The sequence below is a fragment of the Pseudomonas sp. FW305-7 genome, assembly GCF_058786735.1.
In genome coordinates this window covers 1-101,599 of the sequence record NZ_JBYSZA010000022.1, presented here as the reverse complement: position 1 = coordinate 101,599, position 101,599 = coordinate 1, and the positions used below count along the sequence as shown (strand labels likewise).

Below are 101,599 nucleotides of genomic sequence, written 5' to 3'. Positions count from 1 at the left end.
CGGGGATGTCGAGTTCATTGAAAATCAGGGTGCTGTTTTCGGGCAGATCGTTGGCGGACATGGGCGCGAACTCCGGTTGGGAAGGTGACGGAGTGATTGAACGCGGGATTGGCGGATTGCGCACCTGTCAGATCTGACAGGTGAGGAGGGGTTTTCGACGAACGGTCAGGCTAGCGAGACATGATCAGCTCAATCTTTTTCCAGGGTCTTCTGCCGCAAGATATAAACCGTCACCAACACCGCACTGGTCAACATGAACCCCCCCGCCCACGGCAGCGGCACCAGGTAGCAGGAAAACAGAATGCTCGCCCACATCAGCCCGATCGCGTAGACCTTGCCCTTGAGCGGAATGCCGTTGCCATTAAGGTAGTCGCGAATCCACGGCCCGAGTTTCGGATGCTCGACCAGCCAATGATAGAAACGCGGAGAGCTGCGGGCGAAACACGCGGCGGCGAGTAACAGGAAGGGAGTGGTGGGGAGGACGGGCAGGAAAATCCCGATCACCCCCAATGCCACGCTGAGCCAGCCGATGGCCAGCAGGCAGTAGCGCAACATCAGGGGGCGGTTGCCTATGGGATTGTCCATAGGCTGGATCTTAGTGGTGACGTGGCTTGAGGATCGCCGGTTTTTCGTCGGGCGCCTGGCACAGCAGGTACAGCGCCGTCAGGGCTTCCGGGATCTGCACGATCATGTCGTCCATCAGGTTCGCATCCTTGGCGATGTCTTCGAACTCTGGCTGTTCGTCGAACAGGCCCGAACCGACCATGATCGGCAGGAGCATTTCGCTGACCTCTTCTTCGGCGGTTTCGAACCAGGCCGCTTCACGCAGGAACACGCCTTCCATGAAGCCGATGCACCAGCCGCGCAGTTCGGAATCGTCCGGCTCTTCGCCCAGATCCAGTTCGCAGGGCAGCTCGAATTCTTCGTCGGAAGCGAGTTGACGGGCGATGTGCGCCTTGAGGCCGATCAGGGTGGCTTCGATCTCTTCGCGCTGGGCGTCGCTGCTGTAATGCGGCTCTTCAGCGAACAGGGCGTCGATCCATTCACGCTCCGGTACGTCTTCGGCGCAGATCGACAGCGCGGTCAGGTAGCCGTGAGCGGCCACGTAATCCAGTGCCTCGTCGTGCAGCTCGTCGGCATCGAGGAAGACTTGCAGGCGGGTCAGTTGCTCAGCGAAGGACATTACGGGGCTACCTTGGGGGAATAAACAATGCGGGAATTCTAGGCCTTCTTGAGCGCTCAAGCCAGCCGCATGGCAGATTTGCCGCAATTGCCGGCCGGCCTACAAACTGAAGGTGGGCAACGACTCCTGTGGGAGCGGGCTTGCCCGCGATAGCGGTGTATTTGTCGATGAAGAAGTTTGCCGTGCCGGCGATCGCGGGCAAGCCCGCTTCCACGGGGTTTCGTATTGTTGACTAGCGGAGTCTTATCAGCGGCACCCTGTGCCGGGGAACGCTCGGGTATACTGCCGCGTTTTGCGATCCCTGCCCGTAAGGCGGCCGCCATGCAACGCGTCCTTACGTTTTGTTTAAGCAGCCCTGGCTGTCTTGAACCAGCCTGAGCAGGGATGTATCAGTAGATTTTTGGAGTTTTTATGCTCGAACAGGCTCAACGCGTCCTCAAGGACATCTTCGGCTACGACAGTTTCCGTGGCCGTCAGGGTGCAATCATTGAGCGCGTGGCCAGCGGCGGTGATGCGCTGGTGCTGATGCCTACCGGTGGCGGCAAATCCCTGTGCTTCCAGGTGCCGGCGTTGCTGCGCGATGGCTTGGCGGTAGTGGTGTCGCCGCTGATCGCCTTGATGGACGACCAAGTTGCCACCCTCGAAGAGCTAGGCGTGGCCGCCGCCGCGCTGAACTCCACGTTGAGCGCCGAGCAGCAGCGTGATCTGGCCGCGCGGATCAAGCGCGGCGAAGTGAAAATGCTCTATCTGGCGCCGGAACGTCTGGTGCAGCCGCGCATGTTGTCTTTCCTGCAAGGGCTGAACATCGCCCTGTTCGCCATCGACGAGGCACACTGTGTTTCGCAGTGGGGTCACGACTTCCGTCCGGAATACCTGCAACTGGGTCAGTTGGCGGAGATGTTCCCCGATGTGCCGCGCATCGCCCTGACCGCCACCGCCGACAAGCGTACCCGCGAAGAAATCGTCACCCGCCTGCATTTGCAGAATGCCGAGCGCTTTCTGTCGAGTTTCGACCGGCCCAACATCTTCTATCGCATCGTGCCGAAGGAGCAGCCGCGCAAGCAGTTGCTGGCGTTCCTCGCCGAGCGCCGCAGCGATGCCGGCATCGTTTATTGCCTGTCGCGCAAGAAAGTCGAGGAAGTGGCGGCGTTCCTCAGCGAGCAAGGCTTCCCGGCGCTGCCGTATCACGCCGGCCTGCCCAACGATCTGCGCGCCTATCACCAGAAACGCTTCCTCAACGAGGAAGGCCTGATCATGGTCGCCACCGTGGCGTTCGGCATGGGTATCGACAAACCCAACGTGCGTTTCGTCGCCCACCTCGACCTGCCGAAATCCCTTGAGGCGTATTACCAGGAAACCGGGCGCGGCGGCCGTGACGGTCTGCCGGCGGACGCGTGGATGGCGTACGGTCTGCAAGACGTGGTGATGCTCAAGCAGATGCTGCAAAACTCCGAAGGCGACGAGCGCCACAAGCGCCTGGAGCAGCACAAGCTCGATGCCATGCTCTCGCTGTGCGAAGAGACCCGTTGCCGCCGACAGACGCTGCTGGCGTATTTCGATGAAGAGATGGCGGAGCCTTGCGGCCATTGCGACAACTGCGTTGATGGCGTGCAGACCTGGGACGCCACCGAGCCTGCTCGTCAGGCGTTGTCGGCGATCTATCGCACCGGTCAGCGTTACGGCGTCGGCCATCTGGTCGATGTGCTGCTGGGCAAGGACAACGAAAAAGTTCGCAGCTTTGGCCATCAGCATCTGTCGGTGTATGGCGTAGGCAAGGCGCTGAGTGAAAGCGAATGGCGCTCGTTGTTCCGCCAGTTGGTGGCGCGTGGCCTGGCCGATGTCGATCATGAAGGCTATGGCGGCTTGCGCCTGAGCGACACCTGCCGGCCATTGCTCAAGGGCGAAGTGACCCTGGAATTGCGCCGTGACCTGAAACCGCAAGTCACCGCCAAAACCGCCAGCAAGAGCCCGGCCAGCCAACTGGTGCGCGGCGAGGAACGCGAACAGTGGGAAGCCTTGCGCGCCCTGCGGCGCAAACTCGCCGAAGAGCATGGCGTGCCGCCGTACGTCATCTTCCCCGATTCGACCCTGCTGGAAATGCTCCGCAGCCAGCCAACCTCGCTGGCGGACATGGCCCGGGTCAGCGGCGTCGGTGCGCGCAAGCTGGAGCGTTACGGCGATGCTTTCCTCGAAGTGCTTGGTGGCGAGGCCGAGGCGCCGAAAGTGGTGGCCGACGTGCGTCACGAGTTGATCACCCTGGCTCGCGCCGGCATGACGCCGATGCAGATCGCCGGGCAATTGCAGTGCTCGGAAAAGAACGTTTACACCATGCTCGCCGAAGCGATTGGCAAGCAGCAGTTGTCGCTGGAGCAGGCCCTGGATTTGCCTGAGGAACTGATGGGCGAAGTGCAGGACGCGTTCCTCGATGGCGAGGGCGAGTTGCCGTCGGTCGCCGAGATCGCCGAGTTGTTTGCCGGCCGCGTGCCGGAGGGCGTGCTGTACTGCGTGCGGGCTGCGCTGCAATCTGAATTTGAGATGTGAGATGTGAGATGGCGTTTGCGCCAAGCGCTATACAGTTGTAACGATTCAGTACAGACCGCCACTTGCCTATAGCTGCAGCTCATGCTTAGCTGACTAATAATTAGTTTTTCTCTATTACTTCAGTCTAATCATGAGTGTTTTATGCCGTTAACCGATCAACACCGCTTTGGCATGCAACTGGCCCAGATGTCCCGCGGCTGGCGTGCCGAGCTGGACCGGCGCCTGGCCGGCCTCGGCCTGTCTCAGGCGCGCTGGCTGGTGCTGCTGCATCTGGCGCGTTTCGAAGAAGCACCCACCCAACGCGAGCTGGCGCAAAGCGTCGGCGTCGAAGGTCCGACGCTCGCCCGCTTGCTCGATAGTCTGGAAAGCCAGGGGCTGGTGCAACGCCAGTCCGTGATGGAAGACCGCCGGGCGAAAAAAATCGTCCTGTGCGCACCCGCCCTGCCGCTCATCGAACAGATCGAAACCATTGCCACGCAACTGCGCCATGAATTGTTTGAAGGCGTGGATGAGGCGGATTTAAAGGTGTGCATGCGTGTTCACGGGCACATTCTGGCCAATCTGGAAAAATCTTGAGGCATAACCGCGTGCCGGTTTTTTGAGAGATCGGGCTGGGCAGACTATAAGAACTACTGGGCAATATCGTGTTCGTACCGGATGTGCGAATGCATAGAAGTCGGTTTTGCTTATTTAAGGGATGCTCATGCTCGCAAGTTGGCACGTGGTACTGCGCGTTAGCGCCAAAGCGCTGTTGATCGCTGGCGCCGTCGGCTATTCAACCTTGTCGCTGGCCCTGGGGCTGGGTGACATCACGGTTCATTCCGCGCTCAATCAGCCGCTAAAGGCCGATATCGCGCTGCTTGATGTCGGTGGTCTGACGCAGAACGATCTGTCGGTGAGCCTGGCCACGGCAGACGAGTTCGGCCGTGCCGGGGTCGAGCGGGTGTTCTTTCTCAGCGACCTGAAATTCACGCCAATCCTGCATGGCAATCGCCAGATGATCCGGGTGACCTCCAGCAAACCGGTCAACGAACCCTTTCTGAATTTCCTTGTGCAACTCAATCAGCCCAACGGCCGTCTGCTGCGCGAGTACACGGTGCTGATCGATCCACCGGGCTCGCCTGGTATCGTGCCGGCCACCGATGAGCCGGATCCCCGCGCACAGTCCTCGGCGTTTCCCACGGTCGAACCCGTCACTGCGCCGCCACAGGGGACGCAGGGCAAACGCGACACACCGGCTGCGCCATCGCCCGTAACGACGCCGGCCACCGATGCGCTGGCCGAACAATTGGCCGCCAGCGTGCTGCTGAACCAGCAGTTGCAAAAGTCTCTCGACGAACTGAATGCGAAACTACAAGCGCAGGATGTGCAGATTGCCGACGGCAAGAAGCAGGTCAGTGATTTGCAAACGCGCCTGGCCGAACAGCAAAAGCCCCCGCCAGCGACCGTTGTCACGCCGACACCTGTCCCCGTTGCCGCGCCAGTAGACGCCACGGATGAAGGTTTGAGCTGGCCGTTGCTGGGTGGTCTGCTGCTTTTGCTGGGCGTGTTGGCCGCTTTGTTTGTTCACGGCCGACGCCAGCAACAGCTGCAAGGCGTTGCACCGCTGCCGCTGTTGCCACTGCGCAATGAGCCGGATGTTGATGAAACCGAAGATAGCCGTCCCGTCACGGCTCACGCTGTAGCTGAACAGCGAGAAGAGCCGGCGGCAGGTGATGTGCTGGAAGCAGTGGGGATCTACCTGGCCTATGGGCGACTTGGCGAGGCGGCCGGGTTGTTGCGCGATGCCCTGCATAAGGAACCCGAGCGTGTCGATCTGGGTCTGCAATTGCTGGAAGTGCTGGGACGTCAGGGTGATAGCGCGGCGTTCGAGCAACAGGAAAGTCATTTGCGAGCGCTTGGCGTGGACGCGCAGTCCTTACAGGAAATCCGCGTCCGGTATCCGAAACTGGCGAACAGCGCGCCGTTGGCGGCAGTTGCCCCCGTGGTCGCCAGCGTAGTTCCCGCCGTCGTCGCTGTTCCTGAGCCCGCACCACCCGAGGATGATTTCGAGTTGAATCTCGACGAGTTGTCGATGGATGCCAGTTGGGATCTGGAGGACAGTCGTTCGGCGCCGGTTCAGCCATCCGCTGCAGAGTCCGCTTTCAGTTCCAGCCTGCAAGTGTTGCCGCAGGGCTTTGAACTGCCGGAGACCTCGGTCAGCGAGGACGCCGAACTTGAGTGGATTCCCGAGCCGGATGCGCAAGCGCTGGACGATGATTTTCTCGATGAGTTTGCTGATCCAGCACCCTCGCTCGCGCTGGAGCCGTTGGCGTTGCAAATGTCGGAGGCGGAGGAGGCAGCGAGTGCCGGGAAGCTCGAACAGGCACAGACCTGCATTGATGATGGAGACATCGACAGCGCGATTGAGTTGCTCAATGAATTGCTCAAGGAAGGCGATGAGCCATTGAAGCAAACCGCCCGAACCCTTCTGGCGGGCATTCGCTGATCCAGACGTTCATTGACTGATGTGGTGTTCTTGACGACGCCATCGCGGGCAAGCCCGCTCCCACAGGTTGTTTGCTGTGTCCCATTTCTCGACAACACAACAAATCCTTGTGGGAGCGGCAATAGAACAGGCACCGCCCATTCTGAATCCTGATCAGAACGTCTGCCCCAGATTCAGATAAACCGCCTGCTCATTTGCATCATTCAATCCATAACTGAAATTCAACGGCCCCAGCGGCGTATCGAAACCGATAAACACACTCGCTGCATTGATGTAGCCACTGTCGAACTCATTGTCGTTGTTCCACGCCCGTCCACGTTCCAGCGAAGCTCCGGCATACAGCGGGAAGTCCAGCGGCAGGTACGAGCGCGGTGTCAGTCGACGGTAATAAACGGCGCGCATCAAACTGACGTTCTGCCCGGAAATCGCATCCTCGCGGAACCCCGACAATTGCCGTGCGCCGCCGAGCAGGAAACTCGACGTCACCACGTTGGTGTCGTCGAGGGTACGGCCATAACGCCCACCGAGAATCAGTGTGTCTGGCCCGCGGCTCATCGCCTTGTCGAGTTTGAACTCCCACTGTCGATAGCGCGTATCCGAACCCAGGCTTGGCTCGAATTGCAGGAACGTCAGGCTGATGTCCTTGCCTTCATGGGGGTAGTAAACGTTGTCCAGCGAATCGTAGGAGTACTTCAGCGAGTAGAAACCTTCGTTGAAGTTTTCGCTGGGCAGATCCTGATCGCCGATCCGCACGTCAGCCTTGCCCCAGGCCTCGCCGACACCGAAACGCACTTCACCGTTGTTGCCGATTTGCCGGCCGACATTCAGCGCTATGCCGTAGCGCTCGACGCGGTACTGGGCGATCGGATCATTGTCGAGCACGGCGTCGACGTTCTGTGCTTCGAACACCACCGAGGGCGCAATGAAGTAGCGCGAACCGACGTCCAGTGGCTGATAGAACTCGCTGTACAGTTCCTGTTTGTCGCCAAGCTGCGCCCGGGTCAGCCATTCCGCACCGAGGCGATTGATACCGTTGATGCGGTAACTGGCGCCGAGGTTGAAGGCGCTGTCGCCGCGCATGTCGTCCGACAGGTTCAAGCCGACGCGCAGATAATCGGTACCGCTGCGCTTGCCCCGGGCGCTGATCACCAAGGTGTGATCCTGGCCCTTGTGCACCACGCGATACTGCACCTGCTCGAAGTAGTCGAGGCCGTACAAGGTGCCCATGTCTGAATGCAATCGGCCCAGATCCAGCGGCTCTCCGATGTGTTGACGGATGTAGTAGCGGATCACATCGTCGTCGACCTTCGAGTCGTTCTCGACCTTGATCGCGGTGATGATGGGCGTGCGTTGACCGGGTGCGCGGGCGGCGTTGAGTTCGGCGTCCTGAGACTCGCTCGGCTTGAGTCGGGCGAGGCGGGCGTCGAGGATTCGGGTGGCACGATAACCGGCATCAATCATCTCCTGGGCGCGGCCGAAATCGGTGACACCGAAGCTGGCCAATGCCGGTTGGATTAATACGTCAGTCGATTTGAGGGCGGCCAGTTGTTCTTCGGAGTTGCGCCGGGTCATCAGGGTGATCGACTGGTTAAGCACATCGACCACGGTGGTCAGTTGCTTGCGATTGCGCAGCGGTGTGCCGATGTCGACCACGATGGCGATATCGACGCCCATTTCCCTCGCCACATCCAGCGGGATGTTGTCGGTCATGCCGCCGTCCACCAACAGCCGACCATCGAGTTCGACCGGGGCGAAAACCGCCGGGATCGACATGCTGGCGCGGATCACCTGAGGCAGGTGGCCTTTGCGGAACACCACTTTCTCACCGTTGGCGATGTCGGTGGCCACGGCGCGGAACGGAATCGGCAGTTTGTCGAAATCCCGGGTGTCACTGGTGTGGGCCAGCAGGCTTTCCAGCAGCAGCGCGAGGTTCTGGCCCTGAATCACCCCCAGTGGCAGGCCGAGGCTGCCGTCGTCGCGAAAACTGAGTTTCTGTTTCACCAGAAAGTCGCGGTCATCCTGCTTGCGCCGGAATGGCACGTCCTCGCGGGGCGGCGCATCGGACAGCGCCTGTTGCCAGTCGATACCCAGGGCGAGTTTTTCCAGTTCATCGATCTTGTAGCCCGAGGCATACAGACCGCCGACCACTGCGCCCATGCTGGTGCCGGCGATCGCATCGATCTTGATGCCTTGTTCTTCCAGTGCCTTGAGCACGCCGATGTGCGCGAGCCCGCGAGCGGCACCGCCGGACAGCACCAGGCCGACTTTCGGTCGCGGCGCTTCAGCGGCGCAAAGCAACATTGGAAGGAAACCAAGCAGCAGGCAGAACAGCAGACGGCGCATTGTGAGTCTCGGGGCAAGCGATAAAGCCGGCTATTATAGCGGCGCCCTCTGTCTCAGGAGTTTCAATGAACATGTCTGCCGCAAAAGCCGAAGTCGTCATTACCTATTGCACCCAATGCCAGTGGCTGTTGCGCGCCGCGTGGCTGGCGCAGGAACTGCTCAGCACCTTCGGCGATGACCTCGGCAAAGTGTCGCTGGTGCCGGGCACTGGCGGCGTATTCCACATTACCTGCGCGGGCGTGCAGATCTGGGAACGCAAGGCTGACGGCGGTTTCCCCGAGGCGAAAGTGCTGAAGCAGCGGGTGCGCGATCAGATCGATCCTGACCGCGACCTCGGCCACAACGACCGCACTCAGTGAGACGCGGCCTCGGCGGCAACGGTGTTCTTGTTGGTGCTGCCGGACATCCGCGCGGACACGACGATGGCGACGATGATCAGCGCGCCGCCCATCAACATCCGTAGCGTCGGATTTTCGTTGAACAACAGCCAGGCGACCGTAATGCCGTAGACCGGCTCCATGGCGAACACCACTGCGGCGGTGCGCGCCTTGATCACCGCCAGGCTGGCAACGAACAGGCTATGGGCGACGCCGGTGCAAAACACGCCGAGCAGGGCGATCCACAACCAGTCCAGCGCGCGCACCTCACTGAGTTGCGGTGCCGCAACCGGCAGCAGACACAGCGCCACCACCACGTTCTGACACAGCGCCGCCTGCACCGCCGGAATGCGCCCGGAGCTGGCGCGGTTGGTCAGCGACAGCAGCGCGAACAACAGGCCCGACAACACCGCCCAGAGCAAACCCGTGGTCGCGCCGCTGGCCAGATCGAACGCCGGGGTCACGAGGATCAGGCCGACGCTGACCAGTACCACCAGCACGATTTCATTGGCGCGGATGCGCTCGCGGAAAATCAGCCCTTCCAGAATCACCGTGAATGCCGGAAAACTGGCAAAACCCAGAGTGGCGATAGCCACGCCGGCCACCTTCACCGCGATGAAAAAGCTCACCCAGTGCCCGGCCAGCAAAACGCCGCTGAGGGCGAGACGGCGCCAGTCCACGGCTTGCAGTTTTTGCCAGCCGTGCTGACTGGCGAAACGGGCGAAAAATCCCAAGGCAAGCACAGCGAAAGCGGCTCGTCCGAACACGATAACAGCGGGCGAGGCGGCGGCGAGTTTGCCGAACACACCGGTCAGGCCGAACATCAGGGCACCGATATGCAGGGCGCCAAGGGCGGTACGCGGAGTCATTGCAATCCTTCTACTAACGCAAATTCAACCTACATTGAACCGTTGATCGTTCCCACGCTCTGCGTGGGTATGCCTCTAGGGACGCTCTGTGTCCAGTAACGCGGAGCGTCACGGGCTGCATTCCCACGCAGAGCATGGGAGCGATCAACCCGTAGGCTCATTGAAGCGCGTTCAGGCCAATAAGTCTGTCGGCAGACTATCGTCTTTTGTCGTAGGAATCGCGCCGAAGCTGGCCGGGTGATGAGCCGAACTCACGTAGGACAGCGGCTGAAAAGGCACTCTGCGAGCTGTAACCGACGCGACTGGCGATTTCACCTATCGGCAATGCGGTGTCGCGCAGCAGTTGCACCGCCAGATGCAGCCGTCGACTGCGAATGTAATCCATCGGCGTCTGCCCGCATTCGGCCATGAAACGGGCATGCAGACGCGCGCTGGACAACCCGGCAACCCGCGCCAGATCGGCGACCTGCAAGGGGTAAGCGGCGTTCTGTTCGATGTGCGCATCCAGTGCCGCATAGGGCAGGCGCCGGGCGGCGAGTTCGACCGGTTGCGCATGATTGAGGCTGGCCAGCAGCAACACCGCACCTTGCTGAGCAATCAGCGGGTCGCTGACCGGACTGTGCGCCAGCCAACTGACCAATTGGCTTTGCCCGCCATCCAGCGACAGACGAGCAGGAGTGTCGAGCAAGCGGCGGCTGGCCTCGGCATGATCACCGAGTGAATCGGCAAGCCATTGCCCGTCAGGAATATCCAGCACCAGACAGCGACTGCCCTGCGGACTGCCGCAGGCGTGATGGGCGCCGGAAGGGATGACCACGAAACTCTGCTGCCGCACCTGGCTGCCGCAGCCCTCGACCTCGAAATCCAGCGCACCGGACAGGCCGAACACCAATTGGGCATGCTCGTGGCTGTGAACGATCAAGTCGTGGGTGTACTGACGCAGGGTGAGAATCGGTCGCATGGCAAGTCTCCGGGCAGGCAGCCAGTCTACACCGACGCAACCGGGATGCGCTGTCACAGGACTGACTCGCGCCTGTCATGGTCGATTAACCGGACAAGCGCACTCTGGCGAAAACATCGCAGAGGGTTGCCCATGACCAGCGCCGAGCTCGCCAGACCCAGTCGTAAACAACGGGTGCGCACCTTGTGGATTTCCGACGTGCACCTGGGCACGCGGGATTGCCAGGCCGAGCACTTGTCGCAATTTCTCAAGGGCTACCATGCCGACAAGATCTACCTGGTCGGCGACATCATCGACGGCTGGAAACTGCGCGGTGGCATGTATTGGCCGCAGGCGCACACCAACGTGATTCGCCGCTTGCTGACCATGAGCAAGCGCGGCACCGAGGTGATCTATGTCACCGGCAACCACGATGAATTCCTGCGCCGTTATTCGAAACTGATTCTGGGCAACATTCAGTTGGTCGACGAGGCGGTGCACGTCACGGCGGACGGTCGGCACCTGCTAGTGATTCACGGCGACCAGTTTGATGTGATCACCCGTTATCACCGCTGGCTGGCCTTTCTCGGCGACTCCGCCTACGAGTTCACCCTGACGCTCAATCGCTGGCTCAACCACTGGCGCGCCCGTTATGGCTACGGCTACTGGTCGCTGTCGGCGTATCTGAAGCACAAGGTGAAGACCGCTGTAAGTTTTATCAGCGATTTTGAAGAAGCCATCGCCCATGAATGTGTGAAACGTGAGTTACACGGTGTGGTGTGCGGGCACATTCACCATGCCGAGATTCGCAAGGTCGGTGAGGTGGATTACCTCAATTGCGGCGATTGGGTGGAGTCGTGCACCGCGCTGATCGAGCATTGGGATGGCACGATCGAGCTGTATCGGCTGGCGGATGCGCAGGCGCGTGAGGCGGAACTCAAGGCTGCCAAAGTCGTTGAGGTTGCCTGAATTCTCGAGTGTTTGAGAGGGCCCCATCGCTGGCAAGCCAGCTCCCACAGGTTTTATGAACGCCACAAACCCATGTGGGAGCTGGCTTGCCAGCGATGAGGCCGGTACAGGCAACATCAAGCTGGGCTGTGTTCTTCCATGGCAGCCTTGTAGATCGAGTTTTTCGGCTGCGCAAACAGCCTTTCCAGCATCGGTTCAAAGAAGCTCAACGGCAGCGTGTCATACGCCGGGTCAAACGCCGCCGCGTCGTATTTGGCGCAAAACTCGGCGGTCGCCTGAAACTGCGGGTGCTCTTTGAACTGCTCGCGCAAGTGCCGATCCATGCCCAGATGATGAAAGAAGTAATAGCCCTGAAACACCCCGTGCTTCTCGACCATCCACAGATTCTCGGCACTGACGAACGGCTTGAGGATCGCCGCCGCAATGTCCGGATGGTTATACGAGCCCAAAGTGTCGCCAATGTCGTGGAGCAATGCGCAGACCACGTATTCCTCGTCACGCCCGTCGCGAAAGGCGCGGGTGGCGGTTTGCAGCGAATGGGTCAGGCGGTCCACCGGGAAACCGCCGAAATCGCCTTCGAGCAATTTCAGGTGGGTCATGATCCGTGACGGCAATTGCTTGGCATAGGCACTGAAATCCGCAGCGATGATCGCCCAGTCTTCCTGGGTGCCATCTTGCATATGGGTGAAACGGGCGCTGGCGTTCATCGGCCATCCTCAGTGTTGTTTTTTCAGAAGGCCACGCGACCGAGGATCATGTCGCGATACATGACGAAGTCGCCGAGCAGGCTGTACAGCGGATGCTGAAACGTCGCCGGACGGTTCTTTTCAAAGAAGAAATGCCCGACCCAGGCGAAGCTGTAACCGGCCAGCGGCAGGGCCAGCAACAGCAGCCAAGCGCCCTTGGCGATGGTCATGGCGAGAATGAAAATTACCAGTGTCGTGCCGATGAAATGCAATCGACGACAGGTACTGTTGCTGTGTTCGCTGAGGTAATACGGATAGAACTCGGCGAAGCTGTTGAAATGCTTGATGTTTTCCACGACCGCGATCTCTGTGGTTATTGTTCTGGCGACGAGTTGTTCTGCGGGTAGCTTATTTGAGTCTAGAGTGATCATTGGCGTGGGCCAGTGACAATCGGCGCCACTTTAGTATCCTTCGCAAATCAGGCCGTAGCATGCGGCCCCTCATGTAAAAGAATAACGCCATGAGCGAACGAACAACTTCTGCAAGCTGGGCGATGGGGATTGTCAAAGCACTGGAGATGGACGGCCTGGATTGCCGGGTACTGTTCAAGCAACTGGGGCTCGATTATTCGGCCCTGGATGATCCGGATGCGCGTTTTCCGCAGGATTCCATGACCCGACTCTGGCAACGGGCGGTCGAGTTGTCCGGCAACCCGGCGATCGGCCTGAACATGGGCAAAGTGGTGCGCCCGGCGTCGTTCCATGTCGCCGGTTATGCGCTGATGTCCAGCAACACCCTCGCCGAAGGTTTCCAGCGACTGGTGCGTTATCAGCGCATTATTGCCGAAAGCGCCGACCTGAGTTTTCGTCTGATCGAGGACGGTTACGCGCTGATCCTGACGGTGCACGGCGACCATCTGCCGCCGACCCGGCAAAGTGCCGAGGCTTCGCTGGCCTGCGCTTTGGGCCTGTGTGGCTGGTTGACCGGGCGCACGCTGCATCCGGTCAAAGTGCTGGTGCAAGGCGATGAGCCGGAAGATCTGCAACCTTACAAACAGGCTTTCCATGCACCGCTGATGTTCAATGCGCCGTACGACGCGTTGATCTTCGAGCGCGCCGACATGGAAGCGCCGCTGCCCACGGCCAATGAGGCGATGGCGTTGCTGCATGACCGGTTTGCCGGGGAGTACCTGGCGCGGTTTTCCGAAAGTCGCGTGACCCACAAGGCGCGGCAGGTGCTGTGCCGTTTACTGCCCCAGGGCGAACCCAAGCGCGACACCGTTGCGCAGACTTTGCACCTGTCGCAGCGCACCTTGCAGCGCCGGTTGCAGGAGGAGGGCACAAGCTTTCAGCAACTGCTCGATGACACCCGCCGCGAACTGGCCGAGCAGTATCTGGCGCAACCGAGCATGACGTTGCTGGAAATCGCCTATCTGTTGGGTTTTGCCGATCCGAGCAACTTCTTCCGCGCCTTCCGTCGCTGGTTTGACACCACGCCCGGTGATTACCGGGCGCGGCTGTTGCAGGCGCCGAATGTGATCAGTGACGCCAAAAGGCCGGAATACACAGCACAAACACCGTAATGATCTCCAGTCGGCCAAGCAGCATGCCGAACGACAGGATCCACTTGGCCGCGTCCGGCAGGGTGGCAAAGTTGCCCGCCGGACCGATGGTTTCGCCCAGACCCGGGCCGACGCCGGACACGGTACTGGCAGCGCCGGTCAGCGCGGTCATCCAGTCGACGCCGAGCAGCGACAGCAGCAGGGCGATCACGCAGATGGTGATCGCAAAGAAAAACGAAAAGGTCAGAATCGAACGCACGATCTCTTCATCGAGGCGGTGACCGTTGTACTTCTGCTTGATCACCGCGCGCGGGTGAATCAGTTGGTTAAGGTTGGCCTTGAGCAGGATGTACGCGACCTGGAAGCGGAAGATCTTGATCCCGCCCGCCGTCGAACCGGAGCAGCCGCCGACGAAGCCCAGATAGAAAAACAGCATCAGCGAGAAGTTGCCCCACAGGCTGTAGTCGCCGAGGGCGAAACCGGTGGTGGTGACGACTGACGTCACGTTCAGCGCCACATGCCGCAACGCATCCAGCCAATGCAGATTGGTCGTCCACCAATACCAGGTGCCGAGCACCAGCCAGGTCACCAGCAACATGCCGAGCAAGCCCTGCACTTGTTGATCCTTGATCAACGCCTTGCGGTTGCCGCGCAACGTCGCCACGTAAAGGGTGAACGGCAGGCTGCCGAGAATCATCACCACCACCGCGACCCAGTGCACTGCCGGTTGTGTCCACTTGGCCAACGACTGGTCGGACGTCGAGAAACCACCGGTGGAAATCGCCGACATCGCGTGGTTGATCGCATCGAACGGGCTCATCCCGGCCCACCAGAACGCCAGGCTGCCGAGGATGGTGATGCCGACATACGCCGCCACGATCAGCCGCGCCACCATGTGCGAGCGGGGCATGACCTTTTCCGAACGGTCCGAGGATTCGGTCTGGAACAGGCGCATGCCACCGATGCGCAGCAGCGGCAGAATCGCCACCGCCATACCGATAAAGCCGATGCCACCGATCCAGTGCAGCAGCGAGCGCCACATCAGGATGCCGGGGGACATGGTGTCGAGGCCGTTGAGCACGGTCGAGCCGGTGGCGGTGATGCCGGACATGCTTTCGAAGAACGAATCGGTGTAGCTGATGTGCTGGGTCAGCAGAAACGGCAGCGCGGCGAAAATACACACCACCAGCCAACTGCTGACAGTCAGCAAATACATGTCACGCGGGCGCAGGTGAATGTGTTCGGGCCTGCCGGGAATCACCAGCGCAAGACCGGCGACGAAGGTAATCATGCTCGCCCAGAGGAACGATGGCAGGTCGCTGGTGCGCTCGAAAATCACCAGGGTGGCCATGGGCACAACCATGGCGACGGCCAGGGTGATCAGGAAGATGCCGATGATGAAACCAATGATCCGTAAGGTCGGCAACGCCATGAAGTCCGCTCGGGCTGATGTAAGAAGGGCGCCATTCTACCCGTGGGACAGGGCATGTAAACCGGCATCCCGTTGGCAGATGCAGCTAGAATAGCCGCACATTTTTCTCAGGAGGTGGCCGATGCAGGCTCTCGACGCTTTGCTCAACCGTGTTTCCGTTCCCCGCCTGGTCGAACCGGCCCCCACTGCCGAGCAGCGCGAAGCTCTGTTTGGCGCAGCGTTGCGCGCGCCGGATCACGGGCATTTGCAGCCGTATCGCTTCCTGACGGTCGAAGGCGCGGCGCGTGAGCAGATGGGCGAGTTGCTGGCTGAAGCTGCGCAAATGCAGGAAGGCGAAGTCACCGAAGCAATGATCGACAAGGCCCGCAACGGCCCGCTGCGTGCGCCGCTGGTGGTTGTGGTGATCGCCAGATTGCAGGAACACGTCAAATATCCGAAGGCCGAGCAATTGCTCGCGGCCGGGTGTGCGGCGCACGGGATTTTGCTGGCGGCGTATGCGCAGGGGATTGGTGCGGTGTGGCGTACGGGTGATTTGGCTTATTCCAGGCATGTGGCGCAGGGTTTGGGCTTGACCGAGGGTGAAGAGGTGATTGCTTTCCTTTACCTCGGCACTCCGCAGAAAGAACCGCGTGTGGCGGAGAAAGTTGATCTGGCCGAGTTTGTCAGCGCCTGGCCTGGTAAAGCCTGAAGATCAAAAGCCCCTCATCGGAACGCCGCCCGCCTAATCCTCTCCCGGAGGTAGAGGGGGTTGATTGGGGGGGGCTCAAGAGTTACGCCGACGTGGGCGATCTTCGTGGAATCCAGAATCGACTTCGGTTTAAGTCGAATTCAAAGTTGATTAGGCCTCCGAATCCATAATCAACTCGGTTTTTCAGGTCGATGTATGACGCAAGACACTGCGGTCGGCTCCCTCTCCCTCCGGGAGAGGGTTGGGGTGAGGGCGGCTCTTAGGGTTGCACCACCGCGCCTGGCACCAGCGGCAATTCCAGGCTGGCAATAAACCCGCCCTGCGGATGATTGGCCAGCGTCAGACTGCCGCCATGCCGCTCCGCCGCCCTTCGCGCAATCGCCAATCCCAAACCATGCCCGGCGGCAGTCTGCCCCGGCGCCCGATAAAACGGTTCGCCCAACTGCTTCAGATGCTCTTCCTGCACCCCGGGCCCATGATCGCGCACGCTCACGATAATTTTTTCGCCTTGACGCGATGCCTGCATTTCAATGGCCTGGTCCTCAGGGTTGAAACGCTGAGCATTGCGCAGCAGGTTGTCGATGGCCCGCTCAATCATCGTCGGCCAGCCTTTGAGGTTCAGTTGCGGCTCGGCTTCCAGGCGTACTGTCTGCTCCGGCGAGCCAAGCTGCGCGTCTTTTTGCAGGGTACCCAGCAGCGCATTCAGATCCACTTCTTCAGCACTGGCATTGTCGGCATCGACCCGCGCCAGCACCAGAATTTCACTGATCAACGCTTCCAGCCGATCACACTCGCGGGTCAGGCGTGGCCAGAGTTTTTCCCGTTCTTCAGGGTTGGCGCGTTCGGCCAGCGCCAAGGCGATACGCAGCCGCGCCAGCGGCGAACGCAGTTCGTGTGAGACATCGCGCAATAGTTGGCGCTGACTGCCGATCAGGCTTTGCAGGCGCGCGCCCATACGGTTGAAATCGGTGGCCAGTACGCCAAACTCATCGCGACGGTTGGCCAGTTTCGCCAGGCTGTTTTGCTGATAAGTCGTCTGCCCCAGATCATGCACCGCGCCGCGCAAACGGCTGAGTGGGCGGGTGATGGAAAAGGTCACGAGCAGACTGAACAGGGTCAGTACCACCAGCGCGATCCCCAACGCGCTCAACGGCCAAAGCAGGCTTTCGCGATGCCAGGCGTCGAGTTCCGGGTGCGGGATGCGGTAAATGAACAGGTAAGTGTCGCCGGTTTTGTCACTGGTGAACTCGTCTGTGAGGCGGCGCCATGGCAGGCGGCGGTCATCGTTGTTCTGGCGTGCTTCGAAGGCGGCGGCGCGGCGGGGGAAGGTGCCGCGTACCACCGGGTCGCCGCTTTCGTTGAGCACCTGAACGTCGATGTGATACTGGCGTTTGCGTTGTTCGAGGATGTCCTGGGCGGCTTCTTCGCCTTGCGCTTCGTAGGTCTGCGTCCACTCGGCGGCCAACGTGTTGAGGCCCGGATGGCGACTGAGGATCCACGCGTCCTGATTGAGCATGTGCCCGAGCAGAATCGAAAGCCCTGCCACCAGAGCAATGGCCAGCCAGAAGCTTGCGAGAATACGCCAGAACAATGAACGCACAGAAAATCCTCAATCAAACACAGTCCATGTTGGAAGCCCTGTGGTGAGGGGATAAATCCCCTCGCCACCAGGCCTCAACATTAGATCGAAAACAAAAGACCCGACGGATTTAACCGTCGGGCCTGGGTTAGAACATTATTGCGCCTTTTGCGGCTGCTGCGCTTTCCACGCCTTGAACTCGGCCCATTCGGCGCGGCGCTCGGCTTGTTTCTTCTGGATCTCGTCGAATTTCTTCTGTTGATCCGGTTTCAATACCGCACGCACATCGGCTTCGGCTTTCTTATGGTTAGCGGCCATTTCGTCTTTCAGGGCTTTCTGGTCAGCTGGCGAAAGTTTTTCCAGGTACTTGTCGACCACTTGCTTACGCTCGTGCATCTGCTCGCCCATGATCTTGCGGATCTGCTCGCGCTGTTCGCGGGACAGGTCGAGTTGGCTGTACGGACCTTTGCCGTGCATGCCGTGCATCTGACCGCCGTGGCGTGGGCCGTCGAGCGGACCACCCATCGGGCCACCGTCTTGCGGCATGGCCATGGCGACGGTTGGCAGAGCGGCAGCGAACATCAAAGCGATAAGAGTCTTGCGCATGGTGTATCTCCTTGTCTCGTTCCCGGTACGTTCCGGATGAGTGCAGATTACGGAGATCAAGGTCAGCGGCGGTCAGCGCTGCGTAAAGCTTGGGTAAAGACGCTTTGCCATCAGCCTGACAAAACACTGTGGTGAGGGAGCAAGCTCCCTCGCCACAGATGGGTATTTACAGGCTGTAGTAATAGCCGCGGCTGCGCAGGGCGACGATGCGCGGGCGACCATCCGGGTGGGGGCCGATCTTTTTACGCAGGTTGCTGACGTGCATGTCGAGGCTGCGGTCGTACAGGGTCAGTTTGCGGCCGAGGGCGAGTTGCGCCAGTTCCTGTTTGTCCAGCGGCTCGCCGGGTTGCTTGAGCAAGGCTTCGAGCAGACGGCTTTCGGAAACGGTCAGCGTCAGTTCTTTCTCATCGATGCTGACCACACCGCGCACCGGGCTGAAACTCAGGTCGCCCAACTCGAGTTGCGTCGACACCGCGGCCGGATGACTGCGGCGCAACACGGCGCGCAAGCGAGCGGTCAGTTCACGGGGATCGCAGGGTTTGGCCAGGTAATCGTCGGCGCCCAGTTCCAGGCCGAGGATACGATCCAGCGGTTCGCCGCGTGCCGATAGCATCAGCACCGGCAGATCGGCGTGATCGTTGCGCAGTTGCTTGAGCAGTTCCAGACCGCTGCCGTCAGGCAGCATCACGTCCAGCACCACCGCCGCCGGGGCGGTTTCCGCCAGTGCCTTGCGGGCGCTCTGACCATCGTGGCAAGCACGCACCTGAAAGCCTTCCTGGCTCAGCCAACTGCTCAGGAGTTCACACAACTCCTGGTCATCATCAATCAGTAACAGCTCGCTCATGACTCACTCAATTTAACCATTGCCGACGTTTTCGGCTTGCACCACTGGCAAAGATACCGCAGAGCAGCGCCAATAGCGCTACCCCGGCCCCGGTAACGAACCACTGCTGCTGATCGGTCAACAGGCGCGGCAGCGGGCTGGCCTGGGCTTCCTTGAGTTGCAGCTTGAGGCGCTGGTTCTCTTGGCGTAGCCGGGCGAGCTGAGCGCTTTCGCGTGTGTTGTCGGCATTTTGCAGTTGTTTGTTCAATTCTTCTCGCTGCTGCTCGCTGGCCTTGAGGCGCTGCTGCAACTCGGTGATCTGACTGCCGGCACTCAATGACAGCGGCGTGGAGTTACCGCCTTCGGTAGTTTCCTCACCATGGGCGGGCGCCATGATCGACAACGTGACCAACATCAGACACAACGGACCCTTGCGCATCGCGACACCTGCTTCCAAATGGATATTGGGCAGGTTGTCGGCAGGCAAACGAGAATAATGAGCGATTGAGAGCGGCAAGAACCGAGAAGGTTCAGTGCCAGAGGTAATGTCGCGGGTGGTGAGAGCACAGGTTGTAACTGTGGCGAGGGAGCTTGCTCCCGCTGGACTGCGCAGCAGTCCCCCGCTTTATGAGGTAAAAAGCGGGGCCGGTTCGCGCCCCAGCTGGAGCAAGCTCCCTCGCCACAAGTTTTCTGCTCAGCCAGTTTTTAACTAAGCAGCAATTGCCTCAGTGGAGGGTTTTTACGGCAGAACTTGCTTGAACGGCTTCACAACCACATTGGCATATACGCCAGCAGCAACGTACGGGTCAGCATCAGCCCACGCCTGCGCGGCGCTCAGGGAATCGAATTCGGCGACGATCAGGCTGCCGGTGAAGCCCGCTGCGCCCGGATCATTGCTGTCGACGGCCGGATGCGGGCCGGCCAGGACGATGCGGCCTTCGCCCTTGAGCACTTGCAGACGTTCCAGATGCGCAGGGCGCGCAGCCAGGCGCGCTTCCAGCGAGTTGGCGACGTCGGTGGCAATGATTGCGTAGAGCATGTCAGTCCTCGGTTTTTGGTGTTGTGGTATCGGTGTCGTGCAGGTGACGGGACAGGTAAATGCCCTGTGCGACCAGGAACAGCACGGTCATGCCCAGGCTGCCGAACACCTTGAAATCGACCCAGTAACTCTGGAAGGTGAAGGCGACGAACAGGTTGGCGGCCCCGCAGAACAGGAAAAAGACGATCCAGGCGATGTTCAGGCGTGTCCAGACCGGATCCGGCAGGGTCAGCGCGTGGCCCATGATTCGTTTGATCAGCAGGCGGTCACCGATGAAGTGACTGCCGATGAAGGCAAGAGCGAACAGCCAGTTGACCACCGGGGCTTTCCATTTCAGGAAGGTCTCGCTGTGGAAGGCCAGGGTCAGGCTGCCGAACACGAGGCAGGCGATCAGGGTCAGCCATTGGCTCTTTTCCAGCTTGCGCTGTTTGATGAAAAGCGCGCCATACACCACCAGGGAGCTGATGATCAGCATTGCGGTGGCGCTGTAAATACCGCCTACAGTCAACTCATGGCCGGCGACGTCGACGGTGCGGGGATCGAGTTTGTAGACGATGAAGAACAGCAGAAGCGGGATGAAATCGATGAATTGTTTCACAGTGAGAGCCAGATGCCGGATGTGGCGGCATAATAACAAACATATGGGCGCGCGATAGCGCCAGCTGATTTGAGGTTACAACTCCCCGTGAATGTTGATTTGCACTGCCATAGCACGGCCTCCGATGGCGCCCTGGCGCCTGCGGTTCTGGTTGCGCGAGCGTTCGAGAACGGCGTGCGAGTCCTGGCGTTGACCGACCACGACACCCTTGAAGGCCTCGCCGAAGCGCGCACGGCCGCCAACGAATTGGGCATGCAACTGGTCAATGGCGTGGAATTGTCCTGCACTTGGGGCGGCGCAACCATTCATGTGTTGGGCTACGGTTTCGACGTGAACGCCGCGCCGTTGGTCGAAGCGATTGCCAAATTGCACGATGGCCGCTGGCTGCGGTCGGAAGAGATAAGCCGCAAACTCGCCCTCAAGGGCATGCCCGGCGCCCTTGACGGCGCCCGGAAGATCCAGCAGGAGCTGGGCGATAGCGGCAACGCCCCGGCCAGGCCGCATTTCGCCGACTGGATGGTGCGTGAAGGTTTTGTAAAGGATCGCGCCGAGGCGTTCCGCAAGTGGCTCGGCGCCGGCAAGCTGGGCGACGTCAAATTGCACTGGCCGACCCTGGAAGACACCGTCGGCACACTGCGAGCTGCTGGTGCCTGGGTCAGTCTGGCGCATCCGTGGCACTACGATTTCACCCGCAGCAAGCGCCGAAAGCTGATTGCCGACTATATTCAAGCAGGCGGGCATGCGATCGAGGTGGTCAATGGCCATCAGCCTGCGGAACAGGTCGGCAGCCTGGCAATCCTTGCCCGTGAGTTCGGTCTGCTGGTCAGCGCCGGCAGTGATTTCCATGGCCCTGGCGGCTGGTCCGAGATCGGCCAGTACCGGCCGGTTCCCGAGGACCTTCCACCCCTGTGGGGTCGGTTCAAACATGACACAGTTATTGCCGCCGTCTGAACAGGTAGAGAATGTGAGTCAATTTTTCCAGATTCATCCGGAAAACCCGCAAGCGCGCCTGATCAAACAGGCGGTCGAGATCATCCGCAGGGGCGGGGTGGTGATTTATCCCACAGACTCTTCCTACGCCATCGGTTGCCAAATCGGCGACAAAACCGCGATCGAGCGCGTGCGACGCCTGCGTCAGCTCGATGAGAAGCACAACTTCGCCTTGATCTGCAGTGACCTTTCGCAACTGGGCAACTACGCCAAGATCGACACCGGCACCTTCCGCATTCTCAAAGCGCATTTGCCGGGGCCGTACACCTTTATTCTCAACGCCACCCGCGAAGTGCCTCGGCTGCTCCTGCATCCGAAGAAGCGCACCATCGGGCTACGCGTACCCAGCCAGCCGATCGCCCTGGCGCTGCTGGCCGAGTTGGGTGAGCCGCTGATGAGCGTAACGCTGATCATGCCCGGTGACGAAGATCCCTTGAGTGATCCGTACGAAATGCGCCAGTTGCTCGAACATCAGGTGGACCTGATCATCGACGGCGGCTTTGGCGGCATCAAGGCCTCCACCGTGATCGACCTGACCGGCGATGACCCGGAAGTGGTCCGTGTCGGTTGTGGCGATCCGACGCCGTTCATGGTCGAGGCCTGAATGTCCGCAGTGGAAACCGTTGTCGATCCCCAGGCCGGCGCTCAGCAGGAGCTGCCGTTTGCCATGGTCTATGGCCAGGCGGTCATGGAAATGCCGCTCGACCTGTACATCCCGCCGGATGCACTGGAAGTCTTCCTTGAAGCCTTCGAAGGCCCGCTCGACCTGCTGCTGTACCTGATCCGCAAACAGAACATCAACATCCTCGACATCCCGGTGGCGGAAATCACCCGTCAGTACATGGGGTATGTCGAGTTGATGCAGTCGGTGCGTCTGGAGCTGGCGGCCGAGTATCTGGTGATGGCCGCGATGCTCGCCGAGATCAAGTCGCGCATGCTCCTGCCACGGGCCGAAACCGTCGAAGACGAAGAAGACGACCCGCGCGCCGAACTGATCCGCCGCTTGCAGGAATACGAACGCTTCAAGGCTGCCGCCGAAGGCATCGATGGCCTGAGCCGGGTCGGCCGCGACGTCGTGGTGCCCAAGCTTGACGCCCCGGAAGCCCGCGCACGCAAGCTGTTGCCCGATGTCGCGCTGGAAGAGATTCTGATGTGCATGGCCGAAGTGCTGCGCCGTGGCGACATGTTCGAAAGCCACCAGGTCAGCCGCGAGGCGCTGTCCACCCGCGAGCGCATGAGCGATGTGCTGGAACGGCTCAAGGGCGGCGGTTTCGTGCCGTTCGTCGAGCTGTTCACCGCTGAAGAAGGCCGCCTCGGTGTGGTGGTGACCTTTATGGCAATCCTTGAACTGGTCAAGGAATCCTTGGTCGAGCTGGTGCAGAATGAGCCGTTCGCCGCGATCCACGTGCGAGCCCGAGCCGAATAACGAGTCGAAACATGAACCTGACTGAACCCCGCGAGCTGGCGCCCCTGCTTGAAGCCTTTCTGTTGGCCTCGGGAAAGCCGCAATCCCTTGAGCGCCTCTACGAACTGTTCGAAGAGGGCGAGCGGCCCGAACCGCCAGTCTTCAAGAAAGCCCTGGCGTTACTGGCCAAGTCCTGCGACGGCCGTGCGTTCGAGCTCAAAGAGGTGTCGTCCGGCTATCGCTTGCAGATCCGCGAGAAGTTTTCGCCGTGGGTTGGCCGACTCTGGGAAGAGCGCCCGCAGCGCTATTCTCGTGCCTTGCTGGAAACCATCGCGCTGATCGCCTATCGCCAGCCGATCACCCGTGGCGAGATCGAAGACGTGCGCGGTGTCGCGGTCAACAGCAACATCGTCAAAACCCTCATTGAACGCGAGTGGATCCGCATCGTCGGTTACCGCGACGTGCCCGGCAAACCGGCGATGTTTGCGACGACCAAGGCGTTTCTCGATCACTTCAATCTGAAGAACCTTGAAGATCTGCCACCGCTGGCCGAGCTGCGCGAGATGGAAACCGACCCGGTGCTCGATTTCGACGATGCGCCGGTGCCGCAAGGCTTGCAGGAGCTGGCCGACGCCAGCGCCGAGCCGGAAGAGGAGAAGGAAGAAACCAGTTTCCATACCTTGCTGCTGGAACTGGACAGCATGGAGGAGGGGATCAAGACCGACTTCGACGATTTGCTGCGTGATGCCGCTGATGGTGCTGATGTTGCTGATGTTGCTGATGTTGAAGCATCGACGAGCGAACCCGAAGCTGAAATCACCGAGCCGGTTATCGAGGTTGAACTCGGGGCTGAGCCTGAAGCCGAACCTGAAGAGGACGTGCTTGGCGTCGCCGAAGCCCGGGAAAAACTTCTTGCTGCCGTCGCTGCCCTGGAGCAATCCGCACCAGAACCCGAGCTGAGCGAAGAAGAAGCCGAAGCCCGCGCCCTGGCTGAAGCGATCGAAGCCGAACGTCGCGAGTTCGAAGACTGACAGTCAAACTCTCTGAACACTGAAGAACCCTGTGGGAGCGGGCTTGCCCGCGATTGCGGTGGATCAGACAAAAATAGGCTGGCTGGCACTCCGTGATCGCGGGCAAGCCCGCTCCCACAGGGTTCAATGTGTTCTGGAGAAGGGTATGAGCTCAACCAAAGACCCCTGCATCAGCCTCTGCAAATTCACCGACGACATCTGCCTCGGCTGCGGCCGCAGCAAGCGCGAGATCAAGGCCTGGAAGAAACTCGACAAGGATGACAAGCGTACGGTGCTGGCCGAAGCCGCCCTGCGCCTGATCAAACTCGGCGGCGCCGGTCGGCGGAAAAAGAAATAACCTTGGCTTGATCAACTAGTCTCTGATGCGCGATGCCCCACATCCGCGTATGATTCGCGACCCTTCGCCGATCCCTTCGGCCAAGAACCCAGATTCCAATGCTTCAGGCGCTCACTTCGAGGCGACTGAACAGATCACACCGGGAGGTGCCCAGATGAGTGACATCAATCAGAAAGACGACCAGGAAATCGGCCCAGCAGGCGAAAAGCTGCAGAAAGTCCTCGCCCGTATCGGCGTCGGCTCGCGCCGTGACGTGGAATCCTGGATCAGCCAGGGCCGGATCAAGGTCAATGGCAAAGACGCCACCCTCGGTCTGCGCGTCGACATGCACGACGCCATCACCATTGATGGCAAGGTGATCAAGCGCGAAGAAGCGGCCGAATCGGTCCGCCGCGTGATCATGTACAACAAACCCGATGGCGAGATCTGCACCCGTGACGACCCGGAAGGCCGTCCGACCGTGTTCGACAAGCTGCCGCGTCCGAAAGAAGGGCGCTGGATCAACATCGGTCGTCTCGACATCAACACCACCGGTTTGCTGATGTTCACCACTGACGGTGAACTGGCCAACCGCCTGATGCACCCATCCTACGAGATGGACCGTGAGTACGCCGTGCGTGTACGCGGTGAAGTCGACGACGAAATGATCGAACGCCTGAAGGCCGGCGTTGTGCTGGAAGACGGCCCGGCCAAGTTCACCGACATCAAGCAGGCGCCAGGTGGCGAAGGCTTCAACCACTGGTATCACTGCGTGGTGATGGAAGGGCGTAACCGTGAGGTTCGTCGTCTGTGGGAATCGCAAGGTCTGGTGGTCAGCCGTCTGAAGCGCGTGCGTTTCGGTCCGGTGTTCCTCAACTCCGACCTGCCGATGGGCCGCTGGCGCGAAATGAGCCAGTACGAAGTCGACATCCTCAGCGCTGAGGTGGGCCTGACGCCGGTTGCCATGCCGCAACTGAACGCCAAGAGCAAAGACAAGCTTGAGCGTATGCAGCGCAAATCGTCGCGGCCGATGGCCAAGACAGAGCGCGTGCGCACCCTGCGTCCAGCCGCTGGCGCGCCGACCGGCCCACGTCCGGCCCGCGAGCCGCAGATCGAAGGCGAGCGTCCAGGTCGCAAGCCAGTCGCCCGTGACGGCGAGCGCGCTCCGCGTCCGGCCAACGGTCGCACTGAGCGTGGCGAGCGTGGTGCGCCTGCCGGTCGCGGTACGCCAGTGGCAGATCGCCCGGCGGACACCACCAACAAGCGTCCTGCGAAACCCGCGCCGAAGCGTCCGGGGATCAAACTGGTCGACGGCGACAAGCCATCGGGCAAGCGTCGCGGTGCACCGGCCGGTTCCGGTCAGCGTCCGGGTTTCGGTCGCAAGAAGCCTGAGTAATCGGCTTTAGCACCGAATGAAAAAACGCCAACCGCAGGGTTGGCGTTTTTTTTCGTCTGGCGAAAGTCGGGTGGTGCTTTTGAGGGCCTCATCGCTGGCAAGCCAGCTCCCACAGGTTTCTGTTGCGTTGCATAAATCCTGTGCACACCGCAGCTTCCTGTGGGAGCTGGCTTGCCAGCGATGAGGCCAATGCAACCCCATAATTTCCAGGATCAGAACACAAACCGCCCATCAAACACCGGTTTGTCATCCAGTGCCAACACGCCACTGGAGAAGATCAGGTCCAGGTGATGACTGCCCTTGGCGCCACCGCCCAATCCCAGATGCAGCCCACAATGCCGCTCCTCAAACCCGGCATTACGCGCATACAGATCCTTCACCCCTTCGTTGGTACCAATCCCCAACTCCTCAATCCGCCGGTTTGAAGGATTGGCGTCCAGATACTTGTTGAAATCATGCTCCAGCCCCGGCACATCGGTGGCGATGCGGCTGATGGTCGAGTTCTCGATCCACAACTCGAGCGGTGACTCCAGCACGCCATATTTGCGCGCGAACGGGATGGTGCTGAGGAAGGTGCCCTTGAACTTCACATGGCCGTTGATGGCTTCACTGTGAGTCGCGATTTCACCGGGCGCCAGGTCGAAGTTGCCGACGCCATTGATGTCGGTCCACTTCTTGATGCTGCTCAAGGGGGTTTCAAACCGCGAGCCGTGCTCATCGGTAAAGCTCAGCGTGGTCGCCTGGGACATGCGCTGGATCAAGTGGCTGTTCAGCCCGGCAATACGCTGCGGGGCGATGCTGAAAGTGTCATAGAAATAGTCGCCGTAATCCTTGAACAGCAGCGACTTCTTCCAGTTTTCCGCCATCACCGTTTGCAGCGCGCGGATAAATTCCGGGCCGTCGGGGCGCGGGTTGGGCAGGGTGGAAGAGTCGTAGAAGAAAATGTACAGATCGCTGTCGGTAATCGCTGAGGTCAGCGCTACGGTGCTTTCCAGCTCCAGGCGTCGGGCGCTGAAACTGAAACGCGGATGTTCGCCAGCCTGTTCGGCGATGGCACCGGTCAGGGCTTCGTAATCCGCCGTGTGGCCGAGCAATATCTTCGCCGAGTCGAGGCCGGCGAGGGCAGGGTGATGTTCGAGGTAGTAAAGGAAATGCGAGATCGCGCGGGGCTTATCCATGAGTCCTCCCTGACTGACCGAGAAAAAAGTGGCAGGCACGACCGGCCGGATCATGCCCGCCCGGGATGTCTTACAGAGGCCACATCGCCGTGCCGAACGGAACGACCGCATCGGCTTGCATCATTTCCACAGCCGCCTCATGGGTCGGTGCTTCAAACCATTCGTCCAGTTGCAGTTCGGTATCCAAGTCTTTTTCCAGTGCTTGCATGGTCGATCTCCTAGATGACTTTCACGGTTGTGACTGGCCGGTCGAAGTGGCCGGCAAGACGTGAAGAACCTAGTTCAGGGATTTCTGTAATGCAAAAAATAATTTATTTAATTTTTAAATAGACTTTTTATTCTGTTTTTTAAGCGGCGTTTTCTTATTTAAAAACAAAAAACTAAGTGGTGGTTTTCATTAGCAAGCTAGCTACCGTCAATTTGCAGACGTCTGACGGAAATTTCTGAAATGGAAACTTCGCGTTACGCCCTGTAAACAAATGTTTACGAAAAAACCGGTAAAACCCAATGGAACACCGCGCACCGAGCCAGTGTAAGGAAAAGCTGCCGAAGCGCCGCTGGCCGGGCGTGCCGCAAGGCTCTGGCGCGCTTGTTTCAGAGGCGTTTGAAGGGTGAGATGCGCCCCATGCCTGTCGTGCAGGTGCATAACAAGAAGGAGGCGCAATGAACGCCGTGACTGATCTCCACCTCTCTCCGTGGGACGGTTTTTCCCTCGTCCCCGTCGATGGCCTGCAAAGGCCTGACTCAAATTTTGCAGCCGCTCGAGCGTCTCGAGGCGGACACACGCAATCCCGGCAACCGATACGCTGATCCAGCGGAGTCTGGCAGCAGGGGGTTAGCGGTGTACAATGCGCCGCGTTTTAACTGTGACCCTCTGCGTAATCGCGCAAACCTCAAGGCTATCCGCCTTGTTCACTCCGCCGCGTCACAAGCGTGTCGGGTTCGATTTCGTCACAGATAAAAACAAACAGGTGACGCATGACCGTTGTAAAAAAGCTGAACTCCTGGTGCCTGCGCTGGGGTTTGATCGGGGCTGCTTGAAATCGCAACCTTGCAGCAACGTCTACTGAACATCATCAAACCTTGCGTGAGACCTTTTTCATGAGTGGACAACCCTCGCAATCAGGCGAGCTGAAACGCGGCCTGAAAAATCGCCACATTCAACTGATCGCCCTCGGTGGCGCGATCGGTACCGGATTGTTCCTCGGCTCGGCCGGGGTCCTGAAATCCGCCGGCCCGTCGATGATTCTCGGCTATGCCATCTGCGGCTTCATTGCCTTCATGATCATGCGCCAGCTCGGCGAGATGATCGTCGAAGAGCCTGTGGCCGGTTCCTTCAGCCATTTCGCACACAAGTACTGGGGCGGCTTCGCCGGTTTCCTCTCGGGCTGGAACTGCTGGATCCTGTACATCCTGGTGGGCATGTCGGAGCTGACAGCGGTCGGCAAGTACATCCACTACTGGGCACCGCACATTCCGAGTTGGGTCACGGCGGCCGGCTTCTTCGTGCTGATCAATGTGATCAACCTGGCCAACGTCAAAGTCTTCGGTGAAGCCGAATTCTGGTTCGCGATCATCAAGGTCGTGGCCATCGTCGGCATGATTGCCCTCGGCAGCTACCTGCTGGTCAGCGGCCATGGCGGCCCGCAAGCCTCGGTCAGCAACCTGTGGTCCCACGGCGGTTTCTTCCCCAACGGCGTCAGCGGTCTGGTGATGGCGATGGCGATCATCATGTTCTCCTTTGGCGGTCTGGAAATGCTCGGTTTCACCGCCGCCGAAGCCGACAAGCCGAAGACCGTGATCCCGAAAGCGATCAACCAGGTGATCTACCGGATCCTGATTTTCTACATCGGCGCCCTGGTGATCCTGTTGTCGCTGACCCCATGGGACAGCCTGCTGGAAACCCTCAATGCCTCCGGCGATTCCTACAGCGGCAGCCCGTTCGTGCAAGTGTTCTCGATGCTGGGCAGTGACACCGCTGCGCACATCCTCAACTTTGTCGTGCTGACGGCGGCGCTGTCGGTCTATAACAGTGGTACCTACTGCAACAGCCGCATGCTGCTGGGCATGGCCGAGCAGGGCGATGCGCCAAAAGGCCTGGCGAAGATCGACAAACGTGGCGTGCCGGTGCGTTCGATTCTGGCTTCGGCGGCAGTGACGCTGATCGCTGTGCTGCTCAACTACCTGATCCCGCAGCATGCTCTGGAGCTGCTGATGTCGCTGGTCGTTGCGACCCTGGTGATCAACTGGGCGATGATCAGCTTCTCGCACTTCAAGTTCCGCCAACACATGAACAAGACCAACCAGACGCCGCTGTTCAAGGCACTGTGGTATCCGTACGGCAACTACGTCTGCCTGGCGTTTGTGTTGTTCATCCTCGGCGTCATGCTGCTGATCCCGGGCATTCAGATCTCGGTGTACGCGATTCCGCTGTGGGTCGTGTTCATGTGGGTCTGTTACGTGATCAAGAACAAACGTGGTGCGCAGCAGGCTCTGCACGCGTCGAGTTCTGTCGCGAAGTAAGCAAAGTGCAAAAACAACAAACCCGGCCAAGTGCCGGGTTTTTTGTGTTCGCCGTTATACGTAATCGGCGATGGGATAGATCGCGCACAACGCCTCGGCCTGTAACCGGAATTGTTCCTGTGAGGCCGGGTCCAGCGAGTATTCCCGCTCGCCTTGCGGCGTTACCTTGTCGAGAATCTGGCACAGCAGACTGACAACTTCGCGGCATCCCTGCGGGTCGATGTGACGCTGCGCTATGGAGCCGGTGCCGATACGCAATCCGCTGGCGATAAGTGCCGGTCGAGTCTCGCCGGGGACGCGATGTTTGTTGACGATGATCCCGCAATGCTCCAGCGCCTTCTCGGCAATGGCGCCGGTAATGCCGCCACGCAAGCGGATCAGCACCGTGTGGTTTTCACTGCCGCCGCCCACAACCTCGTAATCGTGGGCTTGAAACGCGCTGGCAAGCTCATCGGCAGTGCTGCGAATTCGCCCCATGTAAGCGTCGAACTGCGAAGACATCGCATAGCCCAGCGCCGCAGCCTTGGCGGCAATCATGTTGACGGCTGGCGCCCCCTGCATTTGCGGAAACACGGCTTGATCGAGGGCACGGCGGAAGGTTGTCCGCAAGCCGGGAACCTTGGTATTGGCGTCCCGGCCCGACAGGATCAGGCCGCCACGAGGGCCCATGAGTTGTTTGTGTGTGCACGTCGTGGTGACGTGAGCCGCGTCGATCGGACTCGGATGTCGGCCCGTGGCGACCAGTCCGGCGATATGAGAAATGTCGGCGAGCAGGATCGCCCCGGCTTCATCGGCAATCTGGCGAAACCGCTCAAAGTCGACGGCCCGCGAATAGGCTGTGGCGCCGCACATGATGATGCGCGGGCGATGCGCAAGCGCCAGGCTGCGCACATTGTCGTAATCGATGACGCCGTCTGATCTCGTTCCGTACTGAATCGCTTTGTAGTAGGCGCCCGAGAAGGCTTTGGAGCTGCCATGGGTGAGGTCACCGCCATGTTCAACGGCCATGCCCAGCAGGGTGTCGCCCGGCTCAAGCAACGCAGTGAGCACCTGATAAGTGGCGTTCGAAGCCGAGTGTGACTGCACGTTGGCATATTGGGCACCGAACAACTCCCGCGCCCTTCGAATGGCAAGCGATTCGACCAGGTCAACGTTCTCGCAGCCGGCGTTATAGCGCCTGCCTGGCATCCCCTCGGCGGTCACGTTGACCAGTGCCGACGCAGAGGCGGCAAGCGTGCGGGGCATGACTGCGCAGGAGGAGGAGACCAATGACAGCACTCGGTGTTGTCGTGCGACCTCAGCGTCGAGAATCCCCGCCAACTCGGCATCTTCCGTACGAAGATCCGCCAGACCATTTCGCAGTAAGTCGGCCTGGTTCATCAGCGGTTCAGTTTTGACTGCCATGCTTCGTATTCCTTCCATGTTTGCTGCGTACTGCGAACAACAGCACGCCTTCCTTGGTTTCACGACTTTGCGTACATCCACTTGCCGATCGGTACAGGCGCATTCCGTGTTTTGCGGGCAATGCGCGCAAAACTAACGTCTGTACGAGCAACCACTACTCTTGCGTTTCGCTCGCTGATCGGAGGAGGTGAGCTCGACGCATCATAGGTTTTTCAGTGAGGAACGCCAGAAAAATTAATCAGAAAAATGAACATTGTTCAAATAAAATGATTCTTTTTGCGTAAGCAAACGGTGTAAAACTGCAGTTCGGGAGGCGTTTGTCGAGTGATGACAGCCAAAACGGACGAGTCGGTACGCAGCATGAATCGACTCCGCAGAGCTGAGCATGTGGTTGTTGCGTCTGACTTTTGTACCGAAACCAAGGATGGAGAATGCTATGATCGCTGGCGGTTCCAATACCAGTACAACTATCTGCGTAGTGTTCCTGTGTCACCACTGAATGCTCATTCGTGGCGTGTTTTCTAATTGCCTTTATAAAAAGATGGTAAGTACTTTATGCACAGAAGAGAAAGATCGGAGAATCTGAAAAACAACATTAAATACTTGATAAAGAGTCGCGGGGAGACACAGTTGTCGTTGTGCAATTCCAGTGGATTGACCAGGACGACTATCTATAACATTCTTGAAGGCAAGGTGGTCAACGTACAGCACTCCACCGTGCGCAAGATTTCTGATTTCTTCGGTGTATCGTATGAAGAAATAGAGACCATTGATTTTGAAGAAAAGGAAATAATCGACAACAGCATCTCTCCGCAGGGAAATATGAATCCAGCGGCCGTTCCGGTGATAAAAGAGAGCTTGCTGCTTCAGAATCTTGATAAAAGAATTGGTGAGCTGGCTACCATCTATCCACTGACATACTACTTTGGTACGTCTTTCAATCTGATCGGTGTACTGCTGGAAAACGAGATCAGTGGAATGAATGAACCAGGTGATCTTTTGATCGTGCAGAAGGGGGCGTCCAGCAACGATAGGCAAAAGCTGGTGTATGACAAAGTCGGCAAAAAGTTATTCATAATGGATGAGGTTGACCCTGATACGGATCGTATTTGTGTGGTCGGGGATATAATCGAGGAACGATTTAATGGATTGCAGCGTTGAAACGGAAAACAGCAAATACAAGCTGCTAGGGTTTGAAAACGGTAAAAGTCTGGCCGTCATCATGGTGATAGCCACAGGCAAGATAATTAAAATAAAGCTCAGTGAAGTGTTAAATAGTGAGATTATGGATAATCTAAATAAAATAGAAGTAAAAAATCTCTATAAAAAGTTTTATTCTCAGGGTGGGGCACTCACTGCCTACGAGATCAATGACCGTCATGAGAGTTCCTGGATGATCTACATCATCCTGAACCTGATGCTGTTCACGCTGTACATTTTCACCAGTATTGCCGCAACGAAGCCGATTTATCTGGAATATTTCGATATTGTTGTAACGCCGGGCACCTTTCTTTATCCGCTGACGTTTCTGATCGTCGATTTGCTGAACGAAACCTTTGGTCTCAGACTTGCGCGAAAGGCGATTCTTTTTGCCTTTATCAGTAATGCGGCCATTATTATTTTGCTGGCTATTACTACCCACTTGCCTGGGCTGCCAGGCTGGAAACTGGACGGGCCTTACAACGACGTGATCAGTCAGTTGTCGTCGGTACTGGTAGCCTCATCCATCTCGTTCCTAGTCTCGGAAAACATAAACTCTTATTTGTTGTGCAAGATCAAGGAACTGACGAACTCGAGATTCCTGTTTTTGCGGGTGTTCTTGAGTACGTTGTTTGCGGTGATTATCGACAGTTTCCTTTTCTGCTATATCGCCTTTTATGGAAAGATGGACAATAGTGCGATACTGAGCATGATCTATGTCCAGATCGCGATAAAAGTGGGTTTTGCCTTCTTTAACGTCTTGCCCGCGTATGGCGCAAGGTCACTGTTCAAGAAGTATTTGACAGGCGCTCAGACGCAATAAGATCAACAAGGCGCTCACTAGGGAAATCCCATCGTTAGTGAGCGCCTCGTTTGTGGTTTGATTTATTTCAAGTTCAATTTGTTTTTAAGATTGTGTGTAACCTGATCTTTGTTATTCAGGAATTCGTTCAGGCCTTTGGCGCGAAGATTACACGCATCGCAATCGGAACATCCGCTACCTTTGATGCCGTTGTAACAGGTCAGTGTTTCGTTACGAACCAGATCCAGTTGATGATGGTAATCAGCCAGGGCCCAGGTTTCTGCCTTGTTTAGCCACATCAATGGGGTGTCCAGTTGCAACTTGTAATCCATACCTAACTCAAGGGCCTTGTTCAGGGCCTTGACGAACTCATCCCGGCAATCAGGGTAGCCAGAAAAGTCGGTTTCACACACGCCGGTAATGACAGTCCTGGCTTGGACTTGATAGGCGTAGATAGACGCCAGGGTCAAAAACAGAATGTTCCTTCCCGGGACGAAAGTGCTTGGCAGGCTTTCGCCGGAGCTATTCACGGTCGGGACCGGAATGTTGTCGCGGGTCAGGCTGCTGATGGCCAGCTCATTGAGCAAGGACACGTCCATGGTTTTATGCACGGTCACGCCGAGCTTTTTGGCGAGCTGCTGAGCAACTTCGATTTCCGCGTGATGGCGCTGACCATAGTCAAACGTGATGCAGTGAATTTCATCGTAGTGGGTCAGGGCGTGGATCAAACAGGTGGTGGAGTCCTGCCCGCCGCTGAACACGATAACTGCTTTATTGGTCATGCTTATGCTTCCTGCATTGATTGGAGTAGAGCAACGCCCGACAGGGTAACGCGAATGGCTCTCGGTATAAACGCTTCTGGCGCTGGATCTGTCAAAAAGCTCAATTAACAACACAGTTTCAAAATCGTCATATCGACCGCTTGCCGTCACTCAGGCGTCTTGAATCTCAATCTGTCGACCAATAACGTAGAGGTCACCGTCCTGGCGTACTTCTTCCAGGGAAGACGGGTCTGCATCCAGCGCGTAATTCCCGTCGATATCAATGCACCAGAGATCGTTTAATTTCAATAAACGAACACCCGAGCAAATGGAGTTGAATTGATTGCCCATGACCCGTGCGCTCAATTCTGTTACACCTGTCAAGGTTATTCTTATTTTTTTCCAGACGTTGCCTTTGGCTCTGTGGTCTCTTCCATGCAGCACAACGGTTGCTGCCAGTGGCTCATTGGGTACGTAATAAAATTCGAAGGACAGTATCAAACCATCTTCAAACCGATTGAATGCCTGAGATATTTCATTGATGTCGTCGATCGAGAATGACATTTTTATTTATCCATAGCGTCTTATGCAGCAATCAAGGGTTCTGCTGAAACCTGTGACACTGTAATCAATAGAAAATTGCGCGGTAAAATCAGAGCTGATCAGTCTTATTTCGTCGCTGTCGGTACTGTCAAAATCAAACCCTTCACAGAGTCGGACGCCGCTTTTTACCTTGTATGCCCCGCAGAATTTCCAGTCTTCATCCATCAGCAAGTAGTATTCACGATCATCCATTAGTGATGAGGTAAAGCGCAGGCACTCAGCGATCGAAGAGAACTCGGTGAACTCACATAAGATTTCTCGTCTTGATCTTAAATCACTAATTATCGAGTCCGTTGCCGGCAGGCTTAAGAGCAACCTCTCATCGAAAGGGTGTGCTAAAAGCAGGCTGGTTTTTTTACTGTATCGGCCCAGTACATTCTTATATTGTGCCTTTCGATACAATAACTTTCTCCTATAAGGATCATAAATCATGTTAAACATCCTTGTGTGTTGAATGGGCTACTGGGTCTAGGCAAGGTGACCTTCAATGCGAAAAACTTCATTCAGCCCCACCTCTTCAGCGGGATCGCCATCTTCAAGGCACCTAAAGCTTATGCCCGATAGTGCTTTGTGCAATAGCGCGCAGAGTTTTACAGGGTGGAAGTTTACTTGTAGCCAAAGAGAACTCAATTTACAGGCGAGGAAGAGCAATGTTGTTTCTGGAAAGAATTAAACAAATCATCTCGATAAATTTTATCGGATGCTCAGTTGGGGTGGAGTACATGTCTACTAATCCGACTTCCACAGCGCAATCAACAATTACGCGGAAGTCATCGATATCTTGTGATGAAATGCAGTGGAGGAGATCAGGCGGCATATTGTCTCCCCTGCCATTCAGGGGCAGTGTCGCACCTTTTCTCTCCCAGTCAGTCAAGCCACCGCACTCCGGAAAGCTATCAAGGTGAGCTATCAATTTTTCGATAGCACCGTGTCGAATGAACTTTGCTTCGCAATAGGTATGCAGCAGTCTGGACGCATGGCGCTGTAAAGCAGCTGGGGAGAGGTTGGCAAGTGCTTGCGCTAACTCTTCTTGAGTGTTCATTGAGTCTTGGTCCATTCAGTTATTTTTCTTTTTATTTCTTCCAGCAAGTTTACGTTGCCGATTACAACCAGTTCGCACCCCAGTTCCTTGTCTCGATAGGAAACAAGCTCATCAGTGTCCTGGTCGAGTATCACTCTAAGAATTTGCCCATTCGCTTCGTTTCTGGCAGAAAAAATGGGATTGCCATCCATGAACGGCGTGCCATTTGAGAATGTCGTATTGTAATAAGGTGCTTTAAATCCCTTATATCGATTTTGTTCGTCTGAGCCTCCAGGCGAAAAAACTCATAAAAGGATCGCTCCAATCTGAAGTAGCAGTCCGGATTGTGCAGATAATCATTGAACATTTCACTTGCTCCGCGAAAGCGCGATAGGTCTTTTCGTAGCCGTCAGCGGAAGTCAAAATACTCGATCATAAGTTCGGTCGGCTTCATGCCAGCACCCAGGAATCCGAGAACCTCCAGGAACCACGATAGATCATCTCCGAGTTCAGAGACATCCTCCCTCTCACTCATCAATAAACATAACGCCAGTCTTGCCATCAGATTTTTACGTTCACGAAAGTTGCGTATTGCCTCGTGCTCATCGATTTTCGCCCACCAAATAGATGACTCTGCTTTTAATATTTTGGTGGTGATTTTTCCATCAATGTATTCTTGAGCCAAATGCATAGGGTCATGCTTGCAATTGGCAAACTTGATGTTCAGGGCGTGCAATACCTTAAGAAAAAAGGTGAGTTGATGTTTGCGCGCAATTGAACTGTTGTTTGATCGAATGATGCCGTTCATATTGTATTTTTTGAAGTCAATCTTGTTCAATTTGGTTTCCCTATCTGTCGCTATGGGCGGTGCATTGCAAAAAGGTTCTATCGGGTCGTTCGCTCAGTACGGCTTTCCAGTATTCCGATTCTTTGGTTGTCTGATTTTTACCGCTGAAAAGTAGGTCTTCTTGAAAATGGAATTTTAAGCAAGAATTCTCTGGTTTTTGGTGTGGGTGTCATGTCAGCGTCGGCTTGTTTCAAGGATTCTGCAAGTTCTGAGAATTCAATAATCTGTTCCGGGAGGCCGTGAATCAGTATGCAGCGAGTATCGGAGAGATCCTCACCTGTAAGCGCCACGAGGTATTTTTTTGAAGTTAATAATTTTGCGACGTTAGCAAACGACTTGAAAGACGACGCCTTTGAGAATTCTGTGCCGGAAGCCTTATACATGTTGACTATCGTACCTAGAATTTCTTTTTTATCCGTTTCATCCAGCTTTGTCTTGGATAAAAATATCAAGGCATTCCATCCTCTGTATATAGCACTAAATAGCGTCAATACTTCTTCGTGGCACAGAATGCTAGAGATGTCACAGAAATTAAGTTTGTCATCAATGTGTAAGTCAACTTCCATCTCCCTTCTTTTGTTCATGGCGGCCATGCCAAGTTTGCCAAAGGCCCTTTTGTGTCGACCTAGTTTCTCCGCAATAACACTACTGGATTCGAGTTCGGCAGCCAGTACTGCGTATACATTATATTGAAGAAAAATCGGTGCCAGAGGTTCGAAGATCAACTCGTGACGATATCCTGTAGCCAGATACCATATTGCATCACATGATTCATCAAGACTGATCCGCGCAGCCTTCGATGCATATATTGATCCTGTGTCTACGATGGCTTTCATAAAGAAACTCAAATGGCGGGCACGGCGCCGGGCGTGGCCAGCGCGACCTGTTCACCGGCTTTGCGCCCAAACACTAGGGTTTCCATGGCCTGGACGAAGGTTCGACCTTGTAGCCAGAAACCGTCATGAATCATGCTCAAGACATAGCATCGCTGCTGCTCGTCCATCAATAGCGCGGCGTGACCGTGATGGATCTCGGCGATGCTTACCAAAGTGCTGCCCAGGCGTTGCTGCCAGGCCAGGAAGTCTTCGCTGTCATGCAGGTATTCAAAGGTGCCAAAGGCGACATCGCTGGTAGCGCAGTCTTCGCCTCTACCGCAGGTCCCCACCTGCAGGCCGGCGAGTTGTCCGAGCAGTGCGGCGGCCGGGTGCTCTGGCGGGACGAAGTCCGGCAAAGGTTCTGCGAGAGTCACGGGCCAGCCAGCGGCCAGGAACAGAGGGCGCAGAGTGTCAGGAAGTTCGATCAGCGAAGGTCCGGGCTGGGCAATGAGTGTCATCGGTAAACCTGCTCCATGAGAGATCTGACCCGCAATGCGTCATGCTTTTTTGATTTTTCCATTTGCAGAACCGCTGCCTCTTCCATAACCCTGATCAAGATGAGTTTTTCATGGGGCATGGTCAAAGTCAGTGTGCCGGCCTGCTGTATAAAATCCGTTGGATTTGCCTCATGACACCCGGATCTCGCTTCGAATGCCTTGCGAAAATGTCCAGCCCAAGTGCAATACCTTCTTTCCCCTCTGCTGTCGCTTGGTCAAAGACTGACTTAAATACTCTGATGACAGATGTGCGATCAAAGTGACGCGCGAGCATATCGCCGACAGTCCAGCAGAATTCCATAACTGCATATCTGGAATAGTTGCTCCGAATGGCATCGAGCAATGCCTGCTTTTGAATTGCCGAGAGCCTGTTCATATCCGATGAAATCTTTATTATGAAAAAATCTGCGCCAGGCTTATTGAAAAATGCGTCTGTCGAGAGAATTTCAATAATGAAATTCAGACATTTCTCAGGAAAGGTCTCATGACTCAGTGTCAGCCGATCGTAGTCATCAGCAAGCGCCATGACTCGCTTGCGCGCTCCTTTTCCTTCTGCGGCATATAACGACTTCCTTATCTCTTCCATGACCGGGTTTTCACTTTTGCGGGGGGGGGCTGATGCTAGCCGCGTCAATTACGCTTCAATTTTTTACATGAATCAAGATTCATGCCAGCCATGATATGGCCATTACGGGGCATGGAGGGGCGCCGCTGGCCGAAGAGCTTGTTCAATTTTTGCTGTAGTAAACCGCATCAAAGTGCGCAAGAAGTTGCGTACTCTTGTAATACGATCGCGTTCTGGCTATTCGCGGTATCCTGCGCGTTCTGAATACGGACGCTTTTCCATGCTGGTAATTTCCAACAACGTGCATCTGCCGGATGCCGAGATCGAATTGACGGCCATTCGCGCCCAGGGCGCCGGAGGGCAGAACGTCAACAAGGTCTCCAGCGCCGTGCACCTGCGCTTCGACATTCCAGCCTCGTCCTTGCCCGAATTCTACAAGGAGCGGCTGCTGGCGCTGCGCGACAGTCGCATCACCAGCGATGGCGTGTTGATCATCAAGGCTCAGCAATACCGCACGCAGGAAGCCAACCGAGCCGATGCGCTGGAGCGTCTGGTGGAGCTGATTCTCAGCGCCACCAAAGTTGAAAAGAAACGCCGTCCGACCAAGCCGACCCTCGGTTCAAAAAAGCGTCGGCTTGAGTCGAAGACCAAGCGCGGCAGTATCAAGGCCGGGCGGGGCAAGGTGGATTTCTAATCCTCGCGATACTTGGCGGTGTGTTTATACAGATACACGCTCAAGGCCAATCCACTCAGCGAGGCGAGGGCGGCGAAGAGGAAGATCGAAGCAAACCCGAATCCCGCCGCAATCGCCCCGGCCAGTGGCCCAGTGATCCCCAGCGACAAGTCGATGAACAGTGAGTACGCACCCACCGCCGCGCCACGGCTGGACGCCGGCACCAGATTCACCGCCTCCACGCCCAGCGCCGGGAACACCAGCGAGAAGCCAAAACCGCTCAACGCCGCACCGGCCAGTGCCCAATGCGCGTCCGGTGCCAGCCACAGCAGCAACAGTCCTAGGGTCTCCACTGACAGGCAGGCAATCGCCACGCGAAAGCCGCCGAGGCGGTTGATCAGGTTGCCGAACAGCAGTCGCGCACCGATGAAACTGGCGCCGAACAGGCTCAGGCACAACACCGCGTTGTCCCAGTGCCGAGTGGCGTAATACAGGGTGATGAAGGTCGCGATGGTGCCGAAACCGATTGAGCCCAAGGCCAGCCCGCAACCGTGGGGGAACACGCGTCCGAGCACATGCATGAATGGCAGGCGCTCACCGGCAACAATCGGTGCGGCGGTTTTTGGCCATGCCAGTAACAGGCCCAGCGCGGCCAGCAGGATGATGCTGACGCCCATGCTCCACAAACCCAGTTGGCCGACCAGCCATACCCCGAACGGTGCGCCGACCGCCAGTGCGCCATAGCTGGCGATGCCGTTCCACGAGATCACCTTGGCGGTGTTCGCCGCGCCGACACGGCCGATGCCCCAGCCGATCGAGCCGGAGCCGACGAGGCTTTCCGCGCTGCCCAGCACCAGTCGGCCGATCAACAGGCTGATCAAACTGAGCATCGGCATGTTCGGTGTCCACGCGGAAATCAGCATGAACACACCGCTCAAACCGCAGCCGGCCAAACCATACATCACTGCGAGCTTGCTGCCCTTGTTGTCGATGATCTTGCCGGCGTACGGGCGGCTGAGCAGGGTCGCGAGGTATTGCACGCTGATCACCAGACCTGCGATTACCGCGCCGAAGCCCAGGTCGCTGTGGACGTAACCCGGCAGCACCGCGAGGGGAATACCGATGTTCAGGTAGCCGATGAAGGTGAAGAGGACGATGGAGACGACTTGCAGCGTGACCGCCAGGGGGCGCTGGGGCTCTGACTTAGAGAACGACATGGGTAACGATCCACGGGGAGAGCAGAATAGATAGGCTGCTCATGATACCGGCGCGGAACAATCTGAGGCGGGAAAAGTAAAACTATTTGTCGGGCGGCGGCTTCAGGATTTGGCCGGAGCGACCAGTTGTGTGGTGACCAGCGCGGCGAGGGCGTTTTCTTCACTGCCGAAGCGGGCGAGCAGAGCGGCTTGTTTCTCAGGAGAGAGGCGGTTCCAGATCTCGATCATTTTCTCGGTGGCGCCGATCAGGACGGCGGCTTGGCTTTCGGAGAATTCGTCGGTCATGGCAGGCTCGGTTTCAGGCAGTGTGGAAAGCGCATGTTAGCGCTTTCCACACGGTCTGTACGACGGGTCTTACTCTTCGTTGTCGGCCGGGCGGCTCTCAACGGCTTCTTGCGGCTCGGGCTGCCCCGCACCGGCTTGTTGCGTGGTCGTCTGCTCAGGTACGTGCAGGCTTGGGAAGGGGAGATTAGGAATCTCGTGCATGGTTGCGCTCCTCGCTAAGTCTGTTGATAGATCTGGTAGATCCGCGCTTCTGAAAAAGCCTGCGCAGGATACAGGAGGAAAAATGACAATCAGACTTTTAATTCAAATTAATGCGACAGATGGCCGCAGGGAGAGCGAAAAGCAAAAGACTGGGCCATAGCCGAAACCAAATGTGGGAGCGAGCCTGCTCGCGAAGGCAGTGTGTGTTGATCGTTCCCACGCTCTGCGTGGGAACGCCTCAAAGGACGCTCTGCGTCCGCTGTTGGGACGCAGAGCGTCCTGGGCTGCATTCCCACGCGGAGCGTGGGAACGATCAAATCAAAAGATCGCAGCCTGCGGCAATTCCTGCAGAGTATTGCGGTGTTACTTGCAAACGCTGGCGATGGCTTCGGCCAGCAGCGCCAGACGCGTGGCATCGATGCCGGCCACGTTGGCCCGACCCGAGCTGACCATGTACACGCTGTGATGCTCGCGCAGCCGTTTTACCTGCTCCGGCGACAGGCCGGTGTAGGAGAACATCCCGCGTTGCACGCTAATGTGCGCAAAACGTTCGTGCAAACCGTGTGGCTCCAGCGCTTCCACCAGGCCGCTGCGCAACTGGGCGATACGCAAACGCATGGCTTCCACTTCGTCGGCCCAGCGAGCTTTCAGCTCCGGGTCGGCGAGGATGGTCGCGACTACCGCCGCACCGTGATCCGGTGGTGTCGACCACAGGTTGCGGGCAATGTTGGCCAGTTGGCTGCGAATGTCGATGAGCTTGTCGGCGGTTTTCGCGCAGACGATCAGCGCACCGGTGCGGTCGCGATAGAGGCCGAAGTTCTTCGAGCAGGAACTGGTGATCAGCAGCTCAGGTACCTCTGCCGCGAACAAGCGGGTCGACCACGCATCCTGCTCCAGACCATCGCCAAAACCCTGGTAGGCAAAGTCGATCAGCGGCAGCAGATTGCGGCTGCGCACCACGTCGAGTACGCGCTGCCAGTCGTCGTGGTTCAGGTCGAAACCGGTCGGGTTGTGGCAGCACGCGTGCAGCAGCACCACATCACCTTTCGGTACTTCATTGAGCACGGCGAGCATGGCATCGACGTCGAGGCGGTTGTCGCTGCCCACGTACGGGTAGTGACTGACCTTGACCCCGGCCGCCGCAAAAATGGTTTCGTGGATCGGCCAGGTCGGGTTGCTCAGCCATACGCCTTTGCCCGGCAGGCATTGGGCGATGAAGTCAGCGGCCAGACGCAGGGCACCGGTACCGCCCGGCGTCTGGGTAGCGCCGGCACGTTGTTCGGCGATCAACTTCGAGTCGGCGCCGAGCACCAACTCGTTGATGACTTTGCCGAACAGCGGATTGCCGTGGCCACCGATGTAAGTCTTGGTGTCCTGGCTTTCGACCAGCCGTGCTTCGGCGATTTTCACCGCTTCCGGGATCGGCGTCAGGCCTTGGGCATCCTTGTAGACGCCAACGCCCAGGTCGAATTTGCGCGGGTTGCTGTCCTGCGCATACGCCTCCATCAAACCGAGGATCGGGTCGCCGGGTACCCGGCCGATGGCGTCAAAGTGCATTACTTGCGTCCTTCTGCGGTCTTGGCCACTTCGTCAGTGCGCGCGGCCATGATGAAGTCGTTGCGGTGCAGGCCTTTGATCGAGTGGCTCCACCAGGTCACGGTGACTTTGCCCCACTCGGTCAGCAGGCCCGGGTGATGACCCTCGGCCTCGGAGATCTCGCCGACGGCGTTGGTGAAGGCCAGCGCGTGCTTGAAGTTCTTGAACAGGAAGACCTTCTCCAGCTGCATGATGCTGTCGCGTACTTCGATGTTCCAGTCAGGGATCTGCTTGATCAGGATCGGCAGTTCTTCGTCGCTGACTTGTGGCGCATCGGCGCGGCAGGCTTCGCAGTGGGCTTGGTTCAAAGTGGACATGGTTGGATTCCTGAGATCGGGTGTCTTTTTTATAAGAGCTGTTACGGACGTCAATGCCGTCACGCTAAACCAAAGCCGCGACGACTGACAGACTCACTTGTCACTAAAAGCGACGGTTCACGCCGCTTTCGGTTTCGGCGGAAATTTTGGCGCGTGCAGACCCAGCTGCATGCCTTGCTTGACCATGGCCATGATGTCTTCATGAGCCACGTCGAACAGGCGCTTGAGATTCGGCAGGACAAAGTACAGCGGTTGCAGAATGTCGATGCGATATGGCGTGCGCATGGCTTCCAGCGGATCGAAGGCCTGATGCTCGGGCTCGTCCGACAGGCAATAAACAGTTTCCTTGGGTGAAGACAGGATGCCGCCGCCGTAGATGCGTTTGCCTTGCGGGGTGTCGACCAGACCGAATTCGATGGTCATCCAGTACAGCCGCGCCAGATACACGCGTTCTTCCTTGGTCGCTTGCAGACCAAGTTTGCCGTAGGTGTGCGTGAATTCGGCGAACCACGGGTTGGTCAGCAGCGGGCAGTGACCAAAGATCTCGTGGAAAATATCCGGTTCTTGCAGGTAGTCCAGTTCTTCACGGGTGCGAATAAACGTGGCCACCGGAAATTGTTTGCTGGCGAGCAATTCAAAAAAAGTCTGGAACGGAATCAGCGCCGGGACACGGGCGACCTGCCAACCGGTGGTCTCGCCGAGCACCTTGTTGATCTCGCCGAGCTGCGGAATGCGGTCGTGGGGCAGACCGAGTTTTTCGATACCGTCCAGGTATTCCTGGCACGCACGACCCTCGATCACTTTCAGTTGACGGGTGATCAGCGTGTTCCACACCGCATGTTCTTCGGCGGGGTAGTCGATAAAACCTTGCGCATCGGGCTCGCGGGCCACGTATTGCGTCTGCTTCATACTGCTCTCCTGCTAGGGGAATTCGTTCTTGTTATGTCCAGCGATGGATTCAGAATTACCTGAGAGCGTGTTGATGTGCAGCAGGTTGAATGGCCTGTGCGTAGGAAATTTCTCTTTAATTCGTAAAGTTATCGTTACGGTTTGGCGGATATCTCGCGTTTGCGGTGATTCTCGGGTTTGAAAAGGTCAATGGCTGTCACATAATCTTGACAACTATCTGCGCCCCTCGACAGAAAAGTCCGGCGCCGTTCCCTTGTAGGAGTGAGCCTGCTCGCGATAGCGGTGTATCAGTCAGCATCAATATCAACTGACGCACCGCTATCGCGAGCAGGCTCACTCCTACAGGTATTACTGTCTTCACGGGTCATTTATATGCGCATCAAAGTCCACTGCCAGAACCGCATCGGCATCCTGCGCGACATCCTCAATCTGCTGGTGGCGTACGGGATCAACGTCGCGCGCGGCGAGGTCGGCGGTGAGCATGGCAACGCGATCTATCTGCATTGCCCGAATTTGATCAACATCCAGTTCCAGGCGCTACGGCCGAAGTTCGAAGCGATTGCCGGGGTGTTCGGCGTCAAGCGGGTAGGGCTGATGCCAAGCGAGCGTCGGCACATGGAATTGAATGCGCTGCTCGGTGCGCTGGAATTCCCGGTGTTGTCGATCGACATGGGCGGCTCGATCGTTGCCGCCAACCGTGCGGCGGCGCAATTGCTCGGCGTGCGGGTCGATGAAGTGCCGGGGATTCCGCTGTCGCGCTATGCCGAGGATTTCGATTTGCCGGAGTTGGTGCGCGCCAATAAATCCCGAATCAACGGCATGCGGGTCAAGGTCAAGGGCGACATCTTTCTCGCTGACATCGCGCCGTTGCAATCCGAACACGACGACAGCGAAGCCATGGCCGGTGCAGTGCTGACCTTGCACCGCGCCGACCGCGTCGGTGAGCGCATCTATAACGTGCGCAAGCAGGAGTTGCGTGGCTTCGACAGCATCTTCCAGAGCTCGAAAGTCATGGCGGCGGTGGTGCGCGAAGCGCGGCGCATGGCGCCGCTGGATGCGCCGTTATTGATAGAAGGCGAAACCGGCACCGGCAAGGAGTTGTTGGCGCGTGCCTGTCACCTCGCCAGCCCGCGTGGGCAGTCGCCGTTGATGGCGCTCAACTGCGCAGGGCTGCCGGAGTCGATGGCCGAGACCGAATTGTTCGGCTACGGCCCGGGTGCCTTCGAAGGTGCACGGGCGGAAGGCAAGCTCGGGCTACTGGAACTGACGGCGGGCGGCACGTTGTTTCTCGATGGCGTCGGTGAAATGAGTCCGCGCTTGCAGGTGAAATTGCTGCGCTTTCTGCAGGACGGTTGCTTCCGTCGTGTGGGCAGTGATGAAGAGGTTTATCTGGACGTGCGGGTGATCTGCGCAACCCAGGTCGACTTGTCCGAGCTGTGCGCGCGTGGCGAGTTTCGCCAGGATCTGTATCACCGCTTGAATGTGCTTTCGCTGCATATTCCCCCGCTACGCGAATGCCTCGACGGTTTGACGCCATTGGTCGAGCACTTTCTGGATCAGGCCAGCCGGCAGATCGGTTGTTCGCTGCCGAAACTCGCGCCGGCGGCGATGGATCGACTCAGCCATTACCACTGGCCGGGCAATGTGCGGCAGTTGGAGAACGTGCTGTTTCAGGCGGTTTCGTTGTGTGATGGCGGCACGGTAAAGGCTGAGCATATCCGCCTGCCGGATTACGGCGTGCGTCAGCCGCTTGGCGATTTTTCGCTGGAGGGTGGGCTGGACGATATTGTCGGGCGGTTTGAGAAAGCGGTGCTGGAGCGACTGTATTCAGAGCATCCGAGCAGTCGGCAACTGGGTAAGCGGCTGGGGGTTTCGCACACCACCATCGCCAACAAACTCCGCGAATATGAAGTGGGCAAAGATCCTGAAAGCTAAGTGGCCCCCTGTGGCGAGGGGATTTATCCCCGATGGGCTGCGAAGCAGCCCCAAAGCCGTTTAACTTGATGTATCAACTGAACCGCATTCATCGGTATCGGGGCGGCTTCGCCACCCATCGGGGATAAATCCCCTCGCCACAGGGTTATTCGCCCAGCCCGAGATCGGGATTGCCGCCTAGCGGCATGACACCGCCGGTTTTTCGTCTTCGATACATTTCCCCGATCCCCGCAAAATCCCCCAAGTCCTTTGTTTACCGGGCCGCGAGCCGCCAGAAAAAAGTTGGTCTGCAAATTGCTTATGGCTCAGCAGTACAGCGGTGGGCGGCAAACGTCCGGCATGCAGAGGAAAGAGTGTGGACAAGTACCTTTATGTGGCAATGACCGGCGCCAGCCAGAACGCGCTGGCGCAGAAGGCTCATGCCAACAACCTGGCGAACATCTCCACCAACGGTTTTCAGCGCGACCTGGAGCAGGCGCGTTCGATGCCGGTGTTCGGTGACAGCTTTCCGGCGCGCGCGTTTGCCATGAGCGAACGGCCCGCCACTGATTTCACTCCCGGCTCGCTGGTACAGACCGGGCGTGACCTCGACGTCGCGGTGACCGGCAACGGCTTCATCGCCGTGCAGAACCCCAACGGCGGCGAAAGCTACGTGCGCACCGGCAGCCTCAATATCGACGCCCTCGGCGTGTTGCGTGCCGGCAACGGCATGCCGGTGATGGGCAATGGCGGTCCGATCGCCGTGCCGCCCGAGCAGCAGGTCGAAGTCGGTGAAGACGGCACCATCAGTATTCGTGCGATGGGCGAAGGCCCGCGCGTCATGGCGGAAGTCGACCGGATCAAACTGGTCAACCCGGACATCAAGAACATGAACAAGGGCCTCGACGGCTCGATCTACACCAAGGACGGCCAGCCTGCGCCTGCCGATGCCAACGTCAAACTGGTGTCGGGTTTCCTGGAATCGAGCAACGTCAATGCCGTGGAAGAGATGACCTCGGTGCTGGCTCTGGCCAAGCAGTTCGAGTTGCACGTCAAGATGATGAACACCGCCAAAGACGACGACCAGGCCATGGCTCGGGTCTTGCAGATCAGCTAATTATCAGAACGTCGCGCCGTAAAACAGGCGCACGAGGAGAATCGAATGCTTCCGGCTCTATGGGTTGCCAAAACTGGTCTGTCCGCTCAGGACACCAACCTGACCACCATTTCCAACAACCTGGCGAACGTCTCGACCACGGGTTTCAAACGTGACCGCGCCGAGTTCCAGGACTTGCTGTATCAGATCAAACGTCAGCCAGGCGCCCAGTCGACCCAGGACAGCGAACTGCCGTCGGGTCTGCAAGTGGGTACCGGTGTGCGCATTGTCGGCACGCAGAAAAACTTCACCGCCGGCAGCCTGCAAACCACCGAGCAGCCGCTGGACATGGCCATCGACGGTCGCGGTTTCTTCCAGATCCTGCAGCCGGACGGCACCACGTCCTACACCCGTGACGGTACTTTCCACCTCGACTCCAACGGCCAGATCGTCAACGCCAGCGGTTTCGCTCTGGAACCGGCCATCGTCATTCCGAACGATGCCCAGACCTTCACCGTGGGTCGCGACGGCACCGTGTCGATCTCCGTTGCCGGCAACCCTGCCGCTCAGGTGATCGGCAACCTGCAAACCGCCGACTTCATCAACCCGGCCGGTCTGCAAGCCGTGGGTAACAACCTGTTCCTCGAAACCGCTGCTTCCGGTGCGCCGCAAGTCGGTACTCCGGGCCTGAACGGTTTCGGCACCACGCTGCAGAACACCCTGGAAACCTCCAACGTCAGCACCGTTGAAGAGATGGTCAACATGATCACCACTCAGCGCGCTTACGAGATGAACTCCAAGGTGATTTCCACCGCCGACCAGATGCTCTCGTTCGTAACGCAGAATCTGTAATCAAGTCTATGAGGCGGCCATGAGGTCGCCTGCAACACCGTGAGGTAGGGTCATGAATCGCTTCGTATCTGTTCTGGCATTGAGTGGAGTCGTCTCGCTCGCGGGCTGCGTCGCTCCGACGCCCAAGCCCAATGACCCTTACTACGCCCCGGTGTTGCCGCGCACGCCGCTGCCGGCTGCGGCCAATAACGGCTCGATCTATCAGGCCGGGTTCGAACAGAACCTGTACAGCGACCGCAAGGCGTTCCGGGTCGGTGACATCATCACCATCACCCTGAACGAGAAGACCCAGGCGAGCAAAAACGCTAACTCGCAAGTGGCCAAGAACAGCAAGACCGGCATCGGCCTGACCTCGTTGTTCGGCGGCAGCGCCACCACCAACAATCCGTTGGGTGGCAATGACTTGAGCCTGGACGTCGGCTACAGCGGCGACCGTGCGACCAAGGGTGACAGCAAGGCCGCGCAGGGCAACACCCTGACCGGTTCGATCACTGTGACCGTGGCTGACGTATTGCCCAACGGCATCATCGCCGTGCGCGGCGAGAAGTGGATGACCCTCAACACCGGTGATGAGCTGGTGCGCATTGCCGGTCTGGTGCGCGCGGATGACATCGCCACCGACAATACCGTGTCGTCGACCCGTGTCGCCGATGCACGCATCACCTACTCGGGCACCGGTTCGTTCGCCGATGCGAGTCAGCCAGGCTGGTTCGACCGTTTCTTCCTCAGCCCGCTGTTCCCTTTCTAGGTGGCTACGTTGAATTTCAAGAGCCTCATGCTGGCCGCCGTTATGTTGTCGGCGGCCTTCAATGCACAAGCCGAGCGGCTGAAAGATATCGCCAGCATTTCCGGCGTGCGCTCCAACCAGTTGATCGGATACGGCCTGGTGGTCGGGCTTAACGGCACCGGTGACCAGACGACGCAAACTCCGTTCACCCTGCAGACCTTCAACAACATGCTTTCGCAGTTCGGCATCAAAGTGCCGCCGGGCTCGGGCAACGTGCAGTTGAAAAACGTCGCGGCGGTGTCGGTGAGTGCCGATCTGCCGGCGTTCGCCAAACCGGGTCAGCAAGTCGATATCACGGTTTCCTCGATCGGTAACTCCAAGAGCCTGCGCGGCGGCACCCTGTTGCTGACCCCGCTGAAGGGTATCGACGGCAACGTCTACGCCATCGCTCAGGGCAACCTGGTGGTCGGCGGTTTCGATGCCGAGGGTCGTGACGGTTCGAAGATCACCGTTAACGTGCCGTCGGCCGGTCGTATCCCTGGCGGTGCCTCGGTGGAGCGTTCGGTGCCGAGCGGTTTCAACCAGGGCAACAGCCTGACGCTGAACCTCAACCGTTCCGACTTCACCACGGCCAAGCGCATCGTCGACAAGATCAACGACATGCTCGGCCCTGGCGTCGCGCAAGCCATCGACGGCGGATCGATCCGTGTGACTGCGCCGCTCGATCCGAGCCAGCGCGTCGACTATCTGTCGATCCTGGAAAACCTCGAAGTCGATCCGGGGCAGGCGGTGGCGAAAGTCATCATCAACTCGCGGACCGGCACCATTGTCATCGGCCAGAACGTGAAAGTGTCGCCGGCCGCCGTGACTCACGGCAGCCTGACCGTGACCATCACCGAAGACCCGATCGTCAGCCAGCCTGGCCCTCTGTCCAATGGTCAGACTGCGGTCGTGCCGCGCTCGCGGGTGAATGCCGAGCAGGAAGCCAAGCCGATGTTCAAGTTCGGCCCTGGCACCACACTCGACGAGATCGTCCGTGCGGTGAACCAGGTCGGCGCAGCACCGGGTGACCTGATGGCGATTCTTGAAGCATTGAAGCAGGCCGGCGCGTTGCAAGCCGACCTGATTGTGATCTGAGGCCGACCATCATGGATATGCGCAAGAGCGGTCTGGTCAGCAGCAGCGATTCGGGTTCTTACTCTGACCTCAATCGTCTGAACCAGCTCAAGGTTGGCGACAAGGACAGCGATGCGAACATGCGCAAGGTGGCGCAGGAGTTCGAATCGCTGTTCCTCGGCGAGATGCTCAAGTCGATGCGTTCGGCCACCGAAGCGCTGGGCCAGGACAATCCGCTGAACACGCCGGCGGCCAAGCAGTATCAGGAAATGTACGACCAGCAACTGGCCGTTTCCATGTCTCGCGAGGGCGGTGGTATCGGTCTGGCTGACGTGCTGATGCGGCAGATGTCGAAGAACAAACCGATGGCGCCGGGCGAGGCAGCCGCAGCCTCCACCGCCAAACAGGAAGAAGCCAAGGCCAAGGCGCTGGCCGTGGCCACGCCGGTTGCCGCAGGCACCGTCGCCACCAACGGCCCGTTGTCGCGCCTCAATGGCGAGCGCCCGTTGTGGGCGTCGCGCTCGGTCAATGCGCCGAACACGCAACTGGCGCACCGCAACGACATGGAAATGATCAACCAGCGTCGACTGGCCTTGCCGCCGAAACTCGCCGATCGTTTGCTCGCAGGTCTGGTGCCGTCCGCGATGCCGACAGCCGCCAGCCAATTGCCGCAACGCGCCACGACGGCTGCCACCACTGGCGCCGGTCCGCTGTACAACGGCGACTGGCTGGCCCGCGCCGAGTCGGACAAGGCGGCTGGTGGGCAGATGCAGATTTACGGCCGGGCGATGGCGCAGATTCCGCTGGCGCCCGCGAAGAAAGCCTTCAGCTCCGCCGACGAATTCGTCAACACCATGCTGCCGATGGCCAAGGAAGCCGCCGCGCGTATCGGCGTCGATCCGCGTTACCTGGTGGCGCAGGCCGCGCTGGAAACCGGCTGGGGCAAATCGGTCATGCGCGCGCAGGATGGCAGCAGCAGCCACAACTTGTTCGGCATCAAGGCAAGCAGCAACTGGAAGGGCGATTCGGCCCGGGCAATCACCAGCGAGTTCCGCAATGGCGCGATGGTCAAGGAGACGGCCGAGTTCCGTTCCTACGCCTCGTACAAGGACAGTTTCCACGATCTGGTGACTTTGCTGCAGAGCAACAATCGCTATCAAGATGTCGTGAAGTCTGCCGATAACCCAGAACAGTTTGTACGCGAGTTGCAAAAGGCCGGTTACGCAACCGACCCGAACTACGCGACGAAGATTTCGCAGATAGCCAAGCAGATGAACAGTTTTGAAAACTACGCTGCGGCGGGCGTTTCCACCACGCCTTTATAAGGCACAAGGTATAAGGTCTGAACCATGAGTTTGCTCAATATCGGGATGTCGGGGCTGTCGGCTAGCCAGTCCTCTCTGGCTACGACAGGCAACAACATTGCCAACGTCGATACCGCCGGTTATTCACGCCAGCAAACCGTGCAAGGCACCAAGGCCTCGCAGCAAGTCGGCAACGTTTTCATCGGCACGGGGACCACCCTGGCCGACGTGCGCCGGGTCTACAACTCGTACCTGGAAACCCAGTTGCACACGGCGACCTCGCTCAACAGCGAAGCAGCGTCGTATCTGGCGCAAGCCAAGCCACTGGACGGCACGCTGTCGGACGTCAACACCGGCCTGACCGGTGTGCTGCAAAAATTCTTCACCTCGATGCAGAGCGTATCGACCTCGGCCACCGATGACACTTCCCGTCAAACGGTGCTGACCGGCGCACAGGCACTGACCGGCCGTTTCAACTCCATCGCCAAGCAGTTGAACGACCAGAACACCACCATCAACGGCAACCTGACCGACATGACGGCCCAGGTGAACAAGCTGGCCAACTCGATTGCCGGCCTGAACCAGAAGATCGGTGAGATTTCTACCAGTGGCGGTCAGCCAAACGATCTGCTCGACAGCCGTAACGAAGCCGTACGCCAGTTGTCCGAACTGACCGGTGCGCAGGTCGTTGAGCGTGGCACCAGTTTCGACGTGTATATCGGCACCGGCCAGCCGCTGGTGATCGGCAACACCACCAACACCCTGAGCACCGTTGCGAGCAAGGATGACCCGACGCGCATGGCGATCCAGATGGATCGCGGTTCGAGCGTCATCGATATCACCTCGGCGATGAGCGGTGGTGAAATCGGTGGTCTGCTGACCTATCGCAAAGAAGTCCTCGATCCGTCGCTGAACGAACTGGGGCGCGTGGCCTTGGTTATCGCCGATCAGATCAACAGCCAGCAAGCCCAGGGCATCGACAAGAACGGTGACTTCGGCGCGGCGATTTTCAACAACATCAACAGTGCGGCGCTGATCAGTCAGCGCAGTATCGCGCAGTCGGGCAACAGCGCAGGCTCGGGCAACCTTGACGTCACCATCAAGGACACCGGCAAGCTGACCACCAGCGATTACCAGGTCACGTTTACCAGCGCTACTGACTACACCGTCAAGCGCTCGGACGGCACCGCCATGGGCGCCTTCAGCACGACGACCAATCCGCCACCGGTGATCGACGGTTTCACGCTGGCACTCAAGGGCGGCGCGTTGAGCGCGGGCGACACCTTCAAGGTGACCCCGACCCGTAACGCCGCAGCGAGCATTCAGACCGTACTCACCGATCCGAAGAAAATCGCTGCAGCCGGTCCATTGACCGGTGTGGCCAGCGCTGCCGGTTTGGGCACCTACACCCAACCGACGCTCAGCGACAGCATCAACATCTACAACCCGACTGCTCAGGCTGATATGCAGGCGGCGTTGAAGAATTCGACACCGGTAAAACTGGTGTTCGGCGATCCGAGCGGCGGCAGTCAGTCTTACAAGTTCGTCGACGCGAAGGGCGGAACCATCAGCTCCGGCACCATCGTTCCGGGGCAGGCCAACACCCTGAACCTGAAAGTGGGCATCGTCGATGCCAGCGGCAACCCGGTGCTGGACACGAGCGTCACGCCTAACGTGCAGAAAACCTTCACCGTGCAAACCACGGTTGGCGGTACGCCTAAACCGGGCGAAACCTTCACCATGAACCTGACCGGTGCGGCGTCTTCGGATAACCGCAACGCCCAGGCGCTGGTCGGCCTGCAAACCAAGCAGACCGTCGACACCGGCTCGGCGAGCAAGGGCATCAGCCTGACCGACGCCTACAACAAACTGGTGACCAATGTCGGCACCAAGACCGCGCAAGGTATCTCCGACGGTGAAGCCACCTCGGCAATCCTGAAGCAGGCCGCCGACTCGCGCGATTCGTTGTCCGGGGTCAACCTGGATGAAGAAACCGGCAACCTGGTCAAATACCAGCAGTACTACACAGCGTCTTCGCAGATCATCAAAGCTGCGCAGGAAACTTTCGCCACGCTGATCAACAGCCTTTAAGGAGTCGTAATTCATGCGCATTTCCACCGCTCAGTATTACGGAACGCAAGCTTCGGATTATCAGCGTAACTTCAATAAGGCGCTGGCCACTGCCAGCGAGGCGAGCAGCCTGCAACGCATCAACACCGCAGCCGATGATCCGGTTGGCGCCGGTCGCTTGCTGCAACTGGGTCAGCAGGCAGCGATGCTGGATCAGTACAAGACCAACGTCGACACCACCACAAATTCGTTGAATGTGCAGGAGTCCACGCTGGATTCCATCACCACCGCACTGGCGCGTGCCAAGGAACTCGCCCTGGCCGCCAACACCGGCACGCGCACCGACAAGGATCGCCAGGCTTACGCTTCGGAACTGAGTCAGATCCAGCAACAAGTGCTGGGCTTGATGAACTCCAAGGATGCCAACGGCAACTACATGTTCTCCGGTTCGAAGACCGATACCGCGCCGTACTCGCAGAATGCCGACGGCACTTACACCTACAACGGTGACCAGACCACGATCAACCTGGGCATCGGCGACGGTATGACGGTCGGCACCAACACCACCGGTTGGGATGCCTTTCAGCAGACCATCAACACCGGCCGCACCAGCACCAACATGACGGCTCCTGCAGTGGATGACGGCCGTGTCGTGCTGTCCAGCGGTACCGTTGGCAATGTTGCCACCTACAACTCCAAGTTCTCCGGTGGTCAGCCGTACACCGTCAGCTTCGTCAGCAGCACCCAACTGCAAATCACCGATGCGCTGGGTAACGACGTGACGGCCGAAGCCAGCCAGAACGGCGCGATCGTCAACACCACCGGCACCAACCAGTCGGTCAGTTTCCGTGGCGTCGACCTGAAGCTGAACATCAACCTGAAAGCGGGGGACACCAACCCGGACGCGGTCATTGCCGGGCACAGCTTCCAGCTGTCGACCCAGCCTGACTCGTTCACCACCGCGCGCAGCCCGGGTAACCCGTCTACTGCGGTGATTACCGGTTCGACCATCACCGACCAGTCGGCCTATACAAACGCCTTCCCGCAAGGCGGCGCGGTGCTCAAGTTCACCAGCGCCACGGCGTTCGATCTGTATGCGGCGCCAGTCACTGCGGACAGCAAACCCGTGTCGTCCGGCACCGTGGCTGGCGGCAACGCGACCGCTGCGGGCGTGACTTTCGCGCTGGGCAACACTCCGGCCGCTGGCGATCAGTTCTCGATCCAGCCGAACAATCACCAGACCCAGAACGTGCTCGACACGCTGGGCCAGATGATTACGGCATTGAATACGCCGATCGACGGTGATGATGTTGCCAAGCAGAAGTTTCAGGGTGTCATGGAGTCGGGTCTCGGCAACATCGACGCCGCTACCAACCAGATTGGCGCTTCTGTCACCACCATTGGTGCCCGTGGCCAAGCGCTGGAAATGCAAACCGCGACTAACCTGAGCCTGAGTACGGCGAACACCACGACCCAAGGCTCGATCCGCGATTCCGATCCGGCCGAAGTCATGACCCGTCTGACCTTGCAGCAGACCATGCTGCAGGCCGCGCAACTGGCGTTCAGCAAGATCAGCCAGTTGGGACTGTTCAACAAGATCTGATGATTAACGGGCGCGTGAGCGCCCGTTCGCTCTATCCCCAAGTAATGTTTTTTAGCGGTTTCAAGGGCTCGCTGTACCCGGCGGGCTTTTGCCGCCTGTGAGCCCGCCGTGAAGTCACTCCCTCTCGTCAGCCTTGTCATTCCCGCCTTCAATCCACGCTTTTTCGAGCGAGCTTTGCGTAGCGCTGTCGGCCAAGGTTATGGCCATCTGGAGATCATCGTTTGCGATGACAGCCGTGGCGTCGAGATCGAAAACATCGTCTCGACTGTCGGCGAGGAGACCGGCGTCGCCGTCCGTTATGTACGCAACCCGCGCACGTTGGGTCTGGTCGGCAACCTGAAAGCTTGCCTGGATCAGGCGCAGGGCGAGTTCATCAAGTTTCTGTGTGACGATGATTTGCTCTATTCCGCCTGTATCGAGCAGCAGGCGCACGAGATGCACCGTGCCGAGGTCAGCCTGGTGCTGGCGCAACGACTGCTCTGGGACGCGAACGACATCATCCTGCCTGCGCGTCTGGAAAACACCTCGCTGTCGCCGGTCAGTGGCCTGTTCAAGGGCGACGATCTGCTGGCGATATTTGAAAAATTCCCGGTCAACGTTCTGGGTGGATTCAGCAACGCGCTGTTTCGCCGCGCGGACGTCGTCGAGCTGCTGCCGGCATTGACCGAGGAGGGCAGTTGCTTCGTCGCGTCCCTGGATTTCGCCTTGTATATCTGCCTGCTGCGACGCGGCAATCTGGCGGTGTCCAACAACGTGTTGAGCGCCGAGCGTCTTTATCCGGAGCGGCTGAGCGCGCAGCAACCGATGAAGGATGCGATGGACGTCGAGCGCGAGTGGCTTTCGCAAATGCTCAAGGCCCGCAACGGTGAGTCGGCGCCTGCGCCAGGCTGGGTGCGTTATATCCCGCTGGCAAAGGCTGATGAGTCACCCAGGATTTGGGAAGAGCTGCCGTTGAGCCGTACCCTGGGCTCCAGGCAGAGCCGTCAGGAGTGTGGCGTCGGGGTTGACAGCCTGAGTTTCGGCGAACTCTACGCGCAATGGCTGGAATGCCGGGTGCTCACCGAAGGACAGCGCAAGTTGCTCCCGGAAACCATCGCCGCTTGGTCACACCAGCCACGGATCGTGCCGATCATCATCGACGGCAAAGGCAGTCGCGACGGTGTGGAACGCACGCTGGAGGCCCTCGCCAATCAGGATTACCCGGCGGAACTGGTGCTGGTCCTGTCCGCGTCCTGTTCCGAAGCGGAGCTGGATGGCCGCGTGTTTCGCCTGCCGCTACAAGACGACGGGCTGGAGCAGCTCAACACCTTGCTGCCGCAACTGGAAGGCGCCGACTGGTTCTACCTGCTGCAACCCGGTGATCGCCCGGTGGCCACGGCGTTGCTGATCATGGCTGACCGGATTGCCCATTCGCGGTCTTTCACATGCCTGTACAGCGACGAAGGCAGCCTGCGCAATGGCGAGTCGGCAGAACCTGCGTTCAAGCCGGACTTCAACCTCGACCTCATGCGCAGCTATCCCTATGTCGGGCGGGCTCTGGCGTTCAAGCGCGAGCGGGTTCTGGCGCTGGGAGGCCTTGCGCCTGACTTCGCACAACTGGCGCCTCACGACCTGCTGTGGCGCATGGTCGAGAGTGACGGCACTCAGGTGATCGGGCATATCGCTGAAGTGTTGCTCGAATCGAAATTCGATCTGTCCCAGTGGCTCACCGACCCGGGTGTCCTGGAGCAGAATCCGCGGGTGCTCAATGCGCATCTGCAGCGCCTGGGGATTGCCTACGAGACCCGACGCGAGGGCAGCGAGCTGCTCAATCGGGTCGACTATCGCCATGCCCGCCGCCCGTTGGTGTCGGTGATCATCGTCGCTCAGGATCAGACGGCTGCCTTGCAGCGGTGTGTCGAAACGCTGCTGGAAAAGACCGCTTACACCGCCTACGAAATTCTCTTGGTCGACAGCGGCAGCGAAAGCGCCGAGGCCCAGGCCTGGCTCGACGGTATGGGGCAGTTGGGCGGTGAGCGGATTCGGGTGTTGCGCTACCCGCAAAAGAACAACCTCGCTGCCATTCACAACTTTGCCGTTGGTCAGGCGCGCGGCGAGTATGTGGTGCTGCTCAATGCTTTTGCGGTGATCACTCAAGCCGACTGGCTCGACGAACTGCTCAATCATGCGCAGCGTCCCGAAGTCGGGGTGGTCGGCGCCAAGTTGTACGACCCGGACGGCGGTGTGCTGCATGCCGGCCTGATTCTCGGTTTGCAAGGGCCGGCCGGGCTGCCGTTCTTTGGTCAGCCGATGCAGTCGGAGGGCTATATGTTCCGGTTGCAGGCGGTGCAGGATCTGAGTGCCGTCGGCGGTGACTGCCTGATGGTGCGCAAGTCGGTCTTCGAGGAGGTTGCGGGGCTTGACGAACAGGACTTGAAGGTCGCGTACAACGTCGTGGATCTTTGCCTGCGTGTCGGCCGCGAAGGTTATCTGGTGGTGTGGAATCCGCATGCCAGGCTGGCTGTGGGCGCCCGCCCGATTATCGAGGCCACGCGCGAAGATCAGCAACAGCACGAGCGCGAGCAGGATACGTTTTATCAGCGCTGGTTACCGCAGATCGCCCGCGATCCGGCATACAACGTCAACCTCGCCCTGCATGGCGTCGGTGCCAGCAACTTCAGCCTCGAACCGGGTCTGCTGACCGGCTGGACTGCGTTTTCCAAGTCGCAGCTGCCCAATGTACTGTCGGTGCCGATCAATGCTTCTGCCATTGGTCATTACCGCATGAGCCAGCCGATGATCGAGCTGGTGGCGGCCAATCGGGTCGAAGGGCGCATCTGCTACGGCTTGCCGTCGATCGTTGAAATCGAGCGTCAGGCCCCCGACGTGATCGTGCTGCAAGGGCGCTACTCGGAGCACGCCATCGATGAAATCCCGCCACTGAAGAAGTACTTCAGTGCCCGGCGGATCTTCGAACTGGATGACTATGTGATTGACGTTCCCCATCGCAACGCGCACATCCGCAACATGCCGAGCAAGCAGGACATGGAGCGCATGGTACGCCGGGCGATCGGCCTGTGTGATCGGGTGGTCGTGTCGACTCAACCCTTGGCCAATGCGCTCTCGGACATGCACCACGACATTCGTGTGGTGCCGAACATGCTTGCCAAGGACCTCTGGAGCAACCTGCGCAGCCGCCGCCGCACCTCGAAGAAACCCCGTGTCGGCTGGGGCGGCGGCACCAGTCACCACGGTGATCTGGCGGTGATTGCGGATGTCGTGCGCGAACTGGCCAACGAAGTCGATTGGGTGTTTTTCGGCATGTGCCCGGATGACCTGCGGCCGTACATGCATGAATTCCATGGTGTGATCGGCCTGGACGTGTATCCGGCCAAACTGGCCAGCCTCAACCTGGATCTGGCCCTTGCACCGCTGGAGTTCCACATCTTCAACGACTGCAAGAGCAACCTGCGTCTGCTGGAGTACGGCGCCTGCGGCTACCCGGTGATCTGCACCGACACCGAGGCCTATCGCGGCTACCTGCCGTGCACTCGGATCAAGACCAACACCACCGATGAGTGGCTGCAGGCGATTCGCATGCACCTGGCCGATCCTGATGCCAGCTACCGCATGGGCGACGAGTTGCGTGAGGTGGTGCTGCGCGATTACGTGCTGCGTGGCGATAACCTGCGCTACTGGGAAAATGGCTGGCTGGCGGACTGATCGGTTCGCGCAATACCCTCCCCAAAAAACAGGCGACTTTCGAGTCGCCTGTTTTTTTTTCGTCTGCAACAAATGTGAAGGCGTTGGTTTGACGTTCGGGAAGGGCCTGATCCGGTTTGCATGAACCGGATCAGGCCGTTTTTTTGCGCTCGCCGATTGGCTCTGCGAGCTGGCGCGTTTCCTGCAAGTCCCCCTTAAATCGCCATAAAACGAGCGCTCGCGGTCATTGCCCCTGCGCCCGGCACGGCAGAAAGGTTTAGCCAGAAGGCCGCGACGCGCAAGAAAGCGACGCGCAGCCCTGTGACGAGCGAGAGGGGAGAGGATGAAGGCAGTAATTTTGGCGGGTGGTCTGGGCACGCGCATCAGTGAAGAGTCGCACCTCAAGCCCAAGCCGATGATCGAGATTGGCGGCAAGCCAATTCTCTGGCACATCATGAAGCAGTACTCCGCCCACGGGATTCACGATTTCGTGATTTGCCTGGGCTACAAGGGGTACGCGATCAAGGACTTCTTCGCCAACTACTTCCTGCACACCTCCGATGTGACCTTCGACATGCGTGAAAACCGCATGGATGTTCACCAGAATTACAGCGAACCATGGCGTGTGACACTGATCGATACCGGTGAAGAGACCATGACCGGTGGCCGCCTGGGGCGAGCCGCGCGCTATCTGGAAAATGAGGAAGCCTTCTGCTTCACCTATGGCGACGGCGTTTCCGATTTGAACATCGGCGCGTTGGTTGATTTCCACCTGACCCACGGCAAACTGGCCACCGTTACCGCCGTACAACCGCCGGGACGCTACGGTGCGCTGGATCGCGAAGGTGATCGGGTCTTGGGTTTCACCGAGAAGCCACGCGGCGACGGTGGCTGGATCAACGGCGGCTTTTTCGTGTTGTCGCCCAAAGTCCTGCCGCTGATCGAAGGCGATTCGACGTCGTGGGAGTCGGGTCCGCTGGACGGTCTGGCCGCACGCGGTGAGTTGATGGCGTTCCAGCACGACGGTTTCTGGCAGCCCATGGACACCCTGCGCGACAAGAATCATCTCGAAGCGCTGTGGCAGAGCGGGGAGGCCCCATGGAAACAATGGGACTGAGCGCGGATTTCTGGCGCGGCAAACGTGTACTGGTCACCGGCCACACCGGTTTCAAAGGCAGTTGGCTGACCCTGTGGCTGCAAAGCCTCGGCGCGCAAGTCAGCGGCTTTGCCCTGGAGCCGTCGACCGAGCCGAGCCTGTTCGAACTGGCGCGCGTGCACGAAGGCATCAATGATCAGCGCGGTGATCTGCGCGATCTCGGCGCTCTGCTGGAAATCATCGCCGACACCGAGCCTGAGATCGTTCTGCATCTGGCTGCACAACCGTTGGTGCGCGAAGGCTATCGCGATCCGCTCGGTACCTACTCCAGCAACGTCATGGGCACGTTGAACCTGCTTGAAGCGATTCGTCAGGTCGGCTGCGTGCGCGCCTGCGTGCTGGTGACCACCGACAAGGTCTACGCCAACAAAGAGTGGCTATGGCCCTACCGCGAAGACGAAGCCCTCGGTGGTCACGATCCTTACAGCAGCAGCAAAGCCTGCTGCGAGTTGCTTGCACAATCCTATGCCGCGTCGTTCTTCCCGGCGGACAAGTACGCCGAACACGGTCTGGCCCTGGCCACCGCGCGCGCCGGCAACGTCTTGGGCGGCGGCGATTTTGCACCGGAGCGACTGATTCCCGACGTGCTCAAAGCCTGGACGGCCGACGAGCCGGTGACCCTGCGCTATCCGCAAGCCGTGCGCCCATGGCAGCACGCGCTGGAGCCGCTGGCCGGTTATCTACAACTGGCCGTCGGCCTTTACGAAGAGGGCCCGGAGTACGCCGGTGCCTGGAACTTCGGCCCGGGCGAGGCGGACATGTGCAGCGTTGGCGAGGTGGTCGAATTGCTCGCCAGCCGCTGGCCGCAGGCGCGTGGCTTGCGCATCGAACCGAGTGAATTGCACGAGGCCGGCCTGCTGCGTCTGGACAGCAGTCGCGCACGCCAGGTGCTCGGCTGGCAACCACGCTGGACCTTGCAGCAATGCCTGACCCAGACCCTCGACTGGCATCTGGCGTGGCAGAACGGCGATGACATGCGCAACGTGACACTCGGCCAATTGAACCTGTACCGAGGCGCGCTGTGAGCGAGTTTTCCCTGAAGGCATTGCCGCTGGCCGGCCTGTTCAGCGTCCAGCACAAACGTTTCGAAGACCAGCGCGGGCACTTCGCCCGGCTGTTCTGCGAAGGCAGTCTGAGTGCGTTCGGCAGCGAATTCCATATCCGCCAGATCAACCATTCCTGCACCCGCGAGAAGGGCAGTGTGCGTGGTCTGCATTATCAGAATGCCAATGCGCCGGAAGCCAAACTGATCACCTGCCTGCGTGGTGAAGTGTGGGATGTGGCGGTCGATCTGCGCCCCGATTCCGCAACCTTTTTGCACTGGCACGCCGAGCATCTCAAGGCCGGTGACGGTCGCAGCCTGTTGATCCCGGCCGGCTTCGCCCACGGTTTCCAGACGCTCACCGACGACGCCGAATTGCTCTACCTGCACAGCGCCGATTACGCGCCGGAGCATGAGGGCGGTCTGTCGGTGAACGATCCACGGCTGGCGATTGCCTGGCCGTTGCCTGTCAATAATTTGTCAGCGCGTGATTCCAGCCATCCCGCGCTCGATCAACACTTTGCTGGAGTGCGTCTATGAACTGCCGTGGGTGCGCCGCACCGCTGAGCCTGCCGCTGATCGACCTCGGCACCTCGCCGCCGTCCAACGCCTACGTGCATGCCGATCGCCTGGATCAGGCTGAGCAATGGGTGCCGTTGAAGGTCGCCGTGTGTCAGCAATGCTGGCTGGTGCAGACCGAGGATTACACCCGCGCCGACAGCTTGTTCGATGCCGAGTACGCTTACTTCAGTTCGTTTTCCAGCACCTGGCTCGCGCATGCCGAGCGTTATGTGGCAGAGATGGTCGAGCGTTTTGGCCTGACTGCCGACAGCCGCGTGGTTGAAGTCGCCGCCAACGACGGTTATCTGCTGCAGTACGTGGCCGCTCGCGGCATTGCGTGTCTGGGCGTTGAGCCGACGCGCAGTACCGCACAGGCAGCACGCGAGAAGGGCCTGGAAATCCGCGAACTGTTCTTCGGTCGCGACACCGCCTCGCAGTTGCACAGCGAAGGCTGGGGCGCTGACCTGATGGCGGCCAACAACGTGCTCGCGCATGTGCCGGACATCAACGATTTCCTCGCTGGTTTCGCCACTTTGCTCAAACCGACTGGCGTCGCCACCTTCGAATTTCCACAACTGCTGACGCTGATGGCTGGCGCGCAGTTCGACACGCTGTACCACGAGCATTATTCCTACCTGTCGCTGACCGCCGTGCAAGCCCTGTGCGAGCGCAATGGCCTCGAAGTGTTCGACGTCAGCCAGTTGAGCACCCACGGTGGATCGCTGCGGGTGTTCGTGCAGCGCAAGGATGGCGAACGTCGTCCGGTGCAGGCAGCAGTGCAGCAACAGTTGCAGGCGGAACTCGAGGCCGGGGTGAAAACTACCGAGTACTACGCGACCCTCGCGCCCGCCGCTGAACGCATCAAGCATGAACTGCTGCGCTTTTTGTTACAGGCCAAAGCCGACGGCAAGCGTGTGGTTGGCTACGGCGCGGCAGCCAAGGGCAATACCTTGCTCAACTACGCCGGGGTCAAACCGGACCTGCTCGCCTGGGTGGCGGATGCCAATCCGCACAAGCAGGGCAAGTTCCTGCCGGGCAGCCGTATCCCGATTGTCGCGCCTGAGCGTATTGCCCAGGAGCAGCCTGACTACATTCTGGTTTTGCCGTGGAACCTGTTGAGCGAAGTGACGCAGCAACTGTCGGCGGCCAAGGCATGGGGCGCACGCTTTGTCGTCGCCGTTCCGGAGTTGATCATCCAATGAGCAGAATCCATTACACCAAACCCAGTGTTGGCGAACTCGAAGCGCAGTATGCCCTGGACGCCGTGCAGAACGGTTGGGGCGCACGTTGCTACGAATACCTGACACGTTTTGAGCACGGCTTTGCCGAGCATCTGGGCGCAACCTACGCCATCGCCACCTCCAGTTGCACTGGCGCGCTGCACATGGGCATGGCAGCCCTGGGCGTTGGCGCTGGCGACGAAGTGATCCTGGCCAACACCAACTGGATTGCCTCGGCGGCGCCGATCACTTACCTCGGTGCTACGCCGGTGTTTGTCGATGTGCTGGCCGACAGCTGGTGCCTGGATCCGCAACGGGTCAGAAGCGCGATCACCCCGCGCACCAAGGCGATTCTGGCAGTGCACTTGTACGGCAATCTGTGTGACATGGACGCGCTGCTCGCCATCGGTCGCGAATTCGGCATCCCGGTGATCGAAGACGCGGCGGAAGCCATCGGCTCGCAATGGCGCGGCAAGGCTGCCGGCTCGCTGGGGGCTTTCGGCGCTTTTTCGTTTCATGGCACCAAGACCATGACCACCGGTGAAGGTGGCATGTTCGTCACCTCGGACAAAGCCTTGTATGAGCGGGTCCTGACCCTGTCCAACCATGGTCGTGTGGCCGGTTGCACCAAGCAGTTCTGGCCGGAGTTTGTCGGCTTCAAATACAAGATGAGTAACCTGCAAGCGGCTGTCGGCTGTGCTCAGGTCGAGCGCATCGACGAGTTGATCGAGCGCAAACGGGCGATTTTTGCCAACTACGCGCGAGCGCTCGAAGGTGTGCCGGGGGTGTCGCTCAATCCCGAGCCAGACCATGGCCGCAATGGCTACTGGATGCCGACCGTGGTGTTCGATGCCGACACCGGCATCCACCGCGAGCAAATGATCGCTGCCTTCCAGGCCGCCGACATCGACGCCCGGGTGTTTTTCTGGCCGCTGTCGTCGCTGCCGATGTTCAGCGAATACGTGGTCGATACGCCGCTGGCGTTCGCACTCCCTGAGCGCGCCTTCAACCTGCCGAGCTATCACGACATGACCGACGCCGATCAGCAGCGGGTGGTGCAAGTGGTGCTCGATCTGCTGGCGCGCAGGCACGCATTGTGAAGATGTATCTGCTGGGGGCGGCCAACCCGGAAGCGGTGCGCATGCTGCACGCCGTCAAGCGCAGCACGCCGAACATCGAATTCGCTTTTCTGGACAACGATCCGCGCAAGCACGGCACGCTGTTTCACGGGGTGCCGGTGCTCGGCGGGTCCGAACTCGTCGGCGAGCTTAATGGCGAGGACGTGCGCTTCGTCAATCTGATCACCGGCAGTACCCGGTTACGCTACGAAACCACCTGCCAGTTGGTCGACGCCGGTGCGCGACTCGGCCAGTTCGTTCATCCGGGTATCGACCTGAGCATGATCCGCATGGGGCAGGGCAGTTACCTGCAGGAAGGCGTGCTGATGCAGGCCGAAGTGACACTGGGCGACAACACCAGCATCAGCGCCGGCAGTGTCGTGGGGCATGAAGGGCAGATCGGCCACTCGGTGTTCATGGCGCCGGGCGTGTGTATCGCAGGTTGCGTGGAAATCGGTGACGGGACCTTTATCGGCACCAACGCCACGATCCTGCCGCGCTTGCGCATCGGGCGCTGGGTGACCATCGGTGCCGGTGCGGTCGTGACCAGGGATGTTCCGGATTTTTCGGTCGTGGTGGGCAATCCCGCCAGGATCATCAAGACCAACGCAGTGCCTTACCCGGACGCCAGAGTGTTCAGGTAAGCCGTTTCCCGAATTTTTGGAGAGTTGCAATGAATCCGCATGAACAGTTTCGCGAAGAAGTAAAAGCCAACATCGAAGGCCTGCAGCAAGACAAGGCCTTGCAGACCGAGTCCCTGGACTGGGTCGGCACCACGGCCAGACACAAGTACACCTACAACTTCAGCTGGATGGGCCGGCCGATCATTCAGTTCCCGCAGGACATGGTTGCGATGCAGGAAATCATCTGGAACCTGCGTCCGGACGTGATCGTCGAGACGGGCATCGCCCACGGCGGTTCGCTGGTGTTCTACGCCTCGATTCTGGAATTGATCGGGCATGGCGAAGTGTTGGGCATCGACATCGATATCCGCGAGCACAATCGCGAAGCGATCGAAGCGCACCCGATGTTCAAACGCATCAGCATGATCCAGGGTTCGAGCATCGACACCGCGATCGTCGATCAGGTGTGCGAGCGTGTGCAGGGCAAAAAAGTCCTGGTGGTGCTGGACTCCAACCACACCCACGAGCACGTCCTCGAAGAGCTGCGCCTGTATGCACCACTGGTTTCGGTGGGCAGTTATTGCGTGGTCATGGACACCGTGGTCGAAGACATGCCGGCCGATGCTTTCCCGGATCGTCCGTGGGGCAAGGGTGATAACCCGAAAACCGCAGTGTGGGCTTACCTGGAAGAAAACCGCGATTTCGAGATCGATCAGTCGATTCACAGCAAATTGCTGATCACAGTCGCGCCGGATGGTTATCTGCGTCGCGTGCGTTAATCGACAAACAACGATGAGTTTTCGGCGACTCGCCGCGTGTGGGGAATATATGCAAGGCAAGAACACTTCTGAAACCGGTCTGGCACTCAACGAACAGTTGACCATTGTGCTGATCTCTCACGAACGCCCGGCGTTTCTGCGTAGAGCCATTCGCTTCTACAGCAGCCTGCCGTGCAGGATTCTGGTGCTGGATTCGTCGGCGGTGGCGCTGGCGGGCATCCCTGCCGAATTCACCAACGTGGATTATCAGCACTTGCCGCAGTTCGGCTACTGGGGCATTCGCGCCAAGCTCGCCTACGGTGTCGAGCAGTTGCAGACGCCTTACATGGTGTTCGCCGCCGACGATGATTTCCTTGTGCATGACGCCCTGCATGAAGCCGTGGCGTTCATGGAAGCCAACCCCGATTACAGCCTGTGCCATGGCTACAGCATGATGTATCTGGCGTTGGCCAACAGCGTCAATTACTACCGCCGCGACAAGAAAGTCTGCGAGGACTACTCGGCCGATCAGGCCGAGGATCGCCTGCTCGATTACATGCATCAGTACCTGCCGCCGTTCTATGCGGTGCAGCGTACGGCGATCTTGCGCGACTGGTACAACGCGATGCCGCAAGACACGATCTTCCAGTGGCAGGAAGTCGGTCACACCTATTACATGCTGGCTCGGGGCAAGGCGCGGATTCTGCCGATTCCTTATGTCGTGCGCGAAATCAACTACGAACAGTCTGATCACAACACCGAGATCTATCACTCTCTGGCCTATATGGACGCCAAGAGCGTGGCCGGACGTGAAGCGTTTGCCGAGTTCCTTGCCGGGCTGCCGACCCAGCTTGGGCACCAGGATCCACAGCAGGGCAAACAGTTTGTTCTGAAGAGTTTTGCCACGCTCGCCGAAAGCCTGCAGACCAACCGGGCACTTACCGCCGAGCTGATCTTCGAGTCGACATGGATCGATATCGAGGCCGGGCCACAGCGTCGCTTCGGTCCCAAGCAATACGTTGAAATGCCGTTCTACAACCAGGTGTTTTTCGATCAACTGACTCAATTCGAGTTTCTGTTGCACGCGATGCCGGCCGGACGCGTTCAGCTCAAGGAGCTGGAGGGTATCTGGGCTCGCCAGCAGAGCCTGATGCTGGCACGCAACAATGACACCCCGGAAAGCGTGCTCGACCGCTTGTGGCAGGCGCACGACCTTAACGTGTTCAATCGCACGGTGATCAAGCAACTGATCGCGCAATTGCAACCGCTGGACGAGGAAGACGACGCGCCAGTGCTGCGTGACTGGGTTGCGCGCCTGGACGCAGCGTTGCTCGAAGGGCATCAGCCTGTATTCGAGAAAATGCTGACCGGCCGCCTGCTCGAGTGGCTCGCTGCGCGTACGCCGGATACCGAACAGGCTGCGGCGATTGCCCGGCACCTGGCCGACAATGGCGGTGGTCCGCAGTTCGGCATTTTCCTGCTCGATCTGGACGACGACCTCGACAAGTTGCAGATCTCCCTGGACAGCTTGCTCGAAGGCCACAGCAAAGCCTTCAAGGTCGTGGTCTTCACCACGGGTGAGCCGCCAGCTGCAACCACTGCACAAAATACGCTGCACTTTGTGCGAGTGACCCAAAGCAACTTCGTCGACAAGCTCAACCAGAGCGTCAATCAATCGACCAGCGACTGGCTGCTGCTGGCGGAAGCGGGTGAAGAGTTCACGGCTGCCGGCCTGTTGCGTGCCAGCCTGGAATTGATGGCGGCGCCAGGTGTGCGTGCGGTGGCCACGGATGAAATCCAGCGCCAGGAAAATGGTGCGCTGGTAAATATGTTCCGCCCGGGCTTCAACCTGGATCTGCTGCAGAGCGTTCCGTCACTGATGGCACGGCACTGGTTGATTCGTCGCGAAGTGCTGACTGAACTCGGTGGCTATCAGGTCGATTTCAGCAAGGCGCTGGAACTCGATGTGCTGCTGCGCATCATCGAGCAGGGCGGCCTCGACGGCCTGGCCCATCTCGACGAACCGTTGCTGATCACCCGCGCGCCGGAACTGGCAGAAAATGCTCACGAGCGGCAGGCGCTGCTGCGCCACTTGGGTAATCGCGGTTACAAGGCTCAGGTCACCTCGACGCAGCCTGGCACCTGGCAGATCGACTATCGCCATGCCGAGCGGCCGCTGGTCTCGGTGATCGTGCCTGCCGGCGACGATCTTGGCGCCTTGCAACGCTGCCTGGATGGCGTGCTGCTCAGAACCCGTTACACCCGCTATGAGCTGTTGATTGCGGTCAACCCGAACCAGTCGGCCGAGATCAATGACTGGTTGGGAACGCTGCGCAACGCCAAAGTGCAGGTGCTGCATGCAGATCGCCCGCTTGATCAAGTGGCGCTGTACAACGCGGCCAGCCAGCAGGCGCAGGGCGAATATCTGGTGCTGCTGGCCACCGACAGTGAAGTGGTCAACCCGAACTGGATCGAGTCGTTGCTCAATCACGCCCAGCGTCCTGAGGTCGGCATCGTCGGTGCCAAACTGGTGGACCGCGACGGCAAGATCTCCCAGGCAGGTTTGATTCTCGGGTTGAACGGCGGGGTGGCTTCGGCCTTCATCGGCGAGAAACACGCGAGCGAAGGTTACATGCAGCGCCTGGCGGTCGAGCAGAACTATTCGGCGGTGTCGAAGGTGTGCCTGATGGTGCGCAAAGAATTGTTCAACGCACTGGGTGGCCTCGACGAAGTGACCTTCGCCGACGGCTTCAGCGATGTTGATCTGTGTCTCAAGGCCGGGCAGGCCGGTTACCTCACGGTGTGGACGCCGCTGGTGCAGGTATTGCACACCGGCGAGTTGCCGCAAGCCCCTGACGCATTGTCTGCATTGCGTGAGAAGTGGAGCGCGGCCTTTGCACAGGATCCGGCGTACAACGCCAACCTGGCGCTGACCGGCAAAGGTTTTACCCTGGGTGAAAGTGCCCCGATCAATTGGGCGCAATTGCTCGGCTAAGCCTGGCGAACAGGACACAGGAATTCAGATATGTTCAACGGCAAATCAATCTTCATCTCTGGCGGCACCGGCTCGTTCGGGCGCAAATTCATCGCCCGTCTGCTGGAGCAATACCAGCCCAAGCGCGTGGTGGTGTTCTCCCGTGACGAGTTGAAGCAGTACGAAATGCAGCAGACGTTCAACGCACCGTGCATGCGCTATTTCATTGGTGATGTGCGCGATGCCGAGCGTTTGCGTCAGGCCATGCGCGGCATCGACTACGTGGTACATGCCGCTGCGTTGAAGCAGGTGCCGGCGGCGGAATACAACCCGACCGAATGCATCCGCACCAACGTCAATGGCGCGGAGAACATCATCGCCGCCGCCATCGACAACGGCGTGAAAAAGGTTGTGGCGTTGTCTACCGACAAAGCGGCCAGCCCGATCAACCTGTACGGTGCGACCAAGTTGCTCTCGGACAAGTTGTTCGTCGCCGCCAACAACATTGCCGGCGAGCAGGAAACCCGTTTTGCCGTTGTGCGCTATGGCAATGTGGCCGGCTCGCGGGGGTCGGTGGTGCCGTTCTTCAGCAAGCTGATCGCCGACGGCGCAGAGCATTTGCCGATCACTGACGAGCGCATGACGCGGTTCTGGATCACCCTCGACCACGGCGTGCAGTTCGTGCTCGACAGCTTCGCGCGGATGCACGGTGGTGAAGTGTTCGTGCCGAAGATCCCGTCGATCCGCATCGTCGATCTGGCGCACGGCATGGCTGAACATCTGCCGCACAAGAACGTCGGCATTCGTCCCGGCGAAAAACTCCATGAGTTGATGGTGCCGCTGGACGATGCGCGGATGACCCTTGAGTTTGCGGATCACTACACCATCCAGCCATCGATTCGCTTTACCAGTGTCGATGTCGATTTTGCCGTCGACAAACTCGGCGAGCGGGGTCATGCCGTGAGCGAAGATTTCGAATATCGCTCCGACACCAATCCGCATTTCCTCTCGGTCGGGCAGATCGCCGACCTGCACGCGAAGCTCTCGGCATGATCCCCTACGGTCGGCAAAGCCTCGATCAGGCAGACATCGATGCCGTCGTCGAAGTGCTGCAGTCGGACTGGCTGACCCAGGGGCCGAGCATCGAGCGTTTCGAGCAGGCCATGGCCGAGCGTTGCCAGGCCGATTACGCCGTCGCGGTGAGCAACGCCACGGCGGCTCTGCACATTGCCTGCCTGGCGGCTGGCCTGGGGCCGAGTGATCGGTTGTGGACGACGCCGAACACCTTTCTCGCGTCGGCCAATTGTGGGCGGTACTGCGGGGCTGAAGTTGATTTCGTCGACATCGATCCACTGACCTGGAACCTCGACGCTGTCGCCCTCCAGGCGAAGCTCGAGCAGGCCGAGCACGACGGCACATTACCGAAAGTCCTGATCGCGGTGGCGTTCTCCGGGCAGAGCTGCGATATGCGCAAGATTGCCGAACTGGCCGTGCGCTACAACTTCACCGTGATCGAGGATGCCTCGCACGCGGTGGGCGCCAGCTACGCCGGGCGTCCGGTGGGTTGCGGTGAATTTGCGGCGATGACCGTATTCAGTTTTCACCCGGTGAAGATCATCACCTCGGGTGAGGGCGGCATGGTGCTGACCAATCGTGCGCAGCTGGCCGAGCGCTTGCAGCGTCTGCGCAGCCACGGCATGACCCGTGATCCGCAGCAGATGACCGAGCCCAGCCACGGTCCCTGGTATTACCAGCAGATCGAGCTGGGTTTCAATTACCGGATCACCGATTTGCAGGCTGCGCTGGGCCTGTCGCAACTGGCCAAGCTGGACGACTTCATCGCGCGTCGTCGTGAGCTGGCGGCGCGCTATGAGCGTTTGCTGGCCTATCTGCCGCTGACTTTGCCCAGTGCGCAGCCGGAGGCGGAGTCGGCGTGGCATCTGTACGTGGTGCGACTGCAGACCGAGCGCGTCGGCCTGACGCATCGGCAGGTATTCGAAGGTTTGCGTGCAGCCGGTATCGGAGTGAATCTTCACTATATTCCCGTGCATTTGCAGCCGTACTATCGCGACCTGGGTTTTGCCGAGGGCGACTTCCCCGAAGCCGAGCGTTATTACGCCGAGGCGATCAGCCTGCCGCTGTATCCGTTGCTCAGCGAGGAACAGCAGGACCATGTGATCGAGCAGTTACGTCGGCTGACCGAATAAATCCCGCTGCGGCGGTGGATGGGGCTGTGCAATGCGTGAGCTGAGTGAGCAGGAAAAATTCTGGCAGGGCGATTTCGGCAATCAGTACGTTGACCGCAACATCGGTAAGCCACTGGTGGCGGCCAATCTGGCGCTGTTCGACAGGGCTCTGAGCCGCGCCGCACGCATCGCCAGCGTGGTGGAACTGGGCACCAATGCCGGCAACAACCTGCAGGCGTTGCATCAATTGCTGCCGCAAAGTGAACTGTTCGGGGTCGAGATCAATGAATGCGCCTGCGCCCAGGCGCGGGCGTTGGACATTGCGCAGATCTGGCACGGCTCGCTGTTCGACTTTCCCCGCGAGCGCACCTACGACCTGAGCCTGAGCAAAGGCGTGCTGATCCATCTGGCGCCGGAGCTTTTGGCGAGCGCGTATGCGCAGTTGTATGCACTGAGCCGGCGCTACATTCTGATCGCCGAGTATTACAGTCCGGTCCCGATGGAAGTGTCCTATCGCGGCAACAGCGGCAAACTGTTCAAACGCGATTTTGCTGGCGAAATGCTCGATCGCTATGCCGATCTGCAGTTGCTCGATTACGGCTTCGTGTATCACCGCGATGCGCAATTCCCGGCAGATGATGTCACCTGGTTTTTATTGGAAAAGCGCCCTTGAGCAACGTCGCAATCATCCCGGCCCGTGGCGGCAGCAAACGCATCCCGCGCAAGAATCTTGCGCTGTTTGACGGCGTGCCGATGATTGTCCGCTCGATCCGCACGGCACTGGATTCAGGCGTGTTCGATCAGGTCGTGGTCAGTACCGACGACGCGCAGATCGCCGATGTCGCGCGGGCGCATGGCGCGCAGGTGCCGTTCCTGCGCCCGGCGGAGTTGGCCGATGATTTCACCGGCACCGCAGCCGTGATCGTGCATGCCTTGCAGCAACTGCCAGCCTTCGATTACGCCTGTTGCGTGTACGCCACGGCGCCGCTGTTGCAGGCGTCTTATCTGCGCGAGGGATTCGAGTTGCTGAAGCTGCATCCGGACAAGTCCTTTGCCTTCTCGGTTTGCAGTTTCGGTTTTCCGGTGCAGCGAGCGCTGACGCTGGACGGGCAGGGCGCGCTCACGGCGTTGTACCCGGAGTTTCGCAACACCCGCTCGCAGGATTTGCCCGAAGCGTTTCAGGATGCCGGCCAGTTTTACTGGGGGCGCAGCGATGCCTGGTTGCGCAGCGAAGTGGTTTATTCGTCGGCGAGTCTTCCAGTGATTTTGCCGCGACATCTGGTGCAGGACATCGATACGCCTGAAGACTGGAAGCGCGCCGAATACCTTTACGCCGCGCTCAAGGCCGGCGGAGAGCTGCGATGAGAGTGCTGATTCGCGCCGACGCCTCGCCGACCATTGGCAGCGGCCACATTGCCCGGTGTCTGACCTTGGCTCGCGTGCTGCGCGAGCAGGGCAGTCATGTCGCGTTTGCTTGTCGGCGCTTGCCGGGGCATCGGCTCGACGTCCTGAGCGAGGAGGGTTTCGAGACCTTCGCGCTACCGGATTTCTACCCCGATGAAGACCCGCAACAAGCCATCGAATCGATGCTGCCGTGGCAGGCCGACATCGATGCATTGGGCGCGTTACTGCAAGGTCATGGCGAATTCGACTGGATTATCGTCGATCACTACGGCCTCGATCATCACTGGCAAACCGCCGCGCGTCGTTGGGCGCCGCACATCGCTGCGGTCGATGATCTCGCCACTCGGCGCTACAGCATTGATCTGCTGCTTAATCAGAATCTCTCGGGGCTCAGCGAAAACTACGCTGCGCTAGTGCCTGATGGCTGCCGCACCCTGCTCGGTCCGCGTTATGCGATGTTGCGTGAAGAGTTCAACGGCCCGGCGATCGAAATCAAAGCCAGGGCGCGACGGGTATTGGTCAATTTCGGTGGTTTCGACGCAGCGATGCAGACTCATCATGCGATGCTCGCGTTGGTGGGTTTTCCCGAGCTGGAAGTGGACTTTGTTGCCGGTGCCGACAATCCGGCGTGGGCGCAAATGCAAGCCCTGAGCGATACGCGACCGAATTGGCGTCTGCACAGCTTTGTCAGTGATTTCCATCAGCGCATGACCGAGGCCGACCTGTTTATCGGCGCTGGCGGCGGTACCAGTTGGGAGCGTGCGGCGCTGGGCCTGCCGACCATCTGTATCGCGGTGTCGAACAACCAGCAAGTCAATGGCGAAGTCATGGCGGCAGCCGGCGCCCATGTATTCATGGGCGCGCGGGAGCAGGTCAGTGTCGAGCAGTTGCGCGATGCGATTGGTTTCGTCGCGGGAAATCAGTATTTGCGGCAGAGCCTGGCAGAACGTTCGCGGCAACTGGTCGATGGTCGTGGAGCGTTGCGAGTCGCTGCGGCGTTGGCCGGCGCCGTGCTCAAGGTTCGTCCGGCGACGCAGGACGACACGCCGCTGCTACTCGACGGAATGCGCGCCAGTCTGCGTAATCCGCAGCACTTGTTGTTGATCGCCGAGGCCGACGACGGCCCGGTCGGGGTGTTGCGTTACGACCTGCGCGGCTTCGAAGCCGACGTTTCGCTGCATCTGTTTGCAGGGCGAATCGACCTTGGCTGGGGCAGGGCGCTGCTGGCGCGGGGCGAGTCAGTTGTCCGGGCACACTGGCCGCAATTGACCGCCATTTCCGCCCAGGTGCAGCCGGATAATCACGCTTCATTGAATGTATTTCGCGACGCCGGCTTCAATCAAAATGCCTGCGCGTTCACCAAGGTTTTGAAGGAACACCACACATGAGCAGTTTCAAGATTGGCGACCGTCTGATCGGTGCCGATGCGCCGCCGTTCATCATTGCCGAGATGAGCGGCAACCATAATCAGTCGCTCGATGTGGCCCTGCAAATTGTCGAAGCCGCCGCCAAGGCCGGCGCGCATGCCTTGAAACTGCAAACGTACACCGCCGAAACGATGACGCTGGATCTGGCCGAAGGCGAGTTCTTCATCAAGGATCCGGGCAGTCTGTGGGCGGGGACTTCGCTCTACGATCTGTATGAGAAAGCCCATACGCCTTGGGAATGGCATGCACCGATTTTCGCCCGGGCCAAAGAGCTGGGGATGCTCGCGTTCTCGACGCCGTTCGATGACACGGCCGTGGACTTTCTCGAAAGTCTCGACGTGCCGGCCTACAAGATCGCCAGTTTCGAAAACACCGACCTGCCGTTGATTCGCCGTGTCGCCGCCACCGGCAAACCGCTGATCATTTCCACCGGCATGGCCAGCATCGCCGAACTCGACGAAACCGTGCGCGCTGCCCGCGCGGCGGGTTGCACGGATCTGGTGCTGCTCAAATGCACCAGCACGTATCCGGCGACACCGCTCAACAGCAACGTGCGCACGATCCCTCATCTGCGTGAATTGTTCGGTTGCGAGGTGGGGCTGTCCGACCACTCGATGGGCGTCGGTGTGTCGGTGGCAGCCGTGGCGCTTGGCGCGACGGTGGTGGAAAAACACTTCACCCTTGACCGTTCGGCAGGTGGGGTTGATGCGAGTTTCTCGCTGGAACCTGCAGAAATGGCCAGTCTGGTGCTGGAAACCGAACGTGCCTGGCAGGCTTTGGGGCACGTGCAATACGGCGCCACCGAAGCTGAACTGAAATCGGTGGTCTATCGCCGTTCGCTGTACGTGACCGCCGACATGGCCGCGGGTGAGCCCTTTACTCGGGACAATCTGCGGGCCATTCGTCCCGGCCTCGGTCTGCCGCCCAAGCACACCGACGCCGTTCTCGGCCGCCGCGCTCGCACGCCGATCAAGCGCGGCACGCCGCTGGATTGGTCGTTGGTCGAATAAGCCGATCTGCACCGATTCGGCAAAATAGCGTGACCTGCGAGTCATAACGCGCATCTTCACTGTATTGTATTGATCGGGGAGATGGCGCCTGGCCCGTTTTCGGTTCCAGTGATAGCCCTTTGCGCTCCCCCTGGCCGCCCTTCGTGGCGGCCAATTTCTGTTTGTCGGCGCCCCTCGAATCCTTGCGAGCGGTGGTCTTGGGCTGTTTTTTATTGGGAAGCCGTAATGATTGGCATAAAAAGCATTGCGAGCTACGTTCCTGTAGCCGGCGTGGACAATTACGCACAAGGTGCAAAATTCGAGAAGGATGAAGAGTTCATCCTTGGCAAGATCGGTTCGGCATTTCTGCCGCGCAAAGACGCTGAACAAGAAACCTCCGATCTGTGCGTGGAAGCGGCCAATGCGCTGTTTGCCAGCAACCCTGATCTGAAGCGTGAATCGATTGACGCGTTGATTGTCGTCACCCAGAACGGTGATGAAGAAGGCCTGCCGCACACTGCCGCGATCGTGCAGGACAAGCTCGGTCTGCCGACCAACGTTGCGGCGTTCGACATTTCCCTGGGCTGCTCCGGTTATGTCTACGGCATCTACGCGATCAAGGGCTTCATGGAAGCCGCCGGGCTGAAGAACGGCCTGCTGATCACCGCTGATCCGTATTCGAAAATCGTTGATCCGGAAGACCGCAACACCACCATGCTGTTCGGCGATGCCGCCACCGCTACCTGGATGGGCGAAGATCCGAGCTGGGCGCTGGGCAAGGCCAAGTTCGGCACTGACGGCTCCGGCGCTCCGCACCTGAAAGTCACCGATGGCGTGTTCTTCATGAACGGTCGTCAGGTGTTCAACTTTGCGCTGCTGAAAGTTCCGGCGCACCTGCATGAGCTGCTCGATGATTCAGGCCTCAAGGCTGACGACATTGATGCGTTCTGCATTCACCAGGGCAGCGCGGCGATTGTCGACGCGGTGGCACGACGTTTCGAAGGCGAGCCGGAGAAGTTCATCAAGGACATGGTCGAGACCGGCAACACCGTGTCGTCGAGCATTCCGTTGCTGCTGGAAAAACACGTACTCGATTCCGATTGGCAGCGTATTGCGTTGAGCGGTTTTGGTGTCGGTCTGTCGTGGGGCTCGGCGATTATTTATCGTCCTTGAGCCGGATAAAAAACGGCGGATACAAAAATAGCGTTCAAGGTTAACCTTGAGCGCTATTTTTTTGCCTGAACGGAGCGCGAGCCGGCATGAGCGAGTTTTTCCAAGCCAACGCCCAGGTGATCCAGCTGCGCTGGCCGGCGTTGTTTGCACGATTGGTGGCTGAAGACAGTTCGGCCATTCAAGCCGAGCTGGTACAAGGCTTGGGCTCTACGCTGAGCGTGGACGGGATCCAGCTGACCAGTCGCCATGACCGGATTCACGAGGCCCGGGTCCAGGCAGCCAGCCTGCCGGAAAAACCGCGATTGCATGTCTATGGCACCGGCCTTGGCGACTTGCCAGCGGTTTTGCTGGAGCGTGCCGGGCTTGAACGCTTGTACGTGCACGTCCTTAACGGCGCCCTGTTTGCGCTGGTGTTGCAACTGCTCGATCAGCGGCAATGGCTTGAAGACCCCAGGGTGGAACTGATGTACGCCGGCGATCACGCCGATATCTTCACACCGTTTTTTGCCCTTCCCGCGGAAATGCTCCTGGCCGATGATTTCAATGCCAAGGTGCGTGATCGGCTGGTCAATGAAGTTCACCTGAGTTTCAACAATCGCGAGTTCGATCCGCAATTGCCGGCGATTCAGCAGCGCTTGCGCGATAGCCTGGAGGTGCTGCTTGCGGATGATGATGTGGCGCAACTGTTTGGCACCTGCATCGGCCGTGAAATCTATGTGATCGGCACCGGACCGAGCCTGGAAGGACATTTTGAACGGCTGGCGTCGGTGCGTGGCCAGGCCGAACGGCCGCTGTTCATTTGTGTCGATACGGCTTATCGACCTTTGCGTCAGCACGGAATCATCCCCGATCTGGTGGTGACGATCGATCAGTTGATCAGCTTTCGGCATCTGCCTTTCGAGGAGTCCGACGGCATCCCGCTGGTGTACCTGCCCATGAGCTCACCGACGGTGTTGAAGGCCTGGAGAGGCAAGCGCTATGGCGCTTATACCGCCAGCCCGGTCTACGCCACGTTGCGTCAGCAGCACCCTCGGGCCGAATTGCATGCCGGTGGCAGCGTGATTCACCCCGCCGTGGACCTGGCCGTGAAAATGGGCGGCACGCGCATCACGCTGTTCGGCGCCGACTTTGCCTTCCCGATGAACAAGACACATGCCGGATGGGACGATGGCGATCTGGGGCCTCCCGTGGAGCAGGCGCGACACTGGGTTCGTGACGGGTATGGCGAACGGGTCAGGACGCAGCTGAATTTTCGTGGCTACCTGTGCGTGCTGGAGCGGTATATCGCTCTGCACCCAGAGGTCAGGTTCCTTAACAGCAGTCGGGCAGGGGCGATGATCGTGGGCACGCAATTCAATCCGGAGTTTGTGCAATGAGTGCGCAGGTGATGTGCATCAGCGCATGTCGGCAATGCGCTGGGTTGTTTCGTTTGGGCCGTGATGTCGAAGCGGCGCTGACCATGGTCGATGTATTCGACGAGGCACAACGGTTTTTTGCGCTCGCCTCTGAGGATGTCCAGCAGTCGTGGGCACAGGTACTGACACACATCCTGGCGTGTCAGGAGCGCCAGGACTGGTTGGGACTTGCCGATTTCATGGAGTATGAACTGATTGAATTGCTGGATAGTGCGCAGCGCTGACGGGGAACCGACGGCTCTGGCACGAGGGTTGGTGATGTGGGCAGTTTTATGGCGTCATTTTTTCGTGGGAGGGGGCGCGCTAAGCCCTTGTTTTCTCGGGGGTGGCAGGGTGATGGCAAATTTTTTTCAAAAAGCCCTCAAGCAACCTGATTACCCGACGATAACTATTACGAAGGTTCTCTAGGCCATACCCGGCGGTTGCCAGGGCCGGAAGCCGCAGTACCCAACCAACGAGGAATTCGTCATGGCTTTAACAGTAAACACCAACACCACGTCGTTGAACGTTCAGAAAAACCTGAACCGCGCTTCCGACGCTCTGTCGACTTCGATGCAGCGCCTGTCTTCCGGCCTGAAAATCAACAGCGCTAAAGACGACGCCGCTGGCCTGCAGATCGCTACCCGTATGACTTCCCAGATCCGTGGTGGCAACCAGGCGATCCAGAACGCCAACGACGGTATCTCCGTTGCTCAGACCGCTGAAGGCGCTCTGCAAGCTTCGACCGACATTCTGCAGCGTATGCGTGAACTGGCTGTTAAAGCCCGTACCGGTACCAACGGCAGCATCGACCAGAAAGCAACCAACGACGAATTCGCCCAGATGTCGGACGAACTGACTCGTATCTCTGCTTCCACCAACCTGAACGGCAAAAACCTGCTGGACGGTTCGGCTGGTACTGTGACCCTGCAAGTGGGCGCAAACACCGGTTCGGCTAACCACATCGACCTGGTACTGAGCTCCAAGTTCGACGCCGTCAGCCTGTCCGTAGGTAGCGGTACTGTAGTTCTGACCGGTGCAAGCGTATCGGGCGCTGCTGCCAACATCGACAACGCAATCACCGCGATCGACGCTGCAATTGCAACGATCAACAGCACTCGTTCGAGCCTGGGTGCTTCGCAAAACCGTCTGACCAGCACCATCTCCAACCTGCAAAACATCGTTGAGAACACCACTGCTGCACAGGGTCGTGTACAAGACACCGACTTCGCCGCAGAAACTGCTAACCTGACCAAGCAGCAAACTCTGCAGCAGGCTTCGACCTCCGTACTGGCTCAAGCCAACCAACTGCCTTCCGCTGTACTGAAGCTGCTTCAGTAATTTCGGAATGAGTTCGGGCGAGGGAGTGCGCTAGTCGCGCTCTCTCGCCTTTTTTCGTTAGGAGGTGATGAGCATGGACATGAGCGTCAAGCTTAACCAGTCTTATCCGGCTCCCAAGCCAGTAACGCCGGTTGCTGACAAACCGTCAGAGACGCCTAAGGTTGTGAAGGCTGAAGCTCCGGCCGCTGCCAAGAGTCAGGATACGGACGATGCCAAGTTGAAGCTGGCGGTGCAGGAGATCGAGAAGTTCGTTCAATCGATCAAGCGCAATCTGGAGTTCTCCATCGACGAACATTCCGGAAAGGTCATCGTCAAGGTGATCGCAAGCGAGACGGGTGAGGTTGTTCGACAGATTCCCTCCGCGGAAGCGCTCAAGCTGGCAGACAGCCTCGCGAACGCGAGTCACGTATTGTTCGACGCCAAAGTCTGATAGCTGGCATGAATAGTGTTTGTCCGTTCTCAGGACGCGTGTAACGGTCAAAAGAATGGCAACAATCTGAAGGGAGATGCACATGGCAAGTCCAATTCTACCGGGTTCCGGACTGGGTTCCGGCCTGGACATCGGTGCGATCGTCACTGCGCTGGTCAATGCCGACAAGGCGCCGAAGCAGACGCAGATCGATACCGCGACCAAAGTCAACACGCTGAAGATTTCCGGTGTCGGCTCGCTGAAGAGTGCATTGACCGCGTTCCAGACGGCGATGACCAACCTGGGCAGCAAGACCAATCCTGCATTTGCCGGTTTCACCGCGACTTCGAACAATGCCACTCTGAGCGCGACGTCCGACAGCACCGCTGTGACGGGCAATTACAACGTTGTTGTCAGTCAATTGGCCACTGGCTCGAAAATCGCCAGCGCCTCTTTCGCCGGCGGTGCCGCCAGTGCCATTCCGAGTGGTACCCTGAAAATCAGTCAGAATGGCACTGATTACAATGTCGACATTCCTGCCAATGCCACGTTGCAGACCACCCGCGACGCCATCAACAAGGCTCAGGGCGCAAACGGGATTTCCGCCAACATCGTGACCGACAGCTCTGGTGCTTCGCGCCTGGTGATCAGTTCGAGCAAGACCGGCGAAGGTTCTGACCTCAAAGTCAGCGGCATTGCCGGTCTGGAAATCGATGGCACCCAGAAGATGGGCCCTAGTCCGGCTGCAGGCGCTTCAGGCGCTGTCAACGACGTGGCGGGAAACGCCAAGCTGACCATCGACGGCCTCGAAGTCACCAGCAAAAGCAACACGGTGACCGGTGCAATCAGTGGCTTGACCCTGAACCTGACGACCGTCAGCCCTGTCGTGGGTAACGTTGCGACTCCGACTGTTGTCACCGTGGATGCCAACACCAAAGGGTTGCAGACATCGATTCAGTCGTTCGTCGACGCTTACAACACGTTGAAGACGACCATCGACACGCTGTCCAAGGCGACGCCGGATGCGGATGGCAAGCTGACTGTGCAAGCAGCATTCACAGGTGACGCGATGCCGCGCTCGCTGATTGCCGATATTCGTGGTCAGTTGACTGCGGAAGGGGCCGGCGGTCCATTGGCGGTGCTGTCCCAGTTGGGTGTGATGACCGACCGCAACACCGGCAACCTGACGTTCGATACCAATGCCTTCAACAAAACCATGGCGCAGCCAGGCATGACCGGCCAGGTTCAGCAGTTGTTCAACGGCACCAACGACACCAATGGTTTGCTGGCGCGTATGAACAAGGCTGTTGATCCGTATCTCAAGCCACCGGCGGGAGAGCTCAAAGGTGTCAGTCTGCTTGATCAGCGCATGGCCATTCTCACCAAAAACACCCGAAACCTGACCGACCAGCAAGCGGCGCTGGACTTGCGTGTCGCCAACCTGACCAAGACGTTGACTGCCAAGTACAACGCCATGGACTTGCTGGTAGGGCAGATGAAGGCGACGGCGAGCAACATCACGTCGTTCTTCAGCTCGCTGACCGCTCAGCAGTCTGCGAAGTAACAGGCAGGCACGACAAAAACCCGGCTACGCTTTATCGGCGTGTGCCGGGTTTTTGTCTTTTGATCTAAAGTTCTCTGATTCGTTGGCGATACACTGGATATACGAGTCATTGTGGCAATGAGGTAGAACATGAATCCGATGTTAGCCCTTCGGCAATACCAGAAAGTCGGCGCGCATGCACAGACGTCCGAAGCGAGCCCGCACCGTTTGGTGCAAATGTTGATGGAAGGTGGCCTGGGGCGTATTGCCGAGGCCAAGGGCGCCATCGAGCGCAAGGATATTGCTGCCAAATGCACGGCCATCAGCAAGGCCGTGGGCATTATCGGTGGCCTGTGTGAAGGCCTGGATCTGGAAAACAGCGCGGATTCGGTAGGTGAGCTCAACCAGCTCTACATCTACATGATGAAGCGACTCGCCGAAGCCAACGCCAAGAGTGATCCACGGATTCTCGACGAAGTTGCCGGCCTGCTGCGCACCGTAAAAGAAGGCTGGGACGGCATTGCTCCACCAGGCCCGCAGTTTTAAGGAGAGCACCATGAGTCTTGTATTGCAGCGAATTGCCGATACCCGTGAAGCGTTGGTCGGTGCCTTGGCCGAGCGCAACTGGGAAGCCATTGGCGAGCTGGATCTGGCTTGCCGTTCCTGCATGGAAGACGTCATGGCCGAGGCCTCGCTGGACGAGGTCGCGTTGCGCGATAACCTTGAGGAGTTGCTCCATGTCTACAAGGAGCTTCTTGAGGCGGCCATGGGTGAGCGGCAAGCGATAGCCAACGAGATGTCGCAGATCACCCAAGCGCAAAAGGCGGCAAAGGTTTACCATCTGTTTGGTTAATTAACCTCCAGTTAATCCAGACATGTGCGCCATAAATTTGACTGTGCACGGTTTTTTGACTTAACTAGTGGCTGTTTTCAGATTTCAGGCGTCTACAGGCACAAGGTGTCCTGCAAGCGTCTCGCTTGCCCCATTTTTCGGGCATTGAGTTGACTAGGGAAGTTGCTATTGCATGTGGCGTGAAACCAAAATTCTGCTGATCGATGACGATAGCGTCCGCCGCCGCGACCTGGCGGTGATTCTAAATTTTCTCGGCGAAGAAAATTTACCCTGCGGCAGCCATGACTGGCAGCAGGCAGTCGGCTCTTTGTCGTCTAGTCGTGAGGTCATTTGCGTACTGATCGGGACGGTCAATGCTCCTGGTGCGCTTTTGGGCTTGCTAAAGACACTCTCAACCTGGGATGAGTTCCTTCCGGTTTTGCTGATGGGTGATAATTCTTCCGTCGACTTGCCCGAAGACCAGCGTCGCCGAGTGCTTTCGACCCTCGAAATGCCGCCCAGCTACAGCAAATTGCTCGACTCTCTGCACCGCGCCCAGGTCTATCGCGAAATGTATGACCAGGCCCGCGAACGCGGCCGTCATCGCGAACCCAATCTGTTTCGTAGTCTCGTCGGCACCAGCCGGGCGATCCAGCACGTGCGTCAGATGATGCAGCAAGTGGCCGACACCGACGCCAGCGTGCTGATCCTTGGCGAGTCCGGCACCGGCAAGGAAGTGGTCGCGCGTAACCTGCACTACCACTCCAAGCGTCGCGACGCGCCATTTGTGCCGGTCAACTGCGGGGCGATCCCGGCAGAGCTGCTCGAAAGCGAACTGTTCGGCCACGAGAAGGGCGCTTTCACCGGTGCAATCACCAGCCGTGCCGGGCGCTTCGAGCTGGCCAACGGCGGTACATTGTTCCTCGACGAAATCGGCGACATGCCACTGCCGATGCAGGTCAAACTGCTGCGCGTGTTGCAGGAGCGCACCTTCGAACGCGTGGGCAGCAACAAGACCCAGAGCGTCGATGTGCGCATCATTGCCGCGACCCACAAAAATCTCGAAAGCATGATCGAGATCGGTACGTTCCGCGAAGATCTCTACTATCGCCTGAACGTGTTCCCGATCGAGATGGCGCCGCTGCGTGAGCGCGTCGAAGACATTCCGTTGCTGATGAACGAGCTGATCTCGCGCATGGAGCACGAGAAGCGCGGTTCGATCCGCTTCAACTCGGCAGCAATCATGTCGCTGTGCCGTCACGGCTGGCCGGGCAACGTCCGTGAGCTGGCCAACCTGGTGGAGCGCATGGCGATCATGCATCCGTACGGGGTGATTGGCGTCGTCGAGTTGCCGAAGAAATTCCGCTACGTCGATGACGAAGACGAGCAAATGGTCGACAGCCTGCGCAGCGATCTCGAAGAGCGCGTGGCCATCAACGGTCATACGCCGGACTTCACCGCCAACGCCATGCTGCCGCCGGAAGGTCTGGATCTGAAGGACTACCTCGGTGGTCTGGAGCAGGGCCTGATCCAGCAGGCGCTGGACGATGCCAATGGCATCGTTGCGCGTGCCGCCGAGCGCCTGCGCATTCGACGTACCACGCTGGTCGAGAAGATGCGCAAGTACGGCATGAGCCGGCGCGATGGAGACGAACAGGCGGAGGATTGACGCCTGTTTTTCAACTGCTTCATTTATAAGCAGTTTTTTTTAGGCACGGGTATTGCTACATCCCTCGCAACGTTCCGTTTAACTGACGGTCAGCCAAGCGAGAGAGCACAATGCCCCAAGCCGCCCAGATGTCTTCTGCCTCCAGTCCCGAGGGGCAACCGTCCTCCGTAGAGCAGGCAAGCCGACAGGGTCTTGAGCAGGCTTTCGAGCTGTTCAACCAGATGTCCAGTCAGTTGACTGACTCCTACAGCATGCTCGAAGCGCGGGTGACCGAACTCAAGGGTGAGCTGGCGGTGGTCAGTGCCCAGCGCATGCAGGAGCTGGCGGAAAAAGAACGTCTGGCCAACCGTCTGCAAAACCTTCTTGATCTGTTGCCCGGTGGCGTCATCGTGATTGACGGTCACGGCATCGTGCGCGAAGCCAACCCGGCCGCCATCGAACTGCTTGGTCTGCCGCTGGACGGCGAACTGTGGCGTCATGTCATCGCACGATGCTTTGCGCCGCGTGAAGACGACGGCCACGAAATCTCCCTGAAAAACGGTCGACGCCTGTCGATTGCCACGCGCTCGCTGGATGCCGAGCCGGGGCAATTGGTGCTGCTCAACGACCTGACAGAAACCCGTCATCTGCAAGATCAACTGGCGCGCCACGAACGTCTGTCCTCGCTGGGGCGCATGGTCGCCTCGCTGGCGCATCAGATCCGCACGCCGTTGTCCGCCGCGTTGCTCTATGCCAGTCATTTGACCGAGCAGGAACTGCCTGTCGCCACCCAGCAGCGTTTCGCCGGACGCCTCAAGGAGCGTCTGCATGAGCTGGAGCATCAGGTGCGCGACATGCTGGTGTTCGCTCGCGGTGAACTGCCGCTGACTGATCGCATCACGCCCAATGCCTTGATGCAGTCACTGCAAGCTGCCGCGTTGACCCACGTGCAGGACCTGCCGATTCGCTGGCAGTGCGACAGCCACGCCGGCGAGTTGCTGTGCAATCGCGACACGCTGGTCGGCGCGCTTTTGAATCTGATCGAGAACGCGATTCAGGCCAGCGCCGGCGATGTACGTCTGAAAGTGCATTGCTACAGCCGAGACAACACGCTGCGGTTTTGCGTCAGCGATACCGGCAGCGGCATCGAGCCCACCGTGCTGGCGCGCCTCGGCGAACCATTTTTTACCACCAAAGTCACCGGTACCGGCCTCGGCCTGACCGTGGTCAAGGCTGTGGCACGGGCACATCAGGGAGAATTGCAGCTGCGTTCGCGGGTCGGACGCGGCACGTGCGCGCAGGTGATCCTGCCGCTGTTTTGCGCTGGACAAGGAGCTGAGTGAACGTCATGGGCATCAAGGTTTTGCTGGTCGAGGATGACCGCTCGTTGCGCGAGGCGCTGGCCGATACGTTGCTGTTGGCCGGCCATGATTATCACGCGGTCGGCAGTGCTGAAGAGGCGCTGACGGCGGTAGCGCGCGAAGCATTCAGCCTGGTGGTCAGCGACGTCAACATGCCCGGCATGGATGGCCATCAATTGCTGGCGTTGCTGCGTGCCCGTCAGCCGCAGTTGCCGGTGTTGCTCATGACCGCCCACGGTGCGGTCGAGCGTGCCGTCGATGCGATGCGCCAAGGTGCGGCGGACTATCTGGTCAAACCGTTTGAGCCCAAGGCTTTGCTGGATCTGGTGGCGCGGCATGCGCTGGGCAATATTGGCGCATGCGAAGCTGATGGCCCGATCGCGGTCGAGCCGGCCAGTGCCCAGCTTCTGGAGTTGGCAGCGCGTGTCGCGCGCAGTGATTCCACCGTGCTGATTTCCGGCGAGTCCGGTACCGGCAAGGAAGTACTGGCGCGCTACATTCACCAGCAATCCCATCGTGCCAGCCAGCCGTTCATTGCGATCAATTGCGCGGCCATCCCCGACAACATGCTCGAAGCGACGTTGTTCGGTCACGAGAAAGGCTCGTTCACTGGCGCCATTGCGGCGCAGGCGGGCAAGTTCGAACAGGCCGACGGCGGGACCATCCTGCTCGACGAAATTTCCGAAATGCCCCTCGGCCTGCAAGCCAAACTGCTGCGCGTGTTGCAGGAGCGCGAAGTCGAGCGGGTGGGGGCGCGCAAGCCGATCACCCTGGACATCCGCGTGGTCGCCACCACCAACCGCGACCTGGCCGTTGAAGTGGCGGCGGGGCGTTTCCGTGAAGATCTTTTTTACCGTCTGTCGGTTTTCCCCCTGGCCTGGCGTCCACTTCGCGAGCGCACTGCCGATATCTTGCCGCTGGCTGAGCGCTTGCTGGCCAAGCACGTCAATAAAATGAAGCATGCGGCGGCAAAGCTTTCGCCAGAGGCGCAGGCGTGCCTGATCGGTTATCCATGGCCGGGCAATGTGCGCGAGCTGGATAACGCGATTCAGCGTGCGTTGATTTTGCAGCAGGGCGGCTTGATCCAGCCGCAGGATTTCTGTCTTGCCGGGCCGGTGATGTTCGCCACGTTGCCAGCGGTAGCGCCGGTGCCTGCGGTGATTCGTGAGGTGGAGATCGACGCGGATTCGGCCGGCGCCCTGGGTGATGACCTGCGCCGCCGGGAGTTTCAGATGATCATCGACACCCTGCGCACCGAGCGTGGCCGGCGCAAGGAAGCAGCGGAAAAGCTCGGCATCAGTCCGCGCACCCTGCGTTACAAGCTGGCGCAAATGCGCGATGCCGGGATGGATGTCGAAGGCTACCTGTTCGCCACCTGAGTCGTGGCGCAAAGATTTGAAAATGCTTTTCTGAAAGGGGTGCCCATGAGCTGGCACCCTTGTTGCTAATACCTGTGTACCCGCCGAGTGAGTGTCAAAAAATTGCGGGCCGCCCAAGAGAGTAGACCATGAGCCAAGGTATTGAATTTAATCGGTTGATGACAGACATGAAGGCCATGAAGCTGGATGCCATGTCTGCGCCGAAATCGACTGCCGCTGTCCCTGAACTGGCAGGCAGCAGCTTTTCCGACATGCTCGGTCAGGCCATCAACAAAGTCAGCGATACCCAGCAGGCGTCGACTCAACTGGCCAACGCATTTGAAGTGGGCAAGAGCGGCGTCGATCTGACGGACGTGATGATCGCTTCGCAAAAAGCCAGCGTGTCGTTCCAGGCTCTGACCCAGGTGCGCAACAAGCTGGTTCAGGCTTATCAAGACATCATGCAGATGCCGGTTTAAGGACGAGATTGAGTCATGGCAGAAGCAGTCGCCGATAACGTTCCGGCCAAGGCCACCCCGATAGACGGCAAACCGCCGCTGTTCGGCCTGTCCTTCCTGGAAAACCTCTCCGAGATGACCGTGCTGCGTCAGGTGGGCCTGTTGGTCGGCCTGGCTGCGAGCGTGGCGATTGGCTTTGCCGTGGTGCTGTGGTCGCAGCAGCCGGATTACCGTCCGTTGTACGGCAGCCTTGCCGGTCTGGACGCCAAGCAGGTGATGGACACCCTGGCCTCCGCCGATATTCCTTACACCGTAGAACCGAATTCTGGCGCCTTGCTGGTCAAGGCCGATGACCTGTCTCGTGCGCGGATGAAACTCGCTGCTGCTGGTGTCACTCCCAGCGACGGCAACATCGGTTTCGAAATCCTCGACAAGGAACAGGGTCTGGGCACCAGCCAGTTCATGGAAGCGACCAATTATCGTCGCGGCCTCGAAGGTGAACTGGCTCGTACCATTTCCAGCCTGAACAACGTCAAGGGCGCTCGCGTGCACCTGGCGATTCCGAAGAGCTCGGTGTTCGTGCGTGATGAACGCAAGCCAAGCGCTTCGGTGCTGGTCGAGCTGTATTCCGGTCGTTCGCTGGAGCCGGGCCAGGTCGTGGCGATCATCAATCTGGTGGCCACCTCCGTTCCCGAGCTGAGCAAATCGCAGATCACCGTCGTCGACCAGAAGGGCAACCTGCTCTCTGATCAGGCGGAAAACTCCGAAATGACCATGGCCGGCAAGCAGTTCGATTACAGCCGCCGCATGGAAAGCATGCTGACTCAGCGCGTGCACAACATTCTGCAACCGGTGTTGGGTAACGACCGCTACAAGGCTGAAGTGTCGGCCGATATCGATTTCAATGCTGTCGAGTCCACCGCCGAGCAGTTCAACCCGGATCAACCGGCGTTGCGCAGTGAACAGTCGGTCAACGAGCAACGTACCGCCAGCAATGGCCCGCAAGGTGTGCCGGGTGCCCTGAGCAACCAGCCACCGTCTCCAGCCTCGGCACCGCAAACCACCGGTGGCGCCGCAGCGCCTGCCAGCATGGTGCAGCCGGGTCAGCCATTGGTTGACGCCAACGGCCAGCAGATCATGGACCCGGCCACCGGCCAGCCGATGCTCGCGCCGTACCCGGCAGACAAGCGTCAACAATCCACCAAGAACTTCGAGCTCGACCGTTCCATCAGCCACACCAAACAGCAGCAGGGTCGCCTGAATCGCCTGTCGGTGTCGGTGGTTGTCGACGATCAGGTCAAGGTCAACGCGGCCAACGGGGAAATCACCCGCGCGCCGTGGAGTGCCGACGAATTGTCGCGCTTCACCCGTCTGGTACAGGACGCGGTCGGCTTCGATGCCAGCCGTGGCGACAGTGTCAGCGTGATCAACATGCCGTTCTCCGCCGAGCGCGGCGAAGTGATTGCCGATATTCCGTTCTACTCCCAGCCATGGTTCTGGGACATCGTCAAACAAGTGCTGGGTGTGTTGTTCATCCTCGTGCTGGTGTTTGGTGTGCTGCGTCCGGTGTTGAACAACATCACTGGCGGTGGCAAAGGCAAGGAGCTGGCCGGTCTTGGCGGCGACGTGGAACTCGGTGGCATGGGCGGCCTGGACGGCGAACTTTCCAACGATCGCGTAAGCCTCGGTGGTCCGCAGAGCATTCTGTTGCCGAGCCCGAGTGAGGGTTATGACGCGCAACTGAATGCAATCAAGAGCCTTGTGGCTGAAGACCCGGGTCGTGTGGCTCAGGTCGTGAAAGAGTGGATTAACGCAGATGAGTGATAACCGAGCCGCCACCGTCAAACTGAACAAGGTCGACAAAGCCGCGATTCTGCTGCTGTCCCTGGGTTCGACTGATGCTGCGCAAGTGCTGCGCCACATGGGCCCGAAAGAGGTTCAGCGCGTCGGCGTGGCCATGGCGCAGATGGGCAACGTCCATCGCGAACAGGTCGAGCAAGTCATGAGCGAGTTCGTCGACATCGTCGGCGACCAGACCAGCCTCGGCGTCGGCTCCGACGACTACGTGCGCAAAATGCTCACCCAGGCCCTGGGTGAAGACAAGGCCAACGGCCTGATCGACCGCATCCTGCTCGGTGGCAACACCAGCGGCCTCGACAGCCTGAAATGGATGGAGCCACGCGCCGTAGCCGACGTGATACGTTACGAACACCCGCAGATCCAGGCCATCGTGGTTGCGTACCTCGACCCGGATCAGGCCGGTGAGGTGCTCGGCAACTTTGACCACAAGGTGCGTCTGGACATCATCCTGCGCGTCTCGTCGTTGAACACCGTGCAGCCAGCGGCACTGAAAGAATTGAACCAGATTCTCGAGAAGCAGTTCTCCGGTAACTCGAACGCCTCGCGCACCACCCTGGGTGGCATCAAGCGTGCGGCAGACATCATGAACTTCCTCGACAGCTCGATCGAAGGCCAGCTCATGGACTCGATCCGCGAAGTCGACGAAGACCTGTCCGGTCAGATCGAAGACCTCATGTTCGTGTTCAACAACCTCGCCGATGTCGACGACCGTGGCATTCAGGCGCTGTTGCGCGAAGTGTCTTCCGACGTGCTGGTGCTGGCCCTCAAGGGTTCGGACGAAGGCGTCAAAGAAAAGATCTTCAAGAACATGTCCAAACGTGCGGCCGAACTGTTGCGCGACGATCTCGAGGCCAAAGGCCCGGTGCGCGTCAGCGACGTCGAAACCGCGCAGAAGGAAATCCTCACCATCGCCCGCCGTATGGCCGAAGCCGGAGAGATCGTGCTCGGTGGCAAGGGCGGCGAGGAAATGATCTAAGCCCATGGATAAGCACGATGACGATGTGACGGATCTGATCCGTGCCCGCGATGTCCGTGGCTTCGAGTCATGGGCAATGCCCAGCTTCGATCCGCCGAAACCGGAACCCGAGCCGGAGCCTGAGCCCGAACCGCCGGAAATGGAAGAAGTGCCGCTGGAAGAAGTCCAGCCACTGACCCTGGAAGAACTCGAAAGCATCCGTCAGGAGGCTTACAACGAGGGCTTCGGCATCGGCGAAAAAGAAGGCTTTCACAGCGCTACGCTGAAGGTTCGTCAGGAAGCCGAAGTTGCGTTGGCGGCGAAACTGGCCAGCCTTGAGCAACTGATGACTCACCTGTTCGAGCCTATCGCCGAGCAAGACACCCAGATCGAAAAATCGCTGGTTGATCTTGTGCAACACATCACCAAACAGGTGATCAAGCGCGAGCTGGCCATCGATTCGTCGCAGATCGAACACGTCATGCGCGATGCGCTCAAGCTGTTGCCGCTGGGCGTGGAAAATGTGCGTCTGTACGTTAATCCGCAAGACTTCGAACAGGCCAAAGCCCTGCGCGAGCGTCACGAAGAAACCTGGCGCATCGTTGAAGACGAAGCGCTGATGCCGGGTGGTTGCCGGGTCGAGACGGCGCACAGCCGCATCGACGCGAGCATTGAAACCCGTGTCACTCAGGTCATGGACAAGCTGTTCGATCAACTGCACGAACAGGCTTTGCACCCGGCTGCCCCGGACTTGAGCCTGGATATTGCCGAAGACGTCAAACCGGCGGCCGAACCTGACGAGCCGCTTGCGGACACCGCCGATGCGCCTTGAACGCACCAGTTTCGCCAAGCGCCTCAGCACCTATGCCGAAGCCACTGAAATTGCTGGCGCGCCGATTCTCGAAGGTCGCCTGCTGCGCATGGTTGGTCTCACGCTGGAAGCCGAAGGCCTGCGCGCAGCCATGGGCACGCGCTGCCTGGTAATCAATGACGACAGCTATCACCCGTCCCAGGTGGAAGCGGAAGTCATGGGTTTCTCCGGCGGCAAAGTCTTTCTGATGCCGGTCGGCAGCGTCGCCGGTATCGCTCCCGGTGCCCGCGTGGTGCCATTGGCCGAAACCGGTCGACTGCCGATGGGCATGAGCATGCTCGGCCGTGTGCTCGATGGCGCCGGTCGTGCGTTGGACGGCAAGGGTGGTATGAAAGCCGAAGACTGGGTGCCGATGGATGGCCCGACGATCAACCCGCTCAACCGCGACCCGATCAGCGTACCGCTGGACGTCGGCATCCGTTGCATCAACGGTTTGTTGACGGTGGGCCGTGGTCAGCGTCTGGGTCTGTTCGCCGGTACCGGTGTCGGTAAATCGGTATTGCTGGGCATGATGACCCGCTTCACCGAGGCCGACATTATCGTCGTCGGCCTGATCGGTGAGCGGGGTCGCGAAGTTAAAGAATTTATCGAGCACATCCTCGGTGAAGAAGGCCTCAAGCGTTCGGTGGTGGTGGCCTCGCCGGCGGACGATGCGCCGCTGATGCGTTTGCGCGCGGCGATGTACTGCACGCGCATTGCCGAGTATTTCCGCGACAAGGGCAAGAACGTCCTGTTGCTGATGGATTCGTTGACCCGTTTCGCCCAGGCGCAGCGGGAAATCGCTTTGGCCATCGGCGAGCCGCCAGCGACCAAGGGTTATCCGCCCTCGGTGTTCGCCAAACTGCCGAAATTGGTGGAGCGTGCCGGTAATGCCGAGAAGGGCGGGGGTTCGATCACCGCGTTCTACACGGTACTGTCCGAGGGCGATGACCAACAGGACCCGATTGCCGACTCGGCGCGGGGCGTACTTGATGGCCACATCGTGCTGTCGCGGCGTCTGGCAGAGGAAGGGCACTACCCGGCCATCGATATCGAAGCCTCGATCAGCCGGGTGATGCCGGCGGTGGTCTCGGCGGAACACATGCAGCGCGCGCAGTATTTCAAGCAATTGTGGTCGCGCTATCAGCAGAGTCGCGACCTCATCAGCGTCGGTGCTTACGTCGCTGGTGGCGATCGCGAGACCGATCTTGCGATTTCCCTGCAACCGCAATTGGTCAGGTACCAGCGTCAGGGCCTCAACGACAAAATCAACATGGGCGAAAGCCAGTCCTATCTCGAGACCCTGTTCGCCCCTGCGGCGGGCGGGTAACCGGCCATGGCCGTTAGCCGAGCCGCGCGTCTCGCTCCGGTGGTGGACATGGCCGAACAGGCCGAGAAAACCGCCGTGCAGCGCCTGGGCTATTTTCAGGGTCAGGTGAAGGTCGCCGAAAGCAAGCTCGCCGACCTGCACGCCTTCCGTCTGGATTACTCGCAGCAATGGATCGTGCGCGGCAGCACTGGCGTCAGTGGGCAATGGCTGCTCGGCTTCCAGGGCTTTCTGGCGCAACTCGACACCGCCGTCGACCAGCAGCGGCAGAGCCTGGTCTGGCACCAGAACAAGCTCGACAAGGCTCGTGAGGAATGGCAACAGGCCTTCGCCAAGGTCGAGGGCCTGCGCAAACTGGTGCAGCGCTATCGCGAAGAGGCGCAGCGCCTTGAAGACAAACGCGAGCAGAAGCTGCTCGATGAGTTGTCCCAGCGCTTGCCGCGGCGGGATGTTTTTTGATCTTGGCGCGGCGTGACTTATGAGCTCATTATTTTAAGACTTGAAACCTGAACGTTTCCGATCGGCCCAAGGGTACTGAATTGCGACTAACAGTGAAGTATGTTGTTACCTGCTGACCGATTAGCTGCCAATCATCTGCGCTATTAAATTTTGAGCCAACTTTCCCACTGCTCGCACCACCCGGGCTCACGTTGACGATTTTTTCGTACGATTTTCCGTCGTCCGTATTCAGCACGAAAGTGACCTGATCATTCAGGTCTGCGGCACACCACGCCATAAGCGCTGCTTTACCGCTCTCAAACTCAGCTCTGCTGACGATAATGGGCGAGCTGGTGCCATGCAGATGGGGGGCGGTAAAATTCGCGAGTGCATTGTTCATGATTGCGATCCTGTGGTTTTGTATGCAGCGATCTTGCTGCTCCACAATTGAATGATGTAGCTGGATCTGACGCTACTGTCAGATCTGACAGTAGCGACGAACGGTTTTCGAACCACGCAGCGAAGCAGGTGCTCGCATATCAAGCCATTTCTAAGTTGCTCGTGCTTGGATCTGGTGCTAAACCTTGTACAAGGTTGTTCATGACAAGGAAGCCAGTCAATGTCAGTCGTTACAGAATTATCCCCGGATGGTCAAAAACTGACGATTTTAGTCAAGGGTCGATTCGATTTCGCCAAGCATCAGGAATTTCGAGAGTCCTACGAGAATCTGCAGCCGAAACCCGAATCCTTTGAAGTGGATTTGAAAGACGCCACTTACCTCGACAGTTCGGCGCTCGGGATGTTGTTGCTGCTGCGCGATCATGCCGGCGGTGAGAGTGCCGAAATCACGCTGACCCACGCCAATGCCGATGTTCGCAAGATTCTTGCGATTTCAAATTTCGAACAAATCTTCGACGTGGCATAAGCGCAATGCAGGCTGATTCCGAGCCGCTGACAATTCTGATCGCCGAAGACAGCGCCGCCGACCGGTTGCTGTTGTCGACCATCGTTCGCCGTCAGGGCCATGAGGTGCTGACGGCGGCCAATGGTGCCGATGCTGTCGAGATCTTCCGCCGGCAACAACCGCATCTTGTCCTGATGGACGCGATGATGCCGGTGATGGACGGTTTCGAGGCTGCGCGGCAGATCAAGGCGCTGGCCGGGGAAACCCTGGTGCCGATCATCTTCCTGACTTCGCTCACCGAAAGTGAGGCGTTGGCCCGCTGTCTGGAGGCCGGTGGTGACGACTTTCTGGCGAAGCCCTACAACCAGGTGATTCTTGCCGCCAAAATCAAGGCGATGGACCGCTTGCGCCGCTTGCAAGCCACGGTGCTGCAGCAGCGCGACCTGATCGCCAAACATCACGATTACCTGCTCAACGAGCAGCGGGTCGCAAAAGCCGTGTTCGACAAGGTCGCGCACTCCGGTTGCCTGAGTGCGCCGAATATTCGTTATCTGCAATCACCCTATGCGCTGTTCAATGGCGACCTATTGCTGGCGGCGTATACGCCGGCGGGCGACATGCATGTGCTGCTGGGTGATTTCACCGGCCATGGCTTGCCGGCCGCCGTCGGTGCGATGCCGTTGGCCGAAGTGTTTTACGGCATGACGGCCAAGGGCTACGGCTTGGCGGAAACCCTGCGCGAGATGAACGCCAAGCTCAAGCGCATCCTGCCGGTGGACATGTTCTGTTGTGCGACGCTGCTGTGCCTGAGTTCTCAAAGGCGTTCGGTCGAAGTCTGGAACGGTGGCATGCCGGACGGCTATCTGCACCGGATTGCCAGCGGCGAGCGCGAGCCTCTGGCTGCGCGACATTTGCCGTTGGGGGTATTGAGCCCGCAGGCGTTCGATGACTGCACGCAAGTGCATCCGATGGCCGTCGGTGATCGGGTCTTCCTGTTGTCCGACGGGGTGATCGACACCAGTAACGCCAGTGATCAGTTGTTCGGCGTCGAGCGTTTGCAGCGAGTGTTCGCCAGCAATCGCGAGCCAGATCGACTGTTCGACGAGATCGAGCAGGCGCTGCGCGATTTTCGCGGTGAGGCTCGCGACGATGTGAGTATGGTCGAGGTCCGCCTGCTTGAGCCTGAGCAGGTGCACCCTGCGGTGCCGGTGTACTCCGACAGCGGTCAGTCGTGTCCGCTGGACTGGTCGGCGAGTTTCGAATTTCGTGGCGCCACGTTAAAGCGTTTCAATCCGTTGCCGTACCTCTTGCAGTTGCTCCAGGAGGTGCATGGGCTACGGGCGCAAAGCGGCGCGCTATACAGCGTGCTCGCCGAGTTGTATTCCAATGCACTGGAGCACGGGGTGTTGGGTCTGGACTCCAGCCTCAAGCGCGATGCCTCGGGATTCGCCCGCTACTATGAGCAGCGCAACGTGCGTCTGGAGAGTTTGCAGGATGGCTTTGTGCGTGTGCATTTGCAGGTGAAGCCGCAAGGCAAGGGCGGGTGTCTGCTTATCCGTGTCGACGACAGCGGTAAGGGTTTCGATGTCGCAAGGGTCATGGATCGGCCGCTGGACGGTGTCCGTCTGTCGGGACGCGGTGTCAGTCTGGTCCGGCAATTGGGGCGCAACGCGAGTTGGTCGGACGAAGGTCGTAGTGCCCACGTGGAGTTTTTCTGGGAGATTGAGGCATAATCGGCGCAATTCTTGATCAAGGAGTGAGCAAGTGACTGATAAACATATTGATCGCGAGGTGCTTAGCGTACTACGCGAAGTCATGGAGGATGGTTATCCCGAATTGCTGGATACCTTTCTGGCGGATTCGGAAAACCGCCTGCTTGAGCTGCGCGAGACTGCCGATGCCAAGGTCTTGTCCGAAGTGGCTCATAGCTTCAAGGGCAGCGCCGGCAACATGGGCGCGGTTCGACTGGCCGAGCTTTGTCAGAGGCTTGAGTCGGACGCCAAAGGCAATAGCCCTGCACAAATCGCCAAACTGGTCGCCGAGATCAGTAGCGAATTCGCTCAGGTGCGGCCTGAATATGAGCATGAACGCCAGGACGCGCTAACCCAATAAAACGAGCCGTCCGGCGCTTTTCCAAAGCGTCGGACAAAACTGGCCCGGCACTTGCAGTTATCTCCCGCAACTGTACCTACGATCCCAGTGCAGCGGAGACCGTTTCATGCCTGCGACCCACAACATTCTTCTTCAGAACGCCGCCCAGGCCAAGGCTCAAGCCGCCTCTGCCAAACCGTCGGCAGTGGCCGCAGACGCCGGGGACAAGGCCTCAAGCTTCGCTCAGGTGTTTGCCAGTCAGGATTCGAGCAAGCCTGCCGTCACGGTTGACGCCCCGCTGAAATCGGCGCGCGACAAGGTCGCTGACACCGGCGGCAAGAAGGACGTCAGCAAGGATCAATCTGCCCCTGCGAAGCCGGCGGTTGCCGATAGCGGCAATGCCTTGCCTGCCGACAAGCCGGTGGCGGCCGACGACAAGGTCGTCAGCAGCGACGAAACCACGGATACCAACCAGACTCCGGTAGCCGATGCCACTCCAGTCGATCCGACGCTGGATCCTGCGTTGGCCGCCGTCGTGCAGCCGGCAGTGACGGCACCCGTCGTGCCGGTCCCGGTTGTCGAAGCGGCCACCCCGGCGAAAACCGAAACTCCGGCCGTGTCCCTATTGCCAGGTGTGGTCAAGGATCCGGCGGCGAGCACCGACAGCGATTTCGATCCTTCGGCCGATCCTCTCGATGCCTTGCCGGCCGTGCGCATGGCAATGGAGCAGGGTGGACATATCTCCGCCGCCAGCCAGGCACAACCGAAAGCGGCGCCCGCGCAGACTCAGGCTGACGGCGAATTGACCTCGGCGCAGAACTTTGCCGCCGGCATGGCCAGCATGCTTGATGTGCAGGCCGACAAGGACAGCACCAGTCAGGGCGGCGAGAAGGCGTTCAGCGGGCTGATCGATGACGGCCTGAAAGACCTGAAAACCGCCACCAGCGACACCCGCGTCGACGACTTCGCCAACCGCTTGGCGGCACTGACTCAGGCTGCCACGCCGAAGACTGCGAACGCAGTACCTGTCAATCAGCCGATCGCCATGCATCAAAGCGGCTGGACCGAAGAAGTGGTCAACCGCGTCATGTATCTGTCGAGCGCCAATCTGAAGGCGGCGGACATTCAGTTGCAGCCGGCCGAGCTGGGGCGTCTGGATATCCGCGTGAACATGGTCCCCGACCAGCAGACTCAGGTGACGTTCATGAGCGCGCACCCGAGTGTGCGTGAAGCGCTTGACGGGCAGATGCATCGTTTGCGCGAGATGTTCAACCAGCAGGGCATGGGTCAGGTCGACGTCAATGTCTCCGATCAGAGTCGCGGCTGGCAGGGCCAGCAAGGTCAGGAGCAGGCGCAGCAGGGTCAGAGTGGGCGTACCAGCGCTACCGGTGGTCGTCTGGATTCGGCGGATGAAGAGTTGGCACCCGCCACTATTGCTGAAGCAGCCGCGCAAACCACCAGCGTGATCGGCACCAGCGCCGTCGACTATTACGCCTGATTGATCAAGAGCCCCTCACCCTAGCCCTCTCCCGGAGGGAGAGGGGACTGATCGGGGGATGCTCTCGAAGTACGCCGACCTGATAGTTCGGCTGTGAATCCATCATCGACTCGGTCTTTCAGGTCGATGTTTGACGTCTGACACCTCGGTCGGCCCCCTCTCCCTCAGGGAGAGGGCTGGGGTGAGGGTAGCTTTTGACTTTAGCGTTGTCTCCACCATCTCCGACACTTCTGGCATAACACTTGCTCTTGCCTTGCCGTGCGACTGTGAAAACCCGATTAGTGACGGATTATTGGCATGGCGAAGAGCGAAACAGCAGCAGTGAAAGACCCAGCAACCAAAGGCAAACTCAAGCTGATCATCGTGATCGTGCTGGCGTTGCTGCTGGCCATTGGCGCGTCCGTGGGGGCGACCTGGTTCTTCATGCACAGCGCCCAAAGCAAGCCTGCCGAGGCCGCAGATGCAGCGCCCGTCGGCAAGCAGCCGGCGATTTTCGAGCCGATGGCGCCGGCCTTTGTCGCCAACTACAACCAGAACGGCCGTCAGCGCTACATGCAGGTGAGCATCACCATGCTGGCGCGTAACCAGGCCGATCTGGAAGCGCTGAAAGTGCACATGCCGGTGATCCGCAACAACCTGGTGATGCTCTTCTCCGGTCAGGATTTCGCCACTTTGGCGACGCCGGTCGGCCAGGAGATGTTGCGCCAGAAGGCCACAGCGAGCGTGCAGGAAGTGGCGCAGAAAGAGCTGGGCAAAGTGGTGATCGAACAGTTGCTTTTCACTAATTTCGTACTGCAGTAGGAACACGACATGGCCGTGCAGGATCTGCTGTCCCAGGATGAAATCGATGCGCTGTTGCATGGCGTCGACGATGGTCTGGTACAGACCGATAACGCTGCCGAACCCGGCAGTGTCAAAAGCTACGACCTGACCAGCCAGGATCGCATCGTCCGTGGACGCATGCCGACTCTGGAGATGATCAACGAGCGTTTTGCCCGTTACACCCGCATCAGCATGTTCAACATGCTGCGCCGCTCGGCGGACGTTGCCGTCGGTGGCGTACAGGTGATGAAGTTTGGCGAATACGTACACTCGCTGTACGTGCCGACCAGCCTCAACCTGGTCAAGATCAAACCCCTGCGCGGCACCGCGCTGTTCATCCTCGACGCCAAACTGGTGTTCAAACTGGTGGACAACTTCTTCGGCGGTGACGGTCGTCACGCGAAGATCGAAGGGCGTGAATTCACCCCGACCGAATTGCGCGTGGTGCGCATGGTGCTGGAGCAGGCCTTCGTCGATTTGAAAGAAGCCTGGCAGGCGATCATGGAAGTCAATTTCGAGTACATCAACTCGGAAGTGAACCCGGCCATGGCCAACATCGTCGGCCCGAGCGAAGCGATCGTGGTTTCCACCTTCCATATCGAACTCGATGGCGGTGGCGGCGACCTGCACGTGACCATGCCGTACTCGATGATCGAGCCGGTGCGCGAAATGCTCGACGCCGGTTTCCAGTCGGACCTCGACGATCAGGACGAGCGCTGGGTCAACGCCCTGCGCCAGGACGTGCTCGATGTCGACGTGCCGATCGGTGCCACCGTCGCCCGTCGCCAGTTGAAGCTGCGCGACATCCTGCACATGCAGCCGGGGGATGTGATCCCGGTGGAAATGCCGGAAGACATGATCATGCGCGCCAACGGCGTACCGGCCTTCAAGGTCAAGATGGGCTCGCACAAAGGCAACCTCGCGTTGCAAGTGATCGAGCCGATCGAGCGTCGCTGAAGCGCCGCTCTCACCCCCACACATTTAGCTGAATTGTTGCCCGCCGAGGACAAATGATGAACGACGATATGAACGCCCAGGACGATCAGGCACTGGCTGACGAATGGGCTGCTGCCCTGGAAGAAACCGGTGACGGCCAGGCTGACATCGATGCGCTGCTGGCTGCTGACGCTGGCGCCGCCAGCTCCAACCGTCTGCCGATGGAAGAATTCGGCAGCGTGCCGAAGAACAACGATCCGGTAACGCTGGACGGTCCGAACCTGGACGTGATCCTCGACATCCCGGTGTCGATCTCGATGGAAGTGGGCAGCACCGACATCAACATTCGCAACCTGCTGCAACTCAACCAGGGTTCGGTCATCGAACTGGACCGCCTGGCCGGTGAGCCGCTGGACGTGCTGGTCAACGGCACGCTGATCGCTCACGGCGAAGTGGTCGTGGTCAACGAGAAGTTCGGCATCCGCCTGACCGACGTGATCAGCCCAAGCGAACGCATCAAGAAGCTGCGCTGAGTGAAAAGGTTTCTCTGGGCTCTGCTCGCGTTGCCGTTGAGCGTGCTGGCCGCTGAACCGGCGGCAACCCACGCTGCTGCTGCGCCGGTTGCCGCGACTGCGCCGATGGTCAGCAGCGGCGTGGCCGGGCAATTGACGCAACTGGTATTCGGCTTGCTGCTGGTGCTGGGGCTGATCTTCTTCCTTGCCTGGCTGTTGCGTCGAGTGCAGCAGTCAGGCCCGGCAGGCAAGGGCCAAGTGATCGAGCTGATCGGTTCCCGTGCGCTCGGTCCGCGTGACCGGTTGATGCTGGTGCAGGTCGGCAATGAGCAGATTCTGCTCGGTCTGAGCCCCGGCACCATCACCGCGCTGCACGTGCTCAAAGAGCCGGTTGAAGTGCCAGGTACCAGCGAGAAAGCGACCCCGGAATTCGCTCAGCATCTGCTGAAGATTCTCGGCAAGGATCAGAAGGATAAGAAGTAATGGGTGCGCTACGCATCGTCTTGACGCTGGCCCTGTTGCTGGCCGCGCCGCTGGCGTTCGCCGCCGATCCGTTGTCGATCCCGGCGATCACGCTGGGCACCAACGCCGACGGCGCGCAGGAATATTCGGTCAGTCTGCAGATTCTGCTGATCATGACCGCGCTGAGTTTTATCCCGGCGGCGGTCATCCTGATGACCAGTTTCACGCGGATCATCATCGTCTTCTCGATCCTGCGTCAGGCCCTGGGCCTGCAACAGACACCGTCGAACCAGATCCTCACGGGCATGGCGCTGTTCCTGACCATGTTCATCATGGCGCCGGTGTTCGATCGGGTGAACAACGATGCGTTGCAACCGTATCTGGCCGAGAAACTCACCGCTCAGCAAGCGGTGGAAAAGGCTCAGGTGCCGATCAAGGACTTCATGCTCGCGCAGACCCGCACCAGTGATCTGGAGCTGTTCATGCGCCTGTCCAAGCGCACCGACATCGCCACCCCGGATCAGGCGCCGCTGACCATTCTGGTACCCGCGTTCGTCACGTCCGAGCTGAAAACCGCGTTCCAGATCGGCTTCATGATCTTCATTCCGTTCCTGATCATCGACCTCGTCGTGGCCAGTGTGCTGATGGCGATGGGTATGATGATGCTCTCGCCGCTGATCATCTCGCTGCCGTTCAAGATCATGCTGTTTGTGCTGGTGGATGGCTGGGCGCTGATCATCGGCACGCTGGCCAGCAGTTTTGGAGGTGTTTCGCCATGACGCCGGAAGTCGCGGTCGACATATTTCGTGAGGCGCTTTGGCTGACCACGTTGATGGTCGCGATTCTGGTGGTGCCGAGCCTGTTGGTCGGTTTGCTGGTGGCAATGTTCCAGGCGGCCACGCAGATCAACGAACAGACCCTGAGCTTCCTGCCGCGTCTGCTGGTGATGCTGGTCACGCTGATCGTCGCCGGCCCATGGATCGTGCAGACGTTCATGGAGTACATCATTCAGTTGTACAAAAACATTCCGATGGTCATCGGCTAAGCCATGCAATCGCTGCTGCAGTTGACCGACACCCAGATCAGTTCCTGGGTGGCGACGTTCATGTTGCCGCTGTTTCGCGTCGCCTCGATGCTGATGGTCATGCCCGTGTTCGGCACAACCCTCATCCCCCGGCGTGTGCGCCTGTATTTCGCCGTGGCGATTACCGTGGTGATTGTGCCCGGCCTGCCGCCGATGCCGGCGGTCAGTCCGCTCGATCTCAGCGGGCTGCTGTTGATTGCCGAACAGATCCTGGTCGGCGCCGTACTCGGGTTTTCCTTGCAGCTGTTTTTCCAGGCCTTTGCCGTGGCCGGGCAGATTGTCGCGATCCAGATGGGTATGGGCTTCGCCTCGATGGTCGACCCGGCCAACGGGGTCTCGGTGGCGGTGATCGGCCAATTCTTCACCATGCTGGTGACGCTGCTGTTCCTGTCGATGAATGGCCATCTCGTGGTGTTCGAGGTCCTCACCGAAAGCTTCACCACGTTGCCCGTGGGCAGTGGGTTGATGACCGCGCATTACTGGGAGTTGGCCGGCAAACTCGGCTGGGTGCTGGGCGCGGCGTTGTTGCTGGTACTGCCGGCGGTCACCGCGCTGCTGGTGGTCAACATCGCGTTCGGCGTGATGACCCGTGCCGCGCCGCAACTGAACATTTTCTCCATCGGTTTTCCACTGACCCTGGTGCTCGGCCTGTTCATTGTCTGGGTCGGCCTGGCGGACATTCTCAATCAGTACCAGCCGCTGGCTACCGAGGCCTTGCAGCTGTTACGCGAACTGGCACGGGCGCGCTGACTCATGGCCGAGAGCGAAAGCGGTCAGGACAAAACAGAAGACCCCACGGAGAAACGTAAAAAGGACTCCCGGGAGAAGGGTGAGATCGCCCGCTCGAAAGAGCTCAACACCCTCGCCGTGATGATGGCCGGTGCCAGCGCGCTGTTGATATTCGGCGGCATGCTCGCCGAAGACCTGATGGACCTGATGCGTATGAACTTCACGCTGTCGCGCGAAGTGATCATGAACCAGGGCTCCATGGGCACGTTCCTGATGCAGTCGGGCAAGCTCGCCCTGGTGGCGATTCAGCCGATCATGATCACCTTGTTGCTGGCCGCGTTGATCGGGCCGATTTCCCTCGGTGGCTGGCTGTTCGCGGCCGGCTCCCTGGCGCCCAAGTTCAGCCGGATGAACCCGGCAGCGGGCATCAAGCGGATGTTCTCGTTCAAGTCTGTGGTCGAACTGCTCAAGGCTTTGGCGAAGTTTCTGATCACCTTGGGTGTGGCGTTGGTGGTGCTGTCCGCCGACGTCGATGACTTTTTGCGCATCGCCCATGAACCGCTTGACCGGGCGATCATTCACAGCGTCACGCTGGTTGCCTGGAGTACGTTGTGGCTGGCTTGCGGGCTGATCATCATCGCTGCGGTCGACGTGCCGGTGCAGCTCTGGGAAGCCCACAAGAAACTGCTGATGACCAAGCAGGAAGTGCGCGACGAGCACAAGGATCAGGAAGGCCGGCCTGAAGTCAAACAACGCATCCGTCAAACCCAGCGCGAGATGTCCCAGCGGCGGATGATGGCGGCGATTCCCGATGCCGACGTGGTCATCACCAACCCGACCCACTACGCGGTGGCGCTCAAGTACGATTCCGAGAAGGGCGGGGCGCCCGTCCTGCTGGCCAAGGGCAGCGACTTCCTGGCGCTGAAGATCCGTGAAATCGCCGTGGCCAACAACGTCATGCTCCTTGAGTCGCCGGGGCTGGCGCGGTCGATCTACTACTCCACTGAGCTCGATCAGGAAATCCCCGGGGGCTTGTATCTGGCGGTTGCCCAGGTCCTGGCCTACGTCTACCAGATCCGCCAATTCCAGGCGGGCAAGGGCAAGCGCCCGGATCCGCTCAAGGACGATCTGCCGATTCCGCCGGACCTGCGTCGCGATTCCTGACGGTTACCGTCTGTCTGAAAGACCTCTGCACCTGTTATTTCTGACAGTAGCCAGTGAGCGCTCCTCAGCGATCTAATTGCCATGGGATTTCTCCCGGCATTTTCCCTGTATTGGTGGCTCTGATCATTTGATGCGAGTACCAGGGATCGGCGTCTACGTCAGGTTTCAGAGGAAGCGATCATGGCAGCGAATCCGCTAAAAAAATTGGACGGCATGGAGATGGAGTTTGTCTCCGGTGTGTTGGAAAGGCGCCCTGATGAGCGCGCAATCGGTTACACCGTCACGTTCAAACTGATTCTGGATTTCACTCATTTCAAGCACATGGCCAACGCCTATAGTCCAAATTATCTGGAGGTGTCGACTAACTCGATTCGGCCTGAGCTGGAGGGGCTGGCGTACCACTCTAGCTACAATTTGATTGGCAAACCTGACGAAAAAATCGTCAACAGCGCGATGCTTTTCGAGCGATTCACCCATCTGGAGGACTACATGGATGGCTGGATCTACGATGAAATGGAGAGGCGCTACAGCAAACCGCAATTCACCATTGAAGGTGATGCTCTTTTCATTACGGCACGTCAGGACTTTCGCTGGTTGGATCCCGCGCGCCAGATCGAAATCAAAGACCTCGCCATCATCCCTTTCAAGTGGGGGCTAACCCTGATAGAGCAGCGCGTAAAAGTGTCCTGGGGGAAGCCAGACACTAGAACGCCTGAGGAGATAGTGACACTGATGTACACGCACAACGAGCTCGTCGACATCGAAGGGGTCTCCGTGCTCAAGGGTTCGCGCTACATCAATGGCAAGGCCCTCAGTTTCGGTGTGATTGCACCTGAGCAGGTTTTGACGGCGTAGTGATGGGCAGCATGGCCGCCACGTTGTTGCTGGACGACCGTGGAAACGGTTCGATCGAGAGCTGAAGCGAAAAGACATGTGTTGGCTGTGCGTCAGTTTTCGCGAGCAAGCCTGCTCTCACAGGTTTGGTAACTGCTCACAGGCTTGTGATTAATGCATATCCCTGTGGGAGCGGGCTTGCCCGCGAAGACCTCAGCAACCACAGCACAGCACTCAAGCCTTGTCAGACAGTCCTGCTACTGCGGCACCTGCAGATTATCCAGCACCCGATTCACCGCCAATTCCCCGAGCATGATCAATTGCGCGATGCCCAAAAGCGTCCGGCGCTGCGACGCTGGCAAGAGGTGGGCAAAGTCACTGGCAATGGTTCTTGCCGAAGCAAGGGTCTCGAAGGCATCGGCCAGCATCTCCTCGTTTTTGAAGTCGGCGGTAACGGCGTA

104 protein-coding genes are annotated in these 101,599 nt (G+C 59.1%); 70 read left to right on the top strand and 34 right to left on the bottom strand.

All coding sequences use genetic code 11. The annotated features are described in order from the left end of the window. Window positions 1-189: 189 nt before the first annotated feature. Window positions 190-585, bottom strand: a complete 396-nt coding sequence (locus tag AC3WMT_RS23105; RefSeq protein ID WP_103305299.1) for a YbaN family protein — start codon at window positions 583-585, stop codon at window positions 190-192. Between the two features lie 10 nt (window positions 586-595). Further along, window positions 596-1,183, bottom strand: a complete 588-nt coding sequence (locus AC3WMT_RS23100; protein ID WP_007919726.1) for a UPF0149 family protein — start codon at window positions 1,181-1,183, stop codon at window positions 596-598. A 411-nt stretch (window positions 1,184-1,594) separates the two neighbouring features. On the opposite strand from AC3WMT_RS23100, the gene recQ reads away from it, so the two are divergent. The 3 genes from recQ (at window position 1,595) to AC3WMT_RS23085 (ending at window position 6,212) form a co-directional block, all read left to right on the top strand. Then, on the top strand, window positions 1,595-3,724 hold the full coding sequence (gene recQ / locus AC3WMT_RS23095; RefSeq protein ID WP_103305300.1) for a DNA helicase RecQ: 2,130 nt from the start codon (window positions 1,595-1,597) through the stop codon (window positions 3,722-3,724). A gap of 141 nt (window positions 3,725-3,865) precedes the next feature. Then, window positions 3,866-4,300 (top strand): MarR family transcriptional regulator, encoded by a 435-nt coding sequence (locus tag AC3WMT_RS23090; protein ID WP_007919713.1) that lies wholly within the window; start codon window positions 3,866-3,868, stop codon window positions 4,298-4,300. Window positions 4,301-4,427: 127 nt separating this feature from the next. Continuing rightward, the gene (locus AC3WMT_RS23085; protein ID WP_103305301.1) at window positions 4,428-6,212 is read left to right on the top strand and encodes a motility hub landmark protein FimV; all 1,785 of its coding nucleotides are present in this window, start codon (window positions 4,428-4,430) and stop codon (window positions 6,210-6,212) included. Window positions 6,213-6,365: 153 nt separating this feature from the next. On the opposite strand, the gene AC3WMT_RS23080 is transcribed toward AC3WMT_RS23085, so the two are convergent. After that, on the bottom strand, window positions 6,366-8,555 hold the full coding sequence (locus AC3WMT_RS23080; protein ID WP_103305302.1) for a patatin-like phospholipase family protein: 2,190 nt from the start codon (window positions 8,553-8,555) through the stop codon (window positions 6,366-6,368). 71 nt (window positions 8,556-8,626) lie between these two features. Here AC3WMT_RS23080 and AC3WMT_RS23075 point away from each other — a divergent pair, with 71 nt between their 5' ends. Next, window positions 8,627-8,914 carry an Rdx family protein gene (locus tag AC3WMT_RS23075; RefSeq protein WP_103305382.1) on the top strand — a complete coding sequence of 96 codons (288 nt, stop codon included), beginning with the start codon at window positions 8,627-8,629 and terminating at the stop codon, window positions 8,912-8,914. Here the strand turns inward: AC3WMT_RS23075 and AC3WMT_RS23070 are convergent. After that, window positions 8,908-9,801, bottom strand: coding sequence for a DMT family transporter (locus tag AC3WMT_RS23070; RefSeq protein WP_103305303.1), 894 nt, complete (start codon window positions 9,799-9,801; stop codon window positions 8,908-8,910). The genes AC3WMT_RS23075 and AC3WMT_RS23070 overlap by 7 nt on opposite strands. 196 nt (window positions 9,802-9,997) lie before the next feature. Next, the gene (locus tag AC3WMT_RS23065; protein ID WP_103305304.1) at window positions 9,998-10,762 is read right to left on the bottom strand and encodes a helix-turn-helix transcriptional regulator; all 765 of its coding nucleotides are present in this window, start codon (window positions 10,760-10,762) and stop codon (window positions 9,998-10,000) included. A 132-nt stretch (window positions 10,763-10,894) separates the two neighbouring features. Here AC3WMT_RS23065 and AC3WMT_RS23060 point away from each other — a divergent pair, with 132 nt between their 5' ends. Beyond that, window positions 10,895-11,710 (top strand): UDP-2,3-diacylglucosamine diphosphatase, encoded by an 816-nt coding sequence (locus AC3WMT_RS23060; RefSeq protein WP_103305305.1) that lies wholly within the window; start codon window positions 10,895-10,897, stop codon window positions 11,708-11,710. Window positions 11,711-11,826: 116 nt separating this feature from the next. Here the strand turns inward: AC3WMT_RS23060 and AC3WMT_RS23055 are convergent, their stop codons facing one another. Both AC3WMT_RS23055 and AC3WMT_RS23050 read right to left on the bottom strand, forming a co-directional pair. Continuing rightward, entirely contained in the window at window positions 11,827-12,417 is a 591-nt protein-coding gene (locus tag AC3WMT_RS23055; protein ID WP_103305306.1) for an HD domain-containing protein, read from the bottom strand. Window positions 12,418-12,440: 23 nt separating this feature from the next. Continuing rightward, a complete protein-coding gene (locus tag AC3WMT_RS23050; RefSeq protein WP_095187810.1) occupies window positions 12,441-12,752 on the bottom strand; it encodes an Mpo1-like protein in 312 nt (103 codons plus the stop codon). Window positions 12,753-12,916: 164 nt separating this feature from the next. On the opposite strand from AC3WMT_RS23050, the gene AC3WMT_RS23045 reads away from it, so the two are divergent. Further along, entirely contained in the window at window positions 12,917-13,978 is a 1,062-nt protein-coding gene (locus AC3WMT_RS23045; RefSeq protein ID WP_213027901.1) for an AraC family transcriptional regulator, read from the top strand. On the opposite strand, the gene AC3WMT_RS23040 is transcribed toward AC3WMT_RS23045, so the two are convergent. Then, window positions 13,935-15,389, bottom strand: a complete 1,455-nt coding sequence (locus AC3WMT_RS23040; RefSeq protein ID WP_103305308.1) for a TrkH family potassium uptake protein — start codon at window positions 15,387-15,389, stop codon at window positions 13,935-13,937. The genes AC3WMT_RS23045 and AC3WMT_RS23040 overlap by 44 nt on opposite strands. A 121-nt stretch (window positions 15,390-15,510) precedes the next feature. Between AC3WMT_RS23040 and AC3WMT_RS23035 the strand changes: the two genes are divergently transcribed. Next, window positions 15,511-16,077, top strand: coding sequence for a nitroreductase family protein (locus tag AC3WMT_RS23035; RefSeq protein WP_103305309.1), 567 nt, complete (start codon window positions 15,511-15,513; stop codon window positions 16,075-16,077). A gap of 259 nt (window positions 16,078-16,336) precedes the next feature. Here the strand turns inward: AC3WMT_RS23035 and AC3WMT_RS23030 are convergent, their stop codons facing one another. From AC3WMT_RS23030 to AC3WMT_RS23005, 6 genes are all read right to left on the bottom strand, one after another. Next, complete coding sequence (locus AC3WMT_RS23030; RefSeq protein ID WP_103305310.1) at window positions 16,337-17,677, bottom strand: sensor histidine kinase; 1,341 nt, start codon at window positions 17,675-17,677, stop codon at window positions 16,337-16,339. A gap of 135 nt (window positions 17,678-17,812) precedes the next feature. Beyond that, entirely contained in the window at window positions 17,813-18,262 is a 450-nt protein-coding gene (locus tag AC3WMT_RS23025) for a Spy/CpxP family protein refolding chaperone (RefSeq protein WP_103305311.1), read from the bottom strand. 166 nt (window positions 18,263-18,428) lie between these two features. Continuing rightward, window positions 18,429-19,106 carry a response regulator transcription factor gene (locus AC3WMT_RS23020; RefSeq protein ID WP_016771129.1) on the bottom strand — a complete coding sequence of 226 codons (678 nt, stop codon included), beginning with the start codon at window positions 19,104-19,106 and terminating at the stop codon, window positions 18,429-18,431. A 7-nt stretch (window positions 19,107-19,113) separates the two neighbouring features. Beyond that, a complete protein-coding gene (locus AC3WMT_RS23015) occupies window positions 19,114-19,524 on the bottom strand; it encodes an SH3 domain-containing protein (protein WP_103305312.1) in 411 nt (136 codons plus the stop codon). Window positions 19,525-19,824: 300 nt separating this feature from the next. Further along, the gene (locus AC3WMT_RS23010) at window positions 19,825-20,124 is read right to left on the bottom strand and encodes a YciI family protein (protein WP_103305313.1); all 300 of its coding nucleotides are present in this window, start codon (window positions 20,122-20,124) and stop codon (window positions 19,825-19,827) included. 1 nt (window position 20,125) lies between these two features. Then, window positions 20,126-20,722: a septation protein A gene (locus tag AC3WMT_RS23005; RefSeq protein WP_103305314.1), complete on the bottom strand. Its 597-nt coding sequence runs from the start codon at window positions 20,720-20,722 to the stop codon at window positions 20,126-20,128. Window positions 20,723-20,809: 87 nt separating this feature from the next. On the opposite strand from AC3WMT_RS23005, the gene AC3WMT_RS23000 reads away from it, so the two are divergent. The 6 genes from AC3WMT_RS23000 (at window position 20,810) to rluB (ending at window position 25,860) form a co-directional block, all read left to right on the top strand. Continuing rightward, complete coding sequence (locus tag AC3WMT_RS23000; RefSeq protein ID WP_103305315.1) at window positions 20,810-21,673, top strand: PHP domain-containing protein; 864 nt, start codon at window positions 20,810-20,812, stop codon at window positions 21,671-21,673. Between the two features lie 13 nt (window positions 21,674-21,686). Next, a complete protein-coding gene (locus tag AC3WMT_RS22995) occupies window positions 21,687-22,316 on the top strand; it encodes an L-threonylcarbamoyladenylate synthase (RefSeq protein ID WP_103305316.1) in 630 nt (209 codons plus the stop codon). Then, window positions 22,317-23,138, top strand: coding sequence for a segregation and condensation protein A (locus tag AC3WMT_RS22990; RefSeq protein WP_103305317.1), 822 nt, complete (start codon window positions 22,317-22,319; stop codon window positions 23,136-23,138). An 11-nt stretch (window positions 23,139-23,149) separates the two neighbouring features. Beyond that, on the top strand, window positions 23,150-24,148 hold the full coding sequence (scpB, locus tag AC3WMT_RS22985) for an SMC-Scp complex subunit ScpB (protein WP_103305318.1): 999 nt from the start codon (window positions 23,150-23,152) through the stop codon (window positions 24,146-24,148). Window positions 24,149-24,293: 145 nt separating this feature from the next. Further along, window positions 24,294-24,485: a DUF1289 domain-containing protein gene (locus tag AC3WMT_RS22980; protein WP_007919669.1), complete on the top strand. Its 192-nt coding sequence runs from the start codon at window positions 24,294-24,296 to the stop codon at window positions 24,483-24,485. A 154-nt stretch (window positions 24,486-24,639) separates the two neighbouring features. Then, entirely contained in the window at window positions 24,640-25,860 is a 1,221-nt protein-coding gene (gene rluB, locus AC3WMT_RS22975; protein ID WP_103305383.1) for a 23S rRNA pseudouridine(2605) synthase RluB, read from the top strand. Window positions 25,861-26,072: 212 nt separating this feature from the next. Here rluB and AC3WMT_RS22970 read toward each other — a convergent pair whose 3' ends face one another. Next, window positions 26,073-27,038, bottom strand: coding sequence for a M29 family metallopeptidase (locus AC3WMT_RS22970; protein ID WP_103305319.1), 966 nt, complete (start codon window positions 27,036-27,038; stop codon window positions 26,073-26,075). Between the two features lie 70 nt (window positions 27,039-27,108). Continuing rightward, window positions 27,109-27,246 carry a hypothetical protein gene (locus tag AC3WMT_RS22965; protein WP_003222780.1) on the bottom strand — a complete coding sequence of 46 codons (138 nt, stop codon included), beginning with the start codon at window positions 27,244-27,246 and terminating at the stop codon, window positions 27,109-27,111. Between the two features lie 893 nt (window positions 27,247-28,139). Here AC3WMT_RS22965 and AC3WMT_RS22960 point away from each other — a divergent pair. Beyond that, entirely contained in the window at window positions 28,140-29,561 is a 1,422-nt protein-coding gene (locus tag AC3WMT_RS22960) for an amino acid permease (RefSeq protein WP_103305320.1), read from the top strand. A 54-nt stretch (window positions 29,562-29,615) separates the two neighbouring features. Here AC3WMT_RS22960 and glyA read toward each other — a convergent pair whose 3' ends face one another. Continuing rightward, window positions 29,616-30,965, bottom strand: coding sequence for a serine hydroxymethyltransferase (glyA, locus tag AC3WMT_RS22955; RefSeq protein ID WP_103305321.1), 1,350 nt, complete (start codon window positions 30,963-30,965; stop codon window positions 29,616-29,618). 555 nt (window positions 30,966-31,520) lie between these two features. On the opposite strand from glyA, the gene AC3WMT_RS22950 reads away from it, so the two are divergent. Next, window positions 31,521-32,126 carry a helix-turn-helix transcriptional regulator gene (locus tag AC3WMT_RS22950; RefSeq protein ID WP_103305322.1) on the top strand — a complete coding sequence of 202 codons (606 nt, stop codon included), beginning with the start codon at window positions 31,521-31,523 and terminating at the stop codon, window positions 32,124-32,126. Then, entirely contained in the window at window positions 32,110-32,988 is an 879-nt protein-coding gene (locus AC3WMT_RS22945; protein ID WP_103305323.1) for a queuosine precursor transporter, read from the top strand. Before AC3WMT_RS22950 ends, AC3WMT_RS22945 begins: the two co-directional genes overlap by 17 nt. A gap of 62 nt (window positions 32,989-33,050) precedes the next feature. Here AC3WMT_RS22945 and queC read toward each other — a convergent pair whose 3' ends face one another. From queC to AC3WMT_RS22900, 9 genes are all read right to left on the bottom strand, one after another. After that, window positions 33,051-33,749, bottom strand: a complete 699-nt coding sequence (gene queC, locus AC3WMT_RS22940; RefSeq protein ID WP_103305324.1) for a 7-cyano-7-deazaguanine synthase QueC — start codon at window positions 33,747-33,749, stop codon at window positions 33,051-33,053. 150 nt (window positions 33,750-33,899) lie between these two features. Continuing rightward, window positions 33,900-34,292, bottom strand: coding sequence for a hypothetical protein (locus tag AC3WMT_RS22935; protein ID WP_103305325.1), 393 nt, complete (start codon window positions 34,290-34,292; stop codon window positions 33,900-33,902). 6 nt (window positions 34,293-34,298) lie between these two features. Next, window positions 34,299-34,763: a hypothetical protein gene (locus AC3WMT_RS22930; protein WP_103305326.1), complete on the bottom strand. Its 465-nt coding sequence runs from the start codon at window positions 34,761-34,763 to the stop codon at window positions 34,299-34,301. A 199-nt stretch (window positions 34,764-34,962) separates the two neighbouring features. Then, window positions 34,963-35,373, bottom strand: coding sequence for a hypothetical protein (locus tag AC3WMT_RS22925; RefSeq protein ID WP_103305327.1), 411 nt, complete (start codon window positions 35,371-35,373; stop codon window positions 34,963-34,965). Continuing rightward, the gene (locus AC3WMT_RS22920; RefSeq protein ID WP_177431431.1) at window positions 35,370-35,564 is read right to left on the bottom strand and encodes a hypothetical protein; all 195 of its coding nucleotides are present in this window, start codon (window positions 35,562-35,564) and stop codon (window positions 35,370-35,372) included. Before AC3WMT_RS22920 ends, AC3WMT_RS22925 begins: the two co-directional genes overlap by 4 nt. A gap of 197 nt (window positions 35,565-35,761) precedes the next feature. Beyond that, the gene (locus AC3WMT_RS22915; RefSeq protein ID WP_103305328.1) at window positions 35,762-36,190 is read right to left on the bottom strand and encodes a hypothetical protein; all 429 of its coding nucleotides are present in this window, start codon (window positions 36,188-36,190) and stop codon (window positions 35,762-35,764) included. A 107-nt stretch (window positions 36,191-36,297) separates the two neighbouring features. Continuing rightward, window positions 36,298-37,035, bottom strand: a complete 738-nt coding sequence (locus tag AC3WMT_RS22910) for a hypothetical protein (protein WP_103305329.1) — start codon at window positions 37,033-37,035, stop codon at window positions 36,298-36,300. An 8-nt stretch (window positions 37,036-37,043) separates the two neighbouring features. Then, window positions 37,044-37,532 (bottom strand): SUKH-3 domain-containing protein, encoded by a 489-nt coding sequence (locus AC3WMT_RS22905; protein WP_103305330.1) that lies wholly within the window; start codon window positions 37,530-37,532, stop codon window positions 37,044-37,046. Between the two features lie 127 nt (window positions 37,533-37,659). Beyond that, window positions 37,660-38,157 carry a hypothetical protein gene (locus AC3WMT_RS22900; RefSeq protein ID WP_146041252.1) on the bottom strand — a complete coding sequence of 166 codons (498 nt, stop codon included), beginning with the start codon at window positions 38,155-38,157 and terminating at the stop codon, window positions 37,660-37,662. A 259-nt stretch (window positions 38,158-38,416) separates the two neighbouring features. On the opposite strand from AC3WMT_RS22900, the gene arfB reads away from it, so the two are divergent. Then, entirely contained in the window at window positions 38,417-38,830 is a 414-nt protein-coding gene (gene arfB, locus AC3WMT_RS22895) for an alternative ribosome rescue aminoacyl-tRNA hydrolase ArfB (protein ID WP_095050152.1), read from the top strand. Here arfB and AC3WMT_RS22890 read toward each other — a convergent pair. From AC3WMT_RS22890 to phhA, 6 genes are all read right to left on the bottom strand, one after another. After that, the gene (locus AC3WMT_RS22890) at window positions 38,827-40,026 is read right to left on the bottom strand and encodes an MFS transporter (protein WP_103305332.1); all 1,200 of its coding nucleotides are present in this window, start codon (window positions 40,024-40,026) and stop codon (window positions 38,827-38,829) included. The genes arfB and AC3WMT_RS22890 overlap by 4 nt on opposite strands. Window positions 40,027-40,128: 102 nt before the next feature. Next, complete coding sequence (locus AC3WMT_RS22885) at window positions 40,129-40,311, bottom strand: hypothetical protein (RefSeq protein ID WP_025113527.1); 183 nt, start codon at window positions 40,309-40,311, stop codon at window positions 40,129-40,131. Window positions 40,312-40,380: 69 nt separating this feature from the next. Continuing rightward, a complete protein-coding gene (locus AC3WMT_RS22880) occupies window positions 40,381-40,512 on the bottom strand; it encodes a hypothetical protein (RefSeq protein ID WP_256583563.1) in 132 nt (43 codons plus the stop codon). 363 nt (window positions 40,513-40,875) lie between these two features. After that, window positions 40,876-42,069: an amino acid aminotransferase gene (locus AC3WMT_RS22875; RefSeq protein ID WP_103305334.1), complete on the bottom strand. Its 1,194-nt coding sequence runs from the start codon at window positions 42,067-42,069 to the stop codon at window positions 40,876-40,878. Beyond that, the gene (locus AC3WMT_RS22870; RefSeq protein WP_003222798.1) at window positions 42,069-42,425 is read right to left on the bottom strand and encodes a 4a-hydroxytetrahydrobiopterin dehydratase; all 357 of its coding nucleotides are present in this window, start codon (window positions 42,423-42,425) and stop codon (window positions 42,069-42,071) included. Before AC3WMT_RS22870 ends, AC3WMT_RS22875 begins: the two co-directional genes overlap by 1 nt. 117 nt (window positions 42,426-42,542) lie before the next feature. Next, entirely contained in the window at window positions 42,543-43,334 is a 792-nt protein-coding gene (gene phhA, locus AC3WMT_RS22865) for a phenylalanine 4-monooxygenase (protein WP_103305335.1), read from the bottom strand. Window positions 43,335-43,706: 372 nt separating this feature from the next. On the opposite strand from phhA, the gene AC3WMT_RS22860 reads away from it, so the two are divergent. From AC3WMT_RS22860 to fliJ, 40 genes are all read left to right on the top strand, one after another. Then, window positions 43,707-45,269: a sigma-54-dependent transcriptional regulator gene (locus tag AC3WMT_RS22860; protein ID WP_103305336.1), complete on the top strand. Its 1,563-nt coding sequence runs from the start codon at window positions 43,707-43,709 to the stop codon at window positions 45,267-45,269. A 355-nt stretch (window positions 45,270-45,624) separates the two neighbouring features. Further along, window positions 45,625-46,365 (top strand): flagellar basal body rod protein FlgF, encoded by a 741-nt coding sequence (locus tag AC3WMT_RS22855; protein WP_103305337.1) that lies wholly within the window; start codon window positions 45,625-45,627, stop codon window positions 46,363-46,365. Window positions 46,366-46,410: 45 nt separating this feature from the next. Then, window positions 46,411-47,196, top strand: coding sequence for a flagellar basal-body rod protein FlgG (gene flgG, locus AC3WMT_RS22850; RefSeq protein WP_103305338.1), 786 nt, complete (start codon window positions 46,411-46,413; stop codon window positions 47,194-47,196). A gap of 52 nt (window positions 47,197-47,248) precedes the next feature. Then, complete coding sequence (gene flgH / locus AC3WMT_RS22845) at window positions 47,249-47,944, top strand: flagellar basal body L-ring protein FlgH (protein ID WP_103305339.1); 696 nt, start codon at window positions 47,249-47,251, stop codon at window positions 47,942-47,944. A gap of 27 nt (window positions 47,945-47,971) precedes the next feature. Beyond that, the gene (locus tag AC3WMT_RS22840) at window positions 47,972-49,060 is read left to right on the top strand and encodes a flagellar basal body P-ring protein FlgI (RefSeq protein WP_103305340.1); all 1,089 of its coding nucleotides are present in this window, start codon (window positions 47,972-47,974) and stop codon (window positions 49,058-49,060) included. Between the two features lie 11 nt (window positions 49,061-49,071). After that, a complete protein-coding gene (gene flgJ / locus AC3WMT_RS22835) occupies window positions 49,072-50,364 on the top strand; it encodes a flagellar assembly peptidoglycan hydrolase FlgJ (protein ID WP_103305341.1) in 1,293 nt (430 codons plus the stop codon). Between the two features lie 24 nt (window positions 50,365-50,388). Continuing rightward, the gene (gene flgK / locus AC3WMT_RS22830; protein WP_103305342.1) at window positions 50,389-52,434 is read left to right on the top strand and encodes a flagellar hook-associated protein FlgK; all 2,046 of its coding nucleotides are present in this window, start codon (window positions 50,389-50,391) and stop codon (window positions 52,432-52,434) included. A gap of 13 nt (window positions 52,435-52,447) precedes the next feature. Then, a complete protein-coding gene (locus AC3WMT_RS22825; protein ID WP_103305343.1) occupies window positions 52,448-54,016 on the top strand; it encodes a flagellar hook-associated protein 3 in 1,569 nt (522 codons plus the stop codon). A gap of 108 nt (window positions 54,017-54,124) precedes the next feature. Further along, window positions 54,125-57,718, top strand: a complete 3,594-nt coding sequence (locus AC3WMT_RS22820; RefSeq protein ID WP_103305344.1) for a glycosyltransferase — start codon at window positions 54,125-54,127, stop codon at window positions 57,716-57,718. 322 nt (window positions 57,719-58,040) lie between these two features. Next, entirely contained in the window at window positions 58,041-58,814 is a 774-nt protein-coding gene (gene rfbF, locus AC3WMT_RS22815) for a glucose-1-phosphate cytidylyltransferase (protein ID WP_103305345.1), read from the top strand. Next, the gene (gene rfbG / locus AC3WMT_RS22810) at window positions 58,796-59,878 is read left to right on the top strand and encodes a CDP-glucose 4,6-dehydratase (RefSeq protein WP_103305346.1); all 1,083 of its coding nucleotides are present in this window, start codon (window positions 58,796-58,798) and stop codon (window positions 59,876-59,878) included. The genes rfbF and rfbG overlap by 19 nt, the downstream gene beginning before the upstream one ends. Beyond that, a complete protein-coding gene (locus tag AC3WMT_RS22805; RefSeq protein WP_103305347.1) occupies window positions 59,875-60,435 on the top strand; it encodes a dTDP-4-dehydrorhamnose 3,5-epimerase family protein in 561 nt (186 codons plus the stop codon). The genes rfbG and AC3WMT_RS22805 overlap by 4 nt, the downstream gene beginning before the upstream one ends. Beyond that, a complete protein-coding gene (locus tag AC3WMT_RS22800) occupies window positions 60,432-61,658 on the top strand; it encodes a class I SAM-dependent methyltransferase (RefSeq protein WP_103305348.1) in 1,227 nt (408 codons plus the stop codon). The genes AC3WMT_RS22805 and AC3WMT_RS22800 overlap by 4 nt, the downstream gene beginning before the upstream one ends. Then, a complete protein-coding gene (locus AC3WMT_RS22795) occupies window positions 61,655-62,776 on the top strand; it encodes a DegT/DnrJ/EryC1/StrS family aminotransferase (protein ID WP_103305349.1) in 1,122 nt (373 codons plus the stop codon). Before AC3WMT_RS22800 ends, AC3WMT_RS22795 begins: the two co-directional genes overlap by 4 nt. Further along, the gene (locus AC3WMT_RS22790) at window positions 62,773-63,438 is read left to right on the top strand and encodes an acetyltransferase (protein WP_103305350.1); all 666 of its coding nucleotides are present in this window, start codon (window positions 62,773-62,775) and stop codon (window positions 63,436-63,438) included. Before AC3WMT_RS22795 ends, AC3WMT_RS22790 begins: the two co-directional genes overlap by 4 nt. Window positions 63,439-63,467: 29 nt before the next feature. Further along, window positions 63,468-64,196 carry a cephalosporin hydroxylase family protein gene (locus AC3WMT_RS22785; protein ID WP_103305351.1) on the top strand — a complete coding sequence of 243 codons (729 nt, stop codon included), beginning with the start codon at window positions 63,468-63,470 and terminating at the stop codon, window positions 64,194-64,196. A 49-nt stretch (window positions 64,197-64,245) separates the two neighbouring features. Then, window positions 64,246-67,170 (top strand): TIGR00180 family glycosyltransferase, encoded by a 2,925-nt coding sequence (locus tag AC3WMT_RS22780; protein ID WP_103305352.1) that lies wholly within the window; start codon window positions 64,246-64,248, stop codon window positions 67,168-67,170. Window positions 67,171-67,200: 30 nt separating this feature from the next. Beyond that, window positions 67,201-68,202 carry a UDP-N-acetylglucosamine 4,6-dehydratase (inverting) gene (gene pseB, locus AC3WMT_RS22775; RefSeq protein WP_103305353.1) on the top strand — a complete coding sequence of 334 codons (1,002 nt, stop codon included), beginning with the start codon at window positions 67,201-67,203 and terminating at the stop codon, window positions 68,200-68,202. Beyond that, window positions 68,199-69,356 carry a UDP-4-amino-4,6-dideoxy-N-acetyl-beta-L-altrosamine transaminase gene (pseC, locus tag AC3WMT_RS22770; RefSeq protein ID WP_103305354.1) on the top strand — a complete coding sequence of 386 codons (1,158 nt, stop codon included), beginning with the start codon at window positions 68,199-68,201 and terminating at the stop codon, window positions 69,354-69,356. Before pseB ends, pseC begins: the two co-directional genes overlap by 4 nt. Before the next feature lie 31 nt (window positions 69,357-69,387). After that, on the top strand, window positions 69,388-70,008 hold the full coding sequence (locus AC3WMT_RS22765) for a pseudaminic acid biosynthesis-associated methylase (RefSeq protein ID WP_103305355.1): 621 nt from the start codon (window positions 69,388-69,390) through the stop codon (window positions 70,006-70,008). Continuing rightward, a complete protein-coding gene (gene pseF, locus AC3WMT_RS22760) occupies window positions 70,005-70,700 on the top strand; it encodes a pseudaminic acid cytidylyltransferase (protein ID WP_103305356.1) in 696 nt (231 codons plus the stop codon). The genes AC3WMT_RS22765 and pseF overlap by 4 nt, the downstream gene beginning before the upstream one ends. Further along, window positions 70,697-72,127: a UDP-2,4-diacetamido-2,4,6-trideoxy-beta-L-altropyranose hydrolase gene (gene pseG, locus AC3WMT_RS22755; RefSeq protein WP_103305357.1), complete on the top strand. Its 1,431-nt coding sequence runs from the start codon at window positions 70,697-70,699 to the stop codon at window positions 72,125-72,127. Before pseF ends, pseG begins: the two co-directional genes overlap by 4 nt. Beyond that, window positions 72,124-73,176, top strand: a complete 1,053-nt coding sequence (gene pseI / locus AC3WMT_RS22750; RefSeq protein ID WP_103305358.1) for a pseudaminic acid synthase — start codon at window positions 72,124-72,126, stop codon at window positions 73,174-73,176. Before pseG ends, pseI begins: the two co-directional genes overlap by 4 nt. A gap of 225 nt (window positions 73,177-73,401) precedes the next feature. Further along, window positions 73,402-74,328, top strand: a complete 927-nt coding sequence (locus tag AC3WMT_RS22745) for a ketoacyl-ACP synthase III (RefSeq protein ID WP_064119546.1) — start codon at window positions 73,402-73,404, stop codon at window positions 74,326-74,328. A gap of 86 nt (window positions 74,329-74,414) precedes the next feature. Further along, window positions 74,415-75,704, top strand: coding sequence for a motility associated factor glycosyltransferase family protein (locus tag AC3WMT_RS22740; RefSeq protein WP_103305359.1), 1,290 nt, complete (start codon window positions 74,415-74,417; stop codon window positions 75,702-75,704). Beyond that, complete coding sequence (locus AC3WMT_RS22735) at window positions 75,701-75,967, top strand: hypothetical protein (RefSeq protein ID WP_103305360.1); 267 nt, start codon at window positions 75,701-75,703, stop codon at window positions 75,965-75,967. The genes AC3WMT_RS22740 and AC3WMT_RS22735 overlap by 4 nt, the downstream gene beginning before the upstream one ends. A 244-nt stretch (window positions 75,968-76,211) precedes the next feature. Next, window positions 76,212-77,063 carry a flagellin domain-containing protein gene (locus AC3WMT_RS22730; protein ID WP_016984295.1) on the top strand — a complete coding sequence of 284 codons (852 nt, stop codon included), beginning with the start codon at window positions 76,212-76,214 and terminating at the stop codon, window positions 77,061-77,063. A 73-nt stretch (window positions 77,064-77,136) separates the two neighbouring features. Further along, entirely contained in the window at window positions 77,137-77,493 is a 357-nt protein-coding gene (locus tag AC3WMT_RS22725) for a flagellar protein FlaG (RefSeq protein ID WP_103305361.1), read from the top strand. Between the two features lie 82 nt (window positions 77,494-77,575). Continuing rightward, entirely contained in the window at window positions 77,576-79,036 is a 1,461-nt protein-coding gene (fliD, locus tag AC3WMT_RS22720) for a flagellar filament capping protein FliD (protein WP_103305362.1), read from the top strand. A gap of 129 nt (window positions 79,037-79,165) precedes the next feature. Further along, a complete protein-coding gene (gene fliS, locus AC3WMT_RS22715) occupies window positions 79,166-79,561 on the top strand; it encodes a flagellar export chaperone FliS (protein WP_103305363.1) in 396 nt (131 codons plus the stop codon). Window positions 79,562-79,571: 10 nt separating this feature from the next. Further along, entirely contained in the window at window positions 79,572-79,868 is a 297-nt protein-coding gene (fliT, locus tag AC3WMT_RS22710) for a flagellar protein FliT (RefSeq protein ID WP_103305364.1), read from the top strand. 172 nt (window positions 79,869-80,040) lie between these two features. Further along, entirely contained in the window at window positions 80,041-81,516 is a 1,476-nt protein-coding gene (locus AC3WMT_RS22705; protein ID WP_007920053.1) for a sigma-54 dependent transcriptional regulator, read from the top strand. 128 nt (window positions 81,517-81,644) lie between these two features. Next, complete coding sequence (locus tag AC3WMT_RS22700; protein ID WP_177431433.1) at window positions 81,645-82,838, top strand: sensor histidine kinase; 1,194 nt, start codon at window positions 81,645-81,647, stop codon at window positions 82,836-82,838. 5 nt (window positions 82,839-82,843) lie between these two features. Further along, complete coding sequence (locus AC3WMT_RS22695; RefSeq protein WP_103305366.1) at window positions 82,844-84,235, top strand: sigma-54-dependent transcriptional regulator; 1,392 nt, start codon at window positions 82,844-82,846, stop codon at window positions 84,233-84,235. Between the two features lie 128 nt (window positions 84,236-84,363). Further along, the gene (gene fliE / locus AC3WMT_RS22690; RefSeq protein ID WP_103305367.1) at window positions 84,364-84,693 is read left to right on the top strand and encodes a flagellar hook-basal body complex protein FliE; all 330 of its coding nucleotides are present in this window, start codon (window positions 84,364-84,366) and stop codon (window positions 84,691-84,693) included. 15 nt (window positions 84,694-84,708) lie between these two features. Continuing rightward, entirely contained in the window at window positions 84,709-86,496 is a 1,788-nt protein-coding gene (gene fliF / locus AC3WMT_RS22685) for a flagellar basal-body MS-ring/collar protein FliF (protein WP_103305368.1), read from the top strand. Continuing rightward, window positions 86,489-87,508 (top strand): flagellar motor switch protein FliG, encoded by a 1,020-nt coding sequence (gene fliG / locus AC3WMT_RS22680; RefSeq protein WP_007920042.1) that lies wholly within the window; start codon window positions 86,489-86,491, stop codon window positions 87,506-87,508. Before fliF ends, fliG begins: the two co-directional genes overlap by 8 nt. Window positions 87,509-87,512: 4 nt before the next feature. Next, the gene (gene fliH / locus AC3WMT_RS22675) at window positions 87,513-88,319 is read left to right on the top strand and encodes a flagellar assembly protein FliH (RefSeq protein WP_103305369.1); all 807 of its coding nucleotides are present in this window, start codon (window positions 87,513-87,515) and stop codon (window positions 88,317-88,319) included. Beyond that, window positions 88,309-89,667 (top strand): flagellar protein export ATPase FliI, encoded by a 1,359-nt coding sequence (gene fliI, locus AC3WMT_RS22670; RefSeq protein WP_103305370.1) that lies wholly within the window; start codon window positions 88,309-88,311, stop codon window positions 89,665-89,667. The genes fliH and fliI overlap by 11 nt, the downstream gene beginning before the upstream one ends. 6 nt (window positions 89,668-89,673) lie before the next feature. Then, window positions 89,674-90,123, top strand: coding sequence for a flagellar export protein FliJ (fliJ, locus tag AC3WMT_RS22665; protein WP_103305371.1), 450 nt, complete (start codon window positions 89,674-89,676; stop codon window positions 90,121-90,123). Window positions 90,124-90,151: 28 nt separating this feature from the next. Here the strand turns inward: fliJ and AC3WMT_RS22660 are convergent, their stop codons facing one another. After that, window positions 90,152-90,502 carry a hypothetical protein gene (locus AC3WMT_RS22660; RefSeq protein ID WP_103305372.1) on the bottom strand — a complete coding sequence of 117 codons (351 nt, stop codon included), beginning with the start codon at window positions 90,500-90,502 and terminating at the stop codon, window positions 90,152-90,154. A gap of 219 nt (window positions 90,503-90,721) precedes the next feature. Here AC3WMT_RS22660 and AC3WMT_RS22655 point away from each other — a divergent pair, with 219 nt between their 5' ends. The 13 genes from AC3WMT_RS22655 (at window position 90,722) to AC3WMT_RS22595 (ending at window position 101,159) form a co-directional block, all read left to right on the top strand. Beyond that, window positions 90,722-91,027 carry an STAS domain-containing protein gene (locus AC3WMT_RS22655; RefSeq protein ID WP_103305373.1) on the top strand — a complete coding sequence of 102 codons (306 nt, stop codon included), beginning with the start codon at window positions 90,722-90,724 and terminating at the stop codon, window positions 91,025-91,027. A 5-nt stretch (window positions 91,028-91,032) separates the two neighbouring features. Beyond that, window positions 91,033-92,739 carry an ATP-binding SpoIIE family protein phosphatase gene (locus AC3WMT_RS22650; protein ID WP_103305374.1) on the top strand — a complete coding sequence of 569 codons (1,707 nt, stop codon included), beginning with the start codon at window positions 91,033-91,035 and terminating at the stop codon, window positions 92,737-92,739. 31 nt (window positions 92,740-92,770) lie between these two features. Next, a complete protein-coding gene (locus tag AC3WMT_RS22645) occupies window positions 92,771-93,118 on the top strand; it encodes an Hpt domain-containing protein (protein WP_103305375.1) in 348 nt (115 codons plus the stop codon). Window positions 93,119-93,224: 106 nt separating this feature from the next. Next, the gene (locus tag AC3WMT_RS22640) at window positions 93,225-94,595 is read left to right on the top strand and encodes a flagellar hook-length control protein FliK (RefSeq protein ID WP_103305376.1); all 1,371 of its coding nucleotides are present in this window, start codon (window positions 93,225-93,227) and stop codon (window positions 94,593-94,595) included. A gap of 297 nt (window positions 94,596-94,892) precedes the next feature. Continuing rightward, window positions 94,893-95,396 (top strand): flagellar basal body-associated protein FliL, encoded by a 504-nt coding sequence (gene fliL, locus AC3WMT_RS22635; RefSeq protein WP_007920033.1) that lies wholly within the window; start codon window positions 94,893-94,895, stop codon window positions 95,394-95,396. 9 nt (window positions 95,397-95,405) lie between these two features. After that, window positions 95,406-96,374 (top strand): flagellar motor switch protein FliM, encoded by a 969-nt coding sequence (gene fliM / locus AC3WMT_RS22630; protein WP_003222890.1) that lies wholly within the window; start codon window positions 95,406-95,408, stop codon window positions 96,372-96,374. A 56-nt stretch (window positions 96,375-96,430) separates the two neighbouring features. Next, window positions 96,431-96,886, top strand: a complete 456-nt coding sequence (gene fliN / locus AC3WMT_RS22625; RefSeq protein ID WP_025111935.1) for a flagellar motor switch protein FliN — start codon at window positions 96,431-96,433, stop codon at window positions 96,884-96,886. Beyond that, window positions 96,887-97,348, top strand: coding sequence for a flagellar biosynthetic protein FliO (gene fliO, locus AC3WMT_RS22620; protein WP_103305377.1), 462 nt, complete (start codon window positions 96,887-96,889; stop codon window positions 97,346-97,348). It abuts the gene before it with no gap. Continuing rightward, window positions 97,348-98,106, top strand: coding sequence for a flagellar type III secretion system pore protein FliP (gene fliP / locus AC3WMT_RS22615; RefSeq protein WP_064121002.1), 759 nt, complete (start codon window positions 97,348-97,350; stop codon window positions 98,104-98,106). Before fliO ends, fliP begins: the two co-directional genes overlap by 1 nt. Then, the gene (gene fliQ / locus AC3WMT_RS22610; protein ID WP_007920026.1) at window positions 98,103-98,372 is read left to right on the top strand and encodes a flagellar biosynthesis protein FliQ; all 270 of its coding nucleotides are present in this window, start codon (window positions 98,103-98,105) and stop codon (window positions 98,370-98,372) included. The genes fliP and fliQ overlap by 4 nt, the downstream gene beginning before the upstream one ends. Window positions 98,373-98,375: 3 nt before the next feature. Further along, window positions 98,376-99,161 (top strand): flagellar biosynthetic protein FliR, encoded by a 786-nt coding sequence (gene fliR, locus AC3WMT_RS22605; protein WP_103305378.1) that lies wholly within the window; start codon window positions 98,376-98,378, stop codon window positions 99,159-99,161. Window positions 99,162-99,164: 3 nt separating this feature from the next. Beyond that, window positions 99,165-100,304 carry a flagellar biosynthesis protein FlhB gene (gene flhB / locus AC3WMT_RS22600; RefSeq protein WP_103305379.1) on the top strand — a complete coding sequence of 380 codons (1,140 nt, stop codon included), beginning with the start codon at window positions 99,165-99,167 and terminating at the stop codon, window positions 100,302-100,304. 180 nt (window positions 100,305-100,484) lie between these two features. Continuing rightward, entirely contained in the window at window positions 100,485-101,159 is a 675-nt protein-coding gene (locus tag AC3WMT_RS22595) for a hypothetical protein (protein ID WP_103305380.1), read from the top strand. 236 nt (window positions 101,160-101,395) lie between these two features. On the opposite strand, the gene AC3WMT_RS22590 is transcribed toward AC3WMT_RS22595, so the two are convergent. Further along, a partial coding sequence (locus AC3WMT_RS22590) for a DUF6124 family protein (protein ID WP_492577959.1) occupies window positions 101,396-101,599 on the bottom strand: 204 nt, incomplete at its 5' end.

What these genes read in the sequence shown, in the direction of transcription:
- AC3WMT_RS23105 (WP_103305299.1), bottom strand. Translation starts at nt 585, where the DNA reads ATGGACAATCCCATAGGCAACCGCCCCCTGATGTTGCGCTACTGCCTG.
- AC3WMT_RS23100 (WP_007919726.1), bottom strand. Translation starts at nt 1,183, where the DNA reads ATGTCCTTCGCTGAGCAACTGACCCGCCTGCAAGTCTTCCTCGATGCC.
- recQ (WP_103305300.1), top strand. Translation starts at nt 1,595, where the DNA reads ATGCTCGAACAGGCTCAACGCGTCCTCAAGGACATCTTCGGCTACGAC.
- AC3WMT_RS23090 (WP_007919713.1), top strand. Translation starts at nt 3,866, where the DNA reads ATGCCGTTAACCGATCAACACCGCTTTGGCATGCAACTGGCCCAGATG.
- AC3WMT_RS23085 (WP_103305301.1), top strand. Translation starts at nt 4,428, where the DNA reads ATGCTCGCAAGTTGGCACGTGGTACTGCGCGTTAGCGCCAAAGCGCTG.
- AC3WMT_RS23080 (WP_103305302.1), bottom strand. Translation starts at nt 8,555, where the DNA reads ATGCGCCGTCTGCTGTTCTGCCTGCTGCTTGGTTTCCTTCCAATGTTG.
- AC3WMT_RS23075 (WP_103305382.1), top strand. Translation starts at nt 8,627, where the DNA reads ATGTCTGCCGCAAAAGCCGAAGTCGTCATTACCTATTGCACCCAATGC.
- AC3WMT_RS23070 (WP_103305303.1), bottom strand. Translation starts at nt 9,801, where the DNA reads ATGACTCCGCGTACCGCCCTTGGCGCCCTGCATATCGGTGCCCTGATG.
- AC3WMT_RS23065 (WP_103305304.1), bottom strand. Translation starts at nt 10,762, where the DNA reads ATGCGACCGATTCTCACCCTGCGTCAGTACACCCACGACTTGATCGTT.
- AC3WMT_RS23060 (WP_103305305.1), top strand. Translation starts at nt 10,895, where the DNA reads ATGACCAGCGCCGAGCTCGCCAGACCCAGTCGTAAACAACGGGTGCGC.
- AC3WMT_RS23055 (WP_103305306.1), bottom strand. Translation starts at nt 12,417, where the DNA reads ATGAACGCCAGCGCCCGTTTCACCCATATGCAAGATGGCACCCAGGAA.
- AC3WMT_RS23045 (WP_213027901.1), top strand. Translation starts at nt 12,917, where the DNA reads ATGAGCGAACGAACAACTTCTGCAAGCTGGGCGATGGGGATTGTCAAA.
- AC3WMT_RS23040 (WP_103305308.1), bottom strand. Translation starts at nt 15,389, where the DNA reads ATGGCGTTGCCGACCTTACGGATCATTGGTTTCATCATCGGCATCTTC.
- AC3WMT_RS23035 (WP_103305309.1), top strand. Translation starts at nt 15,511, where the DNA reads ATGCAGGCTCTCGACGCTTTGCTCAACCGTGTTTCCGTTCCCCGCCTG.
- AC3WMT_RS23025 (WP_103305311.1), bottom strand. Translation starts at nt 18,262, where the DNA reads ATGCGCAAGACTCTTATCGCTTTGATGTTCGCTGCCGCTCTGCCAACC.
- AC3WMT_RS23020 (WP_016771129.1), bottom strand. Translation starts at nt 19,106, where the DNA reads ATGAGCGAGCTGTTACTGATTGATGATGACCAGGAGTTGTGTGAACTC.
- AC3WMT_RS23015 (WP_103305312.1), bottom strand. Translation starts at nt 19,524, where the DNA reads ATGCGCAAGGGTCCGTTGTGTCTGATGTTGGTCACGTTGTCGATCATG.
- AC3WMT_RS23010 (WP_103305313.1), bottom strand. Translation starts at nt 20,124, where the DNA reads ATGCTCTACGCAATCATTGCCACCGACGTCGCCAACTCGCTGGAAGCG.
- AC3WMT_RS22990 (WP_103305317.1), top strand. Translation starts at nt 22,317, where the DNA reads ATGTCCGCAGTGGAAACCGTTGTCGATCCCCAGGCCGGCGCTCAGCAG.
- scpB (WP_103305318.1), top strand. Translation starts at nt 23,150, where the DNA reads ATGAACCTGACTGAACCCCGCGAGCTGGCGCCCCTGCTTGAAGCCTTT.
- AC3WMT_RS22980 (WP_007919669.1), top strand. Translation starts at nt 24,294, where the DNA reads ATGAGCTCAACCAAAGACCCCTGCATCAGCCTCTGCAAATTCACCGAC.
- rluB (WP_103305383.1), top strand. Translation starts at nt 24,640, where the DNA reads ATGAGTGACATCAATCAGAAAGACGACCAGGAAATCGGCCCAGCAGGC.
- AC3WMT_RS22970 (WP_103305319.1), bottom strand. Translation starts at nt 27,038, where the DNA reads ATGGATAAGCCCCGCGCGATCTCGCATTTCCTTTACTACCTCGAACAT.
- AC3WMT_RS22965 (WP_003222780.1), bottom strand. Translation starts at nt 27,246, where the DNA reads ATGCAAGCACTGGAAAAAGACTTGGATACCGAACTGCAACTGGACGAA.
- AC3WMT_RS22960 (WP_103305320.1), top strand. Translation starts at nt 28,140, where the DNA reads ATGAGTGGACAACCCTCGCAATCAGGCGAGCTGAAACGCGGCCTGAAA.
- glyA (WP_103305321.1), bottom strand. Translation starts at nt 30,965, where the DNA reads ATGGCAGTCAAAACTGAACCGCTGATGAACCAGGCCGACTTACTGCGA.
- AC3WMT_RS22950 (WP_103305322.1), top strand. Translation starts at nt 31,521, where the DNA reads ATGCACAGAAGAGAAAGATCGGAGAATCTGAAAAACAACATTAAATAC.
- AC3WMT_RS22945 (WP_103305323.1), top strand. Translation starts at nt 32,110, where the DNA reads ATGGATTGCAGCGTTGAAACGGAAAACAGCAAATACAAGCTGCTAGGG.
- queC (WP_103305324.1), bottom strand. Translation starts at nt 33,749, where the DNA reads ATGACCAATAAAGCAGTTATCGTGTTCAGCGGCGGGCAGGACTCCACC.
- AC3WMT_RS22935 (WP_103305325.1), bottom strand. Translation starts at nt 34,292, where the DNA reads ATGTCATTCTCGATCGACGACATCAATGAAATATCTCAGGCATTCAAT.
- AC3WMT_RS22930 (WP_103305326.1), bottom strand. Translation starts at nt 34,763, where the DNA reads ATGATTTATGATCCTTATAGGAGAAAGTTATTGTATCGAAAGGCACAA.
- AC3WMT_RS22925 (WP_103305327.1), bottom strand. Translation starts at nt 35,373, where the DNA reads ATGAACACTCAAGAAGAGTTAGCGCAAGCACTTGCCAACCTCTCCCCA.
- AC3WMT_RS22920 (WP_177431431.1), bottom strand. Translation starts at nt 35,564, where the DNA reads ATGGATGGCAATCCCATTTTTTCTGCCAGAAACGAAGCGAATGGGCAA.
- AC3WMT_RS22910 (WP_103305329.1), bottom strand. Translation starts at nt 37,035, where the DNA reads ATGAAAGCCATCGTAGACACAGGATCAATATATGCATCGAAGGCTGCG.
- AC3WMT_RS22905 (WP_103305330.1), bottom strand. Translation starts at nt 37,532, where the DNA reads ATGACACTCATTGCCCAGCCCGGACCTTCGCTGATCGAACTTCCTGAC.
- AC3WMT_RS22900 (WP_146041252.1), bottom strand. Translation starts at nt 38,157, where the DNA reads ATGGAAGAGATAAGGAAGTCGTTATATGCCGCAGAAGGAAAAGGAGCG.
- arfB (WP_095050152.1), top strand. Translation starts at nt 38,417, where the DNA reads ATGCTGGTAATTTCCAACAACGTGCATCTGCCGGATGCCGAGATCGAA.
- AC3WMT_RS22890 (WP_103305332.1), bottom strand. Translation starts at nt 40,026, where the DNA reads ATGTCGTTCTCTAAGTCAGAGCCCCAGCGCCCCCTGGCGGTCACGCTG.
- AC3WMT_RS22885 (WP_025113527.1), bottom strand. Translation starts at nt 40,311, where the DNA reads ATGACCGACGAATTCTCCGAAAGCCAAGCCGCCGTCCTGATCGGCGCC.
- AC3WMT_RS22880 (WP_256583563.1), bottom strand. Translation starts at nt 40,512, where the DNA reads ATGCACGAGATTCCTAATCTCCCCTTCCCAAGCCTGCACGTACCTGAG.
- AC3WMT_RS22875 (WP_103305334.1), bottom strand. Translation starts at nt 42,069, where the DNA reads ATGCACTTTGACGCCATCGGCCGGGTACCCGGCGACCCGATCCTCGGT.
- AC3WMT_RS22870 (WP_003222798.1), bottom strand. Translation starts at nt 42,425, where the DNA reads ATGTCCACTTTGAACCAAGCCCACTGCGAAGCCTGCCGCGCCGATGCG.
- phhA (WP_103305335.1), bottom strand. Translation starts at nt 43,334, where the DNA reads ATGAAGCAGACGCAATACGTGGCCCGCGAGCCCGATGCGCAAGGTTTT.
- AC3WMT_RS22860 (WP_103305336.1), top strand. Translation starts at nt 43,707, where the DNA reads ATGCGCATCAAAGTCCACTGCCAGAACCGCATCGGCATCCTGCGCGAC.
- flgG (WP_103305338.1), top strand. Translation starts at nt 46,411, where the DNA reads ATGCTTCCGGCTCTATGGGTTGCCAAAACTGGTCTGTCCGCTCAGGAC.
- flgH (WP_103305339.1), top strand. Translation starts at nt 47,249, where the DNA reads ATGAATCGCTTCGTATCTGTTCTGGCATTGAGTGGAGTCGTCTCGCTC.
- AC3WMT_RS22840 (WP_103305340.1), top strand. Translation starts at nt 47,972, where the DNA reads ATGCTGGCCGCCGTTATGTTGTCGGCGGCCTTCAATGCACAAGCCGAG.
- flgJ (WP_103305341.1), top strand. Translation starts at nt 49,072, where the DNA reads ATGGATATGCGCAAGAGCGGTCTGGTCAGCAGCAGCGATTCGGGTTCT.
- flgK (WP_103305342.1), top strand. Translation starts at nt 50,389, where the DNA reads ATGAGTTTGCTCAATATCGGGATGTCGGGGCTGTCGGCTAGCCAGTCC.
- AC3WMT_RS22825 (WP_103305343.1), top strand. Translation starts at nt 52,448, where the DNA reads ATGCGCATTTCCACCGCTCAGTATTACGGAACGCAAGCTTCGGATTAT.
- rfbF (WP_103305345.1), top strand. Translation starts at nt 58,041, where the DNA reads ATGAAGGCAGTAATTTTGGCGGGTGGTCTGGGCACGCGCATCAGTGAA.
- rfbG (WP_103305346.1), top strand. Translation starts at nt 58,796, where the DNA reads ATGGAAACAATGGGACTGAGCGCGGATTTCTGGCGCGGCAAACGTGTA.
- AC3WMT_RS22800 (WP_103305348.1), top strand. Translation starts at nt 60,432, where the DNA reads ATGAACTGCCGTGGGTGCGCCGCACCGCTGAGCCTGCCGCTGATCGAC.
- AC3WMT_RS22795 (WP_103305349.1), top strand. Translation starts at nt 61,655, where the DNA reads ATGAGCAGAATCCATTACACCAAACCCAGTGTTGGCGAACTCGAAGCG.
- AC3WMT_RS22785 (WP_103305351.1), top strand. Translation starts at nt 63,468, where the DNA reads ATGAATCCGCATGAACAGTTTCGCGAAGAAGTAAAAGCCAACATCGAA.
- AC3WMT_RS22780 (WP_103305352.1), top strand. Translation starts at nt 64,246, where the DNA reads ATGCAAGGCAAGAACACTTCTGAAACCGGTCTGGCACTCAACGAACAG.
- pseB (WP_103305353.1), top strand. Translation starts at nt 67,201, where the DNA reads ATGTTCAACGGCAAATCAATCTTCATCTCTGGCGGCACCGGCTCGTTC.
- pseC (WP_103305354.1), top strand. Translation starts at nt 68,199, where the DNA reads ATGATCCCCTACGGTCGGCAAAGCCTCGATCAGGCAGACATCGATGCC.
- AC3WMT_RS22765 (WP_103305355.1), top strand. Translation starts at nt 69,388, where the DNA reads ATGCGTGAGCTGAGTGAGCAGGAAAAATTCTGGCAGGGCGATTTCGGC.
- pseG (WP_103305357.1), top strand. Translation starts at nt 70,697, where the DNA reads ATGAGAGTGCTGATTCGCGCCGACGCCTCGCCGACCATTGGCAGCGGC.
- pseI (WP_103305358.1), top strand. Translation starts at nt 72,124, where the DNA reads ATGAGCAGTTTCAAGATTGGCGACCGTCTGATCGGTGCCGATGCGCCG.
- AC3WMT_RS22745 (WP_064119546.1), top strand. Translation starts at nt 73,402, where the DNA reads ATGATTGGCATAAAAAGCATTGCGAGCTACGTTCCTGTAGCCGGCGTG.
- AC3WMT_RS22740 (WP_103305359.1), top strand. Translation starts at nt 74,415, where the DNA reads ATGAGCGAGTTTTTCCAAGCCAACGCCCAGGTGATCCAGCTGCGCTGG.
- AC3WMT_RS22735 (WP_103305360.1), top strand. Translation starts at nt 75,701, where the DNA reads ATGAGTGCGCAGGTGATGTGCATCAGCGCATGTCGGCAATGCGCTGGG.
- AC3WMT_RS22730 (WP_016984295.1), top strand. Translation starts at nt 76,212, where the DNA reads ATGGCTTTAACAGTAAACACCAACACCACGTCGTTGAACGTTCAGAAA.
- AC3WMT_RS22725 (WP_103305361.1), top strand. Translation starts at nt 77,137, where the DNA reads ATGGACATGAGCGTCAAGCTTAACCAGTCTTATCCGGCTCCCAAGCCA.
- fliD (WP_103305362.1), top strand. Translation starts at nt 77,576, where the DNA reads ATGGCAAGTCCAATTCTACCGGGTTCCGGACTGGGTTCCGGCCTGGAC.
- fliS (WP_103305363.1), top strand. Translation starts at nt 79,166, where the DNA reads ATGAATCCGATGTTAGCCCTTCGGCAATACCAGAAAGTCGGCGCGCAT.
- fliT (WP_103305364.1), top strand. Translation starts at nt 79,572, where the DNA reads ATGAGTCTTGTATTGCAGCGAATTGCCGATACCCGTGAAGCGTTGGTC.
- AC3WMT_RS22705 (WP_007920053.1), top strand. Translation starts at nt 80,041, where the DNA reads ATGTGGCGTGAAACCAAAATTCTGCTGATCGATGACGATAGCGTCCGC.
- AC3WMT_RS22700 (WP_177431433.1), top strand. Translation starts at nt 81,645, where the DNA reads ATGTCTTCTGCCTCCAGTCCCGAGGGGCAACCGTCCTCCGTAGAGCAG.
- AC3WMT_RS22695 (WP_103305366.1), top strand. Translation starts at nt 82,844, where the DNA reads ATGGGCATCAAGGTTTTGCTGGTCGAGGATGACCGCTCGTTGCGCGAG.
- fliE (WP_103305367.1), top strand. Translation starts at nt 84,364, where the DNA reads ATGAGCCAAGGTATTGAATTTAATCGGTTGATGACAGACATGAAGGCC.
- fliF (WP_103305368.1), top strand. Translation starts at nt 84,709, where the DNA reads ATGGCAGAAGCAGTCGCCGATAACGTTCCGGCCAAGGCCACCCCGATA.
- fliG (WP_007920042.1), top strand. Translation starts at nt 86,489, where the DNA reads ATGAGTGATAACCGAGCCGCCACCGTCAAACTGAACAAGGTCGACAAA.
- fliH (WP_103305369.1), top strand. Translation starts at nt 87,513, where the DNA reads ATGGATAAGCACGATGACGATGTGACGGATCTGATCCGTGCCCGCGAT.
- fliI (WP_103305370.1), top strand. Translation starts at nt 88,309, where the DNA reads ATGCGCCTTGAACGCACCAGTTTCGCCAAGCGCCTCAGCACCTATGCC.
- fliJ (WP_103305371.1), top strand. Translation starts at nt 89,674, where the DNA reads ATGGCCGTTAGCCGAGCCGCGCGTCTCGCTCCGGTGGTGGACATGGCC.
- AC3WMT_RS22660 (WP_103305372.1), bottom strand. Translation starts at nt 90,502, where the DNA reads ATGAACAATGCACTCGCGAATTTTACCGCCCCCCATCTGCATGGCACC.
- AC3WMT_RS22655 (WP_103305373.1), top strand. Translation starts at nt 90,722, where the DNA reads ATGTCAGTCGTTACAGAATTATCCCCGGATGGTCAAAAACTGACGATT.
- AC3WMT_RS22650 (WP_103305374.1), top strand. Translation starts at nt 91,033, where the DNA reads ATGCAGGCTGATTCCGAGCCGCTGACAATTCTGATCGCCGAAGACAGC.
- AC3WMT_RS22640 (WP_103305376.1), top strand. Translation starts at nt 93,225, where the DNA reads ATGCCTGCGACCCACAACATTCTTCTTCAGAACGCCGCCCAGGCCAAG.
- fliL (WP_007920033.1), top strand. Translation starts at nt 94,893, where the DNA reads ATGGCGAAGAGCGAAACAGCAGCAGTGAAAGACCCAGCAACCAAAGGC.
- fliM (WP_003222890.1), top strand. Translation starts at nt 95,406, where the DNA reads ATGGCCGTGCAGGATCTGCTGTCCCAGGATGAAATCGATGCGCTGTTG.
- fliN (WP_025111935.1), top strand. Translation starts at nt 96,431, where the DNA reads ATGAACGACGATATGAACGCCCAGGACGATCAGGCACTGGCTGACGAA.
- fliP (WP_064121002.1), top strand. Translation starts at nt 97,348, where the DNA reads ATGGGTGCGCTACGCATCGTCTTGACGCTGGCCCTGTTGCTGGCCGCG.
- fliQ (WP_007920026.1), top strand. Translation starts at nt 98,103, where the DNA reads ATGACGCCGGAAGTCGCGGTCGACATATTTCGTGAGGCGCTTTGGCTG.
- fliR (WP_103305378.1), top strand. Translation starts at nt 98,376, where the DNA reads ATGCAATCGCTGCTGCAGTTGACCGACACCCAGATCAGTTCCTGGGTG.
- flhB (WP_103305379.1), top strand. Translation starts at nt 99,165, where the DNA reads ATGGCCGAGAGCGAAAGCGGTCAGGACAAAACAGAAGACCCCACGGAG.
- AC3WMT_RS22595 (WP_103305380.1), top strand. Translation starts at nt 100,485, where the DNA reads ATGGCAGCGAATCCGCTAAAAAAATTGGACGGCATGGAGATGGAGTTT.